Raw genomic sequence first — 110,091 nt, forward strand, 5'->3', positions numbered from 1 at the left:
CCAGGCCGCGATCCCCCAGTCGGGGGCAACGGCAAAGGCCGGGAAGTCCAAGGAGTCGAGCAGACGTTGCACGTGGGCCGGGGCTTCCTCGATGACCGCCACCTCGGCGAGGGGAACGGAAGCGTAACCGCCCAGTGCCAGCAGATACGACTGCTCGGCGCCCGTCAGGCGAAGCACCCGCGCGATCGCCTCGAGAACCTGGCGGGAGGCATTGATCTCCCTCCCCTGTTCCAGCCACGTGTACCACGTGACGCTCACCGCGGCGAAGGATGCCACTTCCTCTCGACGCAATCCCTGCGTGCGGTTGCGCCCGATGGGCGGCAGCCCCAGCTCCGCTCGTGCCAGTCCCCCGCGCCGGTCGCGCAGGAATTGGCCCAGCTCCCGCCGTCGCTCATCACTCATCCCAAAAATCTAGCACTCCCACTACTAGTAGCAGCACCGTCTTCCCCTCTTGGCTCTTCCACTGGTTGACTGCCTGCATGCCTCCTCTACGCTCACGAACTGTCACACACGGCCGCAACATGGTCGGCGCACGCGCCTTGCTCCGCGCCGCTGGCGTCAACGGTTCCGACTTCGGAAAGCCGATCATCGCCGTCGCGAACAGCTTCACCGAATTCGTTCCCGGACATACGCATCTCCAACCGGTGGGCCGCATTGTCTCCGACGCCATCATTGAGGCTGGCGGCATCCCGCGCGAGTTCAACACCATCGCCGTCGACGACGGCATCGCCATGGGCCACGGAGGCATGCTGTACTCGCTGCCTTCCCGCGAGCTGATCGCCGATTCGGTCGAGTACATGGTGAACGCCCATTGCGCCGACGCCCTGATCTGCATCTCGAACTGCGACAAGATCACTCCCGGCATGCTGATGGCCGCACTGCGCCTCAACATCCCCACCGTCTTTGTCAGCGGAGGCCCCATGGAGGGCGGCACCGCCGTCCTGGTCGACGGCACGGTCCGCAAGCGGCTGAACCTGATCTCCGCGATCGCGGACGCCGTGGACGAGAGCGTCTCGGATGCCGATCTGCTCCGCCTTGAAGAGAACGCATGCCCGACGTGCGGTTCCTGTTCGGGCATGTTCACTGCCAACTCGATGAACTGCCTCACCGAAGCACTCGGCCTCTCGCTGCCGGGCAACGGCACCACGCTCGCTACCCACACCGCCCGCCGCGAGCTGTACCAGGACGCAGGCAAGGCCATTGTCGATATCACCAATGCCCACTACTTCGACGACGACCTATCCGTTCTGCCACGGGCGATTGCCAGTCGCGCGGCCTTTGAGAATGCCATGACGATGGATATCGCCATGGGCGGCTCATCCAACACCATCCTGCACTTGCTCGCCGCCGCCCAGGAAGCCGAACTAGACTTCACGCTCGAGGACATCGACGCCATCTCGCGCCGCACTCCGTGCCTGTCGAAGGTCGCCCCGAACGGCACTTACCTGATCGAAGACGTCCACCGCGCAGGCGGCATCCCGGCCATCCTGGGCGAACTGGACCGAGGCGGGATGCTCAACCACGACGTTCGTTCCGTACACGGACCCGACCTCCGCTCCTGGCTGGACGCTTGGGATATCCGAGGTGGCAAGGCCAGCGACGAGGCCCTTGAACTGTTCCACGCGGCCCCTGGCTGTGTCCGCTCCGCCACGGCCTTCTCCCAATCGGAGCGCTGGGACACCCTGGACACCGACAACGAGAACGGGTGTGTCCGCTCGATCGACAATGCGCACACCTTGGAGGGCGGGCTGGCCGTACTCCGCGGCAACATCTCGCTCGATGGCTGCGTAGTGAAGACCGCAGGCGTCGACGAATCGATCTTCCGATTCTCCGGCCCCGCTGTGGTCTTCGAATCACAGGACGACGCAGTCGAGGCCATCCTCAACAAGCAGATCGTCGCAGGCGACGTGGTGGTCATTCGCTACGAAGGTCCCCGCGGCGGCCCGGGCATGCAGGAAATGCTCTACCCGACGTCATTCCTCAAGGGACTCGGACTTGGCGCGAAGTGCGCGCTCATCACTGATGGCCGCTTCTCCGGCGGCACGTCAGGACTGTCGATCGGCCACGTCTCCCCCGAGGCTGCCGCGGGAGGAGCGATTGCGCTCGTGGAAAACGGCGACACGATTTCCATCGACATTCCTGCCCGTTCCATCACAGTGGAGGTGTCCGACGACGAGCTCGGCCGCCGTCGCGCCCTGCTGGAAGCGACCACCGGGTACCAGCCAGCCAACCGCGAGCGGGCCGTATCCCAGGCACTGCGCGCCTACGCGGCCTTCGCGCTCTCGGCTGACAAAGGGGCCGTGCGTCACGTCCCGCTCGCACCCTTGCCGGTCGCCACCACCGCATAGTCCCCCAGGCTCCGTCCACCCTGCGGTGGAAGTTTCCGATCAGTCGGCTAAAGGTGGGAATCATGCGGGGGTCCTGTCCGTTCTCTTCCATGAAGTCCTGCGTCGTAGGCGGGGACCGGAAACGATAGGAAGTTTGGGGACTGACCATGACGTTGAACGAAACAATTGCCCGCCTTCGCGCCGGACACCTGATGGTCCGTGACGCACAGGAGTGGGACGAGCTTTCTACGAATCTGGGACTCGCTTACGACAGCAAAGACGATGAACTCATCGAACAGCTGCGGCCCCCGTTCTTGCAATCTTGGCGGACGGTCACGAGATACGTCCTCCGGGACACACTCGACGCTGCAGGCATCGCCGTCGCCGACCCCAACCATCCGTGGGGAATCGCAACGCTCACCGCCAACGGCATCAGCTGTGAACCGCTCCTCTGCCACGCCGACGAAACAGACACCGAAACGGGGGCCGCCGTCTACGACGGCCCCCAACTGCTCACTTTCGCCGACACACTCACCAACTACACCGACTGCCTGACGCGCCTGTTCGACGGGCAAGACTGACCGCGTCCTTTCCCAACGACTTGCGGACCACCCAGGCTGGTTCTCGGTACGCGTAGGCTCCAAATCGTGAAACGCTTGCAGCATGGATCTCGAAGTGTCGCCCGCGCTCACGATTCCCACCTCGGAACTTAGCTGGCGGTTCTCCCGCTCGTCAGGGCCAGGCGGTCAACACGTCAACACATCGGACAGCCGCGCCGAACTCTCCTGGAATGTCGCCGATTCCGCAGCGCTTTCCGATAACCAGCGGCAGATGCTGGTCATCCGTCTTGGACCACGCCTCATAGCCGGGGTGATCACTGTGACCGCCTCCGAGCAGCGGTCACAGTTGCGCAATCGCGAGATCGCCCTGGCCAAGCTCTCACACCTCGTGGCTGTGGGGCTTGCTCCCGAAGCTGCTGCCCGACGGGCGACCAAACCCACCCGGAACTCGAAACGTCGTCACCGACTGGCAAAGGAGCAGCGGGCGGCGACGAAACAACAACGAAAACGACCGTCCCCCGAGTAGGCCTCCTGTCCGACCTTCTTTATGGGCAATTGAAGCCAGACCAGATTGATGCAAAATTCGCCAACTACCCGTCGACGATGCATTTATCCCCGTTGCCAGTACCCTGACCACCGGCTTTCAGCCTTCAGTACTCGCCCTTGATCACGAAATAGGAGCCGCGGATAACTCCTGCCAGCTTCGATTTTTGGCGTGCGAACTTGAAACGTGATGCCAGTTCCTCCGGAATCTCCATGCCATCGGCGAGTTTGAATCCGACCGCCCGTTTCCCGCCGTCCTCGATGCTGTACATGACGTTGATCGACAGCCCCGATTCGTAGAACACATAAGCCATCCGCAAACCGTCCACTTCGAAGGCGGTCGCTTCGAGCGGTCGTGAGCCGATGACGATGTCTCGCTCGTCCTTGAGGATCCGGCTCACCCGCTCGACCACCTCCGGAACCTCGCTCGCAGGGCTCACAGTGAACACGTGGCCGTACTTGTTCCGGTAGTAACGGCCCTCGTTGGCGCGCAACCCGGCAAGCGCATGGGCAACGGGAGAAGACTCCAGACCGGCAGTGGACACGTTCTGGAAGTCAACAACGTACGGCATGCACCCTCCTGATTAGATGTGTTGGACCAACGATAACGTGCCTACGTGCTTCACAGGCGTCCGACTGCCCTTGTGTGTACAGCTGCATCGGCCCCCGGCAATTAGCTGCAAATGGGAATCATGCCGGGGTCCCGTCCAGAAATCCTTACGTTCGGTCTTGTTCCCGTGAACTCGACTACGAGGCCCTGCACAAGCCCGTGGTACCCAAGCTGGAAGAACTCGTTGAGCCTGCCAACCCGGGCCGGATAAGAGATGCCGGATAAGAGATGAGGTACTGGACAAGTGGGGAACCCTCGACTCCCTCGAACTCCTTGAGGAAGCTGACTTCCTCGCGCTTCACCTCGATCGCGTCCTTCGCTACGATACCGGGGCCAAGGTCGAGGCGAACTACGTCGACACCACGGTGCCTCGACCGCGGGTTCCACCTTCACCGAGCTCCTGGGGTTCAAGCTCTTGCCCCGTTCGAAGAACATCGGCTCCATCCCTCTCTACCGGGCGGAGAGCAAGGTCAGCTTTTCGGAGATTGCCCCGGCCCTGAGCCGGTTCATCAACGGGAACCCGTTACGCACCGGTCCTTTGTATTCCGCGGGTCGGCGGGGACTTCAACCTGCTTGGGTTGTTCTCTACCGGGTGAGCTGGGCGACAAAGGTGTAGGTGACCAGGATGGCCAGCATTACGACGAAAATCCGTAACGCCCACAGTGCTCTGCGGGTGCCGGGGCTCAGCTCGGCCGGGGCGACCGGGAGGGACTTTGCGGTGGACAGCTGGCCCGGTTCAAGAACCGCGGCCGGGTCCTCGCTGTGGTCCTTAAAGTGCTTCATCGAGGTTCCTTGTCAGTTGCGGAGGATCCGCGGATCTGGGGTACGGGTTAGGCCGGGATGAGGTGGATGGTCTGGAGGAAGGAGATGATTCCGTAGGCGGCCGCACAGAGGGCAATGAAAACGATCACCAGGGTCCCGAGAATATTTGTCACGCGCCTGTTCGCCCATTTGCCCATCAGCTCACTGTCATTGGCCAGCATCATCAGGAAGAGCAGCGTGACCGGCAGAAGGACGGTGGCCAGCACATTCGCGTTCAGTGCAATGGCCAGCAGCGGTGCACCAGGGATCAGGATTACTGCCGCCGAGATCAGGGCCGTAGTGACGTTGACCCCGTAGAAGAGCGCCGCGCCGCGGTGGGAGCTGTTGAAGCTGGCCGGGACCCCGATGCATTCCCCGGCGGCGTACGCGGTGCTGGCCGAGATGGTCAGGATCGCTACCGCCCCGGCTTCGATCAGGCCCAGGGCGAAGAGGGTGCCTACCGGTGTTCCCGCCACGGCGCTGAGAGCGGCGGGGAACCCTGCCCCGGCAAGGCCCTGGATAGCTTCGCCACCGTGGGTGAACAGTACCGCGCCGGCGATGAGGGCCGCGCAGCCAAAGACCGCGGCCAGTCCCGCCCCGACCGCCGTATCCAGACGGCCGTGTTTGAGGTCATGGTGGGTTATTCCTTTATCTGCGGAGGCGCTCTGCTGGAAGAAAATCATCCAGGGTGTGACGGTCGCCCCGATGGTTGCGGTCAGTAGAAGGAGAAGCGTTGTGAGCCCGCCGGTGGGTAAGGGCGACCAAGTGGCGAACGCTTCGCCGATGGCGCCCGGATCCGGGTGGACCATGATCGCAGCGACCAGGAACAGGCCGTTGAACATGGCCAGTCCCAAAACTATCCGCTCCCAGCGCCGGTACCGTCCCCCCGTCAGGGTGAGGACCACCAGAAGAACCCCCAAACCGGCAGCGACCGGCGCCCCCAGACCGAAGAATGCCAGACCGACACGGATGGCGACGAACTCGGAGACCAACGTAACCAGATTGGTGAGCACGAGGTCCACTGCTCCGAACCATCCCCAGAGACGGCCGTAGCGTTGCAGGACGAGTTCTCCGTACCCGCGGTGCGTCACGGCGCCGACCCGCATCGCCATTTCCTGGCAGATGTAGGCCATCGCGAAAAGGACAACGATGAAGGGCAGGAAGAACCCGGTGCCGTAGCTGGCCCCGTCCGCGGCATAGGAGACCATGCTCGGTCCGTCGTTTTCCCCCAGCATGGCCAGCAGCCCCGGACCGGTCAGCAACCACACCAGATGGTGCCGCTTACCGGACCGCCGTGCCCGGCTGACCCGTGCCCGGTCAGAGGACCGGGCAACATCCTCCCGTGTCAGGGACGGACCGTTGGTATCCAAGACGGTCACCACCCGGCCCGGCGGACCGAAACGGGCCGGCAACGGACACACCCTGCCGCTGACCAGACACGGACCGCGGGATGCGACACCGCAAATAAGGGACTCCTCATACGAGAATTATGGCATGCCTAAATATTTGGAACGCGGGAGAGGGCCCGCCGCGGTACCCACCCGGGCGATCGATGGCATGATGTCCGAGGCACGGCAGAGGGTGCACTTTTCTTGTCCGACGGGTGAATTCAGTCACATCGTCTAGACCCTGTGCGCGGCGAAAGGCATGTTTTTAAAGCACGGGACAAACGGGGAAAAGCCGTTTGTCAAGAGTTGGCCTGTGCTCTACCATCGGAGTGCAAGGTGCCGTTCGTTAGCTGAGGCTCCTTCGCGGAAACATGCCAGCGACCCCCAACGTCGAGAGACGCCCCGGGTCAGGACAGGCCGCCCCGGCATTAAGGGGTGGCCCCGATTGGCTCCCGGAACGCCGGGTTCACGCCGCGAAGTGCCAAAGGTCTTACGAGGAGGGGCAACCGCCGGGTGGGATGCCCGGCCTCCTCCCTGGTTGTGCAGAGCGCCGATTGGAGGTGGTCACCGTATGAGTGATGATCATAAACGATCCAACGGTGCCGCCTCGGCGCGGCACTGAATCCAGCTTCTGACGCGGCTTGAGCCCGCGCTTGGTTCCCCCGCCCCCCACTAGTCGCCCGCGACTCCACCCGGCCGCCACGAGGGCAGTGCACTCCGCATGCCACGGGTGGATGTCTTCATGTCCCGGGAAGGACACCCATGCCCACGAGCATCACCACGGGTCCGCAGCCCACAATGCCTGCGGCACACAAAGCACCGGCGTCCCTTGATAGCGCGCACATCGGCGACATCAAGGGCGCCTTCGGCACCATCAAGATGGATCAGGAAGGATCCGGCAGCGGTTGGAAGGCCAAACTGAAGACTCTCCTGGCCGTCGTCGGTCCCGGCCTCATCGTGATGGTCGGAGACAACGACGCCGGAGCGTTCGGCACCTACACTCAGGCCGGCCAGAACTACGGCACGTCCCTGCTGTGGACGCTCCTGCTGCTGGTTCCTGTTCTCTATGTCAACCAGGAAATGGTGCTCAGGCTCGGCGTCGTCACAGGCGTTGGGCACGCACGCCTCATTCTGGAACGGTTCGGCAAGTTCTGGGGCGCGTTCAGCGTGATCGACTTGTTCATCCTGAACGCTCTGACTATCGTGACGGAATTTATCGGTATCAGCCTCGGCCTTGACTATCTGGGCATCCCGAAAGTCGTCGGCGTTCTCGTAGCGGCCGCCGTCATAGTCGGGGCAGCTTCCACGGGGTCCTTCAAGCGTTTCGAACGTGTCTGCATGATCCTCGTGGCAGGGTCCCTGTTGCTGGTTCCGATCATCGTGATGGTGCACCCGGGCCTGGGCCAGATGGCTCATGACTTCGTGGTCCCCGGTGTTCCTACTGGTTCGGATCTGTCAACAGTGACGCTGCTCATCATCGGAATCGTCGGCACCACCATTGCGCCGTGGCAGCTGTTCTTCCAGCAGTCCTACCTGATTGACAAGCGCATCACTCCGCGTTTCATCAACTACGAAAAGGCTGATCTTTGGATCGGTATCGCCATCGTCATTGTCGGCGCGGGGGCGATCATGGGATTCACAACCGCGACGTTCTCCGGCCAGCCTGAGTTTGGAAACTTCACCGACGCCGGAGGCGTGGCTGAGGGCCTGGGCAAGTATGTTGGAAAGACCGCCGGCGTGCTCTTCGCCGTCGCGCTGATTGATGCTTCGATCATCGGCGCCGCCGCCGTTGGTCTGTCCACCTCCTACGCGCTCGGTGATGTCCTTGGTCTGAAACACTCCCTGCACCGCAAGTTTTCCGATGCCAAGGGTTTCTACGCTGTCTTCGCCGGCATCCTGCTGATCTCGGCCATCGTCGTTCTGATTCCGGGAGCGCCACTTGGCCTGCTCACCGTCGGGGTCCAGGTGCTTGCCGGTGTGCTGCTGCCGTCCGCCACCGTGTTCCTGCTGTTGCTGTGTAACGACAAGCAAGTGCTCGGGCCATGGGTCAATGGCAAATTCCTGAACATCTTCACCGCGTTCATCATTGGGATCCTTGTGATCCTGTCCCTGGTCCTGACTTCCAGCGTGCTGTTCCCGGACATGACCGGAGGAACCATTGTCGCGATTATCTTCATCGGCGCAGGTGCGTGCCTGCTCGGCTGCATCGCTTACGTGATCTATCGTGCCTTGCGTCCCGGGCCCGCCCGCGAGGCCGTCAGCCACTCCGAGCGCCGCGAATGGAGGATGCCCCCGTTGACGCTCCTCGAGGCACCGAAAGTGTCCACAGCGCGCAGGGCCGGGCTCACGGTCCTGCGCGCCTACCTCCTGGTCGCGATGATCCTGGTCATTGTCCGTGTGGTTCAGCTGGCTATTGGCGGCTGAACGCCCAGGGCGTAGATTCCACAACAGGCCCGTCAAGCCCCTTCTCCCGAAAGGCTCCCACCGATGAGCACCAACGGCACTTCCAGCGCACCGCGCTTCATGCTTTCAACCCTCCTGCGCCAGCCCGTCCTCGACTCCAAAGGCAACCAGATCGGCGTCCTTGCCGACGTGATCGTCCGTCTTCGCGACGGGGTCTACCCCACACTCAGCGGTCTGGTCGTCAGTGTGGGCAACACCCAGATCTTCACGACCGTCGAGGACGTGGCAGGCATCGAGGCTTACGGCATCCGGCTGCGCACCACCAAGCTGGACCTGCGCCCCTTCAGCCGGCGCGAAGGCGAAGTCCTGCTCCAGGAAGACGTCCTCGGACACCGGCTCATCGACATTGAACGCACCATCATGGTCAGGGCCTACGACATCGAACTCAGCCAGAACGCAGACACTTGGGAGGCCACCGGACTCGACGTCCACAAGCCCCGGTGGTTCCGGACCGAGCGCAGCCACAAGCCCCACGCCTCCCGCGACTGGAACCAGTTCCTGCCCCTCATCGGTCACAAGGACTCCAGCAAGGTGCGCTCGGATTCTGCACGATTCCGCAAGATGAAGCCGGCCCAGATCGCTGACCTCATTGAAGACTCCTCTGACAAAGAACAGCACGAACTCCTGGCACAGGTACATAAGGATCCCGAGCTTGAGGCGGATGTCTTTGAGGAGCTCGATGACGACCGCCAGTCGCGGATCTTGAAGGACCGCAGTGACCAGGACGTCGCGGACGTATTGGCCCACATGCGCGCCGACGATGCCGCAGATGCTGTCATGGACCTGCCCCAGGAACGTCGCAAAGCGATCCTTGCCCTCCTGCCGCCAACCCAGCACGCCAAAGTCATGGCGCTCCTTGGCTACCATGACGCAACGGCCGGCGGACTGATGGGAACCGACTACACGGCCCTTCCCTCAACCACCACCGTCGCGGAGGCGATCAACAGTGTCCGAACTGCCACCGCCCAACAGCCGGAAGCACTGACAACTATCTATTCCCTCCACCCGGACGGAACACTCGCAGGCGTCATCGGCCTGGTCCAGGCTCTGCAATCCAGCCCGAGCAAGACCCTTGGCGAGGTGGCCGACCCCGAACCTGTCAGCGCACAACCCGGCGATGACATCATCGAAGTCACCACCACGATGGCCGACTTCAACCTGCTCACCCTCCCCGTACTGGATGCCGAACGCCGGATTCTCGGCGTTATCACCGTTGACGACGCCCTCGAAGCGGCGATCCCGGACGACTGGGCCCGCCGCGAACACAACCGCGCAGCTACCGGCAGCAACCACGTCGAGTCCGAAACACGCACCAGCCACTAGGAAACAAGGACCCGATCGCTGAACCCCACAACGAGCCACCGCCGTCTGTATGAGCAACTCCTGAAACGTGATCTGGACCGAAGGGTCCGCCGTCGCAGGATTGTCCTCGACGCCGCACTGGCCGTGGCGGCACTCGTCCCTGGTGTGGTCGTGTCTGTGGGTAGTACCGCGCTCAGTTTCAACGCAAACCTCCACCGTTCGGGCCTTGAACGGCGAGGATGTCCAGAAGTTGAGCAAGGAAAGCTACGGCTACGGGTTCGACGCCGCGAAAACCTCCCTGATCAAGGCCGGTAAAGCCGATGACGACGCCACATACCAAGCAGCTCGCGACGCCGGACGCAGCAAGCAACCTCGCTGACCGGAGGAAACATTTCCTTCCCGACCCTGCCGATCACGGGCTTCGTCATCTCCCCGGCAACGCAACCCGCGACCGGTGCAAGCACCACCGTCCCGGACCCGGCACAGGTCCCGGCGCCGGCGACCCCAGCACCCGAAACCCCGGCCCCCAGCAATAGCACTTACGCCGACTCCACGGGAGCCCTCCAAGGCGGCAACATCCCTGCGTCGAATAGGGGTTGCCGCAGATGGACCAAGCGGTGAAACCGCAGGTCAACGTGGATGACCCGTGCGCGGAACGGGCGTGAGCAGTCCGTGTGACAGGTCAAAGGTCTTCAGCCTGGATCCCTGGCTCAACCGGGCAGGGAGCCCTGGGCGGCTTTTTCGGCGGCGGCCTGGCTGCCCCGGCCCCGCAGGACACGCGCTATGGCCACTGCGAGGACGGAGCCAGCGACCGGGCCGGCGGCGTAGATCCAGATTCGGCTGAAATCTCCAGTGATCAGGTCAGGACCGAACGACCTGATCGGGTTCATTGACGCTCCGCTGACGGGTCCCCACAGTCCGGCCATGACGATGTACGCGGCGATCCCGAATGCAGACACCGCGCCCAAGTTCTGCGCCCCGGAGGCAACGGCGAGGACGGTGCTGACCAGCCCCGCGGTCAGCAGGACTTCCAGGGTGAATGCCTGAAAGTCGGTGAATTCCGGGCCTGGAACCGTCATCCCGTCCTTGCCGTTGTGGCCAAACACGGCCAGCGTGGCGGCGGCGAGCATGGCGGCGGCAGTCTGGGCGAGTATATAGCCGGGGACTCTTGGCCGCGGAAAGTCCCGGCGCAGTGCGAACGCCAAGCTCACGACGGGGTTCAGGTGAGCCCCGGAAACGGGGCCGATGAAGAGAACGACGGCGATGATGGTCAACGCCGGCGTCATCGTGATGGCCGTGTGCCCGAGGCCTCCGCGCGTGGCTGTGTTTACAACGTCTGCGCCGGCCGCGGCCAACACCAGAAGATAAGTTCAAAGGAACTCACCGAAAAGCCGGCGCGATTGGTTGCCGGGCTTGTTGAAGGCCCGGATCGTGCGATGGTCCTGGAGAGAGGCCCGGGTGCCTCCGCCCTCCGGACCGTCTTTCCGCGTCTCGTGCCAGCATCTGTCCGGTCTAGAATCCGGCGATACGCGCGGAAACGACGGTGTCTTCGCTCAGATGATAGGACGCGTAGATCCGATGGTATCCGTCGACAATCCGGGCAGTCATCCCGGCTTTCTTGCTCCCAAGGATGATCAGGCACAGCGAGAGCGCCGTCCCGGCCGCGACTCAGGCGAGTTTCTTGGCAACGTCTTGGTCATCGGCCGGCAACAGCGACAGCCCGGCTGCCCGCAGAAGGTACTTGGCCTTGAATGACACGGTGTCCGCCTGCTCCAGGGCTTCCGGTGTTGCCGGTGGTGCGGATCCTCTCCACCGCCGGAAACGGCCAGTAGAACCTGCCACTGTGCTCCGACAGCCGCCCGCGGTTCCGGAGGGTGGCGGCGGCACAGAGCAGGCACACCTTCATCGCGGCGTCGGAGTGTCATGATCAGGCCATGAGCATTTCTACTTTCAAACCTCCTGTCCACCGCTCGGGCATCCACCTGACCGCCATGGCTGGCGTGGGGCTGGCCGTCGCGCTTGCGGTCGGGAACTTCATGTCCTGGGCCTATGCCCCCGCGCTGGGATGGGCGACCGCGTCACTGACGTACCTAATCTGGGTCTGGTCTGTCATCGGGACCCTGGATGCTGCCGGCACCGAGGCCCACGCCCGCGCCAGAGGTGAGGATCCCGGCCGTGTTGTCTCAGACCTGCTGGTGCTCGCGGCCACCATCGGCAGCTTCGGCGGGGTCGCCCTGATCCTGCTGGAGGCCGGATCAGCCCAAGGCGGCTTGAAGGCGGCCATCATTGCCCTGGCACTGGGCAGCGTCACGTTGTCCTGGCTCCTGGTGCAAACGCTCTTCACGCTACGGTACGCAACCATTTACTACAGGGAAGCCGATGGTGTGGACTTCAACGAGAAGAAGCCGCCCCGGTACATGGATTTTGCCTACCTTTCCTTCACCATCGGCATGACCTTCCAGGTCTCGGACACAAACCTTACAACGGACCAGATCCGCTATACGGCCCTCCGCCAGGCATTGCTCTCCTACGTTCTGGGCGCCATCGTGCTTGCAACGGTCATAAACCTCGTCTCCGGGCTCGTTCACTGACCCAACCCTGGCACCTGTTCATGGCCCGTGATTCCCCGTGTATACCCAACGGGGGTAACCACGACACGGCCGGGGCAGGCCCGGGCTGGTCGCCGTGGTTGACTTCGGACACGTCAAACGAGGAGAGGCCGTCCGACCTGCCGGGGCAGCATGCGGATGAACCCCATGCCGAAGGTGGCCTGGCCGGGAGGCTGAACTGGCTTCGGGCCGGGGTACTGGGCTCGAACGACGGGATCGTTTCCGTGGCCGCGATCGTCGTGGGTGTCGCCGGGCCACCCCGGCGGCTGCCCCGGCGCTCACTGCCGGCGTCGCGGCCTCGTGGGCGGTGCCATTTCGATGGTACTGGGAGAAATACGTATCGGTCAGTAGCCATCGTGACAGCCAGCGCGCCATGATCGACAAGGAAAAAGCCAAACTCACGGACACTCCGAGGCGGAGCTGGCTGAACTTTCCGGTCTTTACGAGGCAAAAGGACTATCCACCCGACCGCCGAGAGGGTTGCCCGGGAACTGACGGACAAGGATGCCATTGCCGCGCACCTTTCCGCCGAACTGGACATTGAAGAAGACGAAGTGGTTAGTCCCTGGAGTGCCGCCATGGCATCGGCGATCGCCTTCACCGCGGGAGGAGTGCTCCCGCTGGCGGCCATCCTGTTGTCCACCCAGCAGCTTCGGGTGCCGATGACGTTCGTCGTGGTCCTGCTCGCCCTGGCCTTTACCGGAGTCCTGGGCGCGAAGCTCGGCGGCAGCCGCGCGGCCCGGGCCACTGTCCACATCGTCGTCGGGGGTGCCCTTGCACGGCCCGGTACTCCTGAAGGTGTCTTCAGGGGCAATCTAGGTGTGGTTGAGTTCTGGGTATGGGCCTTGAGCTGACGAGTGAACTTCTTGATTCGTGGACGCTGGTTGATGACGATGTGGCATTGATGGGCCGGAAGTCAGGAGCGATTCGGGCAGGGTTTGCTGTGTTGCTGAAGTTTTTTCAGCAACATGCCAGGTTTCCGGTCGGGCCTTCTGATCTTCCACTGGGAGCTTTGAACTATGTAGCAGCACAGATTTCCGTTCCTATCGATGCGCTGGGTCCCTATTGGGATGGGCGTTCAATCAAATACCACCGGGCCGAGAGGTCCCATTTTGGATTCCGTGAGTTCACCTCCGCTGATGAGGCCCGGCTGGCTGGGTGGTTGGCGGAGAGGGTGTGCCCGTCGGAGGTTCGTGAGTCTGCGCTTGTGGAGGCTTTGTTGTCCCGGTGCCGTCAGGAGCGTATTGAGCCGCCGGGGCGTGCGGGCAGGATTGTTGGTGCTGGCCGGGCGTTGTTTGAGCAGCGCTTGCGTGCCGATGTCGTCAAGGTTCTGGGGCAGGACGGCGCTGCTGGTCTGGAGGCCCTCGTAGCTGATGGAACAGCGGGTTCTCTGTTGTCGGTGTTGAAGACTGATCCGGGCCCGGCTGGTTTGGAATCGTTGCTGGCAGAAGTGGAGAAGCTTTCAGCAGCCCAGGCTCTTGATTTAGCGCCCGGCTTGTTTGCCGGGGTGTCGGAGAAGGTCGTGAGCGCGTGGCGGGCCAGGGCGGCCCGGATGTATCCATCGGACTTCTGGAACGCGCCGCGCCCGGTGCGGTTGACGCTCTTGGCGGCGTTGTGTCATCAACGCACGGCGGAGATCGCTGACTGCCTGATCGATCTGCTGCTGGTCCTGGTGTTGAAGATCAATACCAGCGCGGTGAAGAAGGTCGAGAAAGAACTGACCGAGGACCTGCAAAGGGTCCATGGGAAGACGGCCTTGCTGTTCAAACTCGCTGAGACAGCGGTTGCATGCCCGGATGAGACGGTCCGGAAGACCGTGTTCCCGGTGGTGAGTGAGAAGACCCTGCGGCAGCTGGTCCAGGAGGCAAAAGCCAACGAGACTGTGTTCCAGGGCAAGGTGCGGACCGTGTTGCGGGGTTCGTACTCGAATCATTACCGGCGGATGCTGCCGGCGTTGCTGTCCGTGCTGCGGTTCCGGTGCCATAACACGGCGTTCCGGCCGATCATGGATGCCATCGCGTTGCTGGAACGGTACGCGGATGCTGGAAGCAAGAGCCAGTTCTTCGCCCCAGGCGAGGTAGTCCCGGTTGCGGGGGTGGTTCCCCGGTCCTGGGAGGGCGCTGTCCGGGACGAGAAGGGCAGGATTGAGCGGATACCCTACGAGCTTTGCCTGCTGGTGTCTTTACGGGGTGCGTTGCGCCGTCGCGAGGTTTTCGTTGACGGGGCCGGGAAGTGGCGGGATCCGGAAGAGGATCTTCCCCAGGACTTCGACGCTTCCCGCGAGCTTCATTACGAGGCTTTGCGGAAGCCGTTGGATCCGGCCAGGTTCATTTTTGATCTTCAGTCCAGAATGACCAGGACACTGGAGCATCTGGATAACGGTCTGCTGGCCGATACTACTGGCGGGGTGAGGATCACCAAACGCCGCGGTGCGCCGTGGATAAAGGTGCCCAAGCTGGAAAAACTCGAAGAGCCAGCGAATCTAGGCAAACTCAAGGACGAGGTCCTGGCGAGGTGGGGCACCCTGGACTTGCTGGAAGTCCTCAAGGAAGCGGACTTCCTGACCGGATTTACCGGGGAATTCGTCTCCGTTGCCTCCCGCGAGGTCCTTGACCGTGACACGCTGCGTAAGCGTCTGCTGCTTTGTTTGTTCGGACTCGGGACGAACATGGGCATCAAAGCCGTCACTGACGCCGGCGGTCACGGGGAGACGGAGCGGGAGTTACGCCATGTCCGCCGGACATTCATTACGAAGGACAATCTGCGCCAGGCGATTGTGAAGGTCGTCAACGCCACGTTCGAGGCCAGGAACCCTAACTGGTGGGGTGAAGGGAATGCCTGTGCTTCGGATTCGAAGAAGTTCGGGTCCTGGGAATCGAACCTGATGACCGAGTGGCACAACCGTTACGGCGGGCCCGGAGTGATGATCTACTGGCACGTGGAGAAGAAATCGACCTGCATCTATTCCCAGCTGAAGAACTGTTCCTCCTCCGAGGTTGCTGCCATGATCGAAGGAATCCTGCGCCACGACACCGACGCCGAGATCGAAGCGAACTACGTTGACACCCACGGCGCCTCGATCGTGGGGTTCGCGTTCACCGAGCTCCTAGGCTTCCGGCTGTTGCCGCGCTTGAAGAACATCGGCTCCATCCGCCTCTACCGGACCAGCAACGACGAAGCCTACGCCGAGATCAATGACGTGTTGTCTCGTCCGATCAATTGGGATCTTATCGCCCAGCAATATGACCAGATGGTCAAATACGCCACCGCCCTCAAACTCGGCACGGCCGAATCGGAGACGATCCTGCGCCGCTTCACCCGCGGCGGGCCCAAACACCCCACCTACCAGGCCCTGGAGGAACTCGGACGGGCCGTGCGGACAATCTTCGCCGCCGACTACCTCGCCAGCGAAGGCCTGCGACGCGAAATCAACTCGGGACTGCAGTGACCCTTCCTGCTGGCACCCGAATCGACCGATTTGGCTCGCCATATGGTAGATTCACGTCCCCCGAGGGCATTCCGCTGTGGCAGCGCGCATTGCCTCCGCACGCCTTAGAGGGTGACTATTCCATTTATGAGACAACCAGGGACCTTAGGGTGCTTCAGGGAACTATCGCCCCCGCGTTCGGACAGCCAGGGTATGGAACTCAGTACGTTCTCCCCCAAAACGTAAGGACCCTGATCGACAATGGTTTCTTGAAAGAGGTGGGCAAATGAATCGGTCCGAGCTGAACCAGATTCTGCTGACTGAAGGGTTCTATCCCTTCAGTTACGATCTAAACGGGGGCCCCGCCCCGGAAGCCCACATTTTGGAAAATCGCGGCTACGAATGGGCAGTGTACTACTCAGAGCGAGGAGACCATGTGGCCGAAGAAGTATTCTTCAGCGAAAGCGAGGCATGCGAGTTCTTCCTCGACCGAATGAGAAGCGATCCTTCGACGAGACCACGTGCAGAGCGCCCCCCGCTGCCTCCTAGCTTCTGAAGCCCTTTCATCGCAGTGTTTGGCCCACCGGATCGTTATAGATCGAGCAGCATTCGATCCGGCCGAGTCATCACCGCTGGCGTTCGAACTGACTGCCGAGCTCAAGCAGTGCGAGACGCGATTGAGGCATGGCCATGAGCAGAGGTGGTATCTGCATGCCGTCAGGAAGCCGTTGAAAACGGACGGGTCTCGTAGACCGGTCAGCGACGGGTTCCGCAGCATGCCTGGCAACGCCGATTGTGCCCCCGAATTCGGGGCAGGACGGCGTTAAAATTGCATGCCAAGCCTTGACGTCAGTTTGGGGCACACCGCAACCTGACGTCAGGGCATCTGACAAGGGAGGATTTGGCCTGGGGGGGCGGAACTCCGGTCCTGCTTTCGATACGTGTCCAGTCGCAACATGCGATATCGGTCAGAGGCTGCTGAAGCAATGCTCATCAAGTCCAGATTCTATGGACTATCGATGCTTCTTGAGCAACGGCGGCCCCGTTTTCCGGCCCTCCCACTGTCAGGGTGGGATCTGAGAACTTCATGAGCCAGCGTCAATAAATCGAGATTTCACGGCTATTCTGACGCAAACGCTGAGCGCCGCCTCTGACTTCGCGTATCGGACGGGACGGGCCGTCGGCGTCCGACGATAGCCCCGCAGTGCGCCACCCCCCTAACAGCAACCGGCTCTTAGTTCACGGTCTGTGCTTTCGACTTGGCTACCGCCTATTCGGGAAGGTTTCTAACGGCTGGAAGGCAGGGCGCACATCCTTGTTGAAGTCGGACTGCTATGACTTCGTTTCGTTTGGATGGCTCGTATGGACGTGCTCCAGGTAAACAGTCTGGTCCACCACGTAAAACCAGATGCGTGCATCACCTTTTAGAGTGGGCTTGTGCTGCCATCTGTCGTGGGTGACACCATCTCGTGATACCCGGCCCAGTTCACCACGCAGCTGGTAGTTGGTCGGTGTCGTCATTTGCGGTGACCGCGTCAGGAAGTCCCAGGAATCCACCAGGGCGTTCCTGGTCGTGGCTTTCAGATCCGTCCAGCCGCGTTTGGCCTGCACAGAAGCGAAACGAAGCTCATACTCGCTCTTCTTAGTCGGCCTCTCGACCTTTTCGTTCTTCGCCATTCCTCAGGGACGCTCGACAGGTTCAGTGTCGTCAAGCCATTCGATTGCTTCCTTGCCGAGTCCGGCGGCGATGGCAGTTGCCGTCTCCCGCCATGCAGTTACTGCCGCGACGGCCAAATGGTGCTGATTGGTGGCAAAAGAGGCTCGCGCCGCTGCCACGATTTCTGAGGAGCAGGCTTCCCGGTCTGCCTCGCTCAAGGCAAGCATCCACGGAAAGCGATCACTCATTCGGGTTGCAAGTGTTCCCTCGGTACTAGTGGTGACGGCTATCAGCTGCGCGGCCAGTTCAAGTAGAGAAGCCCGTGCCTGGTCGGCGCTCTCAGACATGAGAACAAGAGACTCACCGTCGCGGCGAGTGATCTGAATCGGGTGATCGGTTGCAGCGGCAAAGGCCTCAGCGGAGGCGCGGCTTAGTTCGGATGACTGAAAAGTCGTTCGGGAAGTGGCTACTGCGCTCATAACCTAACCCTACTTCAGATCATGCTCTGAAGTCCATTGCACGGCGTCCTGCTTGCGGTGCAGGTCCCGAGAGTGCATCGATGAGTTTGAGCCCGCGTTTGCCCCATTCGATTTCCGTCTCCGCCCGCGCGATCAGGCCTTCGTAGGTGAAGACTTTGTATTCGATGGTGCGTTGACGGTCGGCTTCGGGGGTGGCAGCCAGGCGTTTGCTCAGCATCTCGTTTGTGCCTGCCCGCAGCCCGGTGATCATGTCCGCCCATTGATCGCGGCGCATCGTGTGATAGTCGATGTGGGCCTGCATGTGCTCCCGCGCCGCGCCGGGTTCCGCCCATTCCAGGTAGGCGGCCTTCAGGTGCACGGGATCTCGCTCACGGGAATACTCCAGGGGCTCTTGCATCCATGCACGGAATGCGGCCCGGCCGTCCTCGGTAATCCGGTACTGCGTCTTCTTGCCCCGGGGCCCCCACGAAACTTCCTCCGCCTGCAGCAGACCCTCCTTGGTCATCTTCCGCAGCTCCGGATAGATCTGTGAATCAGGTGCATGCCACACGAAGGCAACCGAAGACTCGAATCGTTTGGCCAGGTCGTAGCCGGTCATGGGCTCCACGGAAAGCAAAGCCAGAAGCGCGTAGCGAAGACTCACGTTAGTTCCCTTCAAGGTCTTGCCAATAACTATATCGATAGATAGTCTGTGACCCAAGCCACCAACTATGGACATAGATAGTTGAAGGCATCCCCAGAAAAATCTTGTTACGCCTGGCATGCCGCTGAGAAAAGACGCCAGGCACCGGAAAGAGGCCAAAGATGACCGTGCTCCAGTCCAGCAATTCCACCACCAATAAAGTCCTCGGCCACCCGCTGAATGCCTGGTATGTCGCCGCGTGGGATCACGAAGTCACCCGCAAGCCCCTGGCGCGCAGGATTGCTGACCGCCCGCTGGCGCTGTACCGCACCGAGGACGGTAAGGCCGTGGCCCTGGCGGACGCGTGCTGGCATCGTCTGGCGCCGTTGTCCATGGGAAAGACCGTTGGCAAGGATGGCATCCAGTGTCCGTATCACGGCATCGTGTACAACTCTGCGGGCCGGTGCGCGTCCATGCCGGCGCAGGAGAGCATCAACCCCTCGGCCACTGTCCCGTCCTTCCCGGTGGTGGAGCGTCATCGGTTTGTGTGGGTCTGGCTGGGCGACTCGACCCAGGCGGATCCCGGCCTTGTCCCGGACATGCATCAGATGGACAGCCAGGACTGGGCCGGGGATGGGGAAACCATTTTCGCGCCGTGCAACTACCAGCTGGTCCTGGACAACCTGATGGACCTCACCCACGAGGAATTTGTCCATGCCTCCAGCATCGGCCAGGAGGAGCTGAGCGAGTCCGAATTCGTGGTCACGCACGATGACCGCACCGTCACTGTGTCGCGGTGGATGCTCAACATCGATGCCCCGCCGTTCTGGCTCAAGAACATGCGGGACAAGTTCCCCGGCTTCGAAGGCAAGGTGGACCGCTGGCAGATCATCCGCTTCGAGGCGCCCTCCACTATCCGCATTGACGTCGGCGTTGCCAAGGCCGGCACAGGCGCCCCGGACGGGGATCGCAGCCAGGGCGTTAACGGCTACGTCATGAACACCATCAGCCCGGAGACAGCCAAGTCCTGCCACTACTTCTGGGCGTTCATGCGCAACTACTGCCTGGACAGCCAGCTCATCACTACCCAGCTCCGCAATGGAGTGCACGGCGTGTTCGGTGAGGACGAAGCAATGCTGAAGGCCCAGCAGGAAGCCATCGACGCCAATCCCGATTACGAGTTCTACAGCCTGAACATCGATGCAGGCGGCATGTGGGTCCGCAGGCTGATCGAGCGCATGCTCCAGGCAGAGGGCCGCCTCGCAGCGGCACTCTGACCGGACAAGGACTCCAAGGAAAAAGACCATGGCAGCAACCAACAACGAAGTCTGGCAGTCAGCAACGGTAGTGGCCGTCTCGGAGGTGGCCGCAGGCATCCGGCGCATTGAACTGGAACCGTCAGCACCCAAGCATGCAGAGCCCGGGTCGCACATCGACCTGACAGTTACCATCAACGGCGAACAGGAGAAACGCTCCTACTCAGTGGTGGAATCCAAAGACCTCGGGAAGACCCTGGTGATCAGCGTCTTCAAGGCACCCGTTTCCCGGGGCGGATCTGTCTACATGCACTCGCTCAAGCCCGGTGACACACTCCGCATCACCCAGCCCCTGCAGAACTTTCCGCTGCGGATCGGGGCAGAGCGCTACGTTCTGCTGGCCGGCGGCATCGGGATCACTGCCATCATGAACATGGCGGCGGTCCTTCGCAACGTCAAGGCCGACTACACCTTGGTCTACGCGGGCCGGAACCGGGCTGCGATGGCCTACCTGCAGGACCTGCAGGAGATCCACGGGGCCCGGCTGCAGGTCCACGTCGACGACGAGGGAAGCAGCCTGGACGTGACCACCCTGGTGGGCGGCATCGGCCCGGGAACCGAACTCTACATGTGCGGGCCTATCCGGCTGATGGATGCGGTCCGCCGCGGCTGGACCGAACGCGAACTGGCAATGCCCGACCTGCGGTACGAGACGTTCGGGAACTCCGGCTGGTACGACCCGGAGGAGTTCCTCGTCCGCATTCCGCGGCTGGGCATCGAAGCAAAAGTTGGGCAGGGCCGCTCCATGCTCGAAGCACTCGAGGACGCCGGTGTGGACATGATGTTCGACTGCCGCAAAGGCGAGTGCGGTCTCTGCGAGGTCCGCATCCTGAACTTGAACGGCGCCGTCGACCACCGCGATGTCTTCTACAGCGAACGGCAGCACCACGCTGCAAAGAAGATGTGCTGCTGCGTCTCACGGGCCGTCAGCTCCGCCACAGGTTCCCGTACAGACGCCAAGTCTTCAGGCGCCCCTGCCGTTGTCACCATCGACCTGTCCTAGACACACCCTGATCTAGCCACTACGACACACCCTGTTCTGCCCCTCAGGGCTGCCCGCACCTCCGTGCAGCCGTAAACAGCTGTAGCTCCCGCCGGGAGTTCCCTAGGTTTCAAGGAAGATGCCATGGATCTGCGTGAACGTATTAACACTTCGAAAATGTCGCCATATCAGTGGGCCATCATCGGCATGTGTGTCCTGCTTAATGCCCTCGATGGCTTTGACGTACTGGCAATGGCTTTCACCGCCAACGGCGTCACCAAGGAGTTTGGCCTGACAGGCTCCGAACTGGGGGTCCTGCTCAGCGCGGGGCTCGTAGGCATGGCCATCGGATCCCTTTGCCTCGCCCCACTGGCCGACATCATCGGGCGGCGCCCCATGATCATCGGCTCGGTGGGCGCAGCAGGCGCCGGCATGCTGCTGGCAGCCACGGCTGGCAACATGGCACAGCTGAGCATCTGGCGATTCCTGACGGGCCTGGGTGTTGGTTGCATTCTTGCCTGCACCAACGTCATCGCCAGCGAATACTCCTCCAAGAAACGCCGTGGACTGAGTATCAGCATCTACACCGCCGGCTACAGCATCGGAGCCACCCTTGGCGGCGCCGCGGCCGTCTACCTCCAAAGCCAGTACGGCTGGCGCTCCGTCTTTGTCTTCGGCGGCATCTGCACGCTCAGCATCCTGGTGGTCCTGCTGTTCCTCCTGCCCGAATCCGTTGACTTCCTCATGACGAAGCGGCCCCGCAACGTCCTGGACCGCCTCAACCGGATCGCCCGCAAGACCGGTCACCCCGAGGCCACCGTCCTCCAAGACGTCCAGATCCTCGCCAAGTCAAAAACCAACCCCATTTCTGACCTGCTGACTCCTGCCAACCGGCGCTCCACGCTTCTTCTCTGGGTAGCGTTCTTCACCACAATGTTCGGTTTCTACTTCGTCAACAGCTGGACCCCGCGACTCCTGGTCACCGCAGGCATGACGGAAAGCCAAGGCATTACCGGCGGCCTGATGCTCACCCTGGGTGGGATATTTGGCGCGGTCCTCTACGGCGTCCTCGCCACCAAGTGGAACAGCAAGATCGTCCTCGTGGCCTTCACAGTGCTCTCAGCCGTCATGATCGTCGTCTTCATCTCTTCCGCGTCAGTGATCCTGCTCGCCCTGGGTGCCGGCGTCCTCGTGGGCATGCTCATCAACGGCTGCATCGCCGGCCTCTACACGCTCGCTCCTTCCCTCTACCCCGCCTCGGTCCGCAGCACAGGCGTCGGATGGGGCATCGGCATCGGACGGATCGGAGCCATCATTGCCCCGCTTATCACCGGCGCCCTCCTTGATGCATCCTGGTCCGCCGTACAGCTCTACCTCGCCGTCGGCGTCGTCGTGCTTATCAGCGCCGCAGCTGTCGGAATGATCCGGACCAAAGAACCCACCAAGAACACGGCCTCCGCGGAGGAACTCACCGAAGTCTGATCACGACGAACGGCCTGAATCTATAGTGCACAAATAGTGCCAGAGGCCCGGAGCTCGGCGAAGGCACACCCTTGACCCACCAGCCGGCCGCGATGCGGACGCCCACCAAGTGGTTCAAGCGCAGCGAAAACTGGGCTCCGTTGCCCACTTTCACTGTGCCATCAGGCGTGGCATCCTCGAAGGTGTAAGCAGCAGGATGTTTGCAAAGCAGAGGTCCCGTAATCCTTTCAGGATGCGGGCCCTCTGCTTCGTCATGAGCCCAAATGGGATGGCTTTTCACTGCACTGCGTCAAGCAGCGTCCCCATGGGCTGCCGTCGATCAGTTAGCTGCTGCCGCACCAACAGCGCCTCGGCGCTTCGGAACGCCAGCCATACAGGACAGCTCGTGACTACGTCGTGCGACATATAGCGATCAAGAAGGCGTAGGTCCGAAATTTCGTCTGAGTTGGCTACACCCCAAACAGACGTAAACCCGGCGTGAAACGATCCCAATGGATACGTGTCAGGCTGGGGTCGAAATTGACATTTCTTGACACATGGATGGTGGACTCTTAGAGTTTCCCTGACACCATGGGGAGACAATGACTGGCCAGACTTTCGGCTATATACGGGTCAGCACACTGGACCAGAACACGGTCCGGCAGCTCGACGGCGAGCATCTCGACCGGGTTTTCATGGACCGCGCGTCGGGGAAGGACCAAAACCGCCCGCAGCTGGAAGCAATGATAGATTTCGCCCGAGACGGCGACACCGTCCTGGTGCACTCCATGGACCGCCTGGCCCGGAACCTCGATGACCTCCGCGCCATCGTCCGCCGGCTGACCGAGAAGAAGGTGCAGGTCCGGTTCGTGAAGGAGAACCTGACCTTTACCGGAGACGAAACCGCGATGGCGACGTTCCTGTTGTCGGTGATGGGGGCGTTCGCCGAGTTCGAACGGGCCCTCATCCGGGAACGGCAACGTGAAGGGATCACCCTGGCCAAAAAGGCCGGCGTCTACAAAGGCAGGGGCAAGGCGCTGAACGCCGGGCAGGCGGCCGACCTGGTACGGCGCGCCGCCACCGGAGAGGCGAAAGCCGCACTCGCCCGGGAATTCGGGGTCAGCCGCCAAACCGTCTACCAATACCTTCAACCGGAACCCCAGTAGAGCACCACAGACGAATCGTGCAGGGTGTACTGAGCAAATGGACGCCTCCGTGCAAACGAGTAAGGAAGATCCGCCGCTCAGCAGCCGCCTGCGCAACCCCGGAAGATCAGCTCACCCGCGCAAAAGACTTTGGGTATGACACCCGCGCACTAACCAAACTTGGGCGGCTCACGACACCTTCAGGAGGACCGGGTCTAGATTGCCCCTGACGACACTCTCAGGAGGACCGGGCCTGCACTGGCCGCGACGTTCACCATCGGCTCCCTCCTGTGGACCGCCGGCGCAGGTTAGCCAGACAGCCGGGGTGTGCGGCGCGCCGTGTCCGGCAGCGACAGGACAAACAGGCCGGCCAACAGCTTGTCGAGAAGCGCAACAGCGGTAATGACGAGGGTGTTCCACGACAAGTAGACCGTGAGCTGACCGGCGTCGACCGGGCAACAAGCTGCCGAACCCTTCCCTTTTCACAAGCCCGGTATATGCGGCTGCTTGCGCTGGTCTGTGACTCTCAGCGATAAATGGCGGTGTCAACGGCAACTTAGAAATGACCGGTGGCGGCATGTTGGTTTGCCCGTCGGGGCGAGTTCTAGTGATCGTTGCAACGCCCCCGAATAATCGGGAGTCGCAACACCCATGGAATCACCATCGAAAAATAGTCTCTCCTTAAGGAAAAATCCTCCTTTTACGGAAGAACAGGGTTCGAGGGCCGGGGAACCTGGGAAGCGTTCCCAGCAGTCCCACACCCGTGCGCAAAGACAGGATTTCCTGTCCGCCGTTGCGCGTCTGGGAACTGTCGCCGCCGCGGCTCAGGAGCTCGGCATCAACAGGAGCACGTGCCAGAAGTGGGCGAACGCCGCCGGGATCAGGCCGCAGCGCCAGTACAGCCAGGCGGACAAGGACCACTTCTATGCCGTTCTGGACCGGACCGGCACCATCACAGCGGCCGCCCAAGAGCTGGGATTGAACATCAGCACCGCGCATAACTGGGCCGGCAAGGTCAACCCTGCCGGGAGAAAACCACGGGGAACTGCACGACTACGTGAAGACCAAGCTCCTCACCCGCTGGTCCCCGGAACAGATCTCGAAACTGCTGATCAAGGAATTTCCCGATGACGAGCAGATGCGCGCGAGCCCCGAAACGATCTACCAGGCCCTCTACTTCCAGGCCCTCGGTGGACTCAAACGCGAGGTCAAAGAGGCCCTGCGCAGCGGACGGACCCGCCGCAAGCAGCACAGGAATCCCGAGGAACGCACCAGCCGTTTCCGGGACCCGATGATCAACATTTCCGAACGCCCCGCCGAGATCGAGGACCGAGCCGTCCCAGGCCATTGGGAATCTCAATGTTTCTGTCAAGCCGCCTGAGCTTTGATCCCTGGCATTGGTTCCCGGTAGGCGGTGTGGTCGCGGAGCATGGCCCAGAGGACGTTGATGCGGCGTCTTGCGAGGGCGATGAGGGCCTGTTTGTGGGACTTTCCTTCTCCGCGCTTCCGGTCGTAATAGATTCTTGAGGCCGGGCTGTTCTTGAGGCTGGAGAGGGCCGCGAGATAGACACAGGACCCGGCCCGCATGGCCTGCTACCAGAACATCCTGGCGATCCCCGCCAGCAGACAAGACCGGCCTGGCGTGGCCCACCTGACCGTGGACCAGACGCGGCAACTGCTCGCCGCACCCGACCGGTCCACCCGGGCCGGCCGACGAGACGCGACGCTGCTGGCTACCCTCTACGACACCGCCGCACGGGTTCAAGAACTCGCCGACCTGACCGTCCGCGACATCCGCCTGGATCACCCCGCGATGGCCGCGCTGACCGGCAAAGGATCCAAGACCCGTCACATCCCGATCGACGACAACACCACGACGCTGCTGGACGCCTACCTCGCCGAGCAACAGCTGGATCGCTCCGGTAGTGAAGACCATCCGGTGTTCTTCAACCACCACCGCGCCAAACTCAGCCGCGGCGGCATCGCCTGGATCCTTCGCAAATACCAAGCACGGACAACAGATCCGGCACTCGCCAACGCCCGCCTGAGCCCACACATCCTTCGGCATACTCGGGCCATGCACCTCTACGACAGCGGCGTTCCGCTACCCTACATCCGTGACATCCTCGGCGACGTCGACCTCTCCACCACCGAGATCTACGCGAGGGCCTCCACCGAGGCCAAACGCAAAGCTCTCGAAGCCGTCCACGCCGACATCGTCACCGCCGACCGGCCCGAATGGAACCAGAACCCAGAACTGCTCACCTGGCTCGCCAGCCTCTAACCGCGCCAGGATTATGCGCAGTGTTCGGTCGTCACAACCGCCCCGACCCGCGGCAAACACCGGCCGCTACGCATAACCCAGGGCTGCTCATAGGGAGGGAACATTTCCCCGCTTCTGGCCAATATCGCCTTGACGGTACTGGACAAGCATTTCTGCGACCTCTGAGATGCCCATGGCACCTCGCAACGCAGGGATTCGCACCGGAAACGGGGCGGGGCCACGTATCGGATCATCCGCTACGCTGACGATTTCTGCGACCCCGCCAGTCCGTGGCAGCGCGGATCCAACGAGAACACCAACGGGCTGCTGCGCCAATATTTCCCCAAAGGCACCGACCTGAACGCCTACGGGCCCGAGGACCTCGAACACATCGCCCAGGACCTCAACGCCCGACCACGCAAGACACTGGACTGGGACACCCCGGCCGAGCGTCTACGTGATTTACTGATAGCCAGCTAAGCACGGGTGTTGCAACTGTGAGAGTTGTTTGTAGCTGGTCTGGGACTGGCTGGCAGGATAGGTACCGGCCGTTCCGCCCCGTGGAGGTGACTCATGTTGCGACTGACCCTCAGGGTGTCATTGGGTCGACTTGTCCGTCCACAGGTGGGTGGCCGGTACCCGTCCGGCCCACCTCGGTAGCTTAATCAGAAGATTGTCCACCCCTCGGGGCGTGACCCATCACAGTGCTGTTCCGACGTGATTCCTACCCGGACTGGTGCCGGCCTATAACGGCCACCACCCGAGTCCATCACAAAGGAAAAGTACGGTGACCGCCTTGTCTATCGTCGCGCATTCTCACCCATTTGTCGTGGGTGTCGACACTCACGCCCGCAACCACGTCTACGCCATCCTCGACGCCACCAACGGCGCGCTGCTGGATACGCAGTCATTCCCGACTACCGCAGCTGGCATCAACCGGGCTATCAAATGGGTGGCACGCCGCACCAACGCCGACGCCGATACCCTGTGGGTGATCGAAGGCGCTGCGTCCTACGGGGCGATCCTCGCGGGCACCGTGGCAACCCATGGATTCCCAGTCGCCGAGGCGCCGCGCATGGATGCCAAGAAGCGCCGTGGTGTGGGCAAGTCCGATGCTCTGGACGCCCACCAGATGGCCATGGCCGTTCTGCCTCTGCCGGCGGACAAGCTGCGCCGACCACGCCTTCACGACGGGGTCCGCCAGGGCGTGCGGATCCTGGTCACGGCCAGGGGATCCATGAGCAAGGACCGGACCCGGTCGGTCAACGCCCTCAACGCCCTGATGCGCGGCAACGACCTGGGCATCGATGCCCGCCAAAAGCTCACAGGCGCCCAGATCACGGAGGTCTCAAAGTGGCGTTCCCGCGAGGAAGAGCTCTCCCTGTCCATCGCCCGTGCCGAGGCCGTGCGGTTGGCCAGACATGTCCTGGCGCTGGATGAGCAACTCACGGCCAACGAGAACCAGCTGGACGACCTCGTGAAGGTCAGCGAGGCCGCACCGTTGCTGGAAGAGACGGGGTTCAGGGCGATCAGCGCCGCGAAGTGCCTCGCCGCGTGGTCACACAAGGGCCGGGTCCGCAACGAGGCAGCATTTGCCTCCTTGGCCGGGGTAAACCCGATCCCCGCGTCCTCCGGGAACACTGTCCGGCACAGGTTGAACCGGGGCGGTGACCGGTCCCTGAACAGTGCCTTGCACATGGTCGCGATCGTCAGGATGACCCATGACGGCGAAACCCGCGAGTACGTGGAGAAGCGACGCGCCGAGGGTCGTACGGACAAGGAAATTCGTCGTTGCATCAAACGCTACCTGGCGCGCCGCATCTACCGCGCGCTCAGCGCCGCGGCAATAGCGATGAACGCGGCTTGACAGACATAGAAGAGTCGACCCCTGGAAATCAAGTTGGCGGCAAGTGATTGACCGGGCGGCTGATCGCCAAGGGTCGCTTCTCGTAGGAGGCTTCCACGACGCGGTAGAAGCCCTATGCGGCGTCGGCGAAAACCGGCAAAGACACGGACATGCCTTGATCGATGGCCTGCTGGCCGAGTGCTTCCAGGAGCAGGGTTTTGCCGGTGCCGGAGGGTCCGCGGGTATCAGGTTTTCGCGCCGCCGCACCCACTCCAGGGTCCGCAGGAACGACGTCGTTGCGGGCGTGCGGCATCCGGGTGGTGCGCATCAGCCCGATCACGTTTTCCACCGCCGGGTCCGATAGCGGGCTGGGGGCAAAGGCTGTCGCGCTCATTCGGCGGCACCCAGACCATCTGACCCATCAAGGTTTCAAATTTGCGCTCAACCTCGACGTCGTTCTCTTCATCCTCAAACAGAACCTTCAGGTCGGCGACTCTTCCGTTCCCGGAGCTAGAACCCGGCCATACCTAGGTTGCCCCTGGGGACGCGCTCAGGAACACTTCGGCTGCTCATTCGCCCAGATGAACAAGTCCGCGCCCCTCAAGTCGGTCACCGTTGCTCTCCGGTGAGTTGCTCCCTTCCGAATCGGGCGTTGAACGCGATAGCGACCCGGTGGTGTTGCACCGGTCGGTCAGTGCCGCGGCCGTGAATTCCGATCCGTTGTCGCAGCGGACGTAGCTCGGTGCGGTGCCGGTTTAGGCGATGATGTCTTCCAGTGCCTCCACTGCAATGCGCACGACCGGTGTTCTTGATTCCCGATCAGCCTCAATTCTCATAGTTTCACGTCATGATTTGGCGCCTATCAAGTAACTAATGGTGTGGAGTTCGTTTCATGCCCGCCAGCAGTGACTGGATTTGCAGTCGTGGCTGAGGGTACTGCCGGGTAACGAATAGCAAAACGCGTCTTTGGAAAGCGTGCACGGAGGGGTCAAGCTCCACACTCCGTTGTGCCGAGCGTTAGCCGGTTTTCGTCAGCTCACCGTCAAAACTACCAAATTAGAAAAATGGGGAATCCTCTCGTGACCACTAAGATTCGTAAAGCATCTTTGGAACCGGTACCAACGTCCTAATACCCGGCGCCATACTGACCGGCGGAGCGGTCGCGGCAACCGCGGCAACGTACTACCCGGTCGTGAAACCCGCAAATACCAGGTACCCAAGGCGATGTTGGCGCAGAAATTACTAACATTTATCCTGCCCCGGAAACCGACTTGGCGAGTCCTACCTGAGCGCCCCGCCCAACGCTATCTTCGTCGGAACAAACGTCCACGGCGAAACCAAGTTTCAAGGCGTCTACGATGGAAATCCTTCAGTGGGAATGACAAACTGCACAACAACCAACGGGGGAAAGAACATGACCTGCGAGGGCCAAATCACGGTCCCCGCCACAGGCAACGGCAAACCAAGTGGCATAAGGTTCACAGTCCAGATCCAGCCGGGCGCAGCCGACGGCAAGCTCCACACCGACGCCGAGTTCAACTTGACAAACGGTCCAAGTGGACACCTGTCCGGCGGAATGTCCCAACTTCAGTACAGGACACCAACGGTAGCTGCCGTGCCCACGGTCGACCCGACGATTGGCACCGATGTAGCGGCCCCCGCTCTCCTAACTGCTGGCGGAGAGTACCTGAACCGCCGTCGCAAGAACGGAGAGACGGCTTGGCCACGTCCAAGACGCGCTAATCTAAGCTCCCCGAGAGTCAAGCCTCATATCGTTCAGCCCTAACTCTCGGGGAGTTCCGGAACCTCGCTCGCGAGCTCACACATCGTGCCCGCCAGCGGCGGCTGGATTCGCAGTCGTGGCCGAGGAGTCCTGGAAACGGAGCGGGAAATTCGCGGTACTGTTCCGGGTCCAGCCCTGGCCACGAACATGGCCATAACCTGAAACCGTCGTGACTGGTGGCTGGGAATGGTGATTGGGTCCTCCCTCCGCGGGAGAACAAAACGGCGGCCTGCCCCCTCGTGGACAGCTGTGCCCGCGGCGGGGGAAACGCGTGCCCTCCGGCAGCGGGGCCGGAGGGCACACAGTCCAAGAGAACTTACGCCGGTCGACGATTACTTCGCCGTGCCGACCGGCGGACTGGGGCGTCCTGGACGTTTGTTCAGTCCCGTAAGGGCCTGCGGTTGCTAAGCTGCAACGTCTTAGATTGCGGCGACGGCACGCCGACGACGGTTCAGGGCCACTGCGGCTCCCGCACCGGCGATAACGACTCCGGCACCGAGACCGACCATCGGATCAACCGCCGGGACCGCAGCCACTGCCGGTGTCATGTACTGCATATTAGTCTTGCCGCCACTGATATCGTTGCCCGAAGTGTTGCCTAGGCTGTTGGTCATATTGAATACACCGTCAGTGAACGTAGTGCTTGCCGGTGCGGCGGAGTTGACGGTTACAGGAGTAGTAAATTTCACGCCGCTGTACTTGTTGTTTCCAGCGGCCGGAATGGTGATGGCCCCATTGCACGTCATGTCCTTATTGCCGTTCGACAAAGTGCAATTTGTGAATGCCTTGTATGAGTTGGTGGACTGCACCCCCTGAACAAAATCGCTGCCCCACACATCGGTGCTGCTGAAGGTCGAATTTGACGGCGCCGTAAGGTAAAGGGTCACGGAACCCGTCCCCGCGGTGCCTACGTTGTTGAGAATCGTAGCTCCGACGTCGCCCGTTGCTCCTGGCGCAATCGTGTTTGCAGCATTGACAGTGGGGGCTGTAGTCGAGGCGCTTGCACCAACAGTTCCCATCACCATGAGGGCTGCAACTGCAAAGGTGGTTGTGGCAATCTTGCTTGTCATTCTCAGTGTGGTTCTCATTTTTCCTCCTTAGTTGTTCTTGCGTTGAACATCGACACTTCTGGCCTATTCGGTCCCTGTTTCATTCGAGATCACACTTCCGAGTAGTTCGATGCTGAGGCTGACTTGCTTGGGGGCGCTTTCAGCCAGCCCTGTCCGCTTCAGTGATTCCCATTCCGGGATTCACTGATGCATAGCGGCGGGGGGGCCCGAGTGTGACGGTATTCCGAAAACTTTCTTACGTTTCCCTGGCGACGGTTTCCCTCGGCCGTTTGGGGGGTGAAAGCGTGCCCTCCAGGAGGGGCCGAACGGCACACGGCCCAGGAGGTCTTCCGCCGGTCCACGATTACTCCACCGCGCGGATCAGCGGGCTGGATGCTTCCTGGACATTTGCTGAGTCCCCTAGTTTCCGGCGCCAGCACGGCGACGCCGGTTCGGGACAATTGCCGGCGCCCGTTCCCGCAACGAGCCCGACCAGCGGACCAACCAAGCTCATCAACTTTTAGCGTGGTGTCCTTCAAATGAAGGGGCTCGTAGCCCTGCGAGCATAGGTGTTGTCGAGACATCTATTGCTGAGGACTACGAGCCTTGTTACAGATTACGCAGACGTGTGATGCCGCGTCGATTCTGTTTAATTTGGAGGGCCATGTTGTGCTCTCTGCCGAGCGATCCGGTGCCAAGCGCACCGTGTTGGTCGAGCCCGTCGAATGGGAAGGCGCCTGCCCGGACTGCGGCGTGCTGTCGTCACGGGTCCAAGCCCGCCCGGTCCACCGCGTCCGAGACGTCCAGTGCGGCGGAGCGCCGGTGGAAGTGCTGGTCCGGAAGCGGCGGCTGGCGTGCTTGGAACCGGAGTGTCCGAGACGGTCCTTCGTGCAGACCGCTGAGGAGATTCCGCTGCGTTCGCGCTTGACCAGCAGGCTGGTGGCCGGCATCGTCGCCGGGCTGTCCACCGAGCTGCGTGCCGTGTCCCGGGTTGCAGCGGCCGCCGGCGTTTCCTGGACGACCGTCATGCGCGTCACTGCCGACACCGCTGTCCTGGAGGGAGGCGTGGACCGGTGCCTCATCCGCCGCCTGGGCGTGGATGAACACCGCTTCCGGCGGGTCCGGTATCTCAAAGACGATGCCGGCACGGTCACCCGGGTCGAGCCCTGGTCGATCGTGTTCACCGACCTGGATACCGGGGCGATCCTGGACATTGTGGACGGCCGCCGCGGTCAGGCGGTGCGGGACTGGATCCGTGCCCGGCCGCGGTGGTGGCGGAACAGGGTGGAACTGGTGGCTATGGATATGTCCACCGAGTTCCGCCGGGCCGTCCGTAAGGCCCTGCCCAAGGCGGGGATCACCGTCGATCATTGGCATGTGGTGGCCCGGGCGAACCAGATGGTCACCGAGGTCCGGCGGCGGCGCGCCCACGATCTACACGGCAGACGCGGCCGGGCCACGGATCCTGCCTGGAGGTACCGGAAACTGCTGACCTGCAACCAGGAAAACATGTCCGGCGCCCAGCGCGGACGGATGCAGGAAATCATCGCCTCCGACATCGAACTCGGCGTCGTCTGGGGCATCAAAGAACACGTCCGTCAGCTGCTGAAGACCGATCACATCGACGCGTTCCACCGCGCCTGGGCCGAACTCGAACACGCCGTGAAAGCAACCAGGATGCGTGAAGCCAAATCACTGTTCCTGACAATGAAAATGTGGCGCAGGGACCTGCTCACGTTCTGCAGGACCCGGGTGACGAATGCCCGCAGCGAAGCGGCGAACCTCAGCGCGAAAAACCTGAAGCGGGTGGCACGCGGATACCGGAACCACGAGCATTACAGGCTCCGGTTATTGTTGTACACAGCAGCCCAACAAGCGTGCTGAACACCTTCGCCACGCTAAAAGTGGAAGAGATTCCCTAACGCTTGTCAAGCGTTTTTTAGCCGTGGACGGCGGGCATGGTGAGTGCCCCGTCACCGTTGTTTCGCGGTGCGGTTTGTCTGGACGTCGCCTGTCGATGCGGCCGTGACGCGGCTGGTGAAGGGGCAAGCGTGCGGGGCGCGCCTGGTCAGCGACGGTGCAGGGACGTTGTTATCGGGTCAGGCGTTCTCGTTTGGCCGTGAGGGTGTGGGACCGTGACTGGGTGCGTTGCTTGGGCGTCACGGTGTACCGGGAAGCGATGAGTTCCTTCGCCGCCCGTTTGGTCAGGGGCCGCCCCTCGAGGTCGCGGAGCTCATACATCTGCCCCGTGGTGAGGGTCTTCCAGGTCCTTTCGGCCAGTTTTCTGGCCAGCGCGATGGTGGCCTGGGTGTGGCAGTGTCCGTGTTCGGTCATGAGGCGGTAATAGAACGCCGCCAGCTGGGGATCCATGGTCCGGGCGACGCTGGCGGCCTGATAGAACGCAAGACGCAGCGGTGCGGGGCCTTCCTTGTCGATGGCCCGGCGGGCCTGGTGCATGGTCCCCGATGACCAGTTCGAAGGAGTGATGCCGACGTAGTTGGCCGCTTTCTTGGCGCTGTCGAAGGCGGAGCCGTCGCCGAAATAGGCGCGGATGCAGGCACCCGTGGCCGGGCCGATACCTGGAAGGGACAGGATCAGCGGGTCATCACCGTAAAGCCGTTCCCACCACTGGCGGGCGTGGGAGGTGAACCGCTCCACCCGGACCCGGGACTCGTGCAGGTCCGTCAGGTGCTCGGTGACATCCACCGCCAGTGCGTCCAGGTCCAGGTGGCCTTCCCAGAAATCCGCCCATTGCCGGGCTGCGGTTTTGATGGCGGTGGCGCGGGCGGGGGTGTCGGCGACGTCACGGGTGTGTTCGGCGACCACGGCCGTCAGGGTGGCCGCGCGCGCCGACGCCAGGGAGCGCAGGTCGGGCCAGCGCCCCAGCACGGCCAAGGCTGTTGACTCGGATCCCGCGAACGCGGCCCAGACGTCCGGAAAGGCCCACCGGGCCAGGGACAGCAGCCGCCGCCAGTACCGGTTGCCGTCAATGACAGCTCCCGCCCGGCGGACCACGGCCCGGCGCAGTGCCAGCTGTCCTGGGGCTGCCAGAACCAGGCGGGGCGGGTCGAAAATTTCCCCGGCATGGGTCAGCACCTCGGAGTCAATGACGTCGGATTTGTTCTTGCCCATGATGGCTCCGCGCAGCCGCGAGGAATGGCGGGCCCCGATCATTTCCATCTGACCGCCGGCACGTTCGACCGCGAGGGTCAACGCCAGCCAGGTCATGGACGTCGGTTCCACGATCGCGGTCACCGGTGCCGGAACAGCGGCCAGCCGCTGCGAAAGGCGCTCCAGACCTGCCAGGGTCGGGTCGACCGTGAAACGGCTCAGATGCTCGGTTCCGTCATCGAAAAATTCGCGTAATGCGATGTGGTGCCGTGCCGTGATCGCGGCGTCGATACCGGCCACTGCCCGCACAAGGACGGCGGGTTTATCCTGATCCTGCATGATGGTTCTCCTTCTCGCATCGAATACGTGCGATGAGACAACCCGTCGTTGCCGGTCCACCAGCCAAGGCCACCAGTCGGGCATCCCACCTCGGGAGAACCGTCATGCGCCCATTCCAGCGCCTGGGGCGATCTCCCGCACACGCCCGCAACTGTTGAGGATGCCCTCGGATACGGCCTCCCGCGCTTGTGAGTTATCCGGTGCTGACGGAGGAACGCCGGTGCTGCGCACCGCCTCCCCTCCTTCACCAATTCCCTCAATCGGGTCTGCTTGGAAGACAGGCCGGGGGCAACGATCTCTTTCACGGGCCATGACACCCAGCCGAAAACCGGCACCACCCCGGCCCCTCCCAAGGCCACCGTAAACGACGACCACCACACCTCAACAGGGGGTACTTAAGGGATACAAGCCAACAAAACGGCGGCCTGCCCCCTCGTGGACAGCTGTGCCCGCGGCGGGGGAAACGCGTGCCCTCCGGCAGCGGGGCCGGAGGGCACACAGTCCAAGAGAACTTACGCCGGTCGACGATTACTTCGCCGTGCCGACCGGCGGACTGGGGCGTCCTGGACGTTTGTTCAGTCCCGTAAGGGCCCGCGGTTGCTAAGCTGCAACGTCTCAGATTCCGGCGACGGCACGCCGACGACGGTTCAGGGCCACCGCGGCTCCCGCACCGGCGATAACGACTCCGGCACCGAGACCGACCATCGGATCAACCGCCGGGACCGCAGCCACTGGCGGCGTCTTGTACTGCATATTAGTCTTGCCGCCACTGATACTGGAGGTCCCCGAACTCAGTTCTGCGCTGTTCGTCATATCGAAAGAACCGTCAGTGAAAGTAGTGTTTCCCGGTGCGGTGGGATCCACGGCAACAGAAGTAGTAAATTTAACTCCACTTTCCTTGCTGTTTCCAGCGGCTGGAATGGTGATCTTCCCACTACACACCTTGGTCTTATTGCCGTTCGACAAAGTGCAATTTGTGAATACCCGTGAGGAGCCGTTTGACTGCACCCCTTGGTTAATATCGGAGCCCCACACATCAGTGTCGGTGAATGTCGAATTTGATGGCGCAGTAAGAGTGAGCGTTAAGGTACCTGTCTCATCGGTGCCCCATACGTTCATAATCGTAGCTCCGACGTCACCCGTCGCGCCTGGCGCAATCGTGTTTGCAGCATTGACAGTGGGGGCTGTAGTCGAGGCGCTTGCACCAACAGTTCCCATCACCATGAGGGCTGCAACTGCAAAAGTGGTTGTGGCAATCTTGCTTGTCATTTTCAATTTGGTTCCCATTTTTTCCCCGTTAGTTATTCATGCGTTGAACATCGAAATCCTTGGCCTATTCGGTCCCTGTCAATTCGGGATCATACTTCCGAGTAGTTCGATGCCGAAGCCGTCTTGCCTAGGGTGGCGCTTTCAGCCAGCCCTGTCCGCTTCAGTGATTTTCAGTGATTCCCCATTCCGAGATTCACTGATGCATAGCGGCGAGGGGCCCGAGTGTGACGGTATTCCGAAAACTTTCTTACGTTTCCCTGGCGACGGTTTCCCTCGGCCGTTTGGGGGGGTGAAAGCGTGCCCTCCAGGAGGGGCCGAACGGCACACGGCCCAGGAGGTCTTCCGCCGGTCCACGATTACTCCACCGCGCGGATCAGCGGGCTGGATGCTTCCTGGACATTTGCTGAGTCCCCTAGTTTCCGGCGCCAGCACGGCGACGCCGGTTCGGGACAATTGCCGGCGCCCGTTCCCGCAACGAGGCCGACCAGCGGATCAACCAGCGGGCGCCGATACGGTCACGGCAACGGCGGGGCAGGTCATCACGTTCACGGCCTGGGTTCTGAACGACACAGACTCCCGCTTTTCGGCATCCACCTGGTCACTCATTCATTGACGAACGCAGGGATGGAGCCATTGATTACGCCACCAGCCCCGGACCGGAAGAACGTCGTTTGACGGGCATGCTCCCGGGGAGGCAGCAGCATGAAGGGGAGCTCGTCAGCGCGATCGGCATCGAGGCCACCGCATCATCAGGAGAAGTTCTCTGGGATGAATGCGACGCACTCGTTCCCGTCGTCGCCCCCGGAATCCGGCGACGGTGAGAAGGCCTTGAGAGAGGAATCTGGCGAGATGGTGACTTTGATTGGCGTAGTGCGGCTGTCCGTGCTGTTCACGCTTTGGGCCAAGACCGTACAATTGGAGGCCACTTTGTCGAAGCCACGCGGCTTCGCCGTGAATGCCGCCCCCCCTTGGCGACGACTCAAGCCGAACTCCACGAAGAAATGGGCGTCGCCGGGGAACTTTCCCCTATCGGATCATTCGTACCCGACTCATGAGTCCAAGAGACCCGGGTGGCAGCCGTCCTTGCAGACGTACCTGATACTGCCGGAACCATCCCTCGACGATGCATTTACCCCCGTTGCCAGTACCCTGACCACCGGCTTTCAGCCTTCAGTACTCGCCCTTGATCACGAAATAGGAGCCGCGGATAACTCCTGCCAGCTTCGATTTTTGGCGTGCGAACTTGAAACGTGATGCCAGTTCCTCCGGAATCTCCATGCCATCGGCGAGTTTGAATCCAACCGCCCGTTTCCCGCCGTCCTCGACGCTGTACATGACGTTGATCGACAGCCCCGATTCGTAGAACACATAAGCCATCCGCAAACCGTCCACTTCGAAGGCGGTCGCTTCGAGCGGTCGTGAGCCGATGACGATGTCTCGCTCGTCCTTGAGGATCCGGCTCACCCGCTCGACCACCTCCGGAACCTCGCTCGCAGGGCTCACAGTGAACACGTGGCCGTACTTGTTCCGGTAGTAACGGCCCTCGTTGGCGCGCAACCCGGCAAGCGCATGGGCAACGGGAGAAGACTCCAGACCGGCAGTGGACACGTTCTGGAAGTCAACAACGTACGGCATGCACCCTCCTGATTAGATGTGTTGGACCAACGATAACGTGCCTACGTGCTTCACAGTCGTCCGACTGCACGACGGACCGGGCCCTTCATGGGGCGAATGGTCCATCCGGGTCGACGAACGCGATCGCGACCCGCCGGTGTTGCACCAGTCGATCAGTGTCGCGGCCGTGAATTCCGGTCCGTCGTCGCAGCTGGGGTTCCGGTTTCGGCGATGATGTTTGTTCATTCCATGTCCGCCAGCAGCGACTGGATTCGCAGTCGGGGCTGGGGCTACTGGGATCAGAACTGGTAATCGTGGAGGCGGGGCAGGAAATTCGTGATGCGGTTCCGGATGCACACGGTCAGCTGGACACCCCGACGTCGGGGTCTTCGAAAGCGGGCAGCACCTCGGTCAGGGCGTCTTCCGGAAGCCGACCGTCTGCGTCCATGACGCAGACGATCGGCTTGTCCGGGTACAGCCTCGGGTTCCGCTACGTGACATACCGGGCCGCCATTGCTTTGCCGGGCACTGGCTCGAACGGCTTTCCATACGTGAAATGGCTCTGACAGCCCAGCGTTGTCTTGTCCCGCCGAAGCTGGTTGATGCCCATCCCGAAGTTCAGAAAGCAGGAGAACAAAGCGGTGGCCTGCCCGGCTCGTGGACGGCCGTGCCTTTGGGAGGGGAAACGCGTGCCCTCCGGCAGCGGGGCCGGAGGGCACACAGTCCAAGAGAACTTACCCCCGGTCGACGACTACTTCGCCGTGCCGACCGGCGGCCTGGGGCTTCCTGGACGTTTGTTCAGTCCCGTAAGGGCCTGCGGTTGCTAAGCTGCAACGTCCTAGCTTGCGGCGACGACACGCCGACGACGGTTCAGGGCCACTGCGGCTCCCGCACCGGCGATAACGACTCCGGCACCGAGACCGACAATCGGATCAACCACCGGGACCGCCGCCACCGGGACCGCCGCCACCGGGTCCGCCGCCATCGGGTCCGCCGCCACTGGGATCGCTGCCGCTGCCGGTGTCTTGTACTGCAGACCTGTCCGGCCGCCACTGATCTCGCTGCCCGTACTGTTCTTTAGGCTGTTGGTCATATTGAACTCACCGTCAGTGAAAGTAGTGCCTGCTGGTGCAGTGGGGTCGACCGCAATAGGAGTAGTAAATCTCATGCCACTGTACTTTTGGTTTCCAGCAGCCGGAAGGGTGATGGCCCCCTTGCACGTCATGCTCTTAAGGTCGTCCGACCGGGTGCAATTTGTGAATTCCGTCTTGGAGCCGGTCTCCTGTTCACCCTGAATAAAATCGCTGCCCCACACTTGATTGAGGGGGAAAGTCGAATGTGATGGCGCGGTAAGAAAAAGGGTTAATTCACCCGTCGCGGCGGTTCCCCATTTGTTCAAAATCGTAGCTCCGACGTCACCCGTTGCACCTGGCGCAATCGTATTTGCAGCATTAGTCGTGGGGGCCTCACTCGAGGCGTTTGCGCCCACAGTTCCCACCACCATGAGGCCTGCAATCGCTAGGGTGGTTGTGGCAATCTTGCTTGTCATTTTCAATTTCGTTCCCATTTTTTCCCCGTTAGTTATTCGTGCGTTGAACATCGAAATCCTTGGCCTATTCGGTCCCTGTCAATTCGGGATCATACTTCCGAGTAGTTCGATGCCGAAGCCGTCTTGCCTAGGGTGGCGCTTTCAGCCAGCCCTGTCCGCTTCAGTGATTTTCAGTGATTCCCCATTCCGAGAATCATTAATGAATAGAGGGAGGCCCCCCGAGTGTGATGGCATTCCGGAAACTTTCTTCCGTTTTCTCGGCGGTTTCCTGGACGTTTGCCGAGTCCCCTCGTTTCCGGCGCCGGCACGCCGACGACGGTTCAGGACCACTGCGCCGCCCCTACCCGCAACGAGCGCACCCGCATCAAGGCCGACCAACGGGTCAACCATCAGGGTCGCGGCAGACTGCACGATGTGCACGTCCAGCGTGCCGTCGGTGATCGTGTAGTTGGTGCTGGGCTGGGGCCTGTCCATTGCATGGACGCTGCCGGGGACTGCGTTTCCAGACTCGGTTCCCAGGCTCGCGGGCGAATTCACTGCAACCTGCGGAGAGAACCGGATGCAATCGCCGGCATTCCAGTTTCCATAGGAGGTCCCAAGGTTGCAGCTGAGTGTGGCCCCGCCGCCACCCGCCGTGCATCCGTTCAGAACAATGGATAGCGCTCGTGGAAATGTTGTCCCGCCCCCGGCGTACGACACCGGAACCGTGGATTGGGCAGGGAACGTGATACCGGCCGGCAATACGGCCACGACGGATTCCCTGCCACTCCTGCCACGGATGAGTCCCCCGGCAGACTCATCCAGCTGGGTGTCGACGGGACGAAACTCGCCCAGCCCTTGGTCGACACTGAGGACTTTCGCGTCGGAGGGCCGATGACCCCATCGGAACTAGCCGCCGACCTCATTACCTCCCGGGCGGGGACGACGAAGCGGATCTACAAACTGCTAAGTGCCGGGCTCGTCACCGGGGAAAGCACCCCCCGGGATGGCCGCGGGGCCTTGATCCGGATGACGGAAGCCGGCCGGGAGCGGCAAGAAATGACAATGCTCCTGCGCGGCTTGCTGCTCCACGTGGAGGGCAGCTCGCGGTAGCCGCGACCAGCTCCCGGCCGTCGAATCTCCTTGGGTCCTGTCACTTCGTCACACTGGATACCGCCGGCGGTTCCTCTACTGCCGCTTGGCCCAGATCTGTAGGCTCAGCCTTATGGAGAATTTAGAGTCGAGGCCGGACACCGAAGTGCTCAGTGTCCATGATTGCTGGAAGTACCTCCGTTCTTCCTCCGTTGCTAGGGTTGCGGTCGTCAGTAGCGGCGACCCGGAGATCTTCCCGATCAACTACATACCCGACGAAGGAACGGTGATCTTCCGGACAGGCCCGGGTACCAAACTGAATGCAATCCTGGCCGGTCAAAGGATCGTGCTTGAAGCGGACGGTCTGAACACCTACGGCACCATTGCATGGAGCGTCATCGTCAAGGGTCATGCCGAGATTGTCACGGAAGATGAAGAACTGCAGGAGACCCCGGCTATGGAACTCTCGCCGTGGGCGCCGGGCACCAAAGACCACCTGGTCCGGATAACGCCGGCGGAACTGAGTGGACGCAGGTTCGTCATCAGCGCACCATCCCAGTGGTGGCTCCCACGGGATGCCTGACCTGACACCCCGGCCCCGAAAGTGACGGGACCAAAGCCTCTGGAACCCCCTCCCAGGGATTCGCACTCTGGAAGGGTCAGACCGGTTCAGGCCTGACGGGATCCAAGCTTAGGAGGCAGTCATGACGGACTTAATCAGGTGGTTCGACACACGTCGCTCACCCATCGAAATGATCGAACGGCTCTTCGAAGGTGATGTGGCGGCAGCCGGAATCAGAGTCGAACAATTGGTTGAAGGCACTACCCTGGTGATCCGCGCGGAACTGCCAGGGATCGATCCGGAGAAAGATGTCGACATCACCCTTGGCGAAGGGTTCCTTGAAATACGTGCTGAACGGCAGGAGAAGAAGGAGGATAAGGACAAAGGCAGCTATCGATCGGAATTCCGTTACGGCTCCTTTGTGCGCAGGATCTCCCTGCCCGACAGCGTCCAGCAGGACGATATCTCCGCATCATACAAGGACGGCGTCCTTGAGGTGCGCGCCCCGATTCCGGAGAAGGTCCAATCCTCGTCTGCTCGTAAGATCCCAATAACGCGAGACTAGAAGACAGGGTCCAGCCGATCGGCCGCTCCGTGCCTCGTGTGGGTGCGGTCCGCGAAGCGGGTCTCGGGTGTGTCTTTCGGCCCTATCGTCGCGGACAGCCACCGGTCACGCTAACGGAGTACGGAAAGACCCCCACCGCAGGAGGAGATTATGAGCAAGGAAGCATCCACAGCCAGAATCGTTGTCGGTGTTGATGGCTCGGAAGCCTCACTCGAGGCACTGAGGCAGGCGCAGAACCTTGCAGTTCCGCTGGGCGCGCAAGTGGTAGCTACTGCTTACTGGGAGTTCCCGCAGGTCTATGGCGGCTATGTGGCCATGGGCATCGAAGACTTCGAAGAAAGCGCCGGGCAAGTCCTCAAGGAATCCCTGGACAAAGTGTTCGGTCCGGACTTGCCGGACAACGTCGTCTCTCGCGTTGTCCGTGGTCACGCCCGGGAATCCCTTATTGAGGCTAGCCGGGAAGCGGACATGATAGTCCTCGGCAGGCGTGGCCACGGAGGATTCGGCGGACTGCTGGTCGGATCGGTAAGTTCAGCCTGCGTTGCACACGCCCACTGCCCGGTCCTTGTTGTCCATGCTCCCGAGAAGAGTTGAAATACACGGGCCACCTTTGTTCCCTTCGCCCCGTGCCTTGACCCGCTGAACCTGCCCCAAGGAGAACGAATGTCCCTTCCCAACATCGAACCAAGCCGCATCGACGGTACCCGGCATGTCACGGAGGAGCTCAGCGAGGAACGGTGCTGGGAGCTGCTGTGCTCTCAAGACACAGGCCGCTTCGGATTCAACTACAAGAACAGAGTGATGATCCTCCCCGTCAGCTATCTCGTCCACAACCGGGCGATCTACTTCCGCACCTCTGCTGCCGGAACCATCAGCGACGCTGTACCTCGGCTTAGTTCGTCGTTCGAGATTGATGAGGCACGGCCCGACCGAAACGAGGGATGGTCCGTTCTGGTGAGTGGGCCCTCCTCTCATGTGGAGGAACCGGAGCTGTTGACCTTTCTTTGGGGACAGATCATGGAAGAGCCTTGGGCCGGCGGGGCAAGGACTGATTTCATCCGGATGCACGCTGCCATCGTGACAGGTCGCCACGTATACCTCGCCTGACTCCGGGGCCCGACTCCGACGCCCAGCGACCTCCTCCGACGGCGCGCAGGCTGTTGCGGCGCCGTTCTGAGACCCCCCGCCTCACTGATAGCCACCGTCCCAGCTACCCCATCTCCGCAGGCCCCATCGACGGGGAGTCACTCGGACGCCGTGGGAGCCTGAGGGAAGCGACGCGCATCGTTGCCAAGTAGGTGCCCACACCCATGATGGTGAACCCGACGATTCCCAAGGCCGGGGTGCGGGCTGCGACTCCGGTCAGCAGCACAATGAATCCGACGAGGGCGGTGAAGATACCGGAAGCCGTGTGCCGGGCTTTGGTCCGCAGGGGCGCCGATCGCAACTTGGACGCAAATTTCGGGTCGTCGTGCTCCAGTTCCTGGGCGATCTGATCCAGTGCCTTCTTTTCATGCTCGGAGAGAGCCATCAGCGGCCTCCTATGCCTGCGGGGGATTTATTGCTGCTAGTGCGGATTGTCGAGCGAAATTGCTTCGAGGTATTCGGGGATCCGGGCGTTCCAGCCCAGTTCACGTTTGATGCGGCGACGCAAGGCCTCGGAGGCATCAGGTTCACCGTGGGTGATGTAAGTCATTTGCGGGGCTCGGGCCGCTGTGCGCATCCAACGGATGATCTCCTCGCCGTCGGCATGCGCGGAGAATCCTTCAATTTGTATTACTTCGGCCCGTATCGGGACGTCTTGGCCGTAGATTCTGAGTTCCTTCGCTCCGGCCGCCAGATCCGCGCCGCGGGTTCCCCCGGCTTGGTAGCCACTGAGGATGAGAGCGTTTTTCGGATCCGGACCATAGGCCTCAAGGTGGTGAAGGATTCGTCCGCCGGTGATCATGCCACTGGCGGAGATGATGATCATAGGGCCTCGCCTCAGGTTGAGAAGCTTGGAATCGTCGGCGGTACGTGTCATGGTGGCCAGCTTGTACATATCTTCGAACTCGTCAACGAGGAGGCGGTGTTCATCAGGGTGCTGCCGATACATGTAAGAGGCGTCGATGGCCATCGGACTGTTGAGGTAGATCGGGATGTCCGGGATTAGCCCTTGGCGACGGAGCCGGGAGAGGTGGAGCATCAGGGTTTCTGCGCGGCCGACGGCGAACGCGGCAATCAGGATGACTCCCCCGCGCTTGGCGACGCGGGAGACCACTGCGCCGAGCTCGGTCTCCGGGTTCTGCTCCGGGTGGACCCGGTTTCCATACGTGGATTCGGTCACGAGGGTATCGGTGGCCTCGAGCTCGCGGGGTGGGAACATCAGGGGATCGGCGGCACGCCCCAGGTCTCCGGTGAAGTGCACGGAATGCCCATCAACGTTGATGTGGATCTGGGCAGCGCCAAGGATATGTCCGGCCGGGAGGAAAGTGGCCTCGATGCCGTCTCCAAGATCAAGCGGGGCATCAAAATCCCGGGGCTCGAAGGCGTTCAAGGACCTGACCGCATCGGCTGCGGTGTAGACCGGAAGAGCCGGAATATGGACCGAGGAGCCTCGATGCTCGGCGTAGCGGGCTTCCTCTTCCTGAAGATGACCGCTGTCCGGAAGCAGGAGCTTGCACAATTCGCTGGTCCCGTGAGTTGCATAGATCGGTCCGGTGAAACCGTCCCGGACAAGAGCCGGAACGTATCCGGTGTGGTCCAGGTGCGCGTGCGTAAGCAGCACGGCATCGATGGAACCGGGGGCAACGGGAAAGAGGCTCCTATTGCGATCGCGGAGGCGTTTGTAGCCTTGGAAGAGGCCGCAATCGACCAGGACCCGCGTGTCCCGGCATTCGAGGAGGTAGCGGGAACCGGTGACGGTGTCCGTCGCACCCAAGAACCGCAGGCGGGCGGGGTGGGTGCTGTTCATGCTGGCCTCCTCCCTGTCGGCAGTTCCGGGTATCCGGCGGTGGCCGGATGCCCGGTCCGGAGTTGCACGGCTACGGGGCCGGCAACACGTGATGGTGACGGTATTCCTCCGTGCTGGGCTTGATCGCCAACGCCGTGACAACCAAGGCGACCGCGCCGGGAATCCAGGCGCTCCAGGCGGCGCCTGTCATGGACACGAAGCCTCCAAGCCATGGCGCCAGGAGGAGGACGACGGCGAATGCGGCTTGGGCCCATTCCGCTGCCGGCATCCCGGGCACGGCAAGGTTGGTGACTCCAGCGGCGACCAGAAGGACGCCAAGAATGATCATGAAGGCTGTGGACGATCCACCTTGCCTTGTCCACAGCACCGAGAGTGCGGCATAGGCTCCGGCGGCGATAACCGTCCAGTCCTGCCAACGTATCCACTTCTTCATCTGGATCATGCTCCTTTGATCGGTTGGGAGTTTCTGGTGACCGCCTCGGACGTGCCGGGACGGGGCTTGGAAGGTTCTTTTGACTCTGGCTCGTGCACGACGAGAACGGGGCAGAGAGCATGGGCCACGCAGGCTGCGCTGACGGAGCCGAGCAACAGTCCATTGAACCCGCCGTGTCCGCGCCGTCCGACCACGAGCAAGGAGGCGAATCGGCTGGCGTCGATGAGCGACTGCCGGGCACGGCCAAGGACAAGCCTGGTATGGACGTTCCGGGGCAGTTCCGGGCCGAAGGCCTTGGTCATGGCGTCATGAAGGATTTCGGATGCCTGGTGGCTGAATCCATCCCTCCCCATCATTTCGTAAGCCTCATGGCCCGCGGGGAAATCCCAACAGATCCAGCCTTCGACGTTCGCCCCCAGCGCCGATGCGAGACGGTAGGCTTGGCGCAGGGCCTCGATGGAGGCATCGGATCCGTCCACACCGACGATGATTTTTTCCGGCCGGGTGCGCGTGGCCATGATGCTCCTTCCCGGTTCCTTCTGTTTCTCTAAGAATGGGCAGAAAAGTCGCCGCCAAACAGGGCCGAAAGTCATGGCATCCGTCTGGGTACTTCGGCCCTTGTTTGCCGTTGGCTAGCGGTGAACAATGACATAGCCGGGCAACCATGGCGGGCCCGTGCAACTGCGGCCACGGCTGCCGGACAGGAGGATCATGGAACGCCCCGTCTCACCCCAAAGCGACGCTGGGGTCCTTGGTGCGCCACCAATCCGCGTCTATGTCCTTGACGATCACGAGCTTGTCCGCCGGGGACTGCAGGAACTGCTGGAAGGCGAAGGCTTTGTGGTGGTGGGAATGTCTGGTTCCGCGGAGGAGGCTGCCCGGCGCATTCCGGCGTTGCACCCGGATGTGACGGTGCTGGATGCCCGGTTGCCCGACGGCACCGGCATCGAAGTGTGCCGGGAGGTGCGCTCCGTGGATCCCACGCTGAACTGCTTGATATTGACCAGCTACGACGACGAACAAGCCCTTCGTGGAGCGGTTCTAGCGGGCGCGGCGGGGTACGTTTTGAAGGAGATCGGCGGCACTGACCTCCTCGGTGCGCTTCGCCGGGCTGCGCGGGGCGAGTCCTTGTTTGATGCGGCAGTGAAAGCGAAAATTATCCAGGGCCTCATAGAGCCTCAGCGGGTGGATCCCAGGGTATCTTCGCTGACACCCCAGGAACGACGGGTCCTGGATCTGGTAGGCCAGGGCCTGACGAACCGGCAGATCGGGGAACAGATGCTACTGGCCGAGAAGACCGTGAAGAACTATGTGTCCTCGATGTTGGCCAAGTTGGGATTTGAACGTCGCACCCAGGCCGCTGTCTACATTGCGCAGGGAGCAGAACCGGACACCGCAGCCGGGCACTGACGTTCAGCGGAGGGGAATCGACCACACCAGGATGGTCCCTTCCCCGGGCGTTCCGGTGACCTCGAATGAACCGCCAAGCTCCTGGGCCCGTTGTTTCATGTTTATCAGGCCGCTCCCGGGTATGGGATTGCTGAAGCCTTTCCCGTTGTCTTCGATGATGAGGGTCAACGTGCGGTTCCCAGCCGACACTGAAACGCTGATCGCTTCGGCGTGCGAGTGGCGGACCGCGTTGCTGAGGCCCTCGGAGATGACCGCGAGCGTGTTGGTGACGGTTCGGTCGTCGAGCACTGAATCGACAGCCCCGTTGAGCGTCAGGTGCGGGGCGAAGGGCAAAGACTTGGTGGCATTGCGGACGGTCTGCAGTATGCGGCTGCTCAGCAGTTCCTGCTCCCCTGAACTGGCCCGCAGGGAGTAGATGGTGTTTCGAAGATCCCGGATGGTTTCGTCCAGTTCCACTGTGACCGCATCGATCCGGGTCAACGCAGGTTCGCTGGTAGTGAACCGCCGTAGGCTTTGGATGCTGAGTCCAGCTGCGAAGATGCGCTGGATGACGACGTCGTGCAGGTCCCGGGCGATGCGATCCCGGTCCGAGAAGACCATCAGCTGCTCACGGAGCCGGTGGATTCGGTCGAGCTCCAGAGCCAAGGCCACATGTGAGCCGAAGACGGCGCCCATCTCCACATCCGTCTGCGCGAACGGCCCCGTTCCAGGCGAACGGACCAACAGCAGGAGACCATGATGGGAGCCTTGGGCGCTGAGATCGATCGCCAGGAGTTTTCCTTTGGCCACGCCGTCGACCGGGCCGAGGATGTCTCCCGCGTCGTCTATGCAGGCGGGGACGCCCGTGGCAGCGACTGCCCTGATGGCGGCAGAATCCATGGGCAGGATGTTCCCCGCGAATTCTGTTCTGTCCGCTCCTGCAACTCCCACGACGCTGTACAAACCGACACCACCATCCGGGACCAGGATCAGGGCCAGCCGGGATCCCGATTCCTGTAAAGCACGGTCGGCAATCAGGTCAAGCTCGACATTGTCCGGCTCGACCACCCGCTGGTCGCCGAGCATCCGGCCCGTCACGTCCATGCACGCTTCGAGCCAGGACGCCCGGCGGCGGGCATCCTCATAGAGGCGAGCGTTCTCGATGGCCACCCCGGCAGCAGCGGCCAACGCGACAGCGAGATCCTCGTCCTCCGGGGTGAAGTCACCTCCGCCCTCTTTTTCCGTCAGGTACAGATTGCCGAAAACGACGTCACGGACCCGCACCGGGACACCAAGAAAGGACTTCATCGGTGGATGGTTTTCGGGGAACCCAGAGGACTTGGGATGTTGGCGCAAATCATGGAGTCGAAGCGGCGCGGGTTCGCTGATCAGCAGGCCCAGGACACCGTGCCCGGTCGGTAGCGGTCCGATGCGACTTGCGAAGTCTTCGTCGACCCCGACCGTGATGAAATGACTGAGCGACCTGTCGTCACCGATGACCCCCAGCGCACCGTAGCGGGCGTGCAACAGACGGCATGCGGAATTGACTACCCTGTCCAGAACGGCCTCAAGGCTCAAGTCCTCAGCGACCGCGACAACCGCCTCCAGGAGCCCCCGCATGTGCTCCTGGGCATCGACAAGCTCGCCGGCACGGGCTAGGAAGTCCCTGAGCAGGTCTTCGATTCGGATCCCGGTGACGGGCGTATGCTCAGCCCGCACAGGGTCTGGAATGGAGCCGTTCATCTACTGCCTTTCGAGCGGTACAGCCCACGCAGGGCAGGTAACCCGTGTCGTGGCAGGTGGCGTATCCGATGCCAGACTACTCCCGAGACCGGTGTTCCTCCAGATGGCGCGTTGCGTGGCGAGGGTCTTTGTGCCCTGTTTCCCGCCCATACCCCGGCGTAGCCTCTGCGACATGACGAACAAGCCCGCAACACCAGAGCCAGAGGTCCTGCAACCTCAACAGTGCTGGGAACTCTTGCGCGGCGTCTCTGTGGGACGCCTCGCCGTCTGGGTGGAAGACCACCCCGACATCTTTCCGATCAACTACAAGGTGGACCACGGAACCCTCGTCTTCAGGACCGGGGAAGGAACCAAACTCCACTCGGCCCTGGGCGAAACACCCGTGGCGATGGAGGCCGACGGCGTCAACCCCGACACCGGGGTTGCATGGAGTGTGGTGGTGAAAGGGCAAGCTGTCGCCATCAAGCTCACCCAAGAAGTTCTGGATACCATCGGGCTGCTTCTCTTCCCGTGGCAAGCGGGCCGCAAAGACCACTTTATCCGCATCGTCCCGACGTCGATCACCGGGCGCCGCTTCACAGTCACCCCTCCCCTGACGTGGTGGAGTCCCCTCGACGACGCGACCCGCGCCGGCCTTGAATGATCGTGGGCGGTTGCTCGGGTCTAAAGCCCCTAACGACGGCGGACAGCCGCCGGTAGCGTCAGGGTCATGAACCCTCAATCAGCGGATCCGATTGAAAGACTAAGCCCTGACGAATGCTTTGAGCTGCTACGCCAAGCCAACGTGGGCAGGCTGGCCGTGATTGTTGAGAACCATCCAGACATCTTCCCGGTGAACTACGTCGCGGACCAAGGCTCCATCGTCTTCCGGACAGGCATCGGGACGAAATTCTGGAGCTCGATGCGGGACGCCTGCGCGCTGGAAATCGATGGCTTCGATGCTGGCTCCGGGAAAGCGTGGAGCGTCGTGGTCCGCGGCCAGGTGCACCTCATCGTCGACCGGCAGGAAAAAGCCGCCGCCGATGCCCTCCACCTGGATCCTTGGCAACCGGGTAACAAGAGCCACTATTTGCGGCTGGACTTGGATGCCGTCACGGGTCGACGTTTCAAAGTCAACCGGCCCGATATCTGGAACACTCCCGTGTGGGATGCCCGATCCGAATTGTTCCACTAACTTTGCTGCCGGCATCGCCGACGGTACCGTTTGACTCCTTGAATGGACCATCATGAAAGCACTCGTCTATGGCGGACCCGGAAACAAGTCTTGGACTGACGTTCCGGATCCGCGCATCATCACCCCCACCGACGCAATAGTCCGCATCGATACCACCACGATCTGTGGAACCGACCTGCACATTCTCAAAGGCGATGTGCCTGCCGTTCAGGAGGGGCGGGTCCTCGGGCATGAGGGCGTCGGAACGGTGACCGAAGTGGGCTCCTCAGTCACCGGGATCAGGACCGGAGACCGCGTCCTGATCTCCTGCATCAAATCCTGTGGCCATTGCAGCAATTGCAAGAAGGGCCTCTACTCACATTGCTCGGGAGAGGAAGGCCAAGCCGGAATCGGTTGGATATTCGGCCACCTCATCGATGGCACCCAGGCCGAGTACGTGCGCGTCCCTTACGCCGACAATTCCCTCTACAAATTGCCCCACGGCGTCACCGACGACCAAGCCGTCATGCTCTCCGACATTTTGCCCACGGCATTCGAAATCGGAGTCCAGGCCGGTCACATCAAGCCAGGGGACGTCGTCGCGATCGTCGGAGCCGGCCCTATCGGCCTGGCTGCGATGGCCACATCAGGCCTCTACGGCGCCGCCACCATCATTGCCATCGACCCAGACGAAGGGCGGCTGGCCCGGGCTCGGGAATTCGGGGCAACCGAAGTCGTGAACCCCGAAAACCCCGGGTGGATCAGTGACGTAATGTCCTACACCGATGGCGCAGGCGTGGATGTAGCCATCGAAGCCGTCGGGATACCGGACACCTTCGACATGGCGCTGCGGCTCGTGCGCCCCGGCGGAAATGTGGCCAACATCGGCGTTCACGGCAAATCCGTTGAACTGCGCCTTCAGGACCTCTGGATCCGCAACATCAACATCAGCATGGGCCTCGTCAACACCAACACGACCCCCATGTTGCTCCGGCTGGTCGCCCAGCACAAGATCACCGCCGAAAAATTCGCAACCCACCACTTTACCCTGGCACAGATCATCGATGCCTACGACACCTTCTCAAGGGCAGCGGAAACACACGCCCTGAAGGTCGTCCTCAGCCGAGAATTCCACCACTAAAAGACCGCAACAGAAGGAGCCGTTGAAATGTCAGATATCACCATCGTCGGAAGCGGGCACATGGCCCGTGCGATCGGCGTCCGCATGATCCAGTCCCGGAAGTCCGTGCAGATCGTCGGCCGCAACCCCACACAGACCCAGGCCCTGGTTGAATTCCTGGGAGCAGGGGCAACCGCCGCAACCGACGGGGACGCACCCGAGGGTGGCATCGTGATCCTGGCCCTGCCTCACAGCTCCGCCCTGGAAATCGTCCGGTCCTACTCCGGCCAGCTTTCCGGAAAGGTTGTAGTTCACATCAGCAATACTGTCGACCCCTCAAACTTCGATCAATTGACAATTCCCTACGGCACCTCCGGCGCCGAAGAAGCGGCTGCCCTCCTCCCGGAGGACGCCGATCTGGTCAAGGCTTTCAACACCTGCTTCGCCGGCCCCTTGGAGAAAGGTGCCGTGGGATCCGAACCCCTGGATGTGTTCATCGCAGGCGATTCCGAGGATGCAAAAGTGCAGGTCAGCGCCGTCGTCGCCGCCTCAGGGCTGCGGCCCATCGACGTCGGCCCGCTGCGCCGCGCCCGCGAGCTGGAGGCCTTCATGCTCGTCATCATGGGGCTCCAGGTCAACCCACAACACCTTCACTTCAACTGGGACACCTCCCTGAAGCTCCTTCCCTGAGGAGCACCCAGGAGAGGCGGGTCCCGTGACCACGATCCTGCGTTTTCCGCTCGTAGCGGCCACGCTCCTCGTGGGAGCGTGCGTGGGGGTCCTGCTGGGCGTCGGCCAAGTGCCGGCTGCCCAGTCGACAGCAACCATTTATGCCCTGGCCGTGGCCGCTTACCGAGCCGTGTCCATGCTCCGCGACCTTTTTCGGGGACGGTGGGGCATCGATTTGCTGGCGGTGATGGCCATTGTCAGTACCCTCCTGGTCGGGGAATACATCGCCTCGCTCATCATCGTGCTCATGCTCACGGGCGGGGATGCCCTCGAGGAATTTGCCCACGGCCGGGCCACGCGCGAGCTGAAGGCCCTCCTCGAACGGGCGCCCCGGACAGCCCACCGTGAGACCCCGGGCAAGCCCGTGGAAGAGGTGCCCGTGGGGATGGTGCGTTCCGGAGACACCCTCTTGGTCAAACCCTCCGAAATCATCCCTGTAGACGGACGCCTGCTCTCCGCAGCAGGGGCTTTCGACGAATCATCCCTGACCGGCGAGAGCCTTCCGGTCGAACACGTCAGGGGGGATACGCTGCTGAGCGGCTCTGTCAACGGCGAGGAAGTTATTCGCCTGGTTGCGAGCAACACTGCCGCAGACTCCCAGTACAGCCGGATCGTGGCCCTGGTCCAAGAAGCCGCGGCCAGCCGCGCACCCACCGTCAGGCTTGCGGACCGATATGCCGTGCCCTTCACGGTCTTTGCCATCCTGTTGGCCGGGATCGCCTGGTTCATCAGCCACGATCCAGAACGGTTTGCCCAAGTACTGGTGGTTGCGACACCGTGTCCTCTGTTGATCGCCGCGCCGGTGGCCTTCCTCGCCGGCACCAGCAGGGCAGCCCATTCGGGGATCATCGTCAAGAATGCAGGTACCCTCGAACAACTGGCACGGGTCAGGACGGCGGTCTTCGACAAGACCGGCACGCTCACGCAGGGGCGCCCCACGCTGCAGGACATTTACGTCTCCCCGGCCGCCTCCGGCATTTCCGCCGCTGGGCTAATCCAACTCGCGGCGTCCGCTGAACAGTCTTCCTCCCACGTCCTGGCGTCCTCTGTGGTTGATGCCGCACGATCCCGCGGCCTGTCTCTGCTTCCTGTCAGCAGCGCCAACGAACACGCCACCCAGGGGGTCACCGCAGTATGCGGGAACCGGACCGTGGTGGTGGGCAAAGCTTCCTTCGTTGGCCCGGCAACAAGCGGCTTCAAAAGGGCAGATCTGGCCAGCGGACAACTTGCGATCTACGTCGGCGTGGACGGAGCTTTCGCCGGAACGCTTATCATGAGCGACCCCTTGCGGAAAAACGCGGTGGCCACCTTGGAGCAGCTGCGGCGGCTGGGCGTGCAGGAGACCATGCTCCTGACCGGCGACACCCCATCCACCGCGGAACATATCGCGGAAGAGGCAGGGATAACCCGGGTTCTGGCCGATTGTCTGCCTGCCGACAAGGTCGCCGCCGTCGCTGGGCTGAACAAGCGCCTAGTGATGATGGTCGGCGACGGAGTCAACGACGCACCTGTCCTCGCCGCAGCCGATGTCGGGATAGCGATGGGTGCCAAGGGAGCAACGGCGGCCAGCGAGTCGGCCGACGTCGTCATCATGCTCGATGACTTATCCAAGGTGGCCGCCGCCGTCGACATCGGCAGGCACACCATCCATATCGCGCGCACGAGCATCTGGACCGGCATCCTCCTCAGCGTCGGGCTGATGGCCATGGCAGCTTTCGGTTTTGTCCCGGCCGTGGCTGGCGCCCTCCTCCAGGAACTGGTGGATCTCGCCACGATCCTGAATGCGCTCCGGGCATTGGGACAAGGCCGACAATCTTCAAGCCGGCACACCGAGCGAGACACTGTGTCGGTTGGTCCTGAACGGTCTCTCCCGCCGGCTTCCTTGCACGGGCCGAAAACGAAGCCGTGACCTTCGACCCTAGCCCACAGACCCCTCTCTAGACAGGGTGGAATAATGAACACAGAACCATCGTCGAATCGGATCATCGTGGGCGTGGACGGCTCCGAATACTCATCAGCAGCATTGCGATGGGCAGCACGGATGAGTGAGCGGCTGGACACGCCGCTGGAAGTAATCACTTGTGTCGGCATGCCGGATCTCTTTTTCTCTTCGCGCATGGAGACCGGGATGACCAAATTCTCGGGAGAATTGGAAGAATCTGCCAGGCAATTGGTGGAACAGGCGCTGGACCGGGCTTTTGACGCAGACAGACCGGAGAATGTGGGCATTACGGTCAGGTTCGGCGCGCCCGCCAAAGTCCTGGTTGAGGAAAGCCGGAATGCCCAGCTCCTCATCGTTGGCCGCCACGGAGAGGGCGGATTCCTGGGACAGGCCATAGGCTCGGTAAGCCGGGCATGCGCGGCACATTCACAGTGCCCTGTCTTGCTGGTAGGCCAGAACGACCAGGAGAAATAAGTCCGATCGCTTACGGTGCGGCGCTCACGCCTTAGGCGGGGCGGGTTATCAGGGTCGGGCACTGCACGTTAAGCAGCACGTGCTGAGCCACGGAGCCGACGAGCACGCGTGCCCCGCCCCTTCCCTTGCAGCCCATCACCAGCAGCCGCGCACGGGTTCCGGCCTCAAGGAGCGCCTCGGCCGGGGCGCGCTCCAAGTCCAGCATCTCGTGTACGAGCAGGCCCGGGTGCTGCTCGGCCAGGCGCTGGACCGCTGCCGACAGCAGCACCCGCCCATCAGGCTCGCCTGCATGGAGGATCACGAGTTCCTGTCCCATTCGCTGTGCCTCGCTGGCGGCCCGCTCGACGGCGAGATCGGAATCACCTGAGCCGTCGACGCCAACCACCACTCCGGACGACTCATGGGGTGAAGGAGCGGGGACAACCGCTACGGCGCAATGGCTGATGACCGCAATTTGAAAGCTGACCGAACCGAATCCTTCGCCATGGTTGTCAGGGTGCCTGTCAGTTCCCACAACGACCATTTCGGCCCCTGCGGAAAGTTTGCGCATAGTCTCGGCCGGTTCTCCGGAACTCAGCGTCGTGACCACATCCAGGGAGGGAATCCGTGCGGCGACCCGCGCCGCTTCTCCTTTCAGCAGGTCCTTGGCTTGCGCCATCGCGTTCTCGTGGCGGCCTTCCTCCGGAAACGCCCATGGCTCAGGAACTGCGTGGACCAGATGAAGCTGAAAACCAAGATCACGGGCCCGTTCAGCTGCCCAGTCCGTGGCAGCACTGCCGATCGCGGACCCATCGACACCAACAATGATCTGTTTGTTCACTAGCGCACGTGCCTTCCTGGAACCCGCAGCAATCTCTCCCCAGTGTCGTCGGCTACGCCGGCACCGGGCAAGGGCCGGAAGACCCTCCCGGCGAACGCAATTGCCGGGTTATGGTCCTCGAGGAGTGTTGCGTCCCAAAACCCCTATGCTGTGTGATCTTCGCGAAAGGACATCGGTGTGCTGATCCTTGTCTTGAATCCAGGTTCCTCGTCCCTGAAGTTCCAGCTGCGGCGGAGCGGAATATCCGAAGCGGTGCCGGGTGTCCTGCTGGATCGCGTTGTCGAAGGGAAGCAAGGGGACGCGCTGGATCCCGGCTTCCTGGGAGACGTCTACGACACTATCGACGCCGCCATCTGGGACTTTACCGGCCGAACACGCCCTGACGCCATCGGTCACCGAGTTGTCCACGGCGGAGATCGCTTCAGTTCTCCGGTCCGCGTCACTCCAGACGTTATGGGAGCTATCGAGGAACTGGAAGAGTTGGCTCCGCTCCATAACGCGGCAAGCGTGGCGTGCATGCGTGCCGCGACTGAGCGCTGGCCGGACACTCCGCAGGTGGCAGTTTTCGACACGGCTTTCCACCGCACGATTCCCGAGTATGCCTCCCGATACGCCCTTCCGGAGGACTTGGTTACGCGACACGGGATCCGACGCTACGGCTTCCACGGGATCTCCGTAGAGATGGCCTCCCGCGACACAGCGGCGTTTCTGGGAGTACCAGTGGACTCGCTGAATGCTGTGGTGGCGCACCTTGGCAACGGCGCCTCTGTGACCGCCGTCAAAAACGGCCGCAGCGCCGACACGTCCATGGGCATGACCCCTCTGGAAGGGTTGGTGATGGGTACCCGGTCCGGTGATCTCGATCCGTCCATTGTCACGCTGCTGCAGCGCCACGGCCTCAGCCTGGACGAGGTGGACGAGCTCCTCAACCATCGGGCAGGCCTGCTGGGACTGGCCGGATCAGCCGACATGCGCGCGATTCAGGACGCTGTGCAAAGCGGGGATCCCCGTGCGATCCTTGCCTCGGACATGGCCGCCTACCGGCTGGCAAAATACATCGCCGCCTACAGCATGGTGGTCGGCGGGGCCGGGGCCCTGGTTTTCACAGGCGGAATCGGCGAACATTCCAGTCCGTTCAGGTCCCGGGTCATGTCACTGCTCCGGCCCCTCGGCCTCTTCATCGACGAGGACAGGAACCATTCCGCGGCAGCCGGTGCCCGCCTTATCAGCACCGACGGATCGGCGTTTCCGGTCCTGGCCTTACCGAGCGACGAGGAACGCGCCATCGCGGAGGCGACAGCCGCCGTCGTGCTTTCGCAGGATCCGGCGAACCAGAGCCCCGATGAAATCGAAGCATGGCCTAGGGCCAAAAGGCCCTAACCACTCCGACGGCGCTCTGGCACTGTGAAGACCAGACAAGGCAACGCGCCAGATACGCGTGCCTTCGGCACGCCCTCGACCCGGAAGAGACAAACCCATGGAACGCGGACCCGCCGAAACAGAACCTGCGAACGAAGACTTCGAGCTGCTGCACCGGTATTGGTCCGCGGCCAACTACCTTACCGTGGCCCAGATCTACCTTCAGGAAAACCCTCTGCTGACGGAGCCGCTGCTCCCGCGCCACATCAAGCCCCGGCTCCTGGGCCACTGGGGAACAAGCCCGGGCTTATCGTTGATCTACGCCCACCTGAACCGCCTAATCAGGCGAACTTCAGCGGAAGTCCTGTTCGTCGCTGGTCCGGGCCACGGCGGGCCCGCCGTCGTCGCCAACGTCTACCTTGAGGGCACCTACTCCGAGATCTATCCCAAAGTGGGGACGGACCTCCAGGGACTCCGCCGCCTTGTCCGGCAATTTTCGACGCCAGGCGGGATCGCGAGCCATGTCGGACCTGCCACTCCCGGGTCCATCCACGAAGGCGGCGAGCTCGGCTACTCCCTGATGCACGCCACGGGCGCGGCCATGGACAACCCCGGGCTGATCATCGCCTGCGTCATCGGTGACGGCGAAGCCGAGACCGGCCCACTGGAAGCATCATGGAAGGCGCCATCCTTCCTCAATCCGGCCCGCGACGGCGCCGTTCTGCCCATCCTCCATCTGAACGGGCACAAGATCTCCGGTCCGACCGTCCTGGGCAGGAAATCCAATGAAGACGTCGAAGCCCTCCTCAAGGCCCATGGCTGGGACCCGGTGACCGTCTCGGGCGAGGACCCCTACCTCGTCCACCGCGCCCTGGCCACCGCGATGGACGAGTCCTATGGGCGCATCCGCGAACTGCAAGCCCAGGCGCTCGCCCAGGGCGTGCACCGTCCTGCACCCTGGCCCGCCATCATCCTGCGGACACCCAAAGGGTGGACCGGTCCCGGCATCGTCGACGGCCTTCCCATCGAAGGAACCTATCGCTCCCACCAAGTGCCCCTGGCAAACGTTCGCGAAAATCCCGAACACCTGGCCCAACTGGAGGCCTGGATGCGCTCCTACCGGCCCGAAACCCTCTTTGACAGCACGGGCCGACTCGTCCCCGAACTAGCCGCACTCGCCCCGGAGGGCAGCCTTCGCATGAGCGCATCCGGTGTGAGCCGAGGCGGCACCGTCACTGCCCTTGAGATTCCCGACCTGGAACAGTACGCACTGGCAACGGCCCCGCGGGGGTCGATGGTCCATGAAACCACCAGGCCCCTGGGAGAACTGCTCCGGGACATCTATTTCGCCACCGCCGACAACCCGCGGTTCCGGCTTTTCTGCCCGGACGAAACCAACAGCAACCGGCTCGGTGCCGTCTTCGAGGCCACCGACCGCTGCCTTCTGGAACCTGCCGGGGAAGGTGAACATCCCCTCGCCGAAGACCATGTCTCACCCGAAGGCAGGGTCATGGAAGTCCTCTCCGAGCACCTCTGCCAGGGCTGGCTCGAGGGCTACCTCCTCACTGGCCGCCATGGCCTCTTCGCAAGCTATGAGGCCTTCGCGATGGTCAGCGCTTCGATGACCATCCAACACGCCAAGTGGCTCCAGCACGCAAGGGAACTTGAATGGCGCGGGCCCGTGCCGAGCCTGAATATCCTGCTGACCTCCACCTGCTGGCGCAACGACCACAACGGATTCAGCCACCAAGGACCCGGACTGATCGACGCAGTGTTGTCCCTCTCGGGGACCGTCACCCGCATCTACCTGCCGCCGGACGCGAACACCCTTCTTGTCACCGCCGAGCACGTCCTGCGCAGCAGGGACTACGTGAACCTGGTGGTCGTGGACAAACAGCCGCACCCGCAATACCTGACCCTGGAAGAGGCACGGCGGCACGCCGCGGCAGGAGCGTCCATCTGGTCCTGGGCTGGTAACGAAGAACCGACCGGACAAGAGGAACCGCACGCCGGCCGAGCCGATCCCGACGTCGTCTTGGCCTGCGCCGGGGACATCCCCACCGAAGAGACCCTGGCTGCAGCCTGGTTACTGCAAGAGCACCTGCCCGAACTGGTGGTCCGTGTTGTCAACGTTATGGATGCCATGGTTCTTCCACCCCGCAACACCCATCCCCACGGCCTGTCCGATGAGAAGTTCAAAGCACTGTTCACGGCCGACGGAGAGGTCATCATGGCCTGGCATGGCTACGCCCGCGCCCTCCACCAACTCCTGCATGGCAGACCCCGCCCCGAACGGTTCCATGTCCGCGGATACAACGAACAAGGAACCACCACCACCCCCTTTGACATGGTGGTCTTGAACCAGATGAGCCGCTACCATCTGGTCCTTGAAGCGCTGCGGCGTGTTCACCGGCAAGTGGTGGGCGCGGATGAACTCGTCGACTTCTGCCGTACGCGGTTGGAGGCACACACGCGATACATCCGGGAGCATTTCGAGGACCTCCCGGAAATCCGGGACTGGGCCTGGACACCGCATCTCCCCTAGCGCGCGAGCGGACGCCAGCCTCAAGGAGTGCGACAACCCGTGACCGAGCAGCCAGGCCTGAGCCATTCTCGCACCGGCGTGCGTTACCCAGCCATGGGCTCCGGGCTATCCAGCGCCCAGGTCACGGCCCGAACCGAAGCAGGACTGGACAACAGGACTTCCTTCAGTTCAAGCAGAACCCTGTGGCAGATCGTCCGGACGAACCTCCTGACGCTGTTCAACGCGATCGTGGGCTGCAGCTTCGTGCTCCTGCTTCTCTTGGGCCAATGGAAGGATGCACTCTTCGGACTAACTGCTGCGGGCAACTTCCTCATTGGCGTCGTTCAGGAATACCGGGCCAAGAGGGCGCTGGACCGGATTGCCATTCTCAATGCCTCCCCCGCCCGGGTGGTCCGCGATGGCATCGCGCAGGACATTGACGTGCAGGAGATCGTCCGCGACGACGTCCTCCTGCTGGGCATCGGCGACCAGGTGCCAGCAGATGCGACCATCGTCGACGGCGATGGCCTGGAAATCGACGAATCGCTCCTGACAGGTGAATCAGCCCCCGTAAACAAGGGCCCGGGATCCGAAGTGCTCTCCGGCTCCACCGTCGTGGCCGGGCACGGCAAGGCCCGCGTAGTCAGCGTCGGCAGCGACTCCTTTGCCAGCAAGATGACCGCCGAGGCCAAGCGGTTTTCCATGGTCAACTCCGAGATTCGCAACAGTCTCAAGAGGATCCTCCGTTGGGTCACGTGGCTCTTGCTCCCGGTGGTCCTCCTCGTGGCCAACGGTCAGATGCAGGCCAACGGCGGTTGGGAGCAGGCCATCACAACGGGCACTTGGAGGAGCGGGGCCGTGGGAGCGGTCGCGAGCGTCATCGCCATGATCCCCTTGGGCCTGGTGCTCCTGAGCAGCGTCGCTTTCGCGGTTGGCGGGATCCGGCTGGCTCGTGAGAACGTCCTGATCCAGGAGTTGGCAGCCGTGGAAGGCCTGGCGCGCGTGGACATGCTCTGCCTGGACAAGACGGGCACCCTCACCGAAGGCAGGCTCGTGTTCGACGCAGCACATGAAGTTGCGCCGTCGCTGGACTACGACTGGAAACAGGTTCTGGGCTGGTTTGGTGCAGATCCCCAGGCCAATGCGACCGCCCGCAGCCTCGCCGACGCTTTCCCGTCCGGCGGCAGCCTCCGCCCGACCTCGACGGCGCCATTCTCTTCTGCGCGGAAATGGAGCGCGGTTACCTTCAGTGGGGGCCACTTCGTCTCCGGCACATGGATACTGGGCGCTCCGGAGATCGTCCTTCGCGAAGGCACCCTAGGCACAGCTCGCGCCCTTGAGGACGCAACATCCCTGGCTTCGTCCGGGCTACGCACCATGGTCCTGGCCTATTTGCCGGGACCATTGCCCGTACAGGATGCCGGGGAGGAGCAACCACCTGCCGGCTGTGCGCCAATATGCTTGCTGACCTTCCGGGAGAAAGTGCGCCCGGACGCGGCGAAGATCCTCGCCTACTTCCAAGACCAAGGCGTGGATGTGAGAATCATCTCCGGCGACGATCCCCGCACTGTCGCTGCCGTCGCACGTGAGCTCGGACTCGACGCGGAAAACGGGTACGACGCACGGCAACTGCCAAAGGACCCGGACCTGATGCTGGCAGTACTGGAGAGCAATGTGGTCTTCGGGCGCGTCACCCCGGAACAGAAAAGGGACATGGTCCTTGCGTTGCAACGTGGAGGCCACACTGTCGCGATGACCGGGGACGGTGTCAACGATGCACTGGCACTCAAGGAGGCCGACATCGGCATTGCCATGGACTCGGCTGCGGCCGCCACCAAGGCGGTGTCCCGCCTGATCCTCCTGGACGGGCGTTTCGACAGACTTCCCGGCGTGCTCGCAGAGGGCAGACGCGTCATCGCCAATATCGAACGGGTTTCGGTCCTGTTCCTCAGCAAAACGGCTTATGCCATCGCCCTCTCCGTCACCTTCGGATCACTCCTGTGGGAATTTCCGTTCCTGCCACGCCAACTCTCCGCAACGGACGGCCTCACCATTGGAATCCCGGCGTTCTTCCTCGCCCTCATGCCCAACAACCGCCGCTACACCTCTGGGTTTCTTAAGCGCTCCCTCTCATTCGCCGTGCCCGCTGGGCTGGTCGTCGCTGCGGCCGTTTTTGCGGTCAACGTTTACGCCACCGACGTCGGAAGCTACACAACTGATGCCGCCCGGACCGCTTCCGTTCTCACGCTCTCACTCACGGGCCTATGGATACTGACAGCCATCTCACTCCCGCTCAACCTGCGGCGATCAATCATCATCGGAGCGATGTACCTCGGCTTGGTCTTTACGCTGACCGTGCCCCTCCTCCAAGACTTCTTCGGCTTGGAATGGCCTCCGAACGATCTACTCCTGGCGTCCCTTGGCAGCGCCCTCACAGGAATGCTCGCCATCGGCGCCCTCCACCGGCTCCACAACCGGCGAGACGCGCGGAGCTAACCCGGACCTGGTGGGGAACGTGCTCACTGCCGGCGCCTCAATGCAGCCCGGCCTGCCGTGAGCTCGGTCTCGTCGATCTCACCCCGGGCGAAGCGCTCATTGAGGATACGCTCGGACTCATCATCAGGTGGCCTGTAAAAGCTTCGCCCACCGGCGTGGTTCCCGCGCAGCAGGAGGATCACCAGAGTGGCAATTCCACCCCAGAACAGCAGCATCATCAGCCCCATGGCGATCCATCCGCCGACGCCGATGCCTCCACTCCATCCATACATCATGGCCGATTTCCCTTTGGTTTGGATTGCAACTCCGAGTCCAGTGTCGCTCGTTTCGGGCCCCTCCCACAGGGCATTTGGTCACCTCTCCGGGTCTTTCGGCCCTACACCGGGAGAAAGCCCCTCAATAGTCTTCAGGGAGCCGCTTAGTCTTCAAACTCCGCGTTTCGAATCCTGATCCACGTATTAGATCTAGACAACAGGAGCAGACATGTCCCTCCCCAGCATGGATCCAGGCCGCGCTGACGGCGGACTGCACGTTGCGGAAGAACTCAGCCAAGAACAATGCTGGGAACTCCTCCGTTCAAAGGCCACCGGCCGTTTCGGCTTCATCGAACAGGGCAGGGTGGTGATCCTGCCGGTCAACTATGTGGTTGATGGCCAATCCATCTACTTCCGGACTACCGGGGATGGATCCATTGCCGGGGCGGTCCCGTCACCCGAGTCGACCTTTCAAATCGACGATTCACGGGCCGATCGGAGCGAGGGTTGGTCGGTCTTGGTCAGCGGGGCCTCTTCCCGCGTTGAGGACGAGGATCTTTTGACCCGGCTCTGGGGAAAGGTCATGGCAGAGCCATGGGCCGGCGGAGCACGGAATCTCTTTATCCGGATCCAAGCGGACCGGGTCAGCGGACGCCACGTGCATCTGACGTGAGCCATCGGTAGCTTCGGATCTCTTCAGGCAGAAGATGTTGTTCAGTACAAGTCGCTAGCGGTCAGCTCGTCGTTTTCCGGTCCGCGGTGAATCCGTCTCCCCGAGACGGATGTCGGGACAATCTCGACAAAGACCCGTTTCCTCACGGAGGTCATTTGTTGGCGCGGGATCTTCTCTGCCGCTTCAATTTCTGCACCAGAGTCCAGTTGCCGCGCTTTTCCTTTCACCACGACGCTCCAGACGGACTGGCTGCCTACCCCATCGGTCTCCAGCGCAACGTTCTCGTTTATCGTGAGTGCGAATAGCTTCTCCCCGGGATTTGTGCGGAGGAGAATCTTCCTGCCGTGGGCGACGAAATTGATGGGGTAGATCTCAGGTTCGTTGGCGATGCTCAGTGCCAATCGTCCCAACGTTGCGTCCGAAAGGATTTTCCAGCATTCTTCCTCATTCAGGATTTCTACGGGGTCCTCGGTATCCGGTGTCATGGTGCATCCTTTCAATGGTCGCCTACCCGGGCTTTTCCAGCATGCACGCAGTGGGCACCATTCAATAGGGCCGTTCGACCCGTGCCTGTTTGTCAGCAAGCTTGTAGCGTCGTTTCTACGGGAAGCTTCCCGCCAAAGGTTCGCCTTCACCGAAAGAGGCCGTGATGCTCGGAATGAAGCCGGCGGATGCTGGAATGCCAGATCCCGGAATCTATTTCCAGTGGGGTGACTTCCTGATCCAATTCGGCAATCTGGTAGTCATTGCCACGATGCTCGTGTTATTCATTCTTGCCTTGGTCCTTCCGTTCCCTGGCCGAAAAAGCCGGAAATGACCGCCGATCACAGCCCGCTTTCGAGTGCTGGCGACGGTGAACCGCGTTTTTCCACTTGGACAGGAAAAGCCCGCGGCTGGGCCCTGCGCCGGCTCCCGCCGGACAAGCTCCTTCCGGAGGGCCAGCCTAGCTACGTATCGTCGTGGATTTACGTCTTCGGCATGGGCGCCGTTGCCGCGTTCGTCTACATCCTCGGTTCCGGTGCCATACTGGCATTGAATGGTCCCACGTGGTTCCATGCCTCAGCCTTTGGGCGTTTCATCAACAGCACCCATCTGTGGAGCGTTGAACTGTTCTTCATGTTCATGGTGATCCACCTCTGGGGTAAATTTTGGATGGCCGCTTGGCGGGGCGGGCGCGTGCTGACGTGGATTACCGGGATGCTCGCGTTCGTCGTCTCGATCGTCACGGCGTTTACCGGGTACCTGCTTCAAACAAATTTTGACTCGCAATGGATTGCTTTCCAGGCAAAAGACGCGCTCAACGCCGTCGGGGTGGGAGCGTGGTTCAACGTGGCCGATCTGGGCCAGATACTTATGTGGCACATCACGCTCCTTCCAGCGGCCGTCGCCGTCGTCGTCGCCCTGCATGTTGTTCTTGTACGGATGCACGGAGTGGTGCCGCCGTTGGAAGCTGCGGCATCCGACGCCCAGCTGATCTCAACGGCACCAAACGCGGCCACCGAGAGCGAGAACCAGAAATGACCAAGTCCCCGGTGTCGACCTCGTGGCGCACGCGTAACGACATCGCCAGCAGGCCATGGTCCGGCACGTTGCGTGAATACGATCTGTTCAAGGAACTCGTTGTTGGAGTGGTCGTTGTCGGTCTGCTTGTCCTCGGGCTCTCCGCAGTCTTCAGCTCGCCGGACGACCCCAGCGTGACCCTCAAATCCTGGGCTATGGCCCAGCCCGCGGACTTCGTCTCAACAGCCACGGCCGAACTTGGCGGTACCAGCGACACTGCCGGGTACGGACCACCCTACAATTCGACGCCGGATGCCTCGCAAAAACTCGGCCCGATCGACTTGCAGAGCCTTTCGGGCGTTCGGCTCCCGATTGACACAGCCAACGACTTCGTCATCGGTCCGCTCCGAACCCTCCCGACACCCCCGGCGGCGATCGACGACTGGACCAAGGCAAGTGATGCCCAGCGGACCGCTTGGACTGCCGCCTACACGGACGCACTCAGCAAAGCCACGGACAACGACCCGGCGAAAGTGTCCCCCGGCGACTACGGCCCGGTACCGGCTCTGACCTCGGCCCTCCTGGCCATGGCACAGCAAGGCGCGCTGGATCCTGTGTTGAGCGCCAAGGGATCGTTCTACAACACCGACTACAAAGCCAGCATTTTGTTCCTCGGCGACGGCAGCTACTTCCCCGGTCTCGCCGACGCCCAGCATCTGACAGGCGACCAATGGGGAATGATGAATGAAACCGGAAACTACCCGGGCCAGTCATGGCTGTGGCTGTTCTCAGCCCTCTACCAAGTGGAACCGTTCAAATCATCTCCGAACGCAGATGTCCTCGTCGTGTTTTCCATGGTGATCCTGACACTCCTCCTGACCCTGGTGCCCTTCATCCCCGGACTCAGGTCGTTGCCGCGCCGCATACCCGTGCACCGACTGATCTGGCGGGACTACTACAAGCACCGGTAGCGGCAAGCACAACCAGCCAGTCCCCGTCCGCTACCCCTTGAAGTTCGCCGCGTCGAGTGCCGCTTGCAGCGAGTTGAGGTAACCCTGGCTGGTGTAAGTCGCCCCGCCCACTGTATCCACGTTGGCTGACTGGCTCGACAGCACCTCGGATTTGAGCATCGGCACGGCCTGCTGGTCGATTTCGCCGGACAGCGACCCTACGTCGGTCAGCTGCAGGGGCACGACGTCGGTGATCTTGCCGCCGGCTATCACGGCCTGGACCTGAATCGTGCCATACCGCGTCTGGATCTGGCTGCCGTCGAAGGTTCCGTCTTTGGCACCAACACCAGCACCGGCACCGGCCGGTGCTGGAGGGCCGACGCTGGTGCCGGCCGCTGATTCAGTGCCCGACGGCGGACTGGCCGCCTTCGAGGTGGTGCCGCGGGGTGCGGAATCTCCCTGGTTTCCAGCATGCCAGCCAATCAGGAGGACGGCGGCGGAAGCGAGGCCGGCAAGTACGGCGCTGCGAGCTCTCACCAGCTGAACCTTTCGTAGTGGATCCGGAACCGGGGTACGCCGGCCCGTTTCGCGTCCTCGACCACCAAGTCGGTCCAGTCGCGTGGACCGCACACGAACACGTCGGCGTCCCGCACGTGGGGAACGATCGTGGACAGGCTCATGCGGTGGCTGGCCTCACGGGCCGGCAGCCAGCTGTCATGGCCCCTCTTCGGACGGCGCCCCAGCAGGACATAGAGCGTTGCAGATTTCTTGGTGCAGAGTTTCTGGAGCTCTTGGTAAAGGTAGAGACCCTTCTCGTCCGGCGCCCGGACGATCACCGTCATCTCGCCAGGTCCAAAATCTCCCTGCTCAAGCAAAGAGATGATGGGCGTAATTCCGATGCCGGCTGCGACGGCGACGGCCCGGCGGGTGGTGCGGGCCCGGTCCGTAAAGAGCCCGTAAGGTCCCTCGATGCTCACTCTGGTACCAATCCTGAGGGAGCTCAGCTCGGCGGTTCCGCCTCCCAGTTCACGAACAGTCACTTTCAGGCGAAGGACCCCCGGGGCCGCCGAGAGCGAGAAGGGGTGGGCGTGCCACCATAGCCCGCGCGACCAGAAGCGCCAGATGAAGAATTGGCCGCCACGGACCGGCAGGTCCGCCAGGGACCGTCCGCTCATCTCGATGGAGTACACCCCCGGCGCCTCGTTGACGATATTGCTGACCCGGAGATCGTGGCGCAGTGTCCGCAATACAGGAATGATGAACCGATAGACGAGCAGGGCGGCGGCGACCCCGAAGTAGAGGGTCAACCAGTAGTAACGCGCCCAGGTTCCATCGGCGAACAATTGCCCGGTGCTGAACTGGTGCGGCAGGGCGGCGAGCACGGCAGCGTATGCCAGGAAGTGGACAACATGCCACGCTTCGTAGGGAAGTTTCCGCCGAACACCTACCAGTGAGGTGATCACGACGACCGCCAGCAGCGCATACCCCAGGTATGCGACCTTCATGTCGGGCAACGAGATGAACATGTCCCATATCTGTGCAAACACATTCGATCGCGCCGTCAGCGCGTAGCCGATCCACAGCAGCAGCACATGTGAGGAAATGAGGTAGAAGACGGGTTTGCCCATCCGCTGGTGGACCAGCAATGCCCGGTCGTGGCCAAATGCCCGGTCAATCACCGGGAGCCGCGCTGCCAGGAGGAGCTGGATCAGCATCAGGTCGGTGCCCACAAGTCCGGCGATGATGCCGACGGCCGTAAAGGCGCCCGGGACGGTTTTGAATTCGACCAGTCCGCTGTCTGCCAGAAACAGTGCCAGCACAAGGGCCACCGACAACCAGACAATCGTTTCCAACAGGTCCGCCAGACGGGCCCTCCGCAGGTAGCGCGCCCGTTGTGGTGCCCGCTGCTGACTGGCCGTCCGGCCCGTTGCTCCAGCCCGGGCCGTCAACTGGTCTCTCCCGCGGTGGCCCATGATCTGCTCATGGTCGCAATGCTAGGTTCGGGTTCTTAGAACATTCTTCGAAGCCTGGAAACGAAGGCGCGAAACCAGGAACCGGCCGCAAGAGAGTTCGCGGAATTTCCCCGGATCATTGGCAGACGCACCATGATGACCGCTCCGGATGGTTGCGTGCCGATTTCCGCCCGTCCGCCGTGCTGCGCCGCTACTTCGGCGACGAGTGCGAGTCCGAGGCCATAGTGGCGCGGCGCTGCTCCGTCCTCTGGGGCGGCGTCGGCAGGCGCCGCGGTGGCAAACCGTTCGAAGGCCCGCGGCTTGACGTCATCGGCAAATCCGGGGCCGTCGTCGCGGACCGTAATGACGAGAGTCCTCGAGTCTGTGGATACGCCCACGTCCACGTTTGTCCGGGCGAAACGAACGGCGTTGTCCAGCAACGCCACGAAAAGCCGGCGCAGCGCCGTTGGCGCGGCAGCGATCTCCACCGGGCCGGCTACGCCGCTGCGTTCAACCGTGACGTCGCGGTGTGCGGCGGAGGCCGAAAAGGACTCGACGACGTCGTCCGCCAGCCCTACGACGTCGACGTCCGTGAGCTCGACCCTCCGTGAATCCGCCGAGATGAGCAGATCCTCGAGCAATCGAGTCAGTGATCGCGAATCCTCGATCATGGCGTCCACGTCCGCCTCGATGTTCACGGGCCCATGCAGTGGAGAAGATGCCAGGCGCCGCCGCAGCATTTGCGCACGCATACTCAGCAGGGTCAGCGGGGTGCGCAGTTCATGGCTTGCGTCCGCGACGAATCGCCGCTGTCGGTCAAGAGCCTCGGCCATGGGCCGCATTGTGCGCCGGGCCAACCAGACGGCCAGGAGGCTCGCCAACACCACCGCTCCCCCGCAGGTCAACAGGAGGGCAACTCCCAGACGGCTCAGCTCTTCCAGATTCTCGTGTCGATCGAACACCGCTTGGACGATTCGACCGCCGGAATCTGCGGTGCGGATGCTATACGAGCGACCCGCAATCGAAATGTCTTCCTCGGCGGCGACTCCGCTGGCAGCGACAGCCGCTATCGCCTTCAGGTCCGGTAATCCTGACGGCATCCCAGACGACACCGTCAAAGTGCCCTGGTTGGATATCGCCAGCCAGGTCCCGGCAGGCGCGTCCTGGATTGAATCCACGTGTTCGGTGGCGGTGGTCAGGAGGCGTTGAGCTGCCGTGGTCTGGCTCGTGCTCACAATTAACAGCACTGATGCGGCGATCGCCACGAGGAGCAACACCAGCAAAGCGCCGGTCTGCAGGGCCAGCCGCCAGGAGGAGCGCTGCAGCTCGCCCTCGGCTTGGCCCGTCATGCGAGAGAGCCAATCCTGTAGCCGACCCCGTGGACCGTCCGCACGCTCCCCCGGCCGAGCTTTCGCCGGAGGTAATGAACATAGGTGTCAACCACCCCTGCCTCTTCGGCGTTCGGAAAGACATACTCAAGAATCTCGCCGCGCCCGAAGACCCGGTTCGGCCAGCGCGCCAGCTCCTCCAGCAGAGCGCTCTCGCGTTCGGACAACACCACGACGGAACCATCGGAACGGGTCACGCTGCGCGATTCGAGGTCAAAATGACCACCGGTGATCCGCAAGGTGGTCGCGGTGGAGACATGCCGGCGTCGTAAGGCACGTAAACGGGCCAGAAGTTCATGGACGTCGAAGGGCTTCGACAGGTAGTCCTCCGCGCCGGCGTCGAGTCCCTCGACCCTGTCGGCGGGATTACCCAATGCGGAGAGAATGAGCGCGGCAGTTTCGATACCCGCTCTGCGCAGTTTCATCAACAGGTTCAGTCCGTCCAAAACCGGAAGGCCCCGGTCCAGAACCAGGACGTCGAATTCTCCGGTCAGGGCAAGGTGGAGGCCGTTCTGTCCATCCGAAGCGCTGGATACTTCGTAGCCCTCGCCACATAACAATTCTTCCAGCATTGCCCGAAGCTGCACGTCATCCTCGACCAAAAGAACGCGTGGCTTCATCTCATTCATAGTCGGAGTATAAGCGTCGGAACTGGGACAACCGGCGTCATTTACGCAGCCTGAGTGCTTGTGTAGGGCATAGCGCCACTGCGTCCTGGGCCGCATATTCGAGGTTTTCAGGGATCAGGATTTCGGACCCGCCACGCCCCACCGGGTATCCCCAGTCATCGCGCGTGAGAAGTTCCGGAAGTAATTCGATACAAAGACCCCGGCCGTCGCATCGGGTCCAGTCGATATGCATTGTGGTGCGGGGCACCTTTCGGTCTGTCACTGCAGCGCCTCGCATCGCCCGCGCAAGTGGGCTTCGACGTCGGAGGCAAAGGCCATCAGGGCGCTGAGGGCAAGCCGGGCTGTCCCGTCCGGATGGGCGCAGCTACCCCGGCCGGTTACCAAGGCAGCAAGCCGGCTGATCTCCTGCGGAAGTCTCCCGCTGGCGTCTCCGTAAGCCAGGCGCGCAAACTGGCTCGCCATGTTGGGTAGGCCATTGGTGCAAGGACCACACTGGCGTGCTGACTGGCCCGCCAAGTAGCCCAGAATGTCCGCAGTAGCTGCCAGGCCACAGGAACCGGACCCCAGCGTCATAATGATTCCGGCACCGGTCCGGGCACCCACCGGAGCCAGGCCTTCCCTTGAGAACGGCGCGTCGAGTTGCTCGGCCGTGAGCCACGTGCCGTGGTATCCACCCACAAGGGCTGCACGGACGGCCTGCGGGTCGACGCCGGTACTCACGAGGATCTCCGTCAAGCACAGACCGGTCGGGATCTCGTAGACCCTTGCCCCGGCCGTGTTCCCGGACAGCGTGATGAGCCGGGTCCCTGGTGCGGAACCGGTACCGACGCTACGGAACCAGGCAGAACCGAAGCGGGAGATCAATGCGAGATGGGCCAGTGTCTCCACGTTGTGGACCAGTGTCGGCCTGCCATTCAGACCGCTGTCGGTCAACCGCTTGGTTCGGTCGCGCGGGATAGGCAGGCCGCCGGAAATGGCGCTGACCACTGCGGTCGCTTCTCCGGAGATGAACGTATCGGGAGCTTCGTGCAGGCGTATGCGCGCTTCCCCGCGTTCTTTGAAGGCACGGATGACAGGAGCCAGCTGCTCCGCACCGGCGTACAGATGCAGTTCCTTGGCGTCAAGGCTCTGGCCGGCGATCAGAAGGCCGTCGATCACCAAATGGGGGGCATTGTGCAGCAGCGCTGCGTCCTTTTTGCTCAACGGTTCACCTTCTGCACCGTTGGCGACGACGACCGGCCGCCGGCCGTCCGCGGGGACGGACGCCACCTTTTGCCACGCCGTGAACCCGGCCCCTCCGCGACCATCCAGCCCCGATCTGGAGAGTTCGTCGATCAACGGCGCCCGGCCCATTGCCGGAAGCGGACCAAAGGCTGCCTGGTGGCTGCCGTAATCACCTGAACCGGCGGCGAACAACCGCGTTGTGCCGGCCGGGCCCGCAACATGGCCCCGCACGCTGATGGTGCTCTGATCCGATGTCATGGGCTTTCCTGGCTGCGCACGTTCCGATATTCGACGAAGTCCTCGTGCAACCTCCACGCGATGGCCCCACCAACTGCTATCAGGCAACACGCCGCGAGGACGAGGAACCAGAGCTCACGGCCGTTCGTACCGTTTCCTATGGCGTGCAGCACCGATACCGGCCACAACGCGTAGACCAGCCAGTGCACAGCTTTGAACGCCTTGGGACCGATCCTGTTGCGCAGCAAGGCGGTGATCGCTACGACAAGGAGCAGATCGAAGGCTATCGTCCCCAGTCCGAGCCAGAACGGCTGGTACGCCCCGAGGAAGGGAACGAAGAAATCGACCAGCCTGAGTTGGGCAAACGGATCAAAGAGCAAGGACACAACATGGACCACAACGAACAGGAGCGAAAAGAGTGAGACATTGCGGTGCACCAACGTGACGGCAAAACGCGGGATCCCGACGACAGCTCGACCGGACCGGGCACCAATGCCCAGCAGCACAGAAAGCGTCAGGAGCACAATGGCCACCACGCCGGAGCCACGGCCCACAGCCCACAGAGCCTGATCGAATACGGTGTTCATGATTGACTCGTCATCTCGTCCGGAGGCCAGCTGCCGACAGTGGATACCCTGCCTGCACTGTCAACCAAGCGAGCAGGCACGCCTAGTTCCCTCAACCACGACGGCGCCCGGCGCCCCCGGACCACGCATGCCGTGGCGATCGTGTTGGCGTCCGCGCAACTCTTCGCCGCCACAGTGACCGTCCGCCAGACAGCTTCCGCCGGCAATCCGGTGTGCGGGTCCAGGATGTGGTGGACTTGCCGACCGGAATGGTTCCATCGGCGCTTTTGCGTGCTGGAGGTGGCCAACGCGTAGCCGGAGCTCAGGCGTACGCACCCGGAGGGATCACTCGGCAAGTCCTGGACCAGTACCACCCAACCCTCCGGGGGCGCCTCCCCCGCAGTCGCCAGATCGCCGCCAAGAACCACCATGGCACCACAGCCAAGGGTCGACGAAATCCGTTCCGCGGCCCAGTCGGCAGCCAGGGCTTTGCCGAGGGCACCAAAGTCAAGGAGTACCCCTGCGGGTAATGCCAGTCTGTTTTCGGTAAGTTCCATTCGGGTCCACGGCGGGGCAATCGTTGTCACAATCATTGATCCCGGTGACTCCGGCTCCCGGCCGCGGGGCACGTCGAGAAGAGCGAAATCGCGGCCGTACCCGATTCCAAGGAGTGCGCTTCCCAGCGTCGGGTCCACATCCCCGTCCGTCAATTCCGCAGCAGCCAATGCGGTGCGAACGATCGCCGCGAGTACATCGCTGATTTCCAGGCCGGCGCCTAGCTGCCCCCGGAGGAGCATGAGCTCCGAATCGCCGCGGAAACGGCTGCACGCCATCTCGACTTCATGGCATACGCCTTTGCTTAGATCGACCGCTTGGTCGAGCATCGATGGTTCGGTGACGATGACAAATGCCTCGGTGCTCCATAGCTCCCAGCGTCGCGCCGCCGTTACCATCAGGATCCTGACGTTCGGCCCTGCGGGGCCGTTGATCCGGGCCCGACAGGCTGCACCGGCGATGTGGATGAATAGTGGTGGCGCGAGCCGTAGTTCGGAGTCGTCGACTCCCCCGTGTCACCCGAAGACGTGTTGCCTGTCGCGGCTGGAGCGGAGACTGCCGCGCCCACAACCACCGCGCCCGCCGCGCTCGCGACCCCCACCCACGATGTCACTTGACGGGCAATCCTGTGGCCGCTTTCCCTGGAGTTCATGGCAGCCTCCTCGGCTGGTGCTTGACCGGTGTCGCTGCGTTAATTCTAGGATTGCCAGCGTTAGCCTCGACTAAGCGTTTCCTGTATAGAAGCTGTGTAAATGTGCTGCTGAGCGTTATTCATCGCTTGTCGCGGTTCTGCTCAGTCTTCCTTGTGCGGCGACTTCCCCTGATGGCCGGGATGGTCGCCGGCGCCGACTCGATCGATGACAGGGCCATCCTACGGCGGCTTCGCAAGGGTGCGGCGAACTCAGCCCGCGGCGCCTAGCGGCGGATCACCGATGCCCTATCCCCCTCGAGCGCGTCCAAACGGGCGGGTGCCCTCCAGGTCATCGCCCAGGTAGATCCGCGGATCAAGGCTTAGTGCGGGAAGAAACCGACATGTCCGTAGAAGACGGTGATGCTGAGGAACAGCCACATCATTCCTGCGATGAACAGCGACACAGCGAAGACCCTGGCCACCAGGCGATTCTCAGGAGCGAACGCGGCTGTGATCGCGGCGACGCCAGTGATGGCGTAGGCGAACGCCATGTAGAGCGCTTCCAGGATGGAGCCCGCCAGCATCCCGGCAATCGGTTCCTCCTTAGGCGGATGCCACATCCCGAACTCGAGTCCGGCGACGGCGATCATGATGAGCCCGATGCCGCCAAAAGCACCCGCGTACAGGAACGGCCGGACGGTTGCCACCAGCTCGAGCTGCACCCCGCGGGCGACGGCGGTCCTCTCGGCACGCATCAACGCTATGGCCCCGAAGAACACCAGAAAGCCATAGAACATGGCGGGTTCACCGAAGGTGAGGTTGTCGACCGCGCAGCAAGGGACGCCGGCAACGGGAATCTGTTTCAGTGGCCAGGTGAGGGTCATGTGGGTTCCGGTGACGGCCAAAAACAATCCGAGGGCTGCAAACATCCAGGCCCATCCGTCGATTGTTTTGCGCCCAGGTTGCTGGACCACTCGGAGGAAGACGAGTGCCAACAGCATGATGGCACCGGCGACCATCGCCATGGTCGTGTTGTAGGTGATGCCCTGATCTAGCATGCGCTACCTCCGTTCTGCCAGAAGTGCCTGCCGAATGACCAGCAGGCCGGCGCAGGCTGCGAACGTGGCGGACAGGATCAATGCGCCCATATCGCTACTGATGGCTGCCCAAAGGATCGCCGACAGGACAACACCGACCACCAGGATCGCAAAGACAGCCCTGACCAATATCGCCGCCCACCGCCGAGTTCGCGCGTCGCTGGCTTCAATCGGGAGCCCGGTGAACGCATCATATTGGGACATATAGATGTGATACCACGCGTAGGGCATGGAGCGAAAGGGGCAATGCCTTCCGCCCTCTTTCGCATGCGCATCGGGCGGGGTAGCGTCTAGCCTGACGAACTTGTCTCATTCACTGCTGGTTGACGAATGCTTCTGGAGAGTTGCGCATGAATGATCGGACGGACGGTGACCACAGCCGCATCGTGAACCACGTTCTCGCCCCTCCCGTGGGCACATTTGAACTCGACCCTGTGCATACCTTCGTCGCTTTCAGTGCCCAGCACCTCGTCGTCGGGCGCGTCCGGGGCCGATTCGAGGCGGTGCAGGGCACGATCGTCGTAGCCGATAACCTGACTGAGTCCAGCGTCGAGGTCAGTATCGAGACCGCGTCGGTCACCACGCTGAACCCGGTGCGCGACAACGATGTGCGTTCGGAGAACTATCTGGACGTCGGGCGCTATCCCACCATGACCTACCGCAGCACGGCGGCCTCGGAGTCGACCGCCGGGGTATGGCGGATAGAGGGAGACTTGGCGCTGCACGGCGTGACGCGCCCGGTTGAACTCACCGTCCGTTTCGGAGGCGCCGTGACCGACGCATCCGGCAACATCCGCATCGCATTCCACGCCCACGCCTCCATCACCCGACGCGATTTCGGGCTCACGTTCGAACTCCTCAAAGAAGCCGGAGGTCTGCTCGTGGGTAAAGACATCGCGATCGACATCGACGCAGAGGCGATCCGACCTCTCTAAGACTTGCCCGGCCGCCGGCCAGGTGGGGAACTGCTGGTCCAACGAGGAAAGAAGCTACTCATGCAAGATGACCGGGTCAACAACAACCTCAAGGGTATGGACGACCTTGACTTCGACGGCTGGAACAACGCCGACTGGAACGGCGTGTTCGCCCACCACCACACCGACGATGTACTGGTGGACTGGAAAGGCCAGCCACCAACGCACGGGATTCAGGAACACATCGACGCAATGAAGGCCTACGTCGAATCCGCAGGCGGAACGCCGCCCCAGATCACCTCCCACCCGATCGCGTTCGGCTCCGGGGAGTGGACCTGTGTCATCGGAGAGTTCGAAGGCGGAGGCCGGATGGTGACCGTCGCAAAGTGGCGCGACGGCGCGATCGTCGAAGAATACATCTGGTCCTAGCCTGGCCAGTGCACTCCTGATGGCGGGCGAGGACTCTGACATGGAGAACGCATGAAGATCGGGATTAGCAGCGCGACTGGCAAGGCCGGACGTGTATTGGTCCCTTCCGGGGGCCAACGCCCGGGAGGGACCCCGGCCCGAGCCGACAGCAATGAGGGAGTATCTGGCGGCCAGGGGCGCGGATCCCGGCAACGTGTTGGCGGAGAACAAGAAATCACCACGCGAGGGAACCTCGCATACTCCGTAGCCCTGCTGGCCGAGAAAGACATCCAAGGGCCTTTGCTTGTGTGCACCAACAATCACCGTGTGCTCCGCGCTGCCCTCTTATCCCGTCAGCAAAAGATCAACGCGAAGGTGGTGGGTGCCCCGATAGCCAAGAACTCCGTGCCCAGCGCTTTCCTTCGTGAGTTCGTGGCCGTGATGAAGGAAAACCGCCTCACGAACATCGTTCTCTGCCTGCCGATGTTTGGAATTGCCCCGCTCATCACGGTCGCACTGACGAAATTGCCGGTGGTGCAGGTCCTCCTACTCGTTGGAAAGCCCGGTGGTGAACGTGTGGCTCCATTCGGTGGCGGCTCCGTGGGTAAAGACGTACCCCTTCGTGGGTGAGGCCGTGACGGTCACGGTGCCGGCGGGCTTCCTGTAGGTCCCGGCAGCGATCTCCTTGCCGTGAATGAGATAGCCCACGCCCGGAACAGCAGGGATGGTGTACGAGTCCTGTCCCCGACCCGGCCGGTCGGTAAAGGTGACAGCTGCGGGCGTCGCCGCATCGTACTGGAGGCCAAAGCCCAAGGGCAGGAGAACGCCGTCGCCATCGGATTTGGGGATATTGACCGGCAGCTTGCCGCCGGGGTTCACCGCACCCGAGATCGCCCGCACAACACCGTGGAAGTTGACCTTTTTGTTGCCATAGCTGTTGAGTAGGGCGTCGGCGCCCGGGAAGGCGCTGATGTCGTAAGGATTGCGTGTGGCAATGACCACCACCGGTGTTCCAGTTGCTGCGAGTTCTGCCACCATCTGTTGCTGCGCGGTGTTGCTGGTGGCGTTGTACGAGGTGAAGACCACGGCGTCTGCCTTGCCCGCGGCGGCTACCGCTCGTGTCCGGTAGGCAGCGGAGGGTGAGCTTCCGTTTTCGTAGTCTTCAGTGACCGTGAATCCTTGCTGCTTAAGCAGTGGCCCCGCAGTTTCCGGGTTTCCCGAACCGGCGCCCACCATGAGGACCGAGCTGCCGGGAGCGAGCGGCAATACCCGCTCCTCGTTGCGCAGCAGGGTGGCGGCGCGGTCGGAGATCAGATTGGCTGTGGCGAGGTTCTCAGCGGCTCCAACTACGTTGTCTACATTGCTGAGAGCTGCCACGGGCTGCTCGAAGACTCCGCGCTTGACCTTCCACTCGAGGATCCGTCGAACGGACTCATCGAGCCGGGCTTCGGTGATCCCGCCCGACTCGACGGCGGCACGCACCCCAGCGAACGAGGCCTCGACGTCGGGAGAGTTAAGGAGGATGTCGGAGCCGGCCTGAATGGCCTTGACGGCAATCTCTTCCTGCGACCATTGAGCAGCCATCGCGGCCATGTCCAGGGCGTCCGTGGTGACCAGTCCCTTGAATCCCAGCTCATCACGGAGCAACCCCGTGAGGACCTTGTACGACAACGTGCCGGGCATTTCGGGATCGATGGCCTCGACGATGATGTGTGCCGTCATGACCATGTCCACGCCCGCATCGATCGCGGCCCTGAATGGTTCAAGGTGCTTGTTGAGGGTGGCGCGGTCGTAGGTGACGATGGGCAGTCCGTAGTGGGAGTCAACGGAGGTGTCGCCGTGGCCGGGGAAGTGTTTGGCTGCTGCTCCGATGCTGCGGGTCTGTATGCCTTCGATCTGGGCAGCACCGAGTTCGCTGACGAGCGCAGGGTTCTCGCCCATGGAACGGATTCCGATGACTGGGTTGTCAGGGTTGGAGTTGAGGTCCAGGACGGGCGCGAAGTCGACGTTGATTCCCATGGCCTGCATCTCGGATCCCAGGATTTCGCCCTGTGCCCGGGCCAGGTCCTGGTCTCCTGTAGCGGCCAGGGCCATGTTGCCCGGGAGCACTGTAGCCGGTGATCCGATGCGGGCGACCAGGCCACCTTCCTGGTCGATGGTGACTGCGAGCGGAATGCCGTTTCCGTCAGCACCCACTGCCGTTTGCTGCAGGCCGTTGGAGAGGCCCGCAACCTGCAGGGGGTTGTTGGTGTTCCCTGACCATGCGAAGTAAAGGACGCCGCCCAGCTTGTACTTTTCCACGACCTCGGCGGGAGTATTAACTCCGTAGCGTTCTTGGTTGCTGGCCGCCATGGACATGTCATCTGCCGATGAACCGTACACGTGCGTCCACGTCATCTGGCCGATCTTTTCGTCCAGCGACATGCCGGCAATCAGCGCTTCGATGTCCGGAGAGGCGGAGGCCGTCGTCGTAATAACCGTACTGGTGGGTCCGGCGGCGACAGCCGTGGTTGCCCCGGTCATGAGCAGGGCGGTGGCGGCGGTCATCATGAGGGTAGTTCCCTTTCTGTGCATGTGAATCCCAATTCCAATCGTCGCTGATGATGCCGAGTGTTTTGCCTTGGCCAGCGCTGCCCTTGGTAGAGGAGGTACTCGCGGGTATCCCGAACGAACCGAGCGACTTCGGAGCGCAATCGTTATTCAAGCGCCGTCGTTATTCAGCAGGGAGCCGCGCAGCCTATGTATGTCAATAGCAAGTTGCTCTTGGTTCATGACGCTCTGTTTCTAAACTTGCATTTGCACATAGCCCACCAGCAGGGATGTCCGGCTGCACGTCCTCGATTATGCCGTCGACGTCGCCCGCGATCTCGGCGTATCTGTGCCCACCCTCTACCGCTGGCTCCCCGCCTCAGAACGGTAACAACGATGGGTCAGAGCACTGTTGACGACCACCGAAAGGCCGGGCTTCGTCGGTGGTCAGATCCGTTCAGGCTGGTGCAGAACGGTGGTCAGGACCGGGCGGGTTGCCATCAACGCGAGCCAGACGATCCCGATGCCTGCAGTGAGGCTCGCCGCGATCACCAGTGTTGATAACGGGGCGATGATCAGGGCGATTCCGAAGAGCGGGAAGACCAGGATTCCAGCGATGATCGCCGAACCGAGGCTGACGAGGAGAAGCGGGCTCATGACGGCACGGGTTCTGGCGTTCTCGATGACTTCACGCGGCATTCCGAGCCGGTCGAGGCTCACGTAGAGTTCCCGGCGATCGTAGATGGCGGAGGCCTGATTCACTCCGACTGAGCAGGCAGTGATGATGAAGGAAGTGAAGAGAACGATCAGGACGCCTGTGCGGATATCGGCGTTCATGATCGCTGTCTCGGGGTCGTCGGTCGCCGCCACGGCCATGAGCGACCCGGCGGCGACGGCGATGAAGCTGGTCATCGCGACACCGCTGACTTGTCTCCATGCGCCTTTGGGCGATTCCAGGATGTTGCGTGCGGCGAGCAGACGCTGGGCTGATCGTGCGCGTTTGACGCTTCTCCGGGCGGCTCTGGAGATCGCCCATGGTCCGATGAGGTTCAGGATGCCGACCCCGATAGCGAACGCGCCGCAGATGACTAGTACGAAAATGGTGAAATTCGGGTCTTCCTTCGCGATTTGGAGCGCCCTGAATGCCGCTCCGATGCCGAGGAGACCGATGATGATCCTCAGCCCGCGCACGGTCGGCGCGCTCTGCTTGGTCCGCACGCCCAGGGGCGAGATGTTGACTTGGCGGAGGCCGATCGCGGCGCTGGCTCCGGCGATGACGGCAACGCTTGCGATCACAGCGATGATGAGGAGCGGGTTTATCCAGAGCGCAGCGGCTCCGATGCCCGTACCGCCGAAGTGGATCAGACCGACCAGGGGCGATATCGCGTAATACAGTACGACGCCGGCGACCGCACCGATGATCGCGACCCCGGTCGATTCAAGGATTGTCATCTTCATGACATCCGCCGGCGTCGCGCCAAGCAGCCTCAACGTCGCGAGGCGATCGTCTCGGCGGCGGGCGGACAGTCGCGCCGCAGAACCGCCAAGCGATACGAACGGTACGAGCAGGAGGGCGAGGGCGACGATGCTGAGGTACTGGAACGTCTCCGCGGATTCGTTCGTCCACCGCCAGAACATCATCGCGCCTCCGAGCACGGTGAGCACGATGGCCGTGGTGACGGCGAAAGCGACGGCGGGCAGGAGAAGGGCTGCTGGGCTCTGGGCCCCCGGGCGTGAAAGCATCCAGGTCAGCCGCAGGATCGGTGCGCGATCGCGGGACCGGGCCACGGGGTTCGAACGGGGCGCGGCTGAGGCCGCGAACGTCGACGGGTCTTGTGCAGGCGCGCCCCGTTGGTGGTTCGCCGGTTGGTTGGGGTACGGAAGACCTGAGGGCCTCGGCTGCTGAGGCTCTACCGGGCCGGTCATGCTCTTGGCCCGTTCGGGAGGTTCCTTGGGAATGAGGGCTGCTGCGAGGCCGTGTCCTCGACGACACGGCCGTCACGCAATCGGATCACGCGGGAGCACCGTGCCGCGACGCCGTCATCATGCGTTACCACGACAAGAGTGCGCCCCTGACCAACGGTCGATGCGAGCAGAGCACTCATCACCTCTTCACCGGTCCCCGAGTCGAGCGCACCGGTCGGCTCATCAGCGAAAACCACGGCCGCCCCGGTGACCTGCGCGCGAGCGATCGCGACACGCTGCGCCTGACCACCCGAGAGCTGACCGATCCGCCGCAACTCGAACCCATCAAGCCCCAGAGAAGCAAGCCAGACCATCGCCCAGCCCTCGGCCTCCGCACGAGGGTACCCCGCCAGCATCAGAGGAAGCGCCACATTCTCCAAAGCCGTGAGCTCAGGAACCAGAAGTCCCTGCTGGAACACGAAACCGAACGATTCCCGGCGCAGACGTGAACGATCACGCTCAGTGAGCTCATTGACCCTGACCATTCGCGACACGGACTTAAACTCAACCACCCCCGCATCCGGCACGATGATCCCGGCAAGACAATGGAGCAGGGTCGTCTTTCCCGAACCGGAAGGACCCATGATCGCCACGGATTCGCCCGCCGCGATAGCGACATCCACTCCGGCCAGCGCGTAACTGCTCCCATAGGTTTTCACAAGATTGGCACCGGACAGAATCTGTGCATAAGCAAGATGACCATTCATGCCTCGAATCCTATGTTCAACACCAGCACAGGAAGCGCGAAAAAGACCTCACTCAGGGACAAATCAGGGGCCGGTCAAGGGCCGGTCAGGGTAGACCCTGCATGGACCGATAAGTGGACTAAAGCTGTCAGCCCCCAAGGACCAGACACCACTAACGTACGATTTCTTCCGTTTTCTGCAGCGACCCCGATTCTGGCAGGAAGTCATACCGTGGTCTGAGTCCTTGGGGTCCGAATGTAGTTCTAAAGATCAAACAGTGCGTGTTCCCGGCTTCGTAGGCTTGGGGAATGATCAAAATTGAAGGTTTGTCGAAGTCCTACGGCAATCAGCCAGTCGTCAATGATGTTACCTTTACGGTTCATCCGGGCATGGTGACAGGGTTGTTGGGCCCCAACGGGGCAGGAAAATCAACCATCATGAAAATGATCCTCGGGCTTGTCACCCCGACGTCCGGGAAAGCGTGGGTGAACGGGGCCTCTTTTGCTTCTACGTCCGCACCGCTGGGGGAAGTCGGCGCGCTTCTTGATGCAGGTTGGGTTCATCCGGCACGGTCTGCAAGGAACCATATCCGGGCTATCGCCCTGACCCAAGGGATTAAGGCTGCCCGGGTCGATGAAGTACTGGAACTGACCGGTCTTGCCACGGCAGCCAACATGCCCGTAAGGAAATACTCCTTGGGCATGAAGCAACGCCTCGGACTGGCCGGGGCGTTGCTCGGCGATCCACGCGTGCTGATACTCGATGAACCCATCAATGGACTTGATCTGGACGGTATCAACTGGATCCGTTCCTTCCTGCGCCAACTGGCCGACGAAGGCCGCACAGTCCTTGTATCCTCGCACCTGATGAGCGAGATGGAACGCACAGCCGACCGGATCATCGTCATGGGCAAAGGCCAAGTCCTGGCAGATGGCGCTATCGCTGACATCGTAGGCGGCCAGCACGAAGCCACGGTGCTGGTCAGCAGCCCGCAACCGGACGCTCTCACAGTTCAGCTCCGAGACGCCGGCGCGAGAATCCAGCAAACAGACAACGGCCGACTCCAGGTTCTGGGGTTGGAAAGAGCCACTGTTGGGGACATCGCAGCAAGCGCCGGGATCGCGCTGCACGAACTACGATCCATCGACCGCTCCCTGGAAGACGCATACGAACAACTCGTCGCCGAAGAAGCCACGTTTAGCGCCATCAACCCGACGAAAGGCCACCGATGACCCAGCACACCACCACGGGCGCCCCCGTGAACGACGCCCTTCGAAGCCACCGGATCACTTTCATTGGCTGCGTCCGTTCCGAACTTCTCAAACTGCTCTCTGTCCGCTCAATCCTCGTCACTCTGCTGGCCTGCATTCCGGTCAGTCTGCTCTTGACCCTCATCAGTGCACCCTCCAAAGCAGAAGTAATGGGTTCCGACGCCACAACCAACTTGGAACTGCTGGCAAGGTCCTACACATTCACGGTCATTTTCGGCATCCTCCTAACTGTGATCGTCGCCGTGTTGTGCATCAGCAATGAATACGCGACCGGGCAAATCGGATCAACCCTCACCGTCGTCCCCCGGCGCCTGCGGGTCATAGGCGCCAAAATCACGGCACTGGCGGTCGTCGTCTGGGTTATAGGTTTCGCCGGCGTAGCCCTGTCCGCGCTCTTGGCAACAGCCATGCTTTCCGGAAACGGACCACTCCCGGAACCAGCGGCATTGGCAACAGAAATACTGGTAACCGCGGCCTCCGCCGCCACCGCGATGACACTGATCTCACTGATCTCACTGTGCATCGGAGGGATCCTGCGAAGCACCGCGTTCTCCATCGCGGCAGCCTTCGTACTGATCCTCGTCCTGCCCGGCCTCGTTGCACTCTCGCCCTGGGAATGGGCGCGCGGCCTCGCCCCCTTCCTCCCCATCAACGCAGCCACAGCCCTCTACGACCCGACATCCATCCCTAATCCCCTGGACCCACTACAAGCCCTGCCCCTCCTCATCGGATTCGTCATCGTTGGCACCACGCTCTGGGCACTATCCTGGACCCGGCGGGACCCCTAACCAACCCGCCCCAACGAGCAGTCTTCTTCGCTACAGGGAACAAAGAAGGGTCCCGGAATTCGTGCACCACGATCACCATCCTGTCCGGATCCCCGCTGCTTCATGGGCTCAACGGACGACGAGAACCGGACACGGTGCGTGGTCAATGACCTGGGTCGAGACCGAGCCCAGGTGCAGGCCCGGAAATCCACCGTGCCCGCGGGACCCGACGATGACCAGATCCGCGTCCTTAGCGGCGTCCAGTATGGCCGACGCCGCTGAATCAGCGTGAACGGCCTGCCCGGTTGCCGCTATGCCCTCGCTAGCGGCAGCTTTCAGGGCGTCGGCCTGCAACCTCTCTGCGATTCGTTCGGGGGAATCCTCGGCCACGATTTCACCAGCGGCCGTTTCCAGTACTGCCGGGTACCAAGACATCGGCGGCTTGCTCCATGCCGTGATCAGGCGGAGCTCGCCGTTGCGCCGGCCGGCCTCGTCCAAGGCCCACTTCAGTGCCTTGTGGGAATGTGTAGAACCGTCAAAGCCAAGCACAATCACGAATGAACTGGTGCTGGTCATCTCATTAATCCTTTCGCTTCCTCAATGGGCACCCCGGATCTATTTCCTGAAGGAAGTCATTTCATTGGATCGCCGGTGAGCAGGGCTGGGTAGGGGCGTAAGTCCCGGTCGCAGCGCTGCTTGACCGCGCGGCTTGACCAGAACGAATGGAATCAGAAGGTGACTTTCGGCACTACACGTTTTCATATCGGCACAGCAGTCTTGGAATGGAGCCAAAATACCCGGCCAGGAGCAATGTGTACGAGATGTGTGACCGCGTGAAAATGCAAAGGACGCCAGAATGAAAGGCAGCATTGAGGTTTACACGGACAATGCGGGGTTCTATAGGTTTCGGATCAAGGACGGCAACGGGGCGGTCATTGTCACAAGCGAGGCTTACGGCAGCAAGGACGAAGCTCTGATAAATCTTGAATCGGTGCAGAACGGCGCCGCTTCTACCCCCGTCGTGGATCTCATCGGCTTGGAAAAAGACTAGGTGCCGCCGCATCCCACCGGTGCCGGATCCATGTTCCGTCGCGGTGCGAATGCCCCAAACACACGGAAAAGGCCTACGCACGAACCGCACAGGAACACAAGGGTCTTTCGGTATTTCAAAACTTTGTGAAAACTGCGTATGTTTGCGGCATGGACACCGTCATCCGCACTGTCGACTTGCACAAGAACTTCGGGCGCGTCAGAGCGCTCGACGGCCTGGACCTCGAGGTCCACAAAGGTGAGATCCACGGCTTCCTCGGGCCGAACGGCGCCGGGAAGACCACCACGCTGCGCATCCTTCTCGGGCTGGCCCGCGCGTCGTCGGGCAGCGCGACGGTTCTGGGCATGCATCCGTGGGCGGACGCCGTCGAGCTCCACCGGCGCGTGGCGAGCATTCCGGGTGACGTGAGCCTCTGGCCCAACCTTTCCGGCGGGGAGGCCATCGACCTCCTTTCCCGACTCCGCGACGGCGCCGTGGACCACGCCACTTACAAGGAGCGCAAGGATCACCTCTGCGAACTCTTCGACTTCGATCCGAGCAAGAAGGGCCGTGCCTATTCGAAGGGAAACCGCCAGAAGGTCGCGCTCATCGCCGCCCTCGTCATGGATGCTGAGCTGTATCTCCTCGACGAGCCCACGAGCGGCCTTGACCCGCTCATGGAGGCTGTTTTCACTCGCGAGATCCGGCGGATCGTGGACGAGAACGGCGCTACCGTGCTGCTCTCGAGCCATATCCTCTCCGAAGTCGAGCAGCTCGCCGGCCGCGTGAGCATCATCCGCGCCGGCCGGATCGTCGACGGCGGCACGCTCGACGCACTGCGCCACCTCACCCGTACGGAAATCTCGTTCGCGCAGGACAGTGTGGACACCCACGCGCTCGACACACTGTCCCAGGTCCACGACCTCACCGTGGCCGACGGGCGCGTCAAATTCGGCGCCGATTCCGATCGCGTCCACGAGGTCCTGCCACTTCTTGGCACCCTCGGGGTCAAAGGCCTGCTCATCGCACCGCCGTCGCTCGAAGAGCTGTTCCTACGCCACTACGGCGACACGGTCGCCCCGCTTGCCGCGCAGGAAGAGGACGACGGCGGCACCCACCATCGGCGCCACCGTGCTGTTCGGACGGGGGCCTGAAATGGGCGCGTTGTGGATCCTGTACCGACAGCGGTTGCGCCGGGACCGTTGGCAGATCGTTGTGTGGGTCCTCTCGATCGGAGTGCTCGCGCTGTTCGCCGTCGCAGCCATAGCGAAGACCTTCGGCGACGACGCGACACGCGCGCAGGTGCTTCAGCTGGCCGCCGCGGCTCCTGCGATTCTGGTCCTGCGCGGTCTGCCACGCGGTCCGGGGCTCGATTCGTTCACGTTCTTCGAGATCTTTGCGTTCCTGGCCGTCCTTGCCGGACTCATGAATACGTTCATGGCGGTCCGACACACCCGGGCAGAAGAGGAGTCGGGCCGGGCCGAGCTCATTTCCTCGACGGCCGCCGGGCGATGGGCCCCGCTCGGTGCAACCGTCCTTCACGGCGCCGTGGCCAACGTGCTCGTGGCCATCGCGACAGCGCTAGGGTTCATGGCCGGAGGGCTTGACCCGGCCGGCTCGCTCGTAGCTGGCTTCGCGACAGGTGCCGTGGGCTTCGCCTTCCTCGGGGTGGGCCTGTTGGCCTCCGAGTTCTTCAGCACGTCCCGCGGGGCCAACGGCATCGCCTCGGCGCTTGTGATGCTCGCGTACCTGTTGCGCGGGTTCGGGGACGCGACCGGACAGGTCAGTCCCGATGGGATGACCATGACAGCCGCATGGCCGAGCTGGTTCTCCCCCATCGGCTGGGGCCAGCAGACTTTCGCCTACACGGGCAACCGATGGTGGCCGTTGCTCTTGCCACTCGTGCTCTGGGCGGCGTGCACCGCCGTCGTGGTAGCGATCATGGCGCAGCGGGACATCGGCGCGAGCGTGCTCGCGGGTCGATCCGGACGCGCCGACGCACGGCCCTGGCTGCGCGGGAGCTTCTCGCTCGCGCTGCGCCTGCAACAGGGAGCGATCATTGGCTGGTGCATCGGCGGCCTCACGACGGGCCTGCTCACAGGCTCACTCGGCTCCGCGATCCAGTCCTCGATCACCTCCAACCCCCAAATCACTGCCGTGCTCCGCGGCATGATCGAGGCGCAGGGCACATCCATGACCCAGCTCCTGGTCGCGGCCCTGTTCGAGGTAGCCGGGATACTTGCCGCGGCGTGCGGTCTACAGGCCGTCCTGCGTCTCCGCCAGGAAGAGGTGGCCGGAACCGCCGAGCCCGTCTTGGCCGAATCGGTGGGCCGGATGCGCTGGCTAGGGAGTTTCCTCGGACTCGGCGCGGTCTCGGTGGTGCTCGTCATGGCGTTCACGGCACTCGGGGCATGGGTCTCCCTCGTCGCCTTCGGAGACACCTCGGGCGCAGTTGGCGACGTTTGGCAAACCGCTGCAGACCAGCTCCCCGCAGCACTCATCTACCTTGCACTGCCCGCCATAGTATTTGTCGTTTGGCCCCGCGCCACGATGCCCGCCGGGTGGGGGCTCCTAGGCGTCGGAGTCATCCTTGGGGTCTACGGCGGCATGCTCGGCCTTGACCAGAAGCTCCGGGACCTCTCGCCGTTTACCCACACCCCCGTCACCACCAGCACCGGGACAGACTGGAGCGGGGGCTTTTGGATGCTCGGCGTCGCCGCAGTCCTCACGGCGCTCTCGCTCGCGGCCGTGCGCCGCCGGGAGGTGGGCACGGCGTGACAAGTTCCGGGATCGAGCGTATGCCCGACGCCGCCGAGACCTCCGCGGCTGTCCTCATGGCCGCGGGCTTCCCCAAGATGCCAGCCCGCGCGCTGATGGCTCTTGTTGTCTCCGAGGACGGATGGCTGACCGCAGCCGAACTCTCCGAGATACTGGGCGCGAGCGCGGCCGCCGTCTCCGGCGCCGTGCGGTACTTGCAGACCGTCGGCTTCGTGCACAGGGTCTCGCAACCCGGCAGCCGCCGCGACCGCTACGCTCTCCCCGACAACGCATGGTACGTCGCCTCCCTACGGCAGAACCCCGTGTACCAGCGCCTCGCCGACCTCGCCGACTCCACCGCTTCGAGCCTCCAGGAGGGATCTGCTGCGAGGGCCAGGGTCAAAGAAATGGGCGCCTTCTACAGGTTCCTCATGACCCGGCTGCCGGAGCTCCTCGATGAGTGGGAACATACTCGGCTCAAGGCCTAGACATATCAAGCGGAGGGCCGTGGCTTAGAGGCCCAGGGTCTTCAACGCGCCTGCCCAGTTGGCGGCGATCGCGTTCTGCGCATCGGCGAGCTTCACTGTGTGGTTGCAGATCGCCTTGTGAAAGGTGTTCTCCACCGCATCCTTGGGATTGGTGGTGCCGGTGGCGCCCGCGCGGTTGGGCTCCGGCCAGAGATTGGATGCCGAGTTTGTGCCCCCGAGCTCGAGTGGGATCAGGTGGTCCAGCTCCGTGGTGCGCTCGTAGCTCTGCCCGTAGGCGGACAGGCTCGTGGTTTTGAATTTGTCGGTGGCCGACGCCGGGGGCCGGATAGTAGCGGTGTAGCCGGCCTTGCAGATGGTGGAGTCGATATTGTCCTGGCTGACGGCCGGGTCGATTGCTCCGGGCGTGCAGCCGGGGTCGGGGAGGACATCTCCTGCGGCGGCGTCAACCACCCGTGCGGCGCATTGTCCCGGCGCCAGGTTCTCATCCACGGCGACGGCACCGGGCGAATGGACCTGCCTGACACCGCTCTCCTGAGCAGAGGGCGGTGGCACCGCCGGGGCGGATGCCGTTGGTCCGTGGCCGGCGATGCCCAACTTGGCAACCGGACCGGAGCAGGCGGTACCCAGCGTCAGCAGCGCAGCGGCGGGGAGGATTATGGCGAGAGTGCGGAATCGGAGGGTCTTCATGGTCCTTCCTTTGTACGGTGAAACCTCTCGCCAGCCATACAGACATGCCGGGAGCCGCCTCCCATCTTGGCGGCGGCCTTGCTTCCATGCCGGTTGCTGCCTATTCCTCCGGGACCGCTTCCTGAGGAGGGCCGGGCCAGACTCGTTCAGCAAGCGCAAGGACGGGGGGTAACGCCGGGTTGTCCGAGGTCCCGCGCCACGCCATCCGGAGATAGATCGGCAGGGTTTCGTCGACCACCCGGAGGAAGTGCACGTGCGGATCGGTCACGTTCTCGGCCACGGAGGAAACCGTCAGAGAACATCCCACCTCGGCCCCGACCAGCGCCATGGCGGTCCACGAATCGGGGGCTCTCTGGACGATGTCCGGATCGAACCCAGCGCCCAGGCTGAGCCTGCGCAAACGATCACCCAGTACCGAGCCCTCGTGTGGGGGCAATGCCACGAACGGCTCTCCGGCAAGATCAGCGACACGTACCTCCTCTTTCGAGGCGAGTCGATGGGACGCCGGGACAGCCATCACAAGGTGTTCCTCCACGATGATGCGGGACTGGACACCCGCGGGCACAAAATCCCACCGGCCGAGGCTGACGTCCACGTCGCCCGTGAGAACCCTCGCAAGGGCCGGGAGCGCGAAATCCTGACTGTTAAGCCGGAATTCAATTCCCGGATGAACCCTCCGAACTTCTCGGGCGAGCATACCCACCAGGACGTGGGTCGATGCGCCGGCATAAGCGAGTTTGACCGTGCCTATCTCTCCCCGACCAGCTGCCAAGGCCCCGGCTTTGGCACGCTGCGTTGCGGCCAGGAGCTCCCTGGCGGGCGCAAGTAACGCCGCGCCGGCCGCCGTCAATTGGACGCTGCGTGTGCTCCGGAGAAAGAGGTCTGTGCCGAGGTCCCGCTCGAGTTGCCGCACCATCCGGCTGACCGGGGGCTGTGCAAGGTGGAGCCGCTCAGCCGCCCGACCGAAATGCAGCTCCTCCGCCACAGCGAGGAACACCCGAAGCTGTTGAATTTCCATGGAGTAATTCTTTCAGATAGCGCAATAATCCAACAGTCAATAAGTATTGGACGCACTGTAATCCCCGGTGGGATAGTGAAAATGATTTCTCCCACGGAAGAGGACCCATGACACCGCAGAGCAACGCGACTCCCCTTGCCCCGGAGGTAGCCGAAAACCGCCACACCGAACGCTCACGCCGGGACCCTTTCGGCCGCAACTCCAGCGGGCCTTTGGCCGGAATCGTTGTCGCCGACTTCAGCCGGGTGCTGGCCGGACCCTACTGCACGATGCTCCTGGCAGACATGGGCGCCACAGTAATCAAGGTCGAGAGCCCGTCCGGCGACGAAACACGTGCGTGGAAACCACCCGTATTCGAAGGCCAATCGACGTACTACCTCTCGATCAACCGCAACAAGCGCTCCATCGCGCTGGACTTCGGTGACCCCGGCGACCTCGAGACCGCACGCACCATTGCCGAAAGCGCCGACGTCGTCGTCGAGAACTTCAAGCCCGGCGGGCTTGACCGCTTCGGCCTGGACTACGCGTCCATTACGGAGCGCAACCCCGCCGTCATCTATGCGTCCATCACGGGTTTCGGCTCCGCCGGCGGGGCGGCTCTGCCGACCTCTTCCCCGGCGTGCCGGCACCCCGGTTCTCCCCCGCTGCGCTCCAAGCCTTCCTGGCCTGGCGGTGGCCAGGCAATGCGGGCGAACTGGCGCGGTTGCTCGCCACCTTGCAGCAGACGACAGGCGGCGGCCTGATTCAAACCAAAGACCTACCGGTGGCCATGCTCCAGGCATCCTGGTCCACACTGGGCCGTTACGAGCAGTCAGGGCGCGACGCGATCGTCGCTGCCCTGCGGGATGCCGAGGGGAACAAGTCCCGCGCGGCGGAAATCCTCGGCATCGGCCGCACCACCCTGTACCGCAAGATGCGTGCGCTGAAGATTGACGACGAGGAACGGATGATGGCTCCCGGGGCTTGATCAGGCCGCGGTGCCGTCAGCGAGGGCTTCTCCTCGCCCGGTCCACGTCTTGATGGCCGTCCAGCCAACGGCGGCGGTCGGTACCGCCAGCAACGCACCGATAACGCCTGCGAGCATGGTGCCGATGGCCAGGGCCAGCAAAATGGCCAGCCCATGGATATTCAGGACTTTGCCCATCAAGACCGGTTGCAGGAAGTGGTGCTCCAGCTGGTTGGCCGCAATGAGGACAGCGAGGACGATGAGGGACGTCACCGGACCGTTCGAGATGAGGGCGACCCCCACGGCCAGGGTCCCGGCCGCGGTGGAACCAACAATGGGAATGAAGCCGCCGATAAACACGAATACGCCCAGAGGCAGGGCCAGCGGGACGCCGAGGATCGCCAGGACTGTTCCGATGATCAATCCGTTCAACACCGCAATGAGAGCCGTGCCACGGACGTAGCCTCCCAGGACGGCGGCACTTCGCTCTGCAGCCAAATGGGCCTTGGCCTGGTGGCTGGCCGGGAGGAATCCGAAGAGGAATGTCCGGATCTTCTCGCCGTCTTTGAGGAAGAAAAACAGAATCACCGCCATGAGAACCAGGCCAGCCAGAATTTCACCGACAGTACGCGCCCCGGTCAGGGCTTCGGCACCGAAACTACTGCTAGTGAAGAAGCGCTGGATGGAATCACCCAAGGACCGGAGCTGCTCGTCACTGACTTTGAAGGGGCCATAATTCAGGAATTGGTGCAGTTGATCAATGCCTGCGGTGAATTTCGCGGCAAGTTCCTTGGATTGCCCCCTGATAAGAAAGACGATTCCGGTGATGACCCCGCCGAAGACTGCAAGGATCCACACGAAAGACCCCGCAACGGCCAGGGCCCTCGGCCAGCGGCGGCCGGTCAGCCAACGCACAAGAGGTGAAATTGCCGAAGCAAGAATGAGCGCGATCATGACCGGGATCATGACGAGCGGCACCCTGGTCATACCCCACAGAATCACCCATGCCAGCGTGATGACCAGGAGCGTCTGCCCTGAACGGATCCCGGCGCGGCCGAGGCCGTCGGACCAGATCGCCGACGTGGTGCGTTTGTCCGGGGAATTATTGCCTTCAGTCAATGGATCCCTTCCTGGCCTTGGCTCCGGCAGTGACTGCCTCACCGTAGCGCATGACGAACGACCTGCGCTTGATGACCCATACCAGACGACGGTTAGCCCGCTACGAGGGCGACAGTCCCCGCCTCTGACGCGAGGTATGCCTTCCCGGCGGGCTGGTGATCAGCTGGGACGAGATGCGTAACGCCTGTCGCATACGCGACCACCCCGGCGAGGGTGCCGGCGCGTTCGTGGGCTTGCCGCTGCCGGGCGGCTCCCGTGCCTTGGCCGAGGATCCTTTGCAATCCCTCCTTGGCGTAGGGCGCGTCCCCGGTCTCTTCCAGGGAATCGCGCACGTGGGCGTAGAGCGCGCCGAGAACATGGCTTGCGGCGAGGGGCTTGCGGGTTTTCGGATCGAGCAGCTCCCCGTCCAGGCCGAACCGGCTCGCGCGCCAGGCAGCCTGCCGCAGGACAGCTGCAGAAACCATGTCCGGCCGCTGCCCCTCTTTCCAGTCCCTGGCGGCCGTATCCACCAAGGCACGCACCAATGCCGCAATCAGAACGGCATCCCGGGAATCAAGGCAAACATCGGAGACGCGGATCTCGACAGTTGGGTGTCGGGCCGACAGCCGAGCATCGAAATCCGGACTCATGACCACCCCGGTACCCGACAGTTCCGCCACCAGCGATTGATAGGCCCGGGCAGACCCGAAGACCTCCGTAGGACCGGCGCTTGACCATCGATTCCAGGCTTGGGTTCGGAAACTGGCGTAACCACTGTCGGCCCCGTTCCAGAACGGGGAATTCGAGCTCAGCGCGGTCAGGGTCGGAAGCCAGGACCTGATCCGGTCCAGGACTGCGATGCCTTCCTCATCCGAATCGACGGAAACGTGGACGTGATATCCGCATGTCAGCTGCTCCCGCGCCGTCAGGGCAAACTTTTCCAGGAGCGCGTCGTAGCGGTCCGTGGCGGTTGCATGGGGAGTGACCGGCAGCGGCGAGGTACCGAGGGCGGCAATTCGTGCGCCCACCTTCCAAGCGAGCGAATCGGCGTAAAGGCGTCCCGCGCGTATTTCAGCGGCGAGTGCCCCCAGACTGCTGTGCGGAGAGGTGATGACTTCAAGTTGCTCCTGCTGAAGCTCGACCGCCATCGTCGGGCGAAAAGACGGAGCCTCCCCCTCGGGACCGGCATCATGAAGGCGCAACACATCTCCCGCCAGAGGCACGGGGCTGCCGTTGTCAGGATCCACGATCAGAAATTCTTCTTCAACACCAAAAGTACGCACTTGCCAAGTGTGGGCCACAAAAGCTGCCCCCAAAAACCACATGTCGCAGCGCCGCCCGACAGCTCACCCTGATTGGTCAGTTCCGAAGAGGCGCCTGCGCTATTAACTGGTCGGCGTCACGACGTCTTCCAGCATTGACCTGTCGAAGAATCGGATCTCGCCCGTTGACTGGAAGAACACCGGAACTATCGAGGTGTTCGCGTCCTTGGAGGTTTCGTAGATCTCCGGCGCGCTGCCGTGTTTTCGCGCAATGGTTCCGACTAGCTCGGTGCCGCGAACCCGGACGGTTCGATATTTGTAGCTCATCTGGACCCCTATCGTCAGCCAAGGCAAACGCTACTCTGTACCAAGGCCGTGAGGTTCGCAGTAGCGTAGTGAAAGAGGTTGAGTCGGCCCAGTTCGGGCAGGGGTTCTTTCGATACAGACCCCAGGGCGACGGCAAGGGGCGTGGTCGTCGCCGTCCGGGACCGAGAACTGACCACAAAACGACTGTGGATCACGCCCATGGGCATGGTGCCGGAGGCGGTTGTCAGGCGGCGGACGCTGCAGATCGGGCATCTCGATGTGAACTGCATCCCGAAGGGCGAACCTCGGGTCAAAATCGGCCATCATCGATAATGCCAGGCTGCAGAGCCACTTCCACGCGATCGGCGAAAGCCATCACTGCAATCCACGGGATCCTCGCTCCAGAGCAAGCCAGCTGCCGTAATGGTCTTACAGTTGTTGCGGGTGCAGCCATCGTAAGAAACGAATCGGCATGTTTTCTTGATTCGTGTCTTCACCTGATGCCGTCGATGTCGATGGGGAGGTGGGATGGGCCGCGCAGGAACGGGCTCGGTCGGTAGGGTGGCGGATCTGAGACGAGCCGCGGGTTCTCCAGCCTGCGTGCAAACGCGGTGAGGGCGATCTGTGCTTCAAGCCGGGCGAGCGGGGCGCCAAAGCAGAGGTGGATGCCGCCGCCAAAACCGAGGTGCTGGTTGTCGGGGCGTTCCGGCATGAAGCAGTCGGGGTCGGTGACGTGGGCGGGATCACGGTTGCCCGCGGCCAGGACCAGCGTAAGGGAGGCCCCGGCAGGAATGGTCGTGCCGGCGATGTCGATATCGTCGAGGGTTGTGCGAAACGGAACGAAATGCACTGGAGGCTCGTAGCGCAGCAGTTCCTCAACCATCGGGATGACCAGATCGGGATCCTCACGCAGTCTCTGGAGCTCATGCGGGTGGCGGAGCAAGGTCAGCGCCCCGTTGGAGATGAGGTTCACGGTGGTTTCATGTCCTGCGATGAGCAGGAGAAGCCCGGTGCTTACGAGTTGTTCGGGGGGCATGCGGCCTTCAGGGCCGTCATCAGTGGCAAGCGCTGAGAGTAAGTCATTCCCCGGTGCCTTGCGGTGGGCTTCCACTAGCTCTTCCATGAAGGCCCGCAGTTCCTTCCCTGCCTCGGCTCTTTTCTTTTGCTGGGTTTCGGGATCGAGCCCGGGATCAGTGGATTGCAGGGCGAGGTCCACCCAAGTCCGGAATCGGTGTTCGTCTCCGGGTGCTACGCCGAGAAGTTCGCAGATGATAGTCACCGGTAGTGGGTACGCCAAGTCATCCACCACGTCGACCCTGGTGCTGCCCTCCATCTTGTCGATCAGTTCGGTGACGATTTCCGTCATCCTTGGTTCCATCCCGGCGACGCGACCCGGCGTCGTCGGTGGGCCGAAGTGCCGCATGGTGATTCGTCGAAACTTGTCGTGATCGGGTGGGTCCATGCTCAAGAAGGTCGGAGTCATGCCGGGGCCGTCCCCGTCCTCGCCGGCTCCCGCATCGGCTGCGACCGGGTTGTGACTGATATCGGAACTCACCCTGGGATCATGCAACAGCGAGGCGATCTCTGCGTAGCCGCTGACAAGGTACGCTCCGTCCTGAAGCCGTGCGACGGGGGTCCTGCGAAGCTCCGCGTAAAACGGGTAGGGGTTCGCTCTATTGGAGTAGTCGAGGATTTGCTCCCAAATGCTGTCTTGGGTCATGGTGACCGTTCCTTCGTCCTTGCGCCGGGTTCTGCCGGTCTCCGTGAGGGCGTTTCCCCGGCATCGGGGTTGGTCAGCCGCGCACGGCGTTCATTCGGATCGTGTCCCGTGACGACGACGGTCGCGTCCTGGGTGGGGCTGGCCGCTGGCTTGAACCCAGCAGGCACGGGCCGGGCATCGCTTGACTCGTCAATGTGATGGAATTGCGGAGGGAAGGGTGCCGCCTGCTCAATCAGAGGTTCATAAAAGTCGAGCCACTTGTTCTGGTTGAAGGCGACCGCCGCCACGACGCGACCTTTGTAACCGTAAACGGCCAGGAATCGCTTCTCCGTCACTGACCCTTGGACGATGGCGACCTCATCGGCAGCTGAGGGCACCCCTACGCTTTTGATCTCGATGCCGAATTGAACTGACCAGAACTTTGGCACCGTCAAGTGTGGCCACCGTTCGGTCTCCTGGCTGACCATGTTGTGCGCCGCCACCTCGGCCTGCGATATGGCGTTGCCCCAATGCTCGACGGCGAGGTATTGATAGCCGTACATCGGCTGCGGTGCGCGCGCTATGTCGCCGGCGACGAAGACGTCATCGGTGACCAGCCCGTTCGCATCAAACGCGCGGCAGCCGGCGTCGCACGCGACGCCCCACACGCCACATGCCAACCCGGAATCTGCGAGCCATTCGACATTGCGAATGGAGCCCAGTGCGGCGACCGCGACGTCCACCTCGAGGGCTGTTCCGTCCGACAGAACGGCCCGGCGGAGCTGTCCCGTAGCATCACCTTGAAGGGCGGTGACCCGGACACCGCAGCGCAGATCCACACCATTCTCGATTTGCAGCTCCCCGGCTATTACTCCGATCGCACTGCCCAGGGCGGCCACGAGGGGAGCCGGACCAGCCTCTGCGACAGTGACGGGCAGCCCGAGTTCGCGGCAGACGGAAGCGACCTCACAACCTATGAAGCCGGCACCGATGACGAGGACCCGACGGGGATGACCCGCGAGGAGCTGCCGCAGGGTTGCGGAGTCCTCCCTAGTGCGCAATGTCAGCACACCTGCAAGGGCTGCCTCCTCTGTATTGGGCCAGGGACGCGCCCGCAAACCTGTGGCAATCAGCAACTTATCGAATCCGATCCGGCTGCCGTCGGCTAAGTGGAGCTCCTTCGTCGCCAAATCCAAGCTGGTCGCAGCTACGCCCAACCGCCAGGTGGCGCCAATGTCCCGGAGCCGCGGCAACGAGGTGTCTTCCAAGGGCGCAGACCCGGCGAGTACCTGTTTGGACAGCGGAGGCCGGTCGTAGGGCTCGTGCGGCTCTTCGCCGACCAGAGTCAGCGCTCCGGTGAATCCTTCCTCCCGCAAACGTTCCGCGGCGCGGAGCCCGGCTATTGATGCGCCCACGATGACGATCCGACCGGTCTTCTTGAAGGTGCCCCCGTTGTCCTCGATCGTCCCGTGTCGTGGGTCCGGATGCAGCGCTCCGTCCAACGCATCCGGTGGTTCGAGCCGGATGGCCTGAACCGGACACGCGGCGGCGGCCCGCCGAATCTTCGTGAGCTGGGTCCTTTCCGGGTGCGGGTCGTAGCTCAACGCCTCGTCCCCTTGAATCGTGAAGACGTCCGGGGCGAGAAAGGCACACTGCGCGTAACCCTGGCATTTCGTGAGATCAACAACGATCCTCATGCCTGTTTCTCCATCCTGCCAGCCTGCCCTGCCGTCTGGCCGGCCGCCTCGTCCAATCCGAACCGGTGCGGTCCGGCGCCCTCAGGTTTGCGGGAGAGGGAAGAAGACGAACTCGATACTATTCACGATCAGGTGAATTTGAGTCTAGGCCCGGCATGTGGAGAGCGGAAGGGGAGGATGGAGCCAACTAAGGGCGACGATGCCGAGCTGCGAAGTAAGGACCACGATAGCGCCGCCGCCAGCCTTGCGCAGGTGCGGGAGCGCAGCACGAGCACATGTGTACGGACCTCGGCGGCTTCGTCGATCGCGCGAAATGATCGCCAGAGCCATTGCCGTTGGATCCATACCCTTGGACCGCTGGAGCTCAGCCGTTTCCCGTGTCGTGCCTTGTTCTGGCCGGTTTAGCCGTCCAGGACGCGTCCGGTGTTGACCGCGACGAGTTTGCGAATGTCTTCGCGGCTGACCCCGGCGTCGAGCAGTTGGCCGAGCACACGTTCGTAGGAATCGATGGGGAACGGATTGTTCTTCTGTCCGAGGTCGGATCCGATGATGGTGTGGTCGATTCCCACGGCGTCGATGAAGCTGAGCATCGTATCGACATTCCACTGGAAGAATGTTGTCCGGTCGTCATACTGGACGAGTCCGTGCTCGACGACGGCGCCGAGCTCCACCCATTCCCGGGCCTGGGCCGGGTTGGCTTCGATAACGAAATTGGGGTGGTTGACCACCATTCGGCGCAGACCCATGGATTTCGCGGCGCGGAGTACAGCGGTGATTTCGGGTGGGGACATGTGACCGGTGGAGAGGATGGCGTCTGCGTCCTTGACCAACTGAAGGACTTCCCGGGTTTCCGGCAGCAAGTTTCCGGCGTCATCGAGAACTGCGATGGGCGTTGTCTTGCGCAGGGTGATGCTGGTGGAGGGAAATTTGAGGTGCTCTTCGCGGTCGTGGACGCAGATGTGCTGTTCGGAGGACACCGTGGGCATCCAGACCATGCGTCCGCCCATTTGGAGGCTGAGTTCGACGGCGTAGGGGTTGATCCCGCCTACATAGTTGTTGAGTGCCACACCGCTGTAGACGGGGATAGGCAGTCCGCCGATCGCGTCGTCGACGGCGGCGACGTCGGTGACCATACTGTGGTGATGCGACTTGACCAGGATGGCGCGGAACCCGGCCGCGTGGGCCATGTCTGCGACGCCGCGGATGCCGATGTTGCGCGGGAATGGTGAAGGTGCCGGATGAACGTGGAGGTCTACCGCTCCGGTGAGGAGTTCGGGGATTCTTTCGTCGGTAAAGACGTGTTCGTACGTGGCAAGTGCCGTCATGGTTGTTCTCCTTGTCAGACTGGATGTTTGTTTAGGCCCGGAAATTCGTCAGTTCGGCAGCGTGTGGGCCCATGTCGACGTCGCGGGTTTCAGGGCCGAGATACGCGCCCACAGCCAGGAGCAGGGCTCCGATGACGATGAGGACTACTGGTGTATAGGCGATCGGCATGAAGACGGCGAGCCCGCTGAGGTAGAAGGTGTAGAAGGCCGGGATGATCAGGGCAAAGCTGTAGCCGATGCCGTAGCCGCTGGCCCGGATCGCCGCCGGGAACCTTTCCGTGAGGTACGCCGCTACGGGTCCGAACGCGGAGATGGTGAATACATCGATGACGACGGCGAGGATCGTCACGGCGACCAGGTTCTCGGCCGGGGTGTTCAGAAGTGCGATGAATGCGGCGGAGGCGATGAGAAGGGAAGTGATGCCGAAACCGATGTAGAAACGGCGCCGGCCGAGCTTCTGGGAAAGTGACGCGGAGCCCAGAAATCCGCCGATGGTGACAACGGACGCGATCAGCATGATGACGCTGACGGTCTTGTCCGGCACTCCGACGGCGTTCTTGAGAGTTGCCGGGAGGATGGCGGCCGCAACGTTGGTGAGGAACCACAGGCCCGTCATCAGAATGAAGACCTGCAGGAGGCTGCGGCGGTGCTTGCCCAGAAAGAGGGCTCGAACAGGTGATTCTTTCGCTGCAGACGCTTCAAAGCCCGGAGCTTCCTCAACGTGGCGGAGGTAATAGAAGAAGACAGCGGCCGCGAGGATCCCGCCGATGACGAACGGGATCCGCCACCCCCATTGAACGTAGGGCGAGGCAATGCTACCCGCGGGAAGCATCATGAGAAGTGTGAAGGTGAGTATGGCAATGGTGGCGTTGGCCAGGGGGTTGGTGGCCGTTATCAGGCCGCTGGCCAGCCCACGGCGCTTCTTGGGAGTCCATTCCATGGCCAGCGGGACAGCGGTGCTGTATTCACCGCCGAGGAAGACTCCGCCTATGAAGCGCAGGAGGACGAGGAGCACCACGGACCACATGCCGATGCTTTGGTAGCCAGGGAGGGCGGCGATAGCCAAAGTGGCCAGGCCGAAGCCTGCCAGGGCTACGAGGGTGAGCTTGTGCCGGCCGAATTTATCCGCGAAGTGGCCGAAGATCGCCGAGCCGAGCGGACGGGCGATCAGGGTCGAGGCGAACACGAGCGCAGCGATGGTGGCCGCGGTTCCCTTGTCCATCTCGGGTGACTGAAAGAAGATCATGGCCGGGGCGAGGGTAATGATGGGCAGGTAGATATCGAATTGGTCGGCGTAGTAGCCGAAGATGCCCCCTTTGAGGGCGGACCGCCCGGGATGCGCCTTGCCGGCGCCTGTGTTCGATGCGTTTGGCAGCGCTGGCGGGGCAGGAATTTTCACGGTTTCGTGCGTGGACATCGTCGTCCTCCGTTGAGGTTGTCGGGGATACATGAGGGATGGGTGCTAGTTCTTGCGGTTTGCTTCGGCCACGGCCATGCGTGTCGTGGTGGTGTTCGCTCGGGTTCCGCCGCCCAGAGCCGCGGACAGTTCAGCTGCCGCGGTCGCCACGTCCCATGCCGCTTGCGAATCGCGGTCCAGGCCCAGGACGTGGTTGGTGGCCACGAGTGCTAGGGATGCGCAGATGCCATGTTCGTCGAAGATCGGTGCCGATACCGCATTGACCCCGCCCAGATCGGGGCTGGTCGCCACTCCGGTTGACCTCGTGAGTTCTATTTCCATCCGAAGGGCATCCTGCTGTTCCGGCGGCAGCGCCGAGAGCATCCGTTCGGCCCGGAGCTGGTCCGAGGTAAATGCGAGGAATACCTTGGCCTGCGCAGAAGTCAGTGGAAGCTGGGAACCGACCCGGACGGAGACCACCACGTTGCGGCTGGTGTCTTCTTCCACGCGTGAGACCACCGGTCCCGCCGAGCCCCACAGGCTCAAGACGGCCGTCATGTGTGCGCTTGAACTCAGTTCGCGCATCACCGCGGGAGCGAGGTCAAGAACCTTGCGCTGGCCCAGGGCGAACGTGCCGAGCTGGAGGAGCAGCCCTCCCGGGGCGAACGAACCGATGGCGTGCCCGCGCTCCAACAGCCCTGCTGCGACAAGCGAGTTGCAGTACCGATAGACCGTGGACCGGTTCATCCCCAGGAGCTCGGCGGCCTCGGCAGCCGTCAATTGGGGGCGGTTGGGGCCGAACAGCTGCAGAATCTGCGCAGCCCGCGTGACGGCCTGGATATCCGACGCGGAGCCGGAGGAGGTTTCTTCAGACATGTGATGCCCTGTTCTCACTGTTCGGAATAGTAATTTTAGGTTCGCAATGCGCACCAATAGTTGATACTCTAAGTGAACTGCACCACAAGCACAAGCGCCCCATAGCCTGCTGTCGGGTCGAACATCCCGATAATGCCGAATATTGCGTTCGTACTGTGAAGCCGAGATGCCGCTAATCGAACTATTAGCCAGATACCGAGACTCAAAGGAGAGATCCCATGTTTGATAAGTCAGACCCACGTGCAGGATTGGGACGCGCAACCACGCCCACGAAAGCGCCTGACTCCGGCACTCCCATTGCGGCCGCGTATTACACGGAATTTGACGGCGAGCCAAGCCTGGTCAGCCCGCTGGGCAGCCCCACATGGATCGTGCGCGGCCAGAACTTCCTTGTGGCCTACTCCCGCCTGTCGGCCGGCGACGAGTTGCGCCGCCCGGAAGCCCAGGACGAATACATCGTCATCCTGCACGAGGATGACGCGATGGTCACCATCGAGTCATCAGGCGCACCGGCTACGATCAAGGGCCAAATTCTCGCAGTGGTTCCCCCCGGCAAGTCCGTCATCAGGGCAGAGCAGCCCACCGACGTCGTCCGGGTCTTTGACATCCGCACTGGCGATCTCGCGGCGCAAGCAGCCAACGCCGCCGATTACCTTGAAGACCATCCGAGAGTAGCGCCCCTGGAAATCTGGCCTGAGCCGGCCGATGGCGACAAACTACGCGTCTATCCGCTCGATGAGATCGCACCCGAGCCCGGCAGGTTCGGTCGGATCTTCCGGACTCGCACCCTCATGGTCAACTACATGTACCCGAGCGAGGGACCACGCGACATCTCTAAGCTCTCCCCCCACCACCACGACGATTTCGAACAGGGCTCCCTCGCCGTCCGCGGCGAATTCGTCCACCACATACGCACACCGTGGACCCCGGACATGAACCAGTGGCGGGACGATGAACACACCTCCGTGGGCAGCCCCTCCCTGGCCATCATTCCGCCGCCCACGGTGCACACCACCGGGGCGACCGGAACCGGAACGAACATCCTCATCGACATCTTCAGCCCACCCCGTGAAGACTTCTCTGACCAGCCAGGCTGGGTCCTCAACGCCCACGAATACCCTCGCCTGTAGCGCCCGCCCACAACGTTCGAAGAAGGCTCCCATGTCCATACTCCACACACCCGGGTCACTTGGCACCTGGGTCAAAATGCCGACCATCGAATCGGTGCAGATCCTTGCGCACGCCGGATTCGACTTCGTTGTCATCGACCAGGAACACGCCCCTATCGATGTCCGCACCGCCTATCAACTCATCAACACCGCCACGGCGGAGGGGCTGCTTGCCCTGGTTCGCGTCGAAGAACTGCGGCCCTCGACCATCCAGCGGATTCTGGACGCGGGCGCCGGCGGCGTCCTCATCCCCCACATCGACACGCCCGAACAAGCCGAACTAGCGGTCCGGGCCGTCCGATTCCCGCCCATGGGGACTAGAGGAGCAGGAGGCACCAGCCGGGCCGGACGCTGGGGTACCCTCCCGACAGCCGAATACTTGGCCTCGGGAAACGAGGCTGCGCTATGCATCCCGCAACTTGAGAGTGGACTCGCGATCGAAAATGTCGAGAAAATCGCAGCGACCGACGGCGTGGATGCCCTCTTCGTCGGCGTCGCCGACCTCAGCATGGACATGGGAACAACACCCGGCGACCCGGAAGTCGTCCGCCTCTACCTCCACGCTTTGGACGTCGCACACCAAGCCGGAAAACCCTGCGGCTTCGCATCTGGCACGGCTGCCGGTGCCCGCGCCGCACTGGACCAGGGATTCGACTTCGTCATGGCCAGCAGCGACACCGCCATGCTCGTGACGCAAGCACTGGATACTGCAAGAACGGTCAAGCAACTGCAGGCATGAACCTGCAAGATCATTCGAGCCGTCGCATATTCCTGGGGTGCTCGGGCCGCTCTTCACACCGGTCAAGTGCTATCCGCGGCTGCTGTCCAGCGCCGGTTCACGCTTCCCAGCGGTTCGCCGGTGAAAGTAGACGGCGCAAGAGCGAACCGCAAGCCCGGATGGCGCATCCAGACCGGACTCAGCCATCGTCTTGGAGAACCGACTCTGCGCTGATCCTCGCCTCGGCAGGAGATTGTTCCTGCGGGGAATCATGCACTGGGCGGCCTGTTCTCTTCGTGCGCCGTTGTCGGATTGCCACCGCAGCGAGCGGAGCGATCAGCAAAACAATGACTACTCCGGCCACCGCGACGACACCGGCCACCGTGATCAGCAATGCCATGACCAGGATTTGGATGTCAGTTCCAGAGGTCCACAGGCTCAATGCTCCGGCCGTGATCGTGTTCTGGTTCATGATCTTCTCTCGAGACGCTTTCTGGTTTCAGACGCCAGGCATTCACGGGTGCGGCCAGCCGCGGAGTGGTCTGGGCTTGGAACGGCGACCGTCCGTTAATAGCTTCCTAACCATTACGAGTGACGGGAATCCGGGTAGCGTCTTTCATCTAGCACTAGAGCGCTGTGCGGCACCTGAGCCGCGGGGTCTACCTCATGCCCGCAGCTCACGGTCACCAGACCGTACCCGAATGGAGTCAGGAAGCCTGCGCTTCACCCGGATTTGTTGTGGAAACCGAGCTGTAGGGAACAAGCACGCCCGATCCCTCGCGCGTCGGGGATAGAAGTCGTTCCAAGCATTGGGCGTAGGAGGCCATCACTGAGTCGAAGTCGAGCAATCGCGGGCCATCAGCCACGCGGGCTTCTGACCCGGCTTCGCTGTCTTCAACGCAGCAGAGGAGCGGCTCGCACTTCAGACCTGGGACCGAGAAGACGGCGATGCCCCACGGATGGGTTGCCCGGGTCACTGTGATTCGGGCGCGATTGAAAGTATTGGCCAGGACCTCAGTCGCCACACCGCGCCATGATTGGAGCAGCGGACCGCTTAGCCGTTCGATCAAGTGATCGTCTTCGTATGCGTAAGCACGCGTGAGCGCCACGGAGAGTTCGTCCCATTCACCGACGGTGCGAAGCAGAAGGTGTCCAAAGCGGACCCGGATCAGAGTCTCGTCCAAGGACAGTACGAGTGCGTCGCGGGTTCTGACCGTCAAATCGTCGGGCACGGGAATTCTCCGTTCGTATCACTTGGGCAGGGGGTGGTCTTTTGCCCACTAACGGACTAGTAGTGGCTTGCCCCTCAAAAGTGACGCTGAAGATCCGTCCCCGCACTCGAAAGGATTCTCACCTCAGCCAGTCTCCCCCGGCCACGATGGGAACCACGGCGTCGCATTCATCCCAAAGAACTTCTCCTGATGGTGTGGTGGCCTCGACCCCGACCGCGCTAATGAGCTCCCCGCCATGGGACAGATCACCTTCGGTGACTTGGTACGTAAAGTTCCAGGCTGCTGCCGCGCCCGGGAGCAGGCCCGCCAAACGACGCTCTTCCGGTCCGGGGCTGGTGGCGTAGACCAATGGCTCCATCCCTGCGTTCGTCAATGAACGAGTGACCAGGTGGATGCTGCGAAGTAGCGAGTCCGTGTCGTTCAGAACCCAAGCCGTGAACGTGATGACCTGCCCTGGCATTGCGATGACCGTATCGGGGCTGTGGACCAGAGTGATACCAGTCAGCGCCGGCCGCGAGGCCAACTCCCCAGGCTTTTTCCCCTTCACGAGGCGAAGATCCCTGGCAAGCCGGGCAAACCCTTCAACCCAAAGCATGGCCTTCCAACCGGGGAGTCCAAGCCTTCCTGCAGCGACAGCCGGGTTCAGCCCATCCGAAACCGATTGCATAAACCGGTCCCGAAGTACCCTCTCCGCTACGACGCCAAACTTCGGCGGCCAACCAGCCGAAAGGGACGGAAATGGTTCATGGTCTTCCTCGGAAAACCGTATTGATCCCGACGGTGCCGGGACAACCCCTGCCGAAACCGGCATCGCCTTGACCAGCCCCTTAATCACGCTAAACCGAACCTTTGAATCATCGAGCACCTCGACCCTCCTTTCTCTTCCCCGTCACGGTATGGCATGCCACCATCTGCCTTTCATGGAATCAATAGTCGAAGCCCCGCCCAAAATGACGAAGAAGGCAAAACCTGGCTCGTAAGCGCCGCCTCCTCTCGGGAAGGCTGTGCTCGGCCCAACTAGGGTCTGCGGGTTTTGGGCTCGCGGGTAGTCGCGCCATGACGGGCATGTGCGGCCCGGTAACCATTCGTCGTCCGCTGCGGGTGAGCCGCTGCCCCGACTCCGCCACGCAACCCTTGACGAAGAAACCCCAGCATGGTTACATTCCTTGCGTGTTATGAAATATTTTGATTGAAACTACTATCTTAAAATCATGATAGATCAGGATTGCCCCATGCGATTGATATTGATGCGGTACCTCTCGGTCAGGCTGTTGGCGTGCTAATTCCCGGACTCTTGCTGCCTGGAGCCCCAGCGTCGGCGGACCCGACAACAAGCAATCCCCGCGAGATCCTGACACGCCGGCTCACTGGCACACCCGAGGGCCAAACCAGGTGAACCAACTGTTCGCTGCCCTGTTCGACTCCCACCGGCCGCCCAACTTCCCGGCCCCCTAAACGCCCGCGCCCGGGGCCCCCGTCACCCGGGCGCGGGCCCACTCGCTCCCCCGACCGTGCTCCCAGCCGTCGCCCAAACCTGGGTAGGCCAGAACCTTCCAACGGTTGTCCAAGCACCACAAGGCTCAACGGCCACACTCAAGTGGACTTACACCAACGACGGAACGACGTCCGAAACCCCGCAACGGGCGGAAGTATCACCTTCAACGCTCCGGCGTGCACCACTTTCCCTGCCGAGAACACTTTTCCCTGCTCAGACACGGTCCCGGCGTCGTATGCCGTGGGCGGGACAACATTTGCGCCAGCGCCGCCTGGACCGGCTTTCATTCGTAACCGCGGTCCGGCGGGAAGCACTCCTGGACAGTGTGCCCTCCGGCGTCCCTGCCGGAGGGCACACTTCTCCCGATACCGGCCGAAGGGAAACCACGGCCTAGCCGAGGAAGCAGGAGTTTCCTTCCGGAAAACCGTCATGCCAGCGGAAATGTGCACTACAAGAACTTGCCACCCTCGACTCGAGGACGGCATGCGAACAGCCCTATTCGAGGGCGTTCGCAACGACGGGAGAAGAGAAACCTATGAGTTCAATCGTTAGAAGACGAGTAAAATGGTTCGTTGCACCCTTGCTGGCCGTGGCATCCATCGCGGTGGCATCCCCAGCTTTTGCCGACCCGTTCAAGGGCCGGAACGTTTCGACTGTTGTCAACGTATCCCCGGGCTCGACGGCCGCACTCAACTGGACCTACAAGAACACCGGGCCTGATGACTACGTCCCCTCAGGGCATGCTAGCATCACCTTCAATGCTCCTACCGGCACCACCTTCCCAGCGCAGTCCACCGTCCCAGTAACGTCGTCCATGGACGGAAGCAACTTTGTAGCCAGTACCCTTACCCTGACCGGATGCGTTTTGGGCGGCGGAGGAACCACGCTCGCCTGCACTTTGGGTACCACCGATGGCAAGGTCATGACCTGGAAGACCGACCAGTTGATCCGGTTCTCTCCGCAGGTCGCTGTGAGCCCGACTGCGACCCCCGGAACACAGTCGGCGGCAGCAGCCATGACGTACGCAGACTCTATCGACGACGGCACGCTGGACGTAAACATCGTGCAGACCGCCGCAGTCCCCATGATTGACCCGTTGGTCGGGCTCGGTGCGGGTGCCCTCCTCCTTGGTACGGTCGCCGCAGGGGTCCTCAACCGGCGACGGGGTGCCTGCCTCGTCCACTAGTCCCAAGTTACGTGGGCTGAGACGCCGGAATCCCCGTGTTGGCGGGGATTCCGGCGTTTTGGTGTGTGGGCAGGGCGCGGAAGCTGCGGGCAAGGTCCCCGTTCTCGAGGGTGCGGGTCGAGGCAGTGACCGCGACAGGTTCGCAGGAACCTCCCCCAAGCCAGGAAAGGCAAAGGGGCTGCTCTGAACGCAGGTTTTGCCCGCTTCGTGGCTGCACGGTTGCGGGCCACCCGCCACTGACTGCGCGTTGAAGGGAGGGACGCCTTACCAACCGCCGCGCGTCGGCGTATGTCCCTTTCGGGCATCGTCGGGCATTGCCATTTCGGCCCGCAGGCCCAGGAGCCGGATCGGACGGCCCGCTTCGATTCCTGTTGCGAGGTCCAGGGCCTGTGCGAGGATTTCGTTCCGGTCGAATGTCTCGGGAATCTTTCTCGCGTGGGTCGTGGTGAAGAACGGCGCGTACCGAACCTTCAGGGTCAGCCCAACCACGGGCCGTCCTTCGGCCACAATGTCCTCAAGGACACGTGCTGCCAGCTCCCTCACGGCGTCGTCCACCTGGGCGGGTTCGGTCAGGTCCCTCTGGAACGTTGTTTCCCTGCTGTGCCCGCGGGCAACCCACGGGGTGTCGTCCACAACACTTGCGCCGTCCCCACGTCCGAGCTGTGCGTACCAAGGACCCATCCTGGGGCCAAACTCCGGGACAAGGTCTTGGGGGTCGGACGCCGCGAGCTCGGCGACCGTGTTAATGCCGAGTTTGGCCAACCGTCCCGAGACCTTGGTTCCCACGCCCCACAGCTCTTTGGTGGACCGGTTCCCCATGACCCCAAGCCAGTTCCCGGCGGTCAGACGGAAGACGCCGGCCGGCTTGCCGAAACCGGTGGCGATCTTGGCCCGGACCAAGGTGTCGCCGATGCCCACACTGCAATGCAGCTCCGTCCGCGCCAAAACAGCGGCCTGCACCTGCCGGGCGTAGGCTTCAGGATTCTCTGTCTCAATGCCAACAAAAGCTTCATCCCAACCCAGCACTTGCACTGTGGCGCCGGGCTGCGCGCGCAGGGTCGCCATCACCGCTTCAGACGCCGCAAGGTAAGCCTCCTGATCGACGGGCAGGATCACGGCATCTGGCACCTTCCGGGCCGCGAGGCGCAACGGCATTCCGGAACCCACGCCGAAGGCCCTGGCTTCGTAGGATGCGGTGGACACCACAGCCCGTTCCGTCGGGTCGCCCCGACCGCCGACAATAATCGGCTTGCCTGCAAGCTCTGGCCGCCGCAGCAGTTCGACCGCTGCGATGAACTGATCGAGATCGACATGCAGCACCCAACTGGTTCCGCTCACGCAACCAGTCTGCCCTAAACATCCCTGCCAAGCACGGGCCCTCGTGACCCTGTTGACACCCACTTTGACGCGGGCGAGACTGATCATAGGTCCGCGCCCTACGCACCGCAGGACGTCTGGCCCCAAGGGGTGGACAATGCAGATTCCGGCTCCATTTGATTATGAGCGCGCCAGCGACGTGGCAAACGCGCTGGCACTCCTCGAACGCCACGGACCCGAGTCGCGCATCATCGCCGGCGGACACAGTTTGCTGCCGATGATGAAGCTGCGTCTGGCGCGGCCCGAGTGGCTGATCGACATCAACGACTTGGCGGAACTGGAATTCATCCGCCGGGAAGGTGACCAGTTGGTTGTGGGCGCACTAACCCGCCACACAGCGCTCCTGGAGTCCGCCGACGTCGCCGAGCTCTTTCCGATAATCCGCGACGCAGAGCAAGTGATCGCGGACCCGGTGGTCCGCAACCGTGGCACGATCGGCGGCTCCCTCTGCCAAGCCGATCCGGCCGAAGACCTGTCCACTGTCTGCGATGTGCTGCGCGCCCACGCCGTGATCCGCGGGCCCGACGGCGAACGGATCGTCGCGATGTCGGACTTCCATCGCGGGCCGTACGAAACCGCCGTGGCGCAGAACGAGCTGTTGTACGAAATCCGCTTTACGGTCCGCCCGCGCTCGGGCAGCGCCTATGAAAAGGTGGAACGCCGGGTGGGTGACTGGGCGGTCGTCGCGGCCGGGGCCGCCGTCGGACTTTCCGCGGACGGCACAGTCGAAGAAGCAGCAATCGGGCTCACAGCGGTTGCCTTGGACGGCACTGTGCCCGAGGCCGAAGCCGTCCTCCGCGGCCAGCAGCCGCATGAAGACCTGTTCGTCGAAGCCGCCCGCATTGCAGCAGCCGCGTGCAACCCGGTGGCCGATCAGCGTGGACCGGTCGACTACAAACGGCATCTGGCCGATGAACTCACCCGCAGGGTCCTGCGGCGCGCGTGTGCCCGGGCCACAGCTGCACAGGAAGGCTGAAAGCAATGCAGATCAGCATGACGGTCAACGGGAACGCGGTGACCCGGGAGATCGAACCCCGAGTGTTGCTCGTCCACTTCATCCGCGAAAACCTTGGACTGACCGGCACGCACTGGGGATGCGACACCAGCAATTGCGGAACCTGCGTGGTCCTGATGGACGGACAGCCGGTGAAATCGTGCACCGTGCTCGCAGCCATGGCCGCCGGACACGACATCCGGACCGTCGAGGGACTAGCCGTCGATGGCACCCTCGATCCGGTGCAGCAGGGGTTCATGGAAGAACACGGCCTGCAATGCGGATTCTGCACTCCGGGAATGATGCTCACCGCCAGGGCCCTCCTTGACCGCAACCCGCACCCCGACGACACCGAGATCCGCCAAGCCATTTCCGGCCAGATTTGCCGATGCACCGGTTACGCGACGATTGTCCGTTCGGTGCAATGGGCCGCCGCCCACCCGCTCGGTGCGGACACTGAGACGGACGACGGCGGTACCGGCGGGACCACCGCGGAAGAGGTGACGGCATGACCACCGTCCAGGAGCATGCACCCAACCCGGCAGCCGGAGACCCAAACCGCCCCATCGGCTTCGGCCGCCTCCAGCGCAAGGAGGATCCGCGGTTCGTCCGCGGCAAGGGCACATACATCGACGACATCGTGCTGCCCGGCATGCTGCATGGCGCCATCCTGCGTGCCCCCGTTGCGCATGCCAGGTTGGTTTCAATTGACACCACCGAGGCGTTGGCGCACCCCAAGGTGCTCGCTGTCATCACGGGCAAAGACCTGCAGGCCCTCAACCTCGCGTGGGCGCCTACCCTGTCGGCGGACGTCCAGGCGGTGCTCGTCACGGACAAGGTCCGATTCCAGGGTCAGGAGGTCGCTTTCGTCGTCGCTGAGGACCGCTATGCCGCGCGCGACGCCCTGGAACTGATCGACGTCGAATACGACACGTTGCCGCCGGTAATTGATGCCCGCCGCGCCCTCGACCCCGGCGCGCCGGTCATCCGTGACGACATTGAGGGACGGACCGACAACCGGATCTTCGACTGGGAGATCGGTGATGCGGCTGAAACGGAAGCGGTGTTCGCCGCTGCCGACGTCGTCGTCGCCCAGGAGATCGTGTATCCGCGCGTGCACCCGGCACCCATGGAAACCTGCGGTGCCGTGGCGGACTTCGATCCGATCGATGGCAACCTGACGCTTTACGAAACCACCCAGGCCCCGCACGCCCACCGGACGTTGTATGCGATAGTCGCGGGTATCCCTGAACACAAAATCCGGATCGTCTCCCCCGATATCGGCGGCGGGTTCGGCAATAAAGTGGGCATCTATCCCGGCTATATCCTCGCCGTCGTCGGTTCGATCGTCACCGGAAAACCGGTGAAGTGGGTAGAGGACCGCTCCGAGAACCTGATGTCGACGTCGTTTGCCCGCGACTACATCATGCAGGGCGAGATCGCGGCCACGAAGGAAGGCAAGATCCTTGCGGTCCGGACCAATGTGCTGGCAGACCATGGTGCATTTAATGCCACCGCTCAGCCCACCAAGACCCCGGCCGGCTTCTTCTCCATCTTCACCGGGAGCTATGACCTGGAAGCCGCCTATTGCAAGGTCACGGGTGTGTACACCAACAAGGCGCCGGGGGGCGTGGCATATGCCTGCTCCTTCCGCGTGACGGAAGCGGTCTACCTGGTGGAGCGCATGGTGGACATCCTGGCCCGGAAACTGGAGATGGACCCGGCAGAGCTTCGGCTGAAGAATTTCATCAAACCGGAGCAGTTCCCCTACGCGAATAAGACCGGTTGGGTCTACGACTCGGGCAACTACGAGCCTGCCATGCGGCTGTCCATGCAGATCGCCGGGTATGAAGATCTCCGGCGCGAGCAGCTGGAAAAGCGGGAGCGCGGCGAACTGATGGGCATCGGTGTCTCCTTCTTCACCGAGACTGTCGGCGCCGGACCGCGCAAGCACTTCGACATCGTCGGGCTCGGCATGGCAGATGGCGCGGAACTCCGAATTCATCCCACCGGCAAAGCCGTCGTCAGGATCTCGGTGCAGAGCCAGGGGCAGGGCCACGAAACCACGTTCGCCCAGATTGTGGCCGAGGAGCTCGGTATCCCGCCGGAGAGCATCGACGTCGTCCACGGCGACACGGACCAAACGCCCTTCGGCCTGGGCACGTACGGCAGCCGGTCGACCCCGGTCAGCGGCGGCGCAGTAGCCCTCGTGGCGCGCAAGGTCCGCGAAAAGGCGAAGTTCATTGCTGCTGCAATGCTTGAAACCCGGCCCGAGGACCTCGAGTGGGAAAAGGGCCGCTGGTTCGTCAAGGGGGATCCAAGCGCCGGCAAGACGATCGAGGAAATCGCCATGGCCGCTCACGGCACAATGACGCTGCCCGAGGGAATCGACGGCAACCTGGACGCGGAGGTGACCTATGACCCTCCCAACCTGACGTTTCCGTTCGGCGCCTATATCTGCGTTGTGGACGTCGACGCCGGGACCGGCCACGTCAAGGTCCGGCGGTTCATCGCGGTGGACGACTGCGGGACCCGGATCAACCCGATGATCATCGAGGGCCAGGTCCACGGTGGGCTGACCGACGGCGTCGGGATGGCGCTCATGGAAATCATCGCGTTCGACGAGGACGGCAACTGCCTCAGCGGCTCGTTCATGGAATATCTCATCCCCACCGCGATGGAAGTCCCGGATTGGGAGACCGGGTTTACCGTCACGCCTTCGCCGCACCACCCGATCGGTGCCAAAGGCATCGGCGAGTCGGCAACGGTCGGATCCCCGCCGGCCATCGTCAACGCCATCGTGGATGCTTTGACGCCGTACGGCGTGACACACATGGATATGCCCTGCACCCCGGCCCGGGTGTGGGAGGCCATGCAGGGCCGAGCCAGGCCACCGGTGTGACATGCCCCTGCACGGAGATGCCCTGGCGGCGAGGGCGCAGGAACTGATAGAACGCCGGGAGCCGTTTGTGCGTGCCACGGTAGTGCGCGCGCAGCACCCTACCAGCGCCCACGCCGGCGACACGGCCCTCGTGCTGGCCAATGGGGAAATCGACGGGTTCCTTGGCGGCACCTGCGTCGAAGCTTCCGTGCGTGAATACGGTCTGCAGACACTGTCCAAGCACGAACCCTTGCTGCTGCGGGTCGTCCCAGGCGAGCCGTCCCGCATTCGCGAGGAGGGCGCCGTGGAGGTCGCAAATCCCTGCCTCAGCGGCGGTGCGGTGGAGATCTTCCTCGAGCCGCAGATGCCCGCTCCGCGGGTGGTTGTGGTCGGGGCCACCCCCGTGGCACAGGCCCTGGGCGCCTTGGGTGCCCTCCTCGACTTGGACGTGCAGCTCACCAATGGAACCGCCGCGGAACCGCGGGCCGACGACGCCGCCCTGATCGTCGCGTCGCAAGGCAGGAACGAGGAGCCCTCGTTGGAGGCCGCACTCCGAATCGGGGTGCCATACGTCGCCCTTGTCGCCAGCCGGACGCGCGGGGCCGCCGTCCTGGCCTCACTCGACGTCGACGACGAGCAGCGTGCGCGCGTACACAGCCCGGCCGGGCTGCTGTTGGGCGGCCGAACACCCGCCGAGATCGCGCTGTCGATACTGGCAGAGCTTGTATCCGTGCGATCCATTGGCCCAACTGTAGAGACTGCGACGGTGGAGACTGCGACGGTGGAGACTGCGACGGCGGAGACCGCGTCGGCGAGCGCCGTGCCCGCGAGCGCTGTGGACCCCGTGTGCGGCATGAGCGTCGCGGCCGTGGAGTCTACGTTGCACGCCGAGTACTCGGGAGCGAGCTACTATTTCTGTTCTGCTGAATGCAGGAGAGCCTTCCTCGCCGATCCGGAGCGCTATGCCTCTGCGTCTTGAGCCCTGGACCGCCGGACTCCTTCCGGCGATCGGAGGGTCCGGCCCTGCGCGGGCGGCCGCCCAGCTGGAACGTGCCCGATGAACGGGCCGGTGAGGGCGGGTGCGGAAGACGAAGTGCGGCGCCTGGTCCCGGACGTTTCCGCGCTCATGTCCGCGCTGGACGACGGCGACTACCTTGCCGACGTCGGACTGGCGACCGCCTTGTTCCTGTCCGTCCGGCTACCGCAGCCCATCCTGCTGGAGGGCGAGGCCGGCGTCGGGAAGACCGAGGCGGCGAAGGCGCTGGCCAAGGTGCTCGACACTCCCCTGTACCGCCTGCAGTGTTACGAAGGCATCGACGTGGGCGAGGCCCTCTACGAATGGAACCATCAACGCCAGCTTCTGGGCATCCGCTTGGCGGAGGTCCGGGATGTCCGCGTGGAGGAGTCCGATCTTTTCGGGGAACAATACCTGCTGCGCCGCCCGCTGCTGAAGGCGATCGAGCATCCAGGACCGCGTCCGGCCGTCCTGCTTCTGGACGAGATCGACCGGGCCGACGCAGAGTTCGAGGCCTTCACTTTCGAGTTGCTGGCCGAGGCGGCCGTGACGATCCCCGAACTAGGCACTATCCGTGCCACGCACCCGCCCGTTGTCGTCCTGACATCCAATCGCACCAGGGACCTGCACGACGCACTGACCCGGCGCTGCCTGTACCACTGGATTGACTACCCCCGGCCCGAGCGCATCGCCGCGATCGTTCGCCGCAGGGTTCCGGGGAGCGCCGAGCCGCTCGCCCTGGATGCCGTATCGGCCATCACCAGGCTACGGTCACTGGACTTGGCCAAACCCCCGGGGATCGCGGAAGCAATCGACTGGGTGTCAGCGCTGACGGTGCTCGGCGTGGACCGACTGGACCCGGCTGCCGTGAAGCAGACCTGGGGTTCGATCGTGAAGAATCGCGACGACCTGGATATTGCGTGGGCCCGCGGCCCCGCATGGGTGGCCGGCGGCCATGACTGAGTACGCGCTCAGGGACGGCCTGCCCGGCGTCGATGCTGCGGCCCTGGCGGTAGGGTTCAGCACGGCCCTGCGCCGAGCTGGCCTACCGAGTTCCCCGGACCGCGCAGCTTGGCTGGCCCGGGCACTCAGGATTGTTCCTCCTACTGCTCGTGAGCCCCTGTACTGGACGTGCCGGGTGGTACTGGTCTCCTCGCGGGAACAGCTCCCGGTATTCGACGCGGTCTTTTCGGCCGCCTTTGACGGGACGCTCGATCCGGCTGACACCCGTGGGGATTCCAACCGCCCGTCGGCGGCCGGCCCGGAGGAGCATGCCCGACCGGCGCCCAGCGAACGACTCCTGGCTCATGCCGACGGTCATGCACCGGCTTCGAGGGCACACGTCGCCTCCCCTGGCGCAGGAAGCGCCGATGAGTCCAACGCACCGGAGCGGGA

125 protein-coding genes, 5 pseudogenes and 1 riboswitch (2 of these 131 only partly in view) are annotated in these 110,091 nt (G+C 62.7%); of the genes and pseudogenes, 65 read left to right on the plus strand and 65 right to left on the minus strand.

The genetic code is table 11. The annotated features are described in order from the left end of the window. Positions 1-402, minus strand: partial view of a helix-turn-helix transcriptional regulator gene (locus ABD884_RS12445; RefSeq protein ID WP_345046074.1) — the 5' portion only. Its footprint begins 381 nt before the window's first position; 402 of the gene's 783 nt are visible here — the first part of the coding sequence; its start codon is at positions 400-402; its stop codon lies off the left edge, out of view. Between the two features lie 77 nt (positions 403-479). Here ABD884_RS12445 and ilvD point away from each other — a divergent pair, with 77 nt between their 5' ends. From ilvD to arfB, 3 genes are all read left to right on the plus strand, one after another. Continuing rightward, positions 480-2,348, plus strand: a complete 1,869-nt coding sequence (gene ilvD, locus ABD884_RS12450; protein WP_345046075.1) for a dihydroxy-acid dehydratase — start codon at positions 480-482, stop codon at positions 2,346-2,348. Positions 2,349-2,494: 146 nt separating this feature from the next. Further along, the gene (locus tag ABD884_RS12455; protein ID WP_345046076.1) at positions 2,495-2,908 is read left to right on the plus strand and encodes a hypothetical protein; all 414 of its coding nucleotides are present in this window, start codon (positions 2,495-2,497) and stop codon (positions 2,906-2,908) included. 82 nt (positions 2,909-2,990) lie between these two features. After that, positions 2,991-3,413 (plus strand): alternative ribosome rescue aminoacyl-tRNA hydrolase ArfB, encoded by a 423-nt coding sequence (gene arfB, locus ABD884_RS12460; protein WP_345046077.1) that lies wholly within the window; start codon positions 2,991-2,993, stop codon positions 3,411-3,413. A gap of 124 nt (positions 3,414-3,537) precedes the next feature. On the opposite strand, the gene ABD884_RS12465 is transcribed toward arfB, so the two are convergent. From ABD884_RS12465 to ABD884_RS12485, 4 genes are all read right to left on the minus strand, one after another. Then, on the minus strand, positions 3,538-4,002 hold the full coding sequence (locus ABD884_RS12465) for a phage tail protein (protein WP_345046078.1): 465 nt from the start codon (positions 4,000-4,002) through the stop codon (positions 3,538-3,540). 175 nt (positions 4,003-4,177) lie between these two features. Next, complete coding sequence (locus tag ABD884_RS12470) at positions 4,178-4,342, minus strand: hypothetical protein (RefSeq protein WP_345046079.1); 165 nt, start codon at positions 4,340-4,342, stop codon at positions 4,178-4,180. A 283-nt stretch (positions 4,343-4,625) separates the two neighbouring features. Then, a complete protein-coding gene (locus ABD884_RS12480; protein WP_345046081.1) occupies positions 4,626-4,823 on the minus strand; it encodes a hypothetical protein in 198 nt (65 codons plus the stop codon). A 47-nt stretch (positions 4,824-4,870) separates the two neighbouring features. Further along, complete coding sequence (locus tag ABD884_RS12485) at positions 4,871-6,253, minus strand: NRAMP family divalent metal transporter (protein ID WP_345046082.1); 1,383 nt, start codon at positions 6,251-6,253, stop codon at positions 4,871-4,873. Between the two features lie 311 nt (positions 6,254-6,564). After that, positions 6,565-6,736, plus strand: a riboswitch (M-box (ykoK) riboswitch). Between the two features lie 255 nt (positions 6,737-6,991). On the opposite strand from ABD884_RS12485, the gene ABD884_RS12490 reads away from it, so the two are divergent. The 3 genes from ABD884_RS12490 (at position 6,992) to ABD884_RS12500 (ending at position 10,373) form a co-directional block, all read left to right on the plus strand. Beyond that, positions 6,992-8,653: an NRAMP family divalent metal transporter gene (locus ABD884_RS12490; protein WP_345046083.1), complete on the plus strand. Its 1,662-nt coding sequence runs from the start codon at positions 6,992-6,994 to the stop codon at positions 8,651-8,653. Positions 8,654-8,716: 63 nt separating this feature from the next. After that, on the plus strand, positions 8,717-10,015 hold the full coding sequence (locus ABD884_RS12495; protein WP_345046084.1) for a magnesium transporter MgtE N-terminal domain-containing protein: 1,299 nt from the start codon (positions 8,717-8,719) through the stop codon (positions 10,013-10,015). Positions 10,016-10,082: 67 nt separating this feature from the next. Continuing rightward, positions 10,083-10,373: a hypothetical protein gene (locus tag ABD884_RS12500; protein WP_345046085.1), complete on the plus strand. Its 291-nt coding sequence runs from the start codon at positions 10,083-10,085 to the stop codon at positions 10,371-10,373. Between the two features lie 331 nt (positions 10,374-10,704). On the opposite strand, the gene ABD884_RS12505 is transcribed toward ABD884_RS12500, so the two are convergent. Both ABD884_RS12505 and ABD884_RS12510 read right to left on the minus strand, forming a co-directional pair. Then, positions 10,705-11,352 carry an MIP/aquaporin family protein gene (locus ABD884_RS12505; protein WP_345046086.1) on the minus strand — a complete coding sequence of 216 codons (648 nt, stop codon included), beginning with the start codon at positions 11,350-11,352 and terminating at the stop codon, positions 10,705-10,707. A gap of 310 nt (positions 11,353-11,662) precedes the next feature. Then, on the minus strand, positions 11,663-11,836 hold the full coding sequence (locus ABD884_RS12510; protein ID WP_345046087.1) for a hypothetical protein: 174 nt from the start codon (positions 11,834-11,836) through the stop codon (positions 11,663-11,665). 92 nt (positions 11,837-11,928) lie between these two features. On the opposite strand from ABD884_RS12510, the gene ABD884_RS12515 reads away from it, so the two are divergent. The 4 genes and pseudogenes from ABD884_RS12515 (at position 11,929) to ABD884_RS26205 (ending at position 16,320) form a co-directional block, all read left to right on the plus strand. Beyond that, complete coding sequence (locus ABD884_RS12515) at positions 11,929-12,585, plus strand: DUF1345 domain-containing protein (protein WP_028267036.1); 657 nt, start codon at positions 11,929-11,931, stop codon at positions 12,583-12,585. Between the two features lie 137 nt (positions 12,586-12,722). Next, positions 12,723-13,457, plus strand: a pseudogene (locus tag ABD884_RS12520) (VIT1/CCC1 transporter family protein). Continuing rightward, the gene (locus ABD884_RS12525) at positions 13,442-16,051 is read left to right on the plus strand and encodes a Tn3 family transposase (protein ID WP_345046088.1); all 2,610 of its coding nucleotides are present in this window, start codon (positions 13,442-13,444) and stop codon (positions 16,049-16,051) included. Before ABD884_RS12520 ends, ABD884_RS12525 begins: the two are co-directional and overlap by 16 nt. Continuing rightward, entirely contained in the window at positions 16,048-16,320 is a 273-nt protein-coding gene (locus tag ABD884_RS26205; RefSeq protein ID WP_376954202.1) for a TNT domain-containing protein, read from the plus strand. The genes ABD884_RS12525 and ABD884_RS26205 overlap by 4 nt, the downstream gene beginning before the upstream one ends. A gap of 336 nt (positions 16,321-16,656) precedes the next feature. Here the strand turns inward: ABD884_RS26205 and ABD884_RS12530 are convergent, their stop codons facing one another. The 4 genes from ABD884_RS12530 to ABD884_RS12545 all read right to left on the minus strand — a co-directional run bounded on the left by ABD884_RS12530 (position 16,657) and on the right by ABD884_RS12545 (position 18,809). Beyond that, complete coding sequence (locus ABD884_RS12530) at positions 16,657-16,893, minus strand: hypothetical protein (RefSeq protein WP_345046089.1); 237 nt, start codon at positions 16,891-16,893, stop codon at positions 16,657-16,659. 469 nt (positions 16,894-17,362) lie between these two features. Continuing rightward, entirely contained in the window at positions 17,363-17,707 is a 345-nt protein-coding gene (locus ABD884_RS12535; RefSeq protein ID WP_345046090.1) for a hypothetical protein, read from the minus strand. Positions 17,708-17,710: 3 nt separating this feature from the next. Next, a complete protein-coding gene (locus tag ABD884_RS12540; RefSeq protein ID WP_345046091.1) occupies positions 17,711-18,166 on the minus strand; it encodes a prevent-host-death protein in 456 nt (151 codons plus the stop codon). Positions 18,167-18,185: 19 nt separating this feature from the next. Continuing rightward, positions 18,186-18,809, minus strand: coding sequence for a PadR family transcriptional regulator (locus ABD884_RS12545; protein ID WP_345046092.1), 624 nt, complete (start codon positions 18,807-18,809; stop codon positions 18,186-18,188). A gap of 161 nt (positions 18,810-18,970) precedes the next feature. Between ABD884_RS12545 and ABD884_RS12550 the strand changes: the two genes are divergently transcribed. The 3 genes from ABD884_RS12550 to ABD884_RS12560 all read left to right on the plus strand — a co-directional run bounded on the left by ABD884_RS12550 (position 18,971) and on the right by ABD884_RS12560 (position 22,568). Then, entirely contained in the window at positions 18,971-20,065 is a 1,095-nt protein-coding gene (locus ABD884_RS12550; RefSeq protein ID WP_345046093.1) for an aromatic ring-hydroxylating oxygenase subunit alpha, read from the plus strand. Positions 20,066-20,093: 28 nt separating this feature from the next. Then, entirely contained in the window at positions 20,094-21,107 is a 1,014-nt protein-coding gene (locus ABD884_RS12555; RefSeq protein WP_345046094.1) for a PDR/VanB family oxidoreductase, read from the plus strand. Positions 21,108-21,230: 123 nt separating this feature from the next. Continuing rightward, on the plus strand, positions 21,231-22,568 hold the full coding sequence (locus tag ABD884_RS12560) for an MFS transporter (protein ID WP_345046095.1): 1,338 nt from the start codon (positions 21,231-21,233) through the stop codon (positions 22,566-22,568). A 276-nt stretch (positions 22,569-22,844) separates the two neighbouring features. Here the strand turns inward: ABD884_RS12560 and ABD884_RS12565 are convergent, their stop codons facing one another. After that, complete coding sequence (locus ABD884_RS12565; RefSeq protein ID WP_345046096.1) at positions 22,845-22,973, minus strand: hypothetical protein; 129 nt, start codon at positions 22,971-22,973, stop codon at positions 22,845-22,847. 176 nt (positions 22,974-23,149) lie between these two features. On the opposite strand from ABD884_RS12565, the gene ABD884_RS12570 reads away from it, so the two are divergent. Further along, entirely contained in the window at positions 23,150-23,713 is a 564-nt protein-coding gene (locus tag ABD884_RS12570) for a recombinase family protein (protein ID WP_345046097.1), read from the plus strand. Between the two features lie 660 nt (positions 23,714-24,373). On the opposite strand, the gene ABD884_RS12575 is transcribed toward ABD884_RS12570, so the two are convergent. Further along, entirely contained in the window at positions 24,374-24,691 is a 318-nt protein-coding gene (locus tag ABD884_RS12575; protein ID WP_345046098.1) for a hypothetical protein, read from the minus strand. A 7-nt stretch (positions 24,692-24,698) separates the two neighbouring features. Here ABD884_RS12575 and ABD884_RS12580 point away from each other — a divergent pair. After that, positions 24,699-25,046 (plus strand): annotated as a pseudogene (locus tag ABD884_RS12580) (transposase); the annotation flags it as partial. Positions 25,047-25,060: 14 nt separating this feature from the next. Here ABD884_RS12580 and ABD884_RS12585 read toward each other — a convergent pair. Beyond that, positions 25,061-25,258, minus strand: a pseudogene (locus ABD884_RS12585) (IS110 family transposase); the annotation flags it as partial. Between the two features lie 19 nt (positions 25,259-25,277). Between ABD884_RS12585 and ABD884_RS12590 the strand changes: the two are divergent. The 3 genes and pseudogenes from ABD884_RS12590 to ABD884_RS12600 all read left to right on the plus strand — a co-directional run bounded on the left by ABD884_RS12590 (position 25,278) and on the right by ABD884_RS12600 (position 27,822). Beyond that, positions 25,278-25,976: a tyrosine-type recombinase/integrase gene (locus ABD884_RS12590; RefSeq protein WP_345046099.1), complete on the plus strand. Its 699-nt coding sequence runs from the start codon at positions 25,278-25,280 to the stop codon at positions 25,974-25,976. 249 nt (positions 25,977-26,225) lie between these two features. Beyond that, positions 26,226-26,435, plus strand: a pseudogene (locus tag ABD884_RS12595) (IS30 family transposase); the annotation flags it as partial. 307 nt (positions 26,436-26,742) lie between these two features. Further along, positions 26,743-27,822 carry an IS110 family RNA-guided transposase gene (locus ABD884_RS12600; protein WP_345036717.1) on the plus strand — a complete coding sequence of 360 codons (1,080 nt, stop codon included), beginning with the start codon at positions 26,743-26,745 and terminating at the stop codon, positions 27,820-27,822. Positions 27,823-27,934: 112 nt separating this feature from the next. Here ABD884_RS12600 and ABD884_RS12605 read toward each other — a convergent pair whose 3' ends face one another. Next, on the minus strand, positions 27,935-28,129 hold the full coding sequence (locus ABD884_RS12605; protein WP_345046100.1) for a hypothetical protein: 195 nt from the start codon (positions 28,127-28,129) through the stop codon (positions 27,935-27,937). On the opposite strand from ABD884_RS12605, the gene ABD884_RS12610 reads away from it, so the two are divergent. Then, complete coding sequence (locus tag ABD884_RS12610; protein WP_345046101.1) at positions 28,122-28,430, plus strand: hypothetical protein; 309 nt, start codon at positions 28,122-28,124, stop codon at positions 28,428-28,430. The genes ABD884_RS12605 and ABD884_RS12610 overlap by 8 nt on opposite strands. Here the strand turns inward: ABD884_RS12610 and ABD884_RS12615 are convergent. Beyond that, positions 28,420-28,586, minus strand: a pseudogene (locus ABD884_RS12615) (IS3 family transposase); the annotation flags it as partial. The gene ABD884_RS12610 and the pseudogene ABD884_RS12615 sit on opposite strands and share 11 nt — an antisense overlap. 587 nt (positions 28,587-29,173) lie before the next feature. On the opposite strand from ABD884_RS12615, the gene ABD884_RS12620 reads away from it, so the two are divergent. Continuing rightward, complete coding sequence (locus ABD884_RS12620; protein WP_345046102.1) at positions 29,174-29,587, plus strand: hypothetical protein; 414 nt, start codon at positions 29,174-29,176, stop codon at positions 29,585-29,587. A gap of 416 nt (positions 29,588-30,003) precedes the next feature. On the opposite strand, the gene ABD884_RS12625 is transcribed toward ABD884_RS12620, so the two are convergent. Together ABD884_RS12625 and ABD884_RS12630 are read right to left on the minus strand one after the other, a co-directional pair. After that, entirely contained in the window at positions 30,004-30,672 is a 669-nt protein-coding gene (locus tag ABD884_RS12625) for a hypothetical protein (RefSeq protein WP_345046103.1), read from the minus strand. Between the two features lie 325 nt (positions 30,673-30,997). Then, positions 30,998-31,147 (minus strand): hypothetical protein, encoded by a 150-nt coding sequence (locus ABD884_RS12630; protein WP_345046104.1) that lies wholly within the window; start codon positions 31,145-31,147, stop codon positions 30,998-31,000. A 92-nt stretch (positions 31,148-31,239) separates the two neighbouring features. Here ABD884_RS12630 and ABD884_RS12635 point away from each other — a divergent pair, with 92 nt between their 5' ends. Next, a complete protein-coding gene (locus tag ABD884_RS12635) occupies positions 31,240-32,517 on the plus strand; it encodes an ISL3 family transposase (protein WP_345046105.1) in 1,278 nt (425 codons plus the stop codon). A 207-nt stretch (positions 32,518-32,724) separates the two neighbouring features. On the opposite strand, the gene ABD884_RS12640 is transcribed toward ABD884_RS12635, so the two are convergent. The 3 genes from ABD884_RS12640 to ABD884_RS12650 form a co-directional block, all read right to left on the minus strand. Beyond that, positions 32,725-34,083, minus strand: coding sequence for an IS110 family RNA-guided transposase (locus tag ABD884_RS12640; protein WP_345046106.1), 1,359 nt, complete (start codon positions 34,081-34,083; stop codon positions 32,725-32,727). 102 nt (positions 34,084-34,185) lie between these two features. Then, on the minus strand, positions 34,186-34,314 hold the full coding sequence (locus ABD884_RS12645) for a hypothetical protein (RefSeq protein WP_345035412.1): 129 nt from the start codon (positions 34,312-34,314) through the stop codon (positions 34,186-34,188). A gap of 384 nt (positions 34,315-34,698) precedes the next feature. Further along, positions 34,699-35,049 (minus strand): hypothetical protein, encoded by a 351-nt coding sequence (locus ABD884_RS12650; RefSeq protein ID WP_345046107.1) that lies wholly within the window; start codon positions 35,047-35,049, stop codon positions 34,699-34,701. Positions 35,050-35,649: 600 nt separating this feature from the next. Between ABD884_RS12650 and ABD884_RS12655 the strand changes: the two genes are divergently transcribed. Next, positions 35,650-36,027, plus strand: coding sequence for a hypothetical protein (locus ABD884_RS12655; protein ID WP_345046108.1), 378 nt, complete (start codon positions 35,650-35,652; stop codon positions 36,025-36,027). Positions 36,028-36,101: 74 nt separating this feature from the next. Here the strand turns inward: ABD884_RS12655 and ABD884_RS12660 are convergent, their stop codons facing one another. Together ABD884_RS12660 and ABD884_RS12665 are read right to left on the minus strand one after the other, a co-directional pair. After that, the gene (locus ABD884_RS12660; protein WP_345046109.1) at positions 36,102-36,347 is read right to left on the minus strand and encodes a hypothetical protein; all 246 of its coding nucleotides are present in this window, start codon (positions 36,345-36,347) and stop codon (positions 36,102-36,104) included. Positions 36,348-36,522: 175 nt separating this feature from the next. Beyond that, positions 36,523-36,987, minus strand: coding sequence for a phage tail protein (locus ABD884_RS12665; protein WP_345046110.1), 465 nt, complete (start codon positions 36,985-36,987; stop codon positions 36,523-36,525). A 16-nt stretch (positions 36,988-37,003) separates the two neighbouring features. Between ABD884_RS12665 and ABD884_RS12670 the strand changes: the two genes are divergently transcribed. Together ABD884_RS12670 and ABD884_RS12675 are read left to right on the plus strand one after the other, a co-directional pair. Next, positions 37,004-37,201, plus strand: coding sequence for a hypothetical protein (locus tag ABD884_RS12670; protein ID WP_345046111.1), 198 nt, complete (start codon positions 37,004-37,006; stop codon positions 37,199-37,201). A 79-nt stretch (positions 37,202-37,280) separates the two neighbouring features. Next, positions 37,281-37,532: a hypothetical protein gene (locus tag ABD884_RS12675; protein ID WP_345046112.1), complete on the plus strand. Its 252-nt coding sequence runs from the start codon at positions 37,281-37,283 to the stop codon at positions 37,530-37,532. Between the two features lie 272 nt (positions 37,533-37,804). Here ABD884_RS12675 and ABD884_RS12680 read toward each other — a convergent pair whose 3' ends face one another. After that, positions 37,805-38,059, minus strand: coding sequence for a hypothetical protein (locus tag ABD884_RS12680; RefSeq protein WP_345046113.1), 255 nt, complete (start codon positions 38,057-38,059; stop codon positions 37,805-37,807). A 597-nt stretch (positions 38,060-38,656) separates the two neighbouring features. Beyond that, a complete protein-coding gene (locus ABD884_RS12685) occupies positions 38,657-39,265 on the minus strand; it encodes a hypothetical protein (RefSeq protein ID WP_345046114.1) in 609 nt (202 codons plus the stop codon). On the opposite strand from ABD884_RS12685, the gene ABD884_RS12690 reads away from it, so the two are divergent. The 5 genes from ABD884_RS12690 (at position 39,227) to ABD884_RS12710 (ending at position 41,820) form a co-directional block, all read left to right on the plus strand. After that, the gene (locus ABD884_RS12690; RefSeq protein WP_345046115.1) at positions 39,227-39,607 is read left to right on the plus strand and encodes a hypothetical protein; all 381 of its coding nucleotides are present in this window, start codon (positions 39,227-39,229) and stop codon (positions 39,605-39,607) included. The two genes, ABD884_RS12685 and ABD884_RS12690, sit on opposite strands and share 39 nt — an antisense overlap. 112 nt (positions 39,608-39,719) lie before the next feature. Beyond that, a complete protein-coding gene (locus ABD884_RS12695; RefSeq protein WP_345046116.1) occupies positions 39,720-40,169 on the plus strand; it encodes a pyridoxamine 5'-phosphate oxidase family protein in 450 nt (149 codons plus the stop codon). A 121-nt stretch (positions 40,170-40,290) separates the two neighbouring features. Continuing rightward, positions 40,291-40,713 (plus strand): Hsp20/alpha crystallin family protein, encoded by a 423-nt coding sequence (locus ABD884_RS12700; RefSeq protein ID WP_345046117.1) that lies wholly within the window; start codon positions 40,291-40,293, stop codon positions 40,711-40,713. 150 nt (positions 40,714-40,863) lie between these two features. Further along, a complete protein-coding gene (locus ABD884_RS12705) occupies positions 40,864-41,307 on the plus strand; it encodes a universal stress protein (RefSeq protein ID WP_345046118.1) in 444 nt (147 codons plus the stop codon). 69 nt (positions 41,308-41,376) lie between these two features. Further along, positions 41,377-41,820: a pyridoxamine 5'-phosphate oxidase family protein gene (locus ABD884_RS12710; RefSeq protein WP_345046119.1), complete on the plus strand. Its 444-nt coding sequence runs from the start codon at positions 41,377-41,379 to the stop codon at positions 41,818-41,820. 103 nt (positions 41,821-41,923) lie between these two features. On the opposite strand, the gene ABD884_RS12715 is transcribed toward ABD884_RS12710, so the two are convergent. The 4 genes from ABD884_RS12715 to ABD884_RS12730 form a co-directional block, all read right to left on the minus strand. Next, complete coding sequence (locus tag ABD884_RS12715) at positions 41,924-42,244, minus strand: DUF3040 domain-containing protein (protein WP_345046120.1); 321 nt, start codon at positions 42,242-42,244, stop codon at positions 41,924-41,926. A 36-nt stretch (positions 42,245-42,280) separates the two neighbouring features. Then, positions 42,281-43,666 (minus strand): MBL fold metallo-hydrolase RNA specificity domain-containing protein, encoded by a 1,386-nt coding sequence (locus tag ABD884_RS12720; protein WP_345046121.1) that lies wholly within the window; start codon positions 43,664-43,666, stop codon positions 42,281-42,283. 70 nt (positions 43,667-43,736) lie between these two features. Then, on the minus strand, positions 43,737-44,099 hold the full coding sequence (locus tag ABD884_RS12725) for an SPW repeat domain-containing protein (RefSeq protein ID WP_345046122.1): 363 nt from the start codon (positions 44,097-44,099) through the stop codon (positions 43,737-43,739). A gap of 5 nt (positions 44,100-44,104) precedes the next feature. Next, positions 44,105-44,617 (minus strand): universal stress protein, encoded by a 513-nt coding sequence (locus ABD884_RS12730; protein ID WP_345046123.1) that lies wholly within the window; start codon positions 44,615-44,617, stop codon positions 44,105-44,107. Positions 44,618-44,810: 193 nt separating this feature from the next. Here ABD884_RS12730 and ABD884_RS12735 point away from each other — a divergent pair, with 193 nt between their 5' ends. Further along, positions 44,811-45,509, plus strand: coding sequence for a response regulator (locus ABD884_RS12735; RefSeq protein WP_035741854.1), 699 nt, complete (start codon positions 44,811-44,813; stop codon positions 45,507-45,509). Positions 45,510-45,512: 3 nt separating this feature from the next. On the opposite strand, the gene ABD884_RS12740 is transcribed toward ABD884_RS12735, so the two are convergent. Beyond that, positions 45,513-47,231, minus strand: a complete 1,719-nt coding sequence (locus tag ABD884_RS12740) for a sensor histidine kinase (protein WP_345046124.1) — start codon at positions 47,229-47,231, stop codon at positions 45,513-45,515. Positions 47,232-47,403: 172 nt separating this feature from the next. Here ABD884_RS12740 and ABD884_RS12745 point away from each other — a divergent pair, with 172 nt between their 5' ends. From ABD884_RS12745 to ABD884_RS12770, 6 genes are all read left to right on the plus strand, one after another. Continuing rightward, the gene (locus ABD884_RS12745; RefSeq protein WP_345046125.1) at positions 47,404-47,874 is read left to right on the plus strand and encodes a pyridoxamine 5'-phosphate oxidase family protein; all 471 of its coding nucleotides are present in this window, start codon (positions 47,404-47,406) and stop codon (positions 47,872-47,874) included. A gap of 66 nt (positions 47,875-47,940) precedes the next feature. Continuing rightward, on the plus strand, positions 47,941-48,405 hold the full coding sequence (locus tag ABD884_RS12750) for a pyridoxamine 5'-phosphate oxidase family protein (RefSeq protein WP_345046126.1): 465 nt from the start codon (positions 47,941-47,943) through the stop codon (positions 48,403-48,405). 52 nt (positions 48,406-48,457) lie between these two features. Beyond that, positions 48,458-49,525: a zinc-dependent alcohol dehydrogenase family protein gene (locus ABD884_RS12755; RefSeq protein ID WP_345046127.1), complete on the plus strand. Its 1,068-nt coding sequence runs from the start codon at positions 48,458-48,460 to the stop codon at positions 49,523-49,525. A 27-nt stretch (positions 49,526-49,552) separates the two neighbouring features. Then, positions 49,553-50,194, plus strand: coding sequence for an NADPH-dependent F420 reductase (locus tag ABD884_RS12760; protein ID WP_345046128.1), 642 nt, complete (start codon positions 49,553-49,555; stop codon positions 50,192-50,194). Positions 50,195-50,219: 25 nt separating this feature from the next. After that, positions 50,220-52,142, plus strand: coding sequence for a heavy metal translocating P-type ATPase (locus tag ABD884_RS12765; protein ID WP_345046129.1), 1,923 nt, complete (start codon positions 50,220-50,222; stop codon positions 52,140-52,142). Positions 52,143-52,187: 45 nt separating this feature from the next. Beyond that, complete coding sequence (locus tag ABD884_RS12770; protein WP_345046130.1) at positions 52,188-52,649, plus strand: universal stress protein; 462 nt, start codon at positions 52,188-52,190, stop codon at positions 52,647-52,649. A 31-nt stretch (positions 52,650-52,680) separates the two neighbouring features. On the opposite strand, the gene ABD884_RS12775 is transcribed toward ABD884_RS12770, so the two are convergent. Further along, positions 52,681-53,469, minus strand: coding sequence for a universal stress protein (locus ABD884_RS12775; protein ID WP_345046131.1), 789 nt, complete (start codon positions 53,467-53,469; stop codon positions 52,681-52,683). A 177-nt stretch (positions 53,470-53,646) separates the two neighbouring features. Between ABD884_RS12775 and ABD884_RS12780 the strand changes: the two genes are divergently transcribed. From ABD884_RS12780 to ABD884_RS12790, 3 genes are all read left to right on the plus strand, one after another. Next, positions 53,647-54,849 (plus strand): acetate/propionate family kinase, encoded by a 1,203-nt coding sequence (locus tag ABD884_RS12780; protein ID WP_345046132.1) that lies wholly within the window; start codon positions 53,647-53,649, stop codon positions 54,847-54,849. A 97-nt stretch (positions 54,850-54,946) separates the two neighbouring features. After that, on the plus strand, positions 54,947-57,373 hold the full coding sequence (locus ABD884_RS12785) for a phosphoketolase family protein (RefSeq protein ID WP_345046133.1): 2,427 nt from the start codon (positions 54,947-54,949) through the stop codon (positions 57,371-57,373). A gap of 39 nt (positions 57,374-57,412) precedes the next feature. After that, positions 57,413-59,848, plus strand: coding sequence for an HAD-IC family P-type ATPase (locus tag ABD884_RS12790; protein WP_345046134.1), 2,436 nt, complete (start codon positions 57,413-57,415; stop codon positions 59,846-59,848). A gap of 23 nt (positions 59,849-59,871) precedes the next feature. Here the strand turns inward: ABD884_RS12790 and ABD884_RS12795 are convergent, their stop codons facing one another. Continuing rightward, positions 59,872-60,123 carry an SHOCT domain-containing protein gene (locus ABD884_RS12795; protein ID WP_345046135.1) on the minus strand — a complete coding sequence of 84 codons (252 nt, stop codon included), beginning with the start codon at positions 60,121-60,123 and terminating at the stop codon, positions 59,872-59,874. Positions 60,124-60,331: 208 nt separating this feature from the next. Here ABD884_RS12795 and ABD884_RS12800 point away from each other — a divergent pair, with 208 nt between their 5' ends. Continuing rightward, complete coding sequence (locus ABD884_RS12800) at positions 60,332-60,775, plus strand: pyridoxamine 5'-phosphate oxidase family protein (RefSeq protein WP_345046136.1); 444 nt, start codon at positions 60,332-60,334, stop codon at positions 60,773-60,775. Positions 60,776-60,816: 41 nt separating this feature from the next. Here the strand turns inward: ABD884_RS12800 and ABD884_RS12805 are convergent, their stop codons facing one another. Then, positions 60,817-61,260 carry a pyridoxamine 5'-phosphate oxidase family protein gene (locus ABD884_RS12805; protein WP_345046137.1) on the minus strand — a complete coding sequence of 148 codons (444 nt, stop codon included), beginning with the start codon at positions 61,258-61,260 and terminating at the stop codon, positions 60,817-60,819. Positions 61,261-61,424: 164 nt separating this feature from the next. Here ABD884_RS12805 and ABD884_RS12810 point away from each other — a divergent pair, with 164 nt between their 5' ends. The 3 genes from ABD884_RS12810 to ABD884_RS12820 are packed head-to-tail and all read left to right on the plus strand — an operon-like array spanning position 61,425 to position 63,246. Next, the gene (locus ABD884_RS12810; RefSeq protein WP_345046138.1) at positions 61,425-61,592 is read left to right on the plus strand and encodes a hypothetical protein; all 168 of its coding nucleotides are present in this window, start codon (positions 61,425-61,427) and stop codon (positions 61,590-61,592) included. Continuing rightward, positions 61,589-62,296, plus strand: coding sequence for a cytochrome b N-terminal domain-containing protein (locus tag ABD884_RS12815; RefSeq protein ID WP_345046139.1), 708 nt, complete (start codon positions 61,589-61,591; stop codon positions 62,294-62,296). Before ABD884_RS12810 ends, ABD884_RS12815 begins: the two co-directional genes overlap by 4 nt. Continuing rightward, positions 62,293-63,246 (plus strand): hypothetical protein, encoded by a 954-nt coding sequence (locus ABD884_RS12820; RefSeq protein ID WP_345046140.1) that lies wholly within the window; start codon positions 62,293-62,295, stop codon positions 63,244-63,246. Before ABD884_RS12815 ends, ABD884_RS12820 begins: the two co-directional genes overlap by 4 nt. Positions 63,247-63,276: 30 nt before the next feature. On the opposite strand, the gene ABD884_RS12825 is transcribed toward ABD884_RS12820, so the two are convergent. From ABD884_RS12825 to ABD884_RS12865, 9 genes are read right to left on the minus strand one after another with little or no spacing between them, the layout of a single operon-like run. Continuing rightward, the gene (locus tag ABD884_RS12825) at positions 63,277-63,762 is read right to left on the minus strand and encodes an FMN-binding protein (RefSeq protein WP_345046141.1); all 486 of its coding nucleotides are present in this window, start codon (positions 63,760-63,762) and stop codon (positions 63,277-63,279) included. Next, positions 63,759-65,198 (minus strand): ferredoxin reductase family protein, encoded by a 1,440-nt coding sequence (locus tag ABD884_RS12830; RefSeq protein ID WP_345046142.1) that lies wholly within the window; start codon positions 65,196-65,198, stop codon positions 63,759-63,761. The genes ABD884_RS12825 and ABD884_RS12830 overlap by 4 nt, the downstream gene beginning before the upstream one ends. Before the next feature lie 35 nt (positions 65,199-65,233). Next, entirely contained in the window at positions 65,234-66,526 is a 1,293-nt protein-coding gene (locus ABD884_RS12835; protein WP_345046143.1) for a sensor histidine kinase, read from the minus strand. Then, positions 66,523-67,194, minus strand: a complete 672-nt coding sequence (locus ABD884_RS12840; protein ID WP_345046144.1) for a response regulator transcription factor — start codon at positions 67,192-67,194, stop codon at positions 66,523-66,525. Before ABD884_RS12840 ends, ABD884_RS12835 begins: the two co-directional genes overlap by 4 nt. A 37-nt stretch (positions 67,195-67,231) precedes the next feature. Next, a complete protein-coding gene (locus ABD884_RS12845; protein ID WP_345046145.1) occupies positions 67,232-67,456 on the minus strand; it encodes a ferredoxin in 225 nt (74 codons plus the stop codon). Further along, the gene (locus tag ABD884_RS12850; RefSeq protein ID WP_345046146.1) at positions 67,453-68,676 is read right to left on the minus strand and encodes an NADH-ubiquinone oxidoreductase-F iron-sulfur binding region domain-containing protein; all 1,224 of its coding nucleotides are present in this window, start codon (positions 68,674-68,676) and stop codon (positions 67,453-67,455) included. The genes ABD884_RS12845 and ABD884_RS12850 overlap by 4 nt, the downstream gene beginning before the upstream one ends. Then, a complete protein-coding gene (locus ABD884_RS12855; RefSeq protein ID WP_345046147.1) occupies positions 68,673-69,242 on the minus strand; it encodes a ferric reductase-like transmembrane domain-containing protein in 570 nt (189 codons plus the stop codon). Before ABD884_RS12855 ends, ABD884_RS12850 begins: the two co-directional genes overlap by 4 nt. Next, positions 69,239-70,174, minus strand: coding sequence for an FAD:protein FMN transferase (locus tag ABD884_RS12860; protein WP_345046148.1), 936 nt, complete (start codon positions 70,172-70,174; stop codon positions 69,239-69,241). Before ABD884_RS12860 ends, ABD884_RS12855 begins: the two co-directional genes overlap by 4 nt. Then, the gene (locus ABD884_RS12865; protein ID WP_345046149.1) at positions 70,174-70,428 is read right to left on the minus strand and encodes a hypothetical protein; all 255 of its coding nucleotides are present in this window, start codon (positions 70,426-70,428) and stop codon (positions 70,174-70,176) included. The genes ABD884_RS12860 and ABD884_RS12865 overlap by 1 nt, the downstream gene beginning before the upstream one ends. Before the next feature lie 102 nt (positions 70,429-70,530). Here ABD884_RS12865 and ABD884_RS12870 point away from each other — a divergent pair, with 102 nt between their 5' ends. Beyond that, complete coding sequence (locus ABD884_RS12870) at positions 70,531-70,695, plus strand: hypothetical protein (RefSeq protein ID WP_345046150.1); 165 nt, start codon at positions 70,531-70,533, stop codon at positions 70,693-70,695. A gap of 92 nt (positions 70,696-70,787) precedes the next feature. On the opposite strand, the gene ABD884_RS12875 is transcribed toward ABD884_RS12870, so the two are convergent. Together ABD884_RS12875 and ABD884_RS12880 are read right to left on the minus strand one after the other, a co-directional pair. Beyond that, positions 70,788-71,465: a DUF981 family protein gene (locus ABD884_RS12875; protein ID WP_345046151.1), complete on the minus strand. Its 678-nt coding sequence runs from the start codon at positions 71,463-71,465 to the stop codon at positions 70,788-70,790. A gap of 3 nt (positions 71,466-71,468) precedes the next feature. Next, complete coding sequence (locus tag ABD884_RS12880) at positions 71,469-71,708, minus strand: hypothetical protein (RefSeq protein WP_345046152.1); 240 nt, start codon at positions 71,706-71,708, stop codon at positions 71,469-71,471. Between the two features lie 146 nt (positions 71,709-71,854). On the opposite strand from ABD884_RS12880, the gene ABD884_RS12885 reads away from it, so the two are divergent. Genes ABD884_RS12885 through ABD884_RS12895 form a run of 3 tightly spaced genes read left to right on the plus strand, consistent with a single transcriptional unit; the run spans position 71,855 to position 73,456 of the window. After that, on the plus strand, positions 71,855-72,439 hold the full coding sequence (locus ABD884_RS12885) for a YceI family protein (RefSeq protein WP_345046153.1): 585 nt from the start codon (positions 71,855-71,857) through the stop codon (positions 72,437-72,439). A gap of 60 nt (positions 72,440-72,499) precedes the next feature. Then, on the plus strand, positions 72,500-72,847 hold the full coding sequence (locus ABD884_RS12890; RefSeq protein ID WP_345046154.1) for a nuclear transport factor 2 family protein: 348 nt from the start codon (positions 72,500-72,502) through the stop codon (positions 72,845-72,847). 51 nt (positions 72,848-72,898) lie between these two features. Beyond that, positions 72,899-73,456, plus strand: coding sequence for a YdcF family protein (locus ABD884_RS12895; protein ID WP_345046155.1), 558 nt, complete (start codon positions 72,899-72,901; stop codon positions 73,454-73,456). Here ABD884_RS12895 and ABD884_RS12900 read toward each other — a convergent pair. From ABD884_RS12900 to ABD884_RS12910, 3 genes are all read right to left on the minus strand, one after another. After that, positions 73,373-75,376, minus strand: coding sequence for a glycoside hydrolase family 3 protein (locus tag ABD884_RS12900; RefSeq protein ID WP_345046156.1), 2,004 nt, complete (start codon positions 75,374-75,376; stop codon positions 73,373-73,375). The two genes, ABD884_RS12895 and ABD884_RS12900, sit on opposite strands and share 84 nt — an antisense overlap. A gap of 426 nt (positions 75,377-75,802) precedes the next feature. Further along, on the minus strand, positions 75,803-77,281 hold the full coding sequence (locus ABD884_RS12905; RefSeq protein ID WP_345046157.1) for an FtsX-like permease family protein: 1,479 nt from the start codon (positions 77,279-77,281) through the stop codon (positions 75,803-75,805). Further along, positions 77,278-78,027 carry an ABC transporter ATP-binding protein gene (locus ABD884_RS12910; protein ID WP_345046158.1) on the minus strand — a complete coding sequence of 250 codons (750 nt, stop codon included), beginning with the start codon at positions 78,025-78,027 and terminating at the stop codon, positions 77,278-77,280. Before ABD884_RS12910 ends, ABD884_RS12905 begins: the two co-directional genes overlap by 4 nt. 287 nt (positions 78,028-78,314) lie before the next feature. Between ABD884_RS12910 and ABD884_RS12915 the strand changes: the two genes are divergently transcribed. Both ABD884_RS12915 and ABD884_RS12920 read left to right on the plus strand, forming a co-directional pair. Next, positions 78,315-79,238, plus strand: coding sequence for an ABC transporter ATP-binding protein (locus ABD884_RS12915; RefSeq protein ID WP_345046159.1), 924 nt, complete (start codon positions 78,315-78,317; stop codon positions 79,236-79,238). Continuing rightward, positions 79,235-80,065 carry an ABC transporter permease gene (locus ABD884_RS12920; protein WP_345046160.1) on the plus strand — a complete coding sequence of 277 codons (831 nt, stop codon included), beginning with the start codon at positions 79,235-79,237 and terminating at the stop codon, positions 80,063-80,065. The genes ABD884_RS12915 and ABD884_RS12920 overlap by 4 nt, the downstream gene beginning before the upstream one ends. A 108-nt stretch (positions 80,066-80,173) precedes the next feature. Here the strand turns inward: ABD884_RS12920 and ABD884_RS12925 are convergent, their stop codons facing one another. After that, entirely contained in the window at positions 80,174-80,620 is a 447-nt protein-coding gene (locus tag ABD884_RS12925; protein ID WP_345046161.1) for a universal stress protein, read from the minus strand. Positions 80,621-80,900: 280 nt separating this feature from the next. Here ABD884_RS12925 and ABD884_RS12930 point away from each other — a divergent pair, with 280 nt between their 5' ends. The 4 genes from ABD884_RS12930 to ABD884_RS12945 all read left to right on the plus strand — a co-directional run bounded on the left by ABD884_RS12930 (position 80,901) and on the right by ABD884_RS12945 (position 84,319). Continuing rightward, the gene (locus ABD884_RS12930) at positions 80,901-81,095 is read left to right on the plus strand and encodes a YegP family protein (RefSeq protein ID WP_345046162.1); all 195 of its coding nucleotides are present in this window, start codon (positions 80,901-80,903) and stop codon (positions 81,093-81,095) included. 149 nt (positions 81,096-81,244) lie between these two features. Next, entirely contained in the window at positions 81,245-82,228 is a 984-nt protein-coding gene (locus tag ABD884_RS12935; protein ID WP_028266989.1) for an ABC transporter ATP-binding protein, read from the plus strand. After that, positions 82,158-83,852 (plus strand): ABC transporter permease, encoded by a 1,695-nt coding sequence (locus ABD884_RS12940; RefSeq protein WP_345046163.1) that lies wholly within the window; start codon positions 82,158-82,160, stop codon positions 83,850-83,852. The genes ABD884_RS12935 and ABD884_RS12940 overlap by 71 nt, the downstream gene beginning before the upstream one ends. Then, entirely contained in the window at positions 83,849-84,319 is a 471-nt protein-coding gene (locus tag ABD884_RS12945; protein WP_345046164.1) for a GbsR/MarR family transcriptional regulator, read from the plus strand. The genes ABD884_RS12940 and ABD884_RS12945 overlap by 4 nt, the downstream gene beginning before the upstream one ends. Positions 84,320-84,343: 24 nt before the next feature. On the opposite strand, the gene ABD884_RS12950 is transcribed toward ABD884_RS12945, so the two are convergent. Both ABD884_RS12950 and ABD884_RS12955 read right to left on the minus strand, forming a co-directional pair. Further along, the gene (locus ABD884_RS12950; protein WP_345046165.1) at positions 84,344-85,006 is read right to left on the minus strand and encodes an HNH endonuclease; all 663 of its coding nucleotides are present in this window, start codon (positions 85,004-85,006) and stop codon (positions 84,344-84,346) included. A gap of 100 nt (positions 85,007-85,106) precedes the next feature. Further along, positions 85,107-86,024, minus strand: a complete 918-nt coding sequence (locus ABD884_RS12955) for a LysR substrate-binding domain-containing protein (RefSeq protein ID WP_345046166.1) — start codon at positions 86,022-86,024, stop codon at positions 85,107-85,109. A 107-nt stretch (positions 86,025-86,131) separates the two neighbouring features. Between ABD884_RS12955 and ABD884_RS12960 the strand changes: the two genes are divergently transcribed. After that, entirely contained in the window at positions 86,132-86,767 is a 636-nt protein-coding gene (locus ABD884_RS12960; protein WP_345046167.1) for a CoA transferase, read from the plus strand. Beyond that, a complete protein-coding gene (locus tag ABD884_RS12965; RefSeq protein ID WP_446680547.1) occupies positions 86,686-86,991 on the plus strand; it encodes a helix-turn-helix domain-containing protein in 306 nt (101 codons plus the stop codon). Before ABD884_RS12960 ends, ABD884_RS12965 begins: the two co-directional genes overlap by 82 nt. On the opposite strand, the gene ABD884_RS12970 is transcribed toward ABD884_RS12965, so the two are convergent. The 10 genes from ABD884_RS12970 to ABD884_RS13015 form a co-directional block, all read right to left on the minus strand. Beyond that, a complete protein-coding gene (locus ABD884_RS12970; RefSeq protein WP_345046169.1) occupies positions 86,992-88,089 on the minus strand; it encodes an AI-2E family transporter in 1,098 nt (365 codons plus the stop codon). Between the two features lie 92 nt (positions 88,090-88,181). Further along, on the minus strand, positions 88,182-89,351 hold the full coding sequence (locus ABD884_RS12975; protein ID WP_345046170.1) for a carboxylate-amine ligase: 1,170 nt from the start codon (positions 89,349-89,351) through the stop codon (positions 88,182-88,184). A gap of 102 nt (positions 89,352-89,453) precedes the next feature. Further along, positions 89,454-89,657 carry a hypothetical protein gene (locus ABD884_RS12980; RefSeq protein ID WP_345046171.1) on the minus strand — a complete coding sequence of 68 codons (204 nt, stop codon included), beginning with the start codon at positions 89,655-89,657 and terminating at the stop codon, positions 89,454-89,456. Positions 89,658-89,671: 14 nt separating this feature from the next. Next, positions 89,672-89,926: a hypothetical protein gene (locus ABD884_RS12985; protein WP_345046172.1), complete on the minus strand. Its 255-nt coding sequence runs from the start codon at positions 89,924-89,926 to the stop codon at positions 89,672-89,674. Between the two features lie 203 nt (positions 89,927-90,129). Further along, positions 90,130-91,356 carry a cytochrome P450 gene (locus ABD884_RS12990; RefSeq protein WP_345046173.1) on the minus strand — a complete coding sequence of 409 codons (1,227 nt, stop codon included), beginning with the start codon at positions 91,354-91,356 and terminating at the stop codon, positions 90,130-90,132. After that, positions 91,353-93,032 carry an FAD-dependent oxidoreductase gene (locus ABD884_RS12995; RefSeq protein WP_345046174.1) on the minus strand — a complete coding sequence of 560 codons (1,680 nt, stop codon included), beginning with the start codon at positions 93,030-93,032 and terminating at the stop codon, positions 91,353-91,355. Before ABD884_RS12995 ends, ABD884_RS12990 begins: the two co-directional genes overlap by 4 nt. Positions 93,033-93,176: 144 nt before the next feature. Further along, positions 93,177-93,362 (minus strand): hypothetical protein, encoded by a 186-nt coding sequence (locus ABD884_RS13000; protein ID WP_345046175.1) that lies wholly within the window; start codon positions 93,360-93,362, stop codon positions 93,177-93,179. A 71-nt stretch (positions 93,363-93,433) separates the two neighbouring features. Then, positions 93,434-94,357: a DUF6282 family protein gene (locus tag ABD884_RS13005; protein ID WP_051423204.1), complete on the minus strand. Its 924-nt coding sequence runs from the start codon at positions 94,355-94,357 to the stop codon at positions 93,434-93,436. A gap of 31 nt (positions 94,358-94,388) precedes the next feature. Next, positions 94,389-95,774 carry an MFS transporter gene (locus ABD884_RS13010; protein WP_345046176.1) on the minus strand — a complete coding sequence of 462 codons (1,386 nt, stop codon included), beginning with the start codon at positions 95,772-95,774 and terminating at the stop codon, positions 94,389-94,391. Between the two features lie 45 nt (positions 95,775-95,819). Further along, entirely contained in the window at positions 95,820-96,629 is an 810-nt protein-coding gene (locus tag ABD884_RS13015; protein WP_345046177.1) for an IclR family transcriptional regulator, read from the minus strand. Between the two features lie 218 nt (positions 96,630-96,847). Here ABD884_RS13015 and ABD884_RS13020 point away from each other — a divergent pair, with 218 nt between their 5' ends. Beyond that, complete coding sequence (locus ABD884_RS13020; RefSeq protein ID WP_345046178.1) at positions 96,848-97,759, plus strand: cupin domain-containing protein; 912 nt, start codon at positions 96,848-96,850, stop codon at positions 97,757-97,759. A 31-nt stretch (positions 97,760-97,790) separates the two neighbouring features. Then, a complete protein-coding gene (locus ABD884_RS13025; protein ID WP_345046179.1) occupies positions 97,791-98,537 on the plus strand; it encodes an HpcH/HpaI aldolase family protein in 747 nt (248 codons plus the stop codon). Between the two features lie 178 nt (positions 98,538-98,715). On the opposite strand, the gene ABD884_RS13030 is transcribed toward ABD884_RS13025, so the two are convergent. From ABD884_RS13030 to ABD884_RS13040, 3 genes are all read right to left on the minus strand, one after another. Then, positions 98,716-98,988 (minus strand): hypothetical protein, encoded by a 273-nt coding sequence (locus ABD884_RS13030; protein WP_345046180.1) that lies wholly within the window; start codon positions 98,986-98,988, stop codon positions 98,716-98,718. 235 nt (positions 98,989-99,223) lie between these two features. Then, complete coding sequence (locus tag ABD884_RS13035) at positions 99,224-99,748, minus strand: hypothetical protein (RefSeq protein ID WP_345046181.1); 525 nt, start codon at positions 99,746-99,748, stop codon at positions 99,224-99,226. Positions 99,749-99,866: 118 nt separating this feature from the next. Then, entirely contained in the window at positions 99,867-100,613 is a 747-nt protein-coding gene (locus ABD884_RS13040) for a hypothetical protein (RefSeq protein ID WP_345046182.1), read from the minus strand. A gap of 646 nt (positions 100,614-101,259) precedes the next feature. On the opposite strand from ABD884_RS13040, the gene ABD884_RS13045 reads away from it, so the two are divergent. Continuing rightward, positions 101,260-101,637 carry a hypothetical protein gene (locus tag ABD884_RS13045; RefSeq protein ID WP_345046183.1) on the plus strand — a complete coding sequence of 126 codons (378 nt, stop codon included), beginning with the start codon at positions 101,260-101,262 and terminating at the stop codon, positions 101,635-101,637. Between the two features lie 141 nt (positions 101,638-101,778). Then, positions 101,779-102,429, plus strand: a complete 651-nt coding sequence (locus tag ABD884_RS13050) for a hypothetical protein (protein ID WP_345046184.1) — start codon at positions 101,779-101,781, stop codon at positions 102,427-102,429. 7 nt (positions 102,430-102,436) lie between these two features. Here ABD884_RS13050 and ABD884_RS13055 read toward each other — a convergent pair whose 3' ends face one another. Both ABD884_RS13055 and ABD884_RS13060 read right to left on the minus strand, forming a co-directional pair. Beyond that, positions 102,437-102,646, minus strand: a complete 210-nt coding sequence (locus tag ABD884_RS13055; protein ID WP_345046185.1) for a hypothetical protein — start codon at positions 102,644-102,646, stop codon at positions 102,437-102,439. Between the two features lie 47 nt (positions 102,647-102,693). Then, positions 102,694-103,767 (minus strand): DNA polymerase IV, encoded by a 1,074-nt coding sequence (locus ABD884_RS13060; protein WP_446680546.1) that lies wholly within the window; start codon positions 103,765-103,767, stop codon positions 102,694-102,696. Between the two features lie 136 nt (positions 103,768-103,903). Here ABD884_RS13060 and ABD884_RS13065 point away from each other — a divergent pair, with 136 nt between their 5' ends. The 6 genes from ABD884_RS13065 to ABD884_RS13090 all read left to right on the plus strand — a co-directional run. Then, on the plus strand, positions 103,904-104,782 hold the full coding sequence (locus tag ABD884_RS13065) for an FAD binding domain-containing protein (RefSeq protein ID WP_345046186.1): 879 nt from the start codon (positions 103,904-103,906) through the stop codon (positions 104,780-104,782). Positions 104,783-104,787: 5 nt separating this feature from the next. Next, on the plus strand, positions 104,788-105,312 hold the full coding sequence (locus ABD884_RS13070) for a (2Fe-2S)-binding protein (RefSeq protein ID WP_345046187.1): 525 nt from the start codon (positions 104,788-104,790) through the stop codon (positions 105,310-105,312). Next, positions 105,309-107,702 carry an aerobic carbon-monoxide dehydrogenase large subunit gene (locus ABD884_RS13075; RefSeq protein ID WP_345046188.1) on the plus strand — a complete coding sequence of 798 codons (2,394 nt, stop codon included), beginning with the start codon at positions 105,309-105,311 and terminating at the stop codon, positions 107,700-107,702. The genes ABD884_RS13070 and ABD884_RS13075 overlap by 4 nt, the downstream gene beginning before the upstream one ends. A gap of 1 nt (position 107,703) precedes the next feature. Then, positions 107,704-108,660: an XdhC family protein gene (locus ABD884_RS13080; RefSeq protein ID WP_345046189.1), complete on the plus strand. Its 957-nt coding sequence runs from the start codon at positions 107,704-107,706 to the stop codon at positions 108,658-108,660. A gap of 78 nt (positions 108,661-108,738) precedes the next feature. Beyond that, entirely contained in the window at positions 108,739-109,659 is a 921-nt protein-coding gene (locus tag ABD884_RS13085) for an AAA family ATPase (protein WP_345046190.1), read from the plus strand. Further along, positions 109,652-110,091: the start of a vWA domain-containing protein gene (locus ABD884_RS13090; protein WP_345046191.1), read on the plus strand. The gene runs 805 nt beyond the window's last position; the window shows 440 of its 1,245 coding nt (coding positions 1-440); the start codon lies at positions 109,652-109,654; the stop codon falls past the right edge of the window. Before ABD884_RS13085 ends, ABD884_RS13090 begins: the two co-directional genes overlap by 8 nt.

Source organism: Arthrobacter methylotrophus (assembly GCF_039539965.1).
Lineage (GTDB): Bacteria > Actinomycetota > Actinomycetes > Actinomycetales > Micrococcaceae > Arthrobacter > Arthrobacter methylotrophus.

What these genes read in the sequence shown, in the direction of transcription:
- ilvD (WP_345046075.1), top strand. Translation starts at nt 480, where the DNA reads ATGCCTCCTCTACGCTCACGAACTGTCACACACGGCCGCAACATGGTC.
- ABD884_RS12455 (WP_345046076.1), top strand. Translation starts at nt 2,495, where the DNA reads ATGACGTTGAACGAAACAATTGCCCGCCTTCGCGCCGGACACCTGATG.
- arfB (WP_345046077.1), top strand. Translation starts at nt 2,991, where the DNA reads ATGGATCTCGAAGTGTCGCCCGCGCTCACGATTCCCACCTCGGAACTT.
- ABD884_RS12465 (WP_345046078.1), bottom strand. Translation starts at nt 4,002, where the DNA reads ATGCCGTACGTTGTTGACTTCCAGAACGTGTCCACTGCCGGTCTGGAG.
- ABD884_RS12480 (WP_345046081.1), bottom strand. Translation starts at nt 4,823, where the DNA reads ATGAAGCACTTTAAGGACCACAGCGAGGACCCGGCCGCGGTTCTTGAA.
- ABD884_RS12490 (WP_345046083.1), top strand. Translation starts at nt 6,992, where the DNA reads ATGCCCACGAGCATCACCACGGGTCCGCAGCCCACAATGCCTGCGGCA.
- ABD884_RS12495 (WP_345046084.1), top strand. Translation starts at nt 8,717, where the DNA reads ATGAGCACCAACGGCACTTCCAGCGCACCGCGCTTCATGCTTTCAACC.
- ABD884_RS12515 (WP_028267036.1), top strand. Translation starts at nt 11,929, where the DNA reads ATGAGCATTTCTACTTTCAAACCTCCTGTCCACCGCTCGGGCATCCAC.
- ABD884_RS12525 (WP_345046088.1), top strand. Translation starts at nt 13,442, where the DNA reads ATGGGCCTTGAGCTGACGAGTGAACTTCTTGATTCGTGGACGCTGGTT.
- ABD884_RS12535 (WP_345046090.1), bottom strand. Translation starts at nt 17,707, where the DNA reads ATGGCGAAGAACGAAAAGGTCGAGAGGCCGACTAAGAAGAGCGAGTAT.
- ABD884_RS12540 (WP_345046091.1), bottom strand. Translation starts at nt 18,166, where the DNA reads ATGAGCGCAGTAGCCACTTCCCGAACGACTTTTCAGTCATCCGAACTA.
- ABD884_RS12550 (WP_345046093.1), top strand. Translation starts at nt 18,971, where the DNA reads ATGACCGTGCTCCAGTCCAGCAATTCCACCACCAATAAAGTCCTCGGC.
- ABD884_RS12555 (WP_345046094.1), top strand. Translation starts at nt 20,094, where the DNA reads ATGGCAGCAACCAACAACGAAGTCTGGCAGTCAGCAACGGTAGTGGCC.
- ABD884_RS12560 (WP_345046095.1), top strand. Translation starts at nt 21,231, where the DNA reads ATGGATCTGCGTGAACGTATTAACACTTCGAAAATGTCGCCATATCAG.
- ABD884_RS12565 (WP_345046096.1), bottom strand. Translation starts at nt 22,973, where the DNA reads ATGTCGCACGACGTAGTCACGAGCTGTCCTGTATGGCTGGCGTTCCGA.
- ABD884_RS12570 (WP_345046097.1), top strand. Translation starts at nt 23,150, where the DNA reads ATGACTGGCCAGACTTTCGGCTATATACGGGTCAGCACACTGGACCAG.
- ABD884_RS12575 (WP_345046098.1), bottom strand. Translation starts at nt 24,691, where the DNA reads ATGCGCGGTGCTGATGTTCAATCCCAGCTCTTGGGCGGCCGCTGTGAT.
- ABD884_RS12590 (WP_345046099.1), top strand. Translation starts at nt 25,278, where the DNA reads ATGGCCTGCTACCAGAACATCCTGGCGATCCCCGCCAGCAGACAAGAC.
- ABD884_RS12605 (WP_345046100.1), bottom strand. Translation starts at nt 28,129, where the DNA reads ATGCGCACCACCCGGATGCCGCACGCCCGCAACGACGTCGTTCCTGCG.
- ABD884_RS12625 (WP_345046103.1), bottom strand. Translation starts at nt 30,672, where the DNA reads ATGAGAACCACACTGAGAATGACAAGCAAGATTGCCACAACCACCTTT.
- ABD884_RS12630 (WP_345046104.1), bottom strand. Translation starts at nt 31,147, where the DNA reads ATGAGCTTGGTTGGTCCGCTGGTCGGGCTCGTTGCGGGAACGGGCGCC.
- ABD884_RS12640 (WP_345046106.1), bottom strand. Translation starts at nt 34,083, where the DNA reads ATGCAGGATCAGGATAAACCCGCCGTCCTTGTGCGGGCAGTGGCCGGT.
- ABD884_RS12665 (WP_345046110.1), bottom strand. Translation starts at nt 36,987, where the DNA reads ATGCCGTACGTTGTTGACTTCCAGAACGTGTCCACTGCCGGTCTGGAG.
- ABD884_RS12670 (WP_345046111.1), top strand. Translation starts at nt 37,004, where the DNA reads ATGTGTTGGACCAACGATAACGTGCCTACGTGCTTCACAGTCGTCCGA.
- ABD884_RS12680 (WP_345046113.1), bottom strand. Translation starts at nt 38,059, where the DNA reads ATGACCAACAGCCTAAAGAACAGTACGGGCAGCGAGATCAGTGGCGGC.
- ABD884_RS12695 (WP_345046116.1), top strand. Translation starts at nt 39,720, where the DNA reads ATGGAGAATTTAGAGTCGAGGCCGGACACCGAAGTGCTCAGTGTCCAT.
- ABD884_RS12700 (WP_345046117.1), top strand. Translation starts at nt 40,291, where the DNA reads ATGACGGACTTAATCAGGTGGTTCGACACACGTCGCTCACCCATCGAA.
- ABD884_RS12705 (WP_345046118.1), top strand. Translation starts at nt 40,864, where the DNA reads ATGAGCAAGGAAGCATCCACAGCCAGAATCGTTGTCGGTGTTGATGGC.
- ABD884_RS12710 (WP_345046119.1), top strand. Translation starts at nt 41,377, where the DNA reads ATGTCCCTTCCCAACATCGAACCAAGCCGCATCGACGGTACCCGGCAT.
- ABD884_RS12715 (WP_345046120.1), bottom strand. Translation starts at nt 42,244, where the DNA reads ATGGCTCTCTCCGAGCATGAAAAGAAGGCACTGGATCAGATCGCCCAG.
- ABD884_RS12720 (WP_345046121.1), bottom strand. Translation starts at nt 43,666, where the DNA reads ATGAACAGCACCCACCCCGCCCGCCTGCGGTTCTTGGGTGCGACGGAC.
- ABD884_RS12725 (WP_345046122.1), bottom strand. Translation starts at nt 44,099, where the DNA reads ATGAAGAAGTGGATACGTTGGCAGGACTGGACGGTTATCGCCGCCGGA.
- ABD884_RS12730 (WP_345046123.1), bottom strand. Translation starts at nt 44,617, where the DNA reads ATGGCCACGCGCACCCGGCCGGAAAAAATCATCGTCGGTGTGGACGGA.
- ABD884_RS12735 (WP_035741854.1), top strand. Translation starts at nt 44,811, where the DNA reads ATGGAACGCCCCGTCTCACCCCAAAGCGACGCTGGGGTCCTTGGTGCG.
- ABD884_RS12740 (WP_345046124.1), bottom strand. Translation starts at nt 47,231, where the DNA reads ATGAACGGCTCCATTCCAGACCCTGTGCGGGCTGAGCATACGCCCGTC.
- ABD884_RS12745 (WP_345046125.1), top strand. Translation starts at nt 47,404, where the DNA reads ATGACGAACAAGCCCGCAACACCAGAGCCAGAGGTCCTGCAACCTCAA.
- ABD884_RS12750 (WP_345046126.1), top strand. Translation starts at nt 47,941, where the DNA reads ATGAACCCTCAATCAGCGGATCCGATTGAAAGACTAAGCCCTGACGAA.
- ABD884_RS12755 (WP_345046127.1), top strand. Translation starts at nt 48,458, where the DNA reads ATGAAAGCACTCGTCTATGGCGGACCCGGAAACAAGTCTTGGACTGAC.
- ABD884_RS12760 (WP_345046128.1), top strand. Translation starts at nt 49,553, where the DNA reads ATGTCAGATATCACCATCGTCGGAAGCGGGCACATGGCCCGTGCGATC.
- ABD884_RS12770 (WP_345046130.1), top strand. Translation starts at nt 52,188, where the DNA reads ATGAACACAGAACCATCGTCGAATCGGATCATCGTGGGCGTGGACGGC.
- ABD884_RS12785 (WP_345046133.1), top strand. Translation starts at nt 54,947, where the DNA reads ATGGAACGCGGACCCGCCGAAACAGAACCTGCGAACGAAGACTTCGAG.
- ABD884_RS12795 (WP_345046135.1), bottom strand. Translation starts at nt 60,123, where the DNA reads ATGATGTATGGATGGAGTGGAGGCATCGGCGTCGGCGGATGGATCGCC.
- ABD884_RS12800 (WP_345046136.1), top strand. Translation starts at nt 60,332, where the DNA reads ATGTCCCTCCCCAGCATGGATCCAGGCCGCGCTGACGGCGGACTGCAC.
- ABD884_RS12805 (WP_345046137.1), bottom strand. Translation starts at nt 61,260, where the DNA reads ATGACACCGGATACCGAGGACCCCGTAGAAATCCTGAATGAGGAAGAA.
- ABD884_RS12810 (WP_345046138.1), top strand. Translation starts at nt 61,425, where the DNA reads ATGCTCGGAATGAAGCCGGCGGATGCTGGAATGCCAGATCCCGGAATC.
- ABD884_RS12815 (WP_345046139.1), top strand. Translation starts at nt 61,589, where the DNA reads ATGACCGCCGATCACAGCCCGCTTTCGAGTGCTGGCGACGGTGAACCG.
- ABD884_RS12820 (WP_345046140.1), top strand. Translation starts at nt 62,293, where the DNA reads ATGACCAAGTCCCCGGTGTCGACCTCGTGGCGCACGCGTAACGACATC.
- ABD884_RS12830 (WP_345046142.1), bottom strand. Translation starts at nt 65,198, where the DNA reads ATGGGCCACCGCGGGAGAGACCAGTTGACGGCCCGGGCTGGAGCAACG.
- ABD884_RS12835 (WP_345046143.1), bottom strand. Translation starts at nt 66,526, where the DNA reads ATGACGGGCCAAGCCGAGGGCGAGCTGCAGCGCTCCTCCTGGCGGCTG.
- ABD884_RS12840 (WP_345046144.1), bottom strand. Translation starts at nt 67,194, where the DNA reads ATGAATGAGATGAAGCCACGCGTTCTTTTGGTCGAGGATGACGTGCAG.
- ABD884_RS12850 (WP_345046146.1), bottom strand. Translation starts at nt 68,676, where the DNA reads ATGACATCGGATCAGAGCACCATCAGCGTGCGGGGCCATGTTGCGGGC.
- ABD884_RS12855 (WP_345046147.1), bottom strand. Translation starts at nt 69,242, where the DNA reads ATGAACACCGTATTCGATCAGGCTCTGTGGGCTGTGGGCCGTGGCTCC.
- ABD884_RS12860 (WP_345046148.1), bottom strand. Translation starts at nt 70,174, where the DNA reads ATGGTAACGGCGGCGCGACGCTGGGAGCTATGGAGCACCGAGGCATTT.
- ABD884_RS12865 (WP_345046149.1), bottom strand. Translation starts at nt 70,428, where the DNA reads ATGAACTCCAGGGAAAGCGGCCACAGGATTGCCCGTCAAGTGACATCG.
- ABD884_RS12875 (WP_345046151.1), bottom strand. Translation starts at nt 71,465, where the DNA reads ATGCTAGATCAGGGCATCACCTACAACACGACCATGGCGATGGTCGCC.
- ABD884_RS12880 (WP_345046152.1), bottom strand. Translation starts at nt 71,708, where the DNA reads ATGTCCCAATATGATGCGTTCACCGGGCTCCCGATTGAAGCCAGCGAC.
- ABD884_RS12885 (WP_345046153.1), top strand. Translation starts at nt 71,855, where the DNA reads ATGAATGATCGGACGGACGGTGACCACAGCCGCATCGTGAACCACGTT.
- ABD884_RS12890 (WP_345046154.1), top strand. Translation starts at nt 72,500, where the DNA reads ATGCAAGATGACCGGGTCAACAACAACCTCAAGGGTATGGACGACCTT.
- ABD884_RS12895 (WP_345046155.1), top strand. Translation starts at nt 72,899, where the DNA reads ATGAAGATCGGGATTAGCAGCGCGACTGGCAAGGCCGGACGTGTATTG.
- ABD884_RS12900 (WP_345046156.1), bottom strand. Translation starts at nt 75,376, where the DNA reads ATGATGACCGCCGCCACCGCCCTGCTCATGACCGGGGCAACCACGGCT.
- ABD884_RS12905 (WP_345046157.1), bottom strand. Translation starts at nt 77,281, where the DNA reads ATGACCGGCCCGGTAGAGCCTCAGCAGCCGAGGCCCTCAGGTCTTCCG.
- ABD884_RS12910 (WP_345046158.1), bottom strand. Translation starts at nt 78,027, where the DNA reads ATGAATGGTCATCTTGCTTATGCACAGATTCTGTCCGGTGCCAATCTT.
- ABD884_RS12915 (WP_345046159.1), top strand. Translation starts at nt 78,315, where the DNA reads ATGATCAAAATTGAAGGTTTGTCGAAGTCCTACGGCAATCAGCCAGTC.
- ABD884_RS12920 (WP_345046160.1), top strand. Translation starts at nt 79,235, where the DNA reads ATGACCCAGCACACCACCACGGGCGCCCCCGTGAACGACGCCCTTCGA.
- ABD884_RS12925 (WP_345046161.1), bottom strand. Translation starts at nt 80,620, where the DNA reads ATGACCAGCACCAGTTCATTCGTGATTGTGCTTGGCTTTGACGGTTCT.
- ABD884_RS12930 (WP_345046162.1), top strand. Translation starts at nt 80,901, where the DNA reads ATGAAAGGCAGCATTGAGGTTTACACGGACAATGCGGGGTTCTATAGG.
- ABD884_RS12935 (WP_028266989.1), top strand. Translation starts at nt 81,245, where the DNA reads ATGGACACCGTCATCCGCACTGTCGACTTGCACAAGAACTTCGGGCGC.
- ABD884_RS12950 (WP_345046165.1), bottom strand. Translation starts at nt 85,006, where the DNA reads ATGAAGACCCTCCGATTCCGCACTCTCGCCATAATCCTCCCCGCCGCT.
- ABD884_RS12955 (WP_345046166.1), bottom strand. Translation starts at nt 86,024, where the DNA reads ATGGAAATTCAACAGCTTCGGGTGTTCCTCGCTGTGGCGGAGGAGCTG.
- ABD884_RS12960 (WP_345046167.1), top strand. Translation starts at nt 86,132, where the DNA reads ATGACACCGCAGAGCAACGCGACTCCCCTTGCCCCGGAGGTAGCCGAA.
- ABD884_RS12980 (WP_345046171.1), bottom strand. Translation starts at nt 89,657, where the DNA reads ATGAGCTACAAATATCGAACCGTCCGGGTTCGCGGCACCGAGCTAGTC.
- ABD884_RS12985 (WP_345046172.1), bottom strand. Translation starts at nt 89,926, where the DNA reads ATGCAGTTCACATCGAGATGCCCGATCTGCAGCGTCCGCCGCCTGACA.
- ABD884_RS12990 (WP_345046173.1), bottom strand. Translation starts at nt 91,356, where the DNA reads ATGACCCAAGACAGCATTTGGGAGCAAATCCTCGACTACTCCAATAGA.
- ABD884_RS12995 (WP_345046174.1), bottom strand. Translation starts at nt 93,032, where the DNA reads ATGAGGATCGTTGTTGATCTCACGAAATGCCAGGGTTACGCGCAGTGT.
- ABD884_RS13000 (WP_345046175.1), bottom strand. Translation starts at nt 93,362, where the DNA reads ATGGCTCTGGCGATCATTTCGCGCGATCGACGAAGCCGCCGAGGTCCG.
- ABD884_RS13005 (WP_051423204.1), bottom strand. Translation starts at nt 94,357, where the DNA reads ATGACGGCACTTGCCACGTACGAACACGTCTTTACCGACGAAAGAATC.
- ABD884_RS13010 (WP_345046176.1), bottom strand. Translation starts at nt 95,774, where the DNA reads ATGTCCACGCACGAAACCGTGAAAATTCCTGCCCCGCCAGCGCTGCCA.
- ABD884_RS13015 (WP_345046177.1), bottom strand. Translation starts at nt 96,629, where the DNA reads ATGTCTGAAGAAACCTCCTCCGGCTCCGCGTCGGATATCCAGGCCGTC.
- ABD884_RS13020 (WP_345046178.1), top strand. Translation starts at nt 96,848, where the DNA reads ATGTTTGATAAGTCAGACCCACGTGCAGGATTGGGACGCGCAACCACG.
- ABD884_RS13025 (WP_345046179.1), top strand. Translation starts at nt 97,791, where the DNA reads ATGTCCATACTCCACACACCCGGGTCACTTGGCACCTGGGTCAAAATG.
- ABD884_RS13030 (WP_345046180.1), bottom strand. Translation starts at nt 98,988, where the DNA reads ATGAACCAGAACACGATCACGGCCGGAGCATTGAGCCTGTGGACCTCT.
- ABD884_RS13050 (WP_345046184.1), top strand. Translation starts at nt 101,779, where the DNA reads ATGAGTTCAATCGTTAGAAGACGAGTAAAATGGTTCGTTGCACCCTTG.
- ABD884_RS13065 (WP_345046186.1), top strand. Translation starts at nt 103,904, where the DNA reads ATGCAGATTCCGGCTCCATTTGATTATGAGCGCGCCAGCGACGTGGCA.
- ABD884_RS13070 (WP_345046187.1), top strand. Translation starts at nt 104,788, where the DNA reads ATGCAGATCAGCATGACGGTCAACGGGAACGCGGTGACCCGGGAGATC.
- ABD884_RS13075 (WP_345046188.1), top strand. Translation starts at nt 105,309, where the DNA reads ATGACCACCGTCCAGGAGCATGCACCCAACCCGGCAGCCGGAGACCCA.
- ABD884_RS13080 (WP_345046189.1), top strand. Translation starts at nt 107,704, where the DNA reads ATGCCCCTGCACGGAGATGCCCTGGCGGCGAGGGCGCAGGAACTGATA.
- ABD884_RS13085 (WP_345046190.1), top strand. Translation starts at nt 108,739, where the DNA reads ATGAACGGGCCGGTGAGGGCGGGTGCGGAAGACGAAGTGCGGCGCCTG.